Raw genomic sequence first — 115,343 nt, forward strand, 5'->3', positions numbered from 1 at the left:
GCCGGATGGATTTGTCATCACTGTCACGATCTGCGGGCAGCAGAAACCTTATTACTTGAAACCGGCCCTTGCCTGGGGGTGGTTGATCTGAGCCATGATGATTTCAGTCTGCAGGCGATTGCCAGTCTGGTCAACCGGCACAAGCAGGTACGATGGCTGGCCCTGGTCAGAGACGAGCAGCTCAGTATCGAATCTGTCTGCCAGTTTATCGTCAGTTTTTGTATCGATTATTTTACTTCGCCGATTCCTGAATCCCAGTTGCTGAAAACCTTAGGCCATCAGCGCGGTATGCTGACACTGGAACGCAAAGTCTGGCCAAAGCTCGGTCACTTCGGCCAGCAGGGGCTCCAGGGCAATACACCTGTCATGAAAAAGCTGCTGCAGCACGTGAAACGTCTGGCGGCGGCGGACATGCCGGTATTGATTCAGGGGGAGATAGGTACAGGCAAGGAAGTGGTTGCAGAGGCCATTTTTCAGGCTTCAACCCGCGCCAAAGGGCGTTTTGTTACCGTGAATTGCTCAAGTATCGGCCAGAGCTGGGCGGTGAAGGGCACCGAGTCTGAGTGCTGTTTTGAGGCGGCCAGAGACGGTGTGCTGTTTCTCAATGAAGTCACCTCATTACCTCAGGATCGCCAGCAAGAGCTGGTTCAGTGGCTGCAGGACGGGCGCTTTACCAAGGAAAACGGCTCTGAGGTCAGTGCTGAGCCCAGGCTGATCGCTGCGACACATTATCCGCTTGATACTTTAGTCAGCGAAGGGCGGCTGTGCAAAGCGCTTTTCTATCGGCTGAATGTGCTTAGCCTGACGGTACCGCCTCTGCGTGAGCGCGGAGACGATTTACTGATGCTGGCCGATGCATTGCTACTCAAGTATGCCCGCCAGTATAACTGCGGAGTGAAAGCATTTTCTGACAATGCCAGACAGGCCATAGTCACCTATAACTGGCCTGGCAATGTACAGGAGCTGATCGGGCGAATAAAACGGGCAGTGCTGCTGACAGAGCAGAAGAATATTGAGGCCGATCATCTTGAGCTGCCAAGGCAGGCCGATGATAAACAGAGTTTGAAAAAAATCCGGGAAGAATCAGAGCGCAGCGCCTTGTTAAGTGTACTGGAGAATAACCGGGGACAAATTTCAGCGGCGGCCCGTGAGCTTGGCGTATCCCGCGCCACTATGTACCGGCTGCTCAACAAACATGACCTGATCCCGCCACCGCGGGATCTGAGCCAGAATTCTTAACCACGTCAGGCCGTCTGTGTTTCAGGCAGTGGAAACACTTTGTCGTAGGTCAGGTTATAAACATATGCGTAAATCAGATAGAAGATCACCAGGCCAATATCCATCACCAGCGCCTGCCATAAACCGATCTCCAGCCACCAGGCCATGATAGGCAGCGTCAGCCACAACAGACAGAGCTCAAAGCCCAGCGCATGCACCATTCGGTGTTTGGTGCTTTTGTGCACATGGCCAGCATACTTCAGCATGGCTTTATCAAACCACAGGTTATAGACATAGTTCCAGACGGTGGCAATCACTGAGAACACAATGCCCAACAGACCAATTTTGGCCATGTCGAACCCAAATCCCTGACTCAGCACCAGGGTGATGAGCACCAGCGCAATCAGTTCAAAACCGACGGCATGACGAATTCTGTCCCAATGCGTACGCATACTCTTAACCTCTTAGTGAAAAACGTAACCGGGGGATATACTAAGTTAAATACAGATAGATAAAAGTTAGTTACTATCGTAATAACAGATAGGTTAAGGGTTTTAAATTGGACTTCTCTCTTGAACAGCTCAGGGCATTTGTCACCGCGGCGGAAACGGGGTCGTTTTCGGCCGCGGCCCGCAAGCTGGGTAAAGCGCAGTCGGTTATCAGCACAGCTATCGCTAATCTGGAGACGGATTTCAACCTGATACTGTTTGATCGCAGCGGTAAATGGCCGGTGCTGACACCTAATGGTGACGCCTTACTGGTTAAAGCCAGGCGGGTGCTGGCACAGTGCGGGGAGCTGCAAGTGGCTGCCGACAGTTTTCAGCAGGGGGTGGAGCCCAAGTTAACCCTGGTGGTGGAATCAATGGCGATGATCCCGGCACTGGCAGACACGTTGCAGCAGTTTGAATCCAGCTTTCCGTTCGTGGAGGTAGAAATTCTGACTGTAGGCATGGGCGATGTGGTGAAACTGCTCAATGAAGGCCGGGCACAGCTGGCGCTTATGGTGCAGTTGTCTTTCCTGCATTCTGATATCTCTGTCCATGGCCTGGGACAGATTGATGTCTGGTGTGTGGCGGCCAGTAATCATCCACTGGCAGCACTGCAACAGGTGGATTGGCCGGATCTCAGACAATACCGGCAAATATTACTGACAGGCCGCTATGGTCAGGACAGCGAAGAATGGCGGGTTTCTGATGCTATCTGGCGAACCGAGCACATTCTGTCTGCGCTGGAACTGGTTCAGCGAGGGATCGGCTGGACAGTATTACCCGCTGACATGGTCAGAGACAGAGTGCGGGCCGGGCAGGTCGTCAGACTGGAACCTGCCTTTGAGGCACAGGCATGGAAGCAACCGATAGATCTGGCATGGAGCAGCCGGCATGCTTTGGGTCCGGCGGGCAAAGCGCTGCTGACTATGATGAAAACCATGAAACTGTCCTGACAGAAACTGGACGGCTGAATGGTATCTGTACTGCAAAAGAGGAATGCGCTGACATTTTAAGCTAAACAAAGAAATCTATCTGGCTTGGCCTGTAGTCTTGTGCATTCGGTGGAGTATTTCCCTTTTTATCCTGTAATCCAAAATAACTTCTTGTTTTTGATGTACTATCAGGCAAAAATAACACCCATATCACATCATTCTATCTTATAACCAGGAGGAACACACAATGAGCACATTCAATACTAAATGTCTGCGTCCTGCTGGTGTTAAGGATCACACTTCCCATCAGCACTGAGATCATCGATCTTAGTTACTTTTTACAGTAATACACTCTGTAAATGGGCCGCGGATACGTCTGTCGCGGCTAGTATGTTGTCAGCCTGAAAACGGTCGTATTTGCGTCCCTCCATTTTATCAACCTGGAGAGCACACTTATGCGCCAATCAGTCTATTTACGTTTTGCTGTTTTACTTATCCGTCTTGATTTACACCGTGAAGAAGAAGCATGGCGTCGCGAGCACCGACGTATGCAGGTTCATCTGCCACATTTATCGCCACATATTCTCAAAGATATGGGCATCGACAAAGACCTGCGTGTGGATTCAGCCCTGGTCAGTCTGCGAGTCAGCCGTAAAACACGTCATCTGAGGCGAGCGTTGAGGTGGCGAAGTCTGACGTAATCTCTGGCCTTACTCTGCGGAGTAAGGTCTGAAGAACACTGATAGCCCCCATTTAGATGGGGGCTTTTTTTCAGTTTGGAAAAATAGGGTTAAGGGCAAGGATTCGAATAGGTGATGCCAACTTGTTCTAAGTCTGCCAGGACGTCTGCACTGAGTTCCACCGACAGGCTGTCGATGTTGGCCTCAAGCTGAGACAGGCTGGTTGCACCAATCAGGGTTGAGGCATTAAACGGCTGCTGGTTAACAAAGGCCAGGGCCATTTGCGCCGGATCCAGACCGTGTTTTCTTGCCACTTTGACATAGGCTTCCGTGGCAGCCACACCTTGCGGCGTGAAATAACGGACAAAGCGGTCAAACAGCGAACAGCGGGCACCGTCGGGTTTTTTGCCATTGAGGTACTTACCGCTTAGGGTGCCGAAGGCCATCGGAGAATAAGCCAGTAATTTTACCCCTTCATAATGGCTGATTTCAGCCAGACCTACTTCAAAGCTGCGGTTGAGCAGGTTATAGGGGTTCTGAATGGTCACCACCCGTGGCAGGTCATGCTTCTCAGCCAGGCGCAGGAAAGACATCACACCCCATGGGGTCTCGTTAGACAAGCCGATGTAGCGAATTTTGCCTGCCCGCACCAGTTCAGCCAGTGCCTCAAGTGAGTCTGTCAGCGTGACACCGGTATTGGCGTCGGGATAAGGGTAATTGAGCTTGCCAAAGCAATTGGTTTCTCGCTGGGGCCAGTGCAACTGATACAGATCGATATAGTCTGTTTGCAATCTTTCCAGGCTGTTTTCAACGGCTTCGTGAATATTTCGCCAGTCGAGTGCCATATTGTCGCGGATGTGGGGGACATTACGGGGGCCGGCGACTTTGGTCGCCAGAATCACTTGGTCGCGTTTACCTGATTTCTTCAGCCAGCTGCCGATATAGGCTTCGGTCAGCCCCTGAGTGTCAGCTTTCGGCGGTACCGGATACATTTCAGCGGTATCAATCAGGTTGATACCGCGCTCCAGAGCAAAATCAAGTTGGCTGTGTGCCTCGGCTTCAGTATTTTGCTCACCAAAAGTCATGGTGCCCAGGCCAATCTGGCTGACTTCAAGGTTTGAATGGGGGATCTTATGGTATTTCATTTGCCCTCCTTGGACCGCAAATTCTCCCTGACTATAACCTAGGAAAGGGTTACTGAGAAGCCGCAGTAAAATGAAGCAGTTATCTCATAGGCTGCACAGTCAAACCTTGCTGATACGCGAATGTTCGCACATAGTTAAAACAGTTCCCTTGAAAAGGAGTGATCATGAAACTGTCCCAATTCAGGCACTGGGTAAAGTCACCCGGAGAAGAGGTCCCTAAGTGCGTACTGACCAGTTATGCGGGTCGGGCTGATTATCTTATGGAAGTTGAATATAAACATCATCTTGAGCCATTAAAGGATGACGATGACAACATGCTGCATTTTCAGACTATGGAGCAGGTGAGGGATTTTCTGCGGCCACTTGGGATCAAGTCGATCACATTAAGGACGATTGATCCTCATGATGAATTCTCACTGGATGGTAAACCTGAGTGTTGCCAGGATGACATGACGATCAATGTATAGCCCGCTCTGTTATCAGAGCATAAAGTGGCGTTTGAGCAGTTCGGCGGTGAACTGGGTTTTGAGGTAAAAACCCCGGGGCAAGGTTTTGATCGGGTGGCCGTCTGCGCCGTAAGCATCGGTCTGTACTCTGCTGTTGGCGGCTTTGGGTCTCAGCTGCAGGACTTCACCATGGCGGGCTGTAATCTGCTCCACTTTTCCCAGTACGATCAGTTCCATCAGCTCTTCCCAGTCCTGGCGTAATCTGGCTTCTTCGTCGGCAGATGGACTCCACAACAGAGGAGAGCCGACATGGCGTTCAGTCAGCGGGATTTCACGCTCACCTTCTACGGGGATCCACAGGACCCGGGCGAGTTTGTGCCGGATATGGCTGTTTTCCCAGTTCACGCCCTGCAAGCCAATCAGAGGGGCAACGCAGACAAAGGTGGTTTCCAGTGGTTTGCCCAGATGGCTGATGGGAATAGTTTTGAGTTCAATGCCCAAATTGGCGAAATCAGGGACGGGCTGGCTGCCTGCCGTTGCCCCCAGATGCCATTCCAGCAACTGGCCCACCCAGCCTTTATCCCGGCGTAGATCCGGTGGGGCGATTTGTCCTGCCAGCTCAGCCAGCTCACCCAGAGTAAAGCCGGCCAGCGCCTGTGCCCGGCTGAAGAGTTCTGATTCTGAGTTAGGAGCGGGTTGTCTGGAGATCGTCATTAGGATGAGTAACTTTTCAAAAACGTGGCCATGCATTTTAACACATTTGATGCTTTGTGCTGCTGAATGACTGTCGGCTTGATCAGACTGTTTGCGTAGGATCCTGGGATTAAGATATCCACAGGTACTTTTTTGAACAATGTGTCTACTGTGTAAGCTGGACGTATTCACAGGGTTTTGTGCAGTATTTAAACGCCTCTGCGATGATTATTTGACCATTAATCATCAAGGGGTGTGGATAAAGCCGAGGGTGGTTGATCTTTAACCAGTGGCAATGATCCTCTGGAAAGTCATTTAATCTGTAGCTGTATTTTAAACTTAACCTCTATGTAAGAGGTTGATTTTTAGTTATTTGTTGTTTTTTATGCACTAGTGCCGCAGTTGTTTGGATTCTGATTTATTGTTGATTAAATGGACAATAGGAGAGCTTCTACACACAACTATCCACAGAAAGCGTGAATAAATGTGGGAGAGGTCTCATTTCTTTGTTTATAACCTCTGAATTCCTCTTAAGTTATCCATAAAGTGAGTGCTAGGTAGGAAAAAACAGTGATTGATGACAATGAATGTTTACCCTGAGGCTAATTCTGTGAAAAAATCACTGTTAATTGATATTTTTACTTGAGGTCGTCCAGTGATTGATGGCGATGGATATCGCCCTAATGTGGGGATAGTTATCTGTAACAGCCATGGCCAGGTATTTTGGGCTCGACGATATGGACAACACTCTTGGCAGTTTCCACAAGGCGGTATTGATGAAGGGGAAACCCCGGAACAGGCCATGTACCGTGAACTGTATGAGGAAGTGGGTCTGACCAAAAAAGACGTCAGGATTCTGGCATCCAGCCGCCATTGGCTGCGATACAAGTTGCCTAAACGTCTGGTAAGGTGGGATTCCAAACCAGTTTGTATCGGACAAAAGCAAAAGTGGTTTTTGCTGAGTCTGGAATGCGATGAGTCTAAGGTGAACATGCAGCGTGGCAGTACACCGGAGTTCGATGGCTGGCGTTGGGTCAGCTACTGGTATCCGGTTCGTCAGGTTGTGTCCTTTAAACGGGACGTTTATCGCCGGGCGCTGAAAGAGTTCGCGGCGATGGCGATGCCTTTCAAGGAGCGCAAGGAACGCAAGTTAAAACGTAAACACAAGCGGAGTTAACCTAGGGAAAGTAACGCTTATGCTGACCCAGCTAAGAGAAATTGTAGAGAAAGTGGCCAGTGCTCCGACATTACTCGAGGCGCTGGATCTGCTGGTCGTCAGTATTTGCCAGGCAATGAAGACTGAGTGCTGCTCAGTCTACATTGTTCACGAACACCGCAAGCAATATATGCTCATGGCTACCCAGGGGCTGACCAAGCCTTCTTATCAGGTCGGGCTTGGGTTTGATGAAGGCCTGGTCGGTCTGGTTGGCCGTCAGGCTGAGCCTGTCAATGTGGCCGATGCGCGCCAGCACCCTAACTTCAAACATATCCCAGGGACCAACGAAGAAACCTTCCGCTCCTTTTTCGGCACACCCATTATCCATCAGCGTAAAGTCCTCGGTGTATTGGTTATCCAGCAACGCGATATGCGTGAGTTCACTGAAAGTGAAGAGTCATTCATGGTGACACTGGCCGCACAGCTGGCGGTAATTCTGGCGCATGCCAAAGCGCAGGGTATGTGGCCAGGCCAGCGTGACGGACTGCATTTAACCGGTTCGGCCGCATCGACCGGGGTTGCCATCGCCAAAGCCTGGTGGGATGACAACCAGCCTCGGTTGGAAGCTGTGTCACCGGCCTCCTGTCTGGACAGAGAGTTTGAACAGGAACGCCTGAGCATTGCCATTGAGATGGCGAGTAATGAATTTCGCCGGTTGCGAAAACGCTTTGACAGCGAGTTGCACAAAGACACCCTGGCGATTTTTGATCTTTTCAGCCACTTGCTCAATGATCCCATGCTGCGTAAGGATCTGTTTTCCAAAGTGGCGGGCGGCGATCAGGCCGAATGGGCCGTCAGGCAGACAGTGGAGGCCTACTCTGTCCGCTTTGCCAATATGAAGGATGATTATCTGCGTGAACGGGCGCACGATATTCGCGAACTTGGCCAGCGCCTGCTGTTTTTCCTCCATAACGAAGAGGGTGTCGAGCACCAGTGGGATGCCCCGATCGTATTGCTGACCCGAGAGCTGACAGCCGCTATGCTGGCCAGTATTCCGCGCGATAAACTGGCCGCTGTGGTGGCTCAGGAAGGTGCCGCCAACTCCCACGCGGCGATCCTTTCCCGGGCACTGGGCATTCCTGCCATCATGGGGGTCGATTTTGTACCGGAGAAAGTCCACAACGCCCTGGTGGTGGTCGACGGTTATCGCGGCGATCTGCTCATTGAACCCAACCGGCAGATTCTGGCCGAATACAAGCGGTTACTGAAAGAAGAAAATGAGCTGACGGCTCTGGTAGAACAAGATCTGGATAAAGCGACGGAAACGAAAGATCAAGAAAGGATCTATCTGCATCTGAATGCCGGATTAAGTGCTGACACCAATATTGCAGTCAATAAAGGGGTCGATGGTGTCGGTCTGTACCGGACTGAAGTGCCATTTCTGCTGCAGCGCAGTTTTCCGTCGGAAGAAGAACAGGCTGCTCAGTACCGCTCAATACTGGCCTCTTACCCGGGTAAATCTGTGGTAATGCGCACCTTAGACATAGGCGGCGATAAACCTTTGCCGTACCTCACTATTGAAGAAGATAACCCTTTTCTTGGCTGGCGTGGTATTCGTTTTACTCTGGATCATCCTGAAATTTTCCTCATTCAGGTCAGGGCTATGCTCAAGGCCAGTATTGGCCTTGATAACATGGACATCCTCTTGCCCATGATTTCAGGCATTCCTGAACTGGATGAATCAAAGGCATTGATTGATCGTGCTTTCAATGAAGTGGCTTTATATGCTGCCAGCAAAGGGCAAGTGCTTAAGCGGCCAAGATTGGGCATCATGATCGAAGTCCCTTCGATTTTGTACCAATTGCCGGCTCTGAAAGGGCGGGTCGACTTTATTTCGGTAGGCAGCAACGACTTAACGCAATATTTATTGGCTGTCGACAGGAACAATTCCCGTGTTGCCAGTGTCTATGATACTTTCCATCCGGCAGTTATTCAGGCACTGAAGCATATTCAGGATTCCAGCCATGCGTTATCAATACCGGTGAGCGTGTGTGGCGAACTGGCCGGTGATCCACTCGGCGCAATACTCTTGGTTGGCATGGGATACCGCTCTTTAAGTATGAATACCCGCAACGTTGCCAAAATTAAATATGTCCTTCGGCATGCAACTTTGGCTGATATGAAGCAACTTTCTGATAAGGCGTTACAGGCGACTTTCGGCCATGATGTCAGGCAAATGGCAACAGAGTTTGTCGAACAACGTGGTATGGGTGGCTTCATCCGGGCAGGTAAGTGATGCCGGATATGTTATGGCTGCTCCTGATGTGTCTGGGGCTGGGGGCTGTGGTCGGTCTGCTGGCAGGTTTGCTGGGTATTGGCGGGGGATTATTAATTGTCCCCGCTTTAGTCTGGATGCTACCCCAAACTGGTATTGAACCTGGATTAGTAATGCATATTGCTTTGGCAACCTCGCTGGCCTGTATTGTGCTGACGTCCGGCTCTTCGGCGCGCAGCCATTTGCGGCTGGGGAATGTGGATGTCTCTTTGGTCAGGTTGCTCGCTCCGGGTATGGTGCTGGGGGGCATTGCCGGGAGTGCTGTGGCCGAGTGGGTGCCTGCGGATTGGCTGCCCCGGATATTTGCTGGTATTGTGCTTTTACTGGCGCTGCAAATGCTGCTCTCCTTGAAAGTCACAGGGCGTCATCCTATTCCGGGTCGGGTTGCAATCGCTGGCAGTGGCAGTGTGATTGGTCTGGTGGCCAGTTTAGCGGGGATAGGTGGTGGTTCGCTGATCGTACCTTATCTGAGCTGGTATGGCGTAGAAATGCGCCGTTCTATCGGGACAGCTGCTTTTTGCGGGTCCATTATTGCTATAGCGGGCATGGCCGGATTTATTGTGGCGGGCAGCGGTGATGACAGTTTGCCGCCATACAGTCTGGGCTATGTGTATCTGCCGGCGCTGATCGGTGTGGCTTGCACCTCTGTCCTGACTACTCGATATGGCGCGCGTATGGTCAGTCACTTACCGACTCCGACACTAAAAAAAATCTTTGCCATCTTTTTGTTATTTGTGGGTGGTAAAATGTTGTTTTAACTCGGGTCAGTCACGGGGACTGGCATGAGACTTTTCATTGTGGGTACATGCTGTACCGCCGTGAACTTCTTTATTGATTAACCACGAGTATGTTGAATGAGCCAAGGTTATCTGACATTTCCAAACTTTGACCCAATCCTGTTTCAAATCGGCCCGCTGGCGATCCGCTGGTACGGATTGATGTACCTGCTGGGTTTTGTATTCGCGCTCTGGCTGGCAAACCGTCGTGCAGATAAGCCAGGCAGTGGCTGGACACGAGATCAAGTCAGCGACCTGCTGTTTGTTGGTTTCCTGGGTGTCGTGATCGGCGGCCGTGTGGGCTATGTCCTGTTTTATAACTTCGAAGTGTTCCTGGCCGATCCGCTTTACTTATTTAAAGTCTGGACCGGAGGCATGTCGTTCCATGGTGGTTTGTTAGGCGTCATGACCGCTATGGTCTGGTATGCCCACCGCAATAGCCGGCGTTTCTTCGACGTGGCAGATTTTGTGGCGCCGTTAGTACCGTTTGGCCTGGGCGCTGGCAGGCTCGGAAACTTCATCAATGGTGAGCTCTGGGGCCGGGTAACAGATGCGCCTTGGGGCATGGTTTTCCCGACAGGCGGACCGCTGCCTCGCCATCCTTCTCAGTTATATGAGTTTTTCCTGGAAGGCCTGGTATTGCTGATCATCCTGAATGTCTTTATCCGTAAACCGCGTCCGGCGGGTGCCGTATCCGGGCTATTCCTGCTGGGTTACGGCTCGTTCAGATTCCTGGTTGAATACTGCCGTGAACCCGATGCTCAGCTTGGCCTGTTTGCCGGCTGGATCAGTATGGGGCAGATTCTGTCTCTGCCTATGGTGATAGGCGGTGCACTGCTGATGGTATGGGCCTATAAGCGGGCCGGTAATCACCGTACTGCTTAACAGTCGTATCAGGCAGCCCGTTGGCTGCCTGATTTGTGATTATGGTATGCTTGCAGACAGATTTTCTCCCGCTATTTTGGGTTAACAGAGACATGAAACAGTATTTAGATTTATGCCAGCGGATTATCAGTGAAGGTGAGTGGGTTGCCAATGAACGTACAGGCAAGCGTTGCCTGACGTTGATTAACGCTGATCTGACTTATGATGTTGCCAACAATCAGTTTCCGCTGATCACCACGCGTAAAAGTTACTGGAAAGCGGCGATTGCAGAACTGCTCGGCTATCTGCGAGGCTATGACAGTGCCGCACAGTTTCGTGCGATCGGTTGTAACACTTGGAATGCCAACGCGAATAACAATCAGGCATGGCTGAGTAATCCACACCGCAAAGGTACCGACGACATGGGCCGTGTGTACGGTGTGCAGGGCAGAAGCTGGCGCAAGCCCGATGGCAGCACCCTGGATCAACTGCGGAAAATTGTTGATGATTTGAGCCGTGGCCTCGATGATCGCGGTGAGATACTGACGTTTTATAACCCGGGTGAATTTGAAATGGGCTGCCTGCGTCCGTGTATGCACACTCATACATTTTCGCTGTTGGGTGACAGCCTGTATCTGACCAGCTACCAGCGTTCTTGTGATGTGCCGCTCGGGCTCAATTTTAATCAGATTCAGGTGTATACCCTGCTGGCTCTGATGGCGCAAATCACAGGCCATAAAGCCGGCAAGGCCTACCATAAGATTGTCAATGCGCATATCTATGAAGATCAATTGGCGTTGATGCGAGATGTTCAGCTTAAGCGAGATCCGTATCCATCGCCCCGGTTGGTGATTAACCCAGAGATTAAATCACTGGAAGATCTGGAAACCTGGGTCACTATGGATGATTTTAAAGTAGAAGATTATCAGCACCATGAGCCGATACAGTATCCGTTTTCAGTCTGATAAAAGATAAAACCAGAGCCTCACGAATGTGGGGCTTTTTTATGCCTGAAAGGGCGTTAAAGCTGCTAACGGCCAGCCTGAGTATTCACTCTTGTTGTTGGTGCGATAGGATAGGTGGTTATCATCAGATGAAAAAAATCCCTGCTCGCAGCGAGCAGGGATTTTTTAGTATTCACAAGGCTACTTATGCAGTTAAGGCCAGAATGCTGCCAGGGATAATGATAAAGACCAGTCCCAGATAGGCCGCCACGGTTGATTTGCTTTTCACTGCCAGCTCGCCCAGGTAGATAGCCCCCTTCAGCGGCAGTTCACGCAGGAACGGCAAGCCAAAGATCAGCAGGGTTGCCAGCACATTAAAGCACAGGTGCACCAGCGCAATTTGCAGGGCAAACACGGCATGGTCGCCAGAAATGGCTGTTGCAGCCAGCAGTGCGGTAATACAGGTGCCTATGTTGGCTCCCAGCGTAAATGGATACACATCGCGTACTTTCAGCACTCCGGTACCGACCAGAGGCACCATCAAACTGGTCGTTGTAGAGGACGACTGCACGAGTATGGTTACAATGGAACCTGACACGATACCGTGTACCGGGCCACGGCCAATCGCACTTTTCAGGATGTCACGGGCACGGCCAACCATCAGGCTGCGCATCAGTTTACCCATGACAGTAATTGCCAGGAAGATGAGCGCGATACCAAGCGCAATCATAATGACACCGCCCATGGTGCCCAATGATTCCAGTGGCGCTTTTACGGCGTTCACTGCCGGTTTTGTCAGGGGCTTAATGAAGTCCAGTCCCTTCATACTCATGTCACCGGTCGACATCAGGGGTGAAACCAGCCAGGCCGAAATTTTTTGCAGCAGGCCAAACATCATTTCCAGTGGCAGGAAGATCAGGACGGCCAGCAGATTGAAGAAATCATGTACCGTAGCAGCAGAAAATGCGCGGCGGAATTCATCTTTACAGCGGGCATGGCCCAGACTGACCAGTGTATTGGTCATAGTCGTACCAATATTGGCACCCATCACCATAGGAATCGCGGTTTCAACGGGCAGACCACCAGCAACAAGGCCCACTATGATAGAGGTAACTGTACTGGAAGATTGGATGAGAGAAGTGGCTACCAGACCGATCATCAGGCCTGCAACAGGGTGTGAGGCAAATTCAAACAGGGTTTTGGCTTGCTCTCCTACCGACCACTTAAAACCGCCGCTCACCAGTGAGACTGCGACCAGCAGCAGATAAAGCATGAAAACCAGGTTTGCCCAACGAACCCATCGCATGGAGCTTTGTATTGGCTCAGCTGTGGTGGCTTGGGTAGTCATATTCTGTTCTCCGTGACATTGTGATGTCATTTTGGTGTCATTTTTTTGAATGTTGCCGCGATAGTAGAGAACGAATATTTCAGAAATATGACACAGCGAAGCCTTTCTGTCATACCAGAGGATTTTGTGGTCAGGAGCAAAGAATGGGATCAGGATCTATCTTTTAATCTATGGGCTTAAGGCTGTGATTTTTTTGATAAAACGTTTATTAGTATTGAAGAGAAGGATGTCGAAAAAAAACAGATAAAAAATTTGCCGGGTGGGTTTTCAGTGTCATAGTGGTGGCAGCTTACTCTGGAAAGTGTGCTGACACTGACCTGGGATGATAGTTAAATACTGCGGGTATTACGGTGTATTACTGTCAATGGTTCGGTTTTACCGAGTTGTTGGCTCTAAACAAACGATTTCACAGAGATGTCAGTAGGCGTCTACACTGTTTCAACCGCACATCAATAAAAAGTGTGATTTTACAGTGAGTAGTAAGGAGCTGCGGTCAATGACCGATGTAATTCTGAAATTCTTTAAATTAGAGTCTGCCGGCGGCATCTTGCTGATTGTTGCGGCGGCTCTGGCCATGATTATTGCCAACTCGCCTTTGCAGTCAGTGTATGAGGGCGCATTACATACTTATATTGCAGGCCTGTCGGTTGAGCATTGGATTAACGATGGTTTGATGGCGATTTTCTTCCTGGTGATTGGCCTGGAAGTGAAGCGTGAACTGATCGAAGGTGCACTGAATACTAAAGAGAAAGCGATTTTTCCGGCCATCGCCGCATTGGGTGGCATGGTCGCACCAGCTTTAGTGTATGTGCTTTTTAACTATGCCGATCCTGTGGCGATTGGTGGCTGGGCAATCCCAGCTGCGACAGATATCGCATTTGCGTTGGGTATTATGGCCCTCTTGGGTAATCGGGTACCGGTTAGCCTGAAAGTCTTTTTGCTGGCATTAGCAATTATTGATGACCTGGGTGTCATTGTTATCATCGCCTTGTTCTACAGCAGTGATTTGTCTGCCATTGCGCTGGCTGTGGCATTTGCAGCTACCGCCGTGCTCTTTATTATGCATGCCCGTAATGTTACTAACCTGGTCTGGTATATTCTGGTCGGGCTGGTGCTCTGGTTCAGCGTACTGCAGTCGGGCGTGCATGCCACGCTGGCGGGTGTCGTGCTGGGCTTTGCTATCCCACTTCAGGGGCAGAATAAGCAGGGCAAAGAAATCTCGCCGCTCAAGACACTGGAGCATGGATTACATCCGTATGTCGCGTATCTGATATTGCCGCTGTTCGCCTTTGCGAATGCAGGAATTTCGCTGGCAGGCGTATCGGCAGAAGGTCTGACCGCGATGCTGCCACTGGGGATTGCGCTGGGCCTGTTTGTTGGTAAGCCGCTGGGTATTTTTATCGCGAGCTATCTGGCAGTGAGAATGGGGATAGCGCGTTTACCTGAAGGTACAGGCTTTAGTCAGATATTTGCGGTGTCAGTGCTGTGCGGTATCGGTTTTACTATGTCGATATTTATTTCGATGCTGGCATTCAGCGGTGCTGATCTCGAGCTGATTACTTATTCCAAGCTGGGTATTCTGATCGGTTCGACCACCGCAGCTGTTGTCGGCTATATACTGCTGCACCGTTCGCTTCCGGCCGCCAAGGCCGTTAAGGACAGTCAGACATCATCGTGATCCGGGACAGGGAGGTGTTTATGAAAGCATTAATTGTACTGGTATTGGGCCTGAGTTCGGCCGGTGCCTCAGCGGCGGCGGCTGACTACAGTCACTGCCAGCAGCAGCTTGATAATGAGCTGTGTAAAGCCTATCTTACCGGCTTTGCGCAGGGGGTGAATCAGAATCAGGAACGGCAGGACGATACGCCTACCGGTTTTCTGGCCCGGGCGCTGGAGCAACGTGCGGGTGAGCGTTCCCGCCATTTGGTGTCAGCGGAAACAGTGACAGAGATACAGGCGCAATAATCTTTTTCCCGTCCCAAGACTCAGTGTCTTTTCGGATAAAAAACACATAGGATAACCCCAGGCTGACAAGGCCTGGGGTTTTTTATTTGTTGAGTATCGAGGCCTACGACAGTGTCGCACCTGAATTACAATCACCTGTATTATTTCTGGATGGTCTGCAAGCAAGGGTCAGTGACCAAAGCGGCCGATGCATTATTTCTTGCTCCGCAGACAGTGACGGGCCAGATAAGAGCGCTTGAGGAAAGGCTGAACGGAAAGCTGACAAAAAGGGTTGGCCGCAACATTGAGCCCACAGAGCTGGGACAGCTGGTCTTTAAGTACGCCGACAAAATGTTTGATCTCAGTTATGAATTACTGGATATCGTGAATTATACCCAGCGCGAGAATCAGTTGCTGGAAGTCGGGGTCGCGGATGCGCTGTCAAAACGCCTGGTCAGTAAAATTTTGATGGCGGGTATCCCGGAAGATGAGCGCATACATTTGCGCTGCTACGAGTCGACGCATGAAATGCTGCTGGAGCAATTGTCTCAGCATAAGCTGGATATGATTTTGTCTGATTGCCCGGTGGACTCCACACAGAGCCCTGGGTTGTTCAGTAAAAAACTGGGCGAGTCAGGGATGAGCTTTTTCTGTTCGGATGCAGATAAGTCACTCAGTTTTCCTGCCTGCCTTGAAGAGTACAAGCTGCTGGTACCGGGACGCCGTACGGCTATGGGACGTAAACTGCATCATTGGTTTGATCAGCAGGGGATCACGCCCAACATATTGGGTGAGTTTGATGATGCGGCGTTAATGAAAGCGTTCGGCGCGTTTCGAAAATCTATGTTTGTGGCACCTTCGATTTATGCCGAAGAGATCGAACAGTCGCATACCGTACGCGAAGTGAAGCGAGTAAGAGCGATTCGGGAGGAATATTACGTTATTTTTGCAGAACGTATGATCATGCACCCTGCGGTGAAGAAAATTTGCGAAGCCGACTTCAGAAAATTGTTCAAATGACCGCCTTTTTCAGTGATAGAAGTCAATAGATAAATCACTGAAGTTCAAGCGGTGGAAAGATGGAAACCATAAAGTTACATCACAGTGCTCCTCAGGCAGTGTCTTTGCTTAAGGCTATGGCTAATGAGCGGCGGCTGCTGATTTTATGCTACTTGCTGGAAGGAGAGTTGTCGGTTGGAACGATGAGTGACCGTCTGGAATTAAGCCAGTCGGCCTTGTCACAGCACCTTGCCTGGCTAAGGCGCGATGGCCTGGTGGCGACACGTAAAGAGTCGCAGACTGTGTTCTACAGGCTGAGAAGCCAGGAAGTGAAGTCGATGATTCAGCTGTTGCAGCAAATGTACTGCTAGGCACTTATTACCAGCCTGGTACGAGACGTTAAAGTAAATAGCGGATATAAAAAAACCGGCCATAGCCGGTTTTTTTATTGCTGTAGCATCAATGCACTGAAATTACAGAGCGTTGATTTTTGCAGACAGGCGCGCTTTATGACGAGCAGCCTTGTTTTTGTGAACCAGGCCTTTAGTAGCCATACGGTCCATAACAGGTTGCATGTCAGCGAAGGCCTTAACGGCGGCTTCTTTATCGCCTGCTTCAATAGCAGCAACAACTTTTTTGAAGAAAGTGCGCATCATAGAACGACGGCTAGCGTTGTGCTGACGACGTTTTTCAGAAGTGATTGCACGTTTCTTAGCAGATTTGATATTTGCCAAGGGTGTAACTCCCAAATTCTTGGTATGGTGACAATTTAAGGCCGAGGAATATGCCTCTAAAACCGAACAATGTCAAATGATTTGTGCAAATAACAGCCGCGCCATTGAAATTGGCACTTGTGCATTAACACGGTTAATATGGCGGCAGATTCTACCAGCATTTGGCTCTGCAAGTCACCTTTCTGGGCCATCTTTTATGAGGTTTTTTTGTGAGTAAGCGTCTTTTGCGCTCCGGGCTGATTGTCAGCAGTATGACTTTAGTATCTCGCGTCATGGGTTTAGTGCGAGATGTAGTGGTAGCAAACCTGATGGGAGCCGGTGCGGCTGCCGATGTTTTTTTCTTCGCCAATAAGATCCCAAACTTTCTTCGCCGCCTGTTTGCGGAAGGGGCTTTCTCTCAGGCTTTCGTTCCCGTGCTGACCGAAGCTCATGCGGCGGGTGATAAAGATAAGACCCGTGAGCTTATCGCCCGGGTGTCCGGTACGCTGGGGGGCATAGTTACCTTGGTCACCCTTTTGGGCGTATTGGGTTCCGGGGTGATTACAGCCCTGTTTGGAGCAGGTTGGTTTATTGACTGGCTCAATGACGGGCCGGCAGCGCCGAAGTTTGAGCTGGCAAGCTTGTTGCTGAAAATCACTTTTCCTTACCTGTGGTTTATCACTCTGGTCGCTTTGTCGGGGGCCGTCCTCAATACCTTGGGGAAATTTGCCGTTTCTTCGTTTACCCCGGTATTTCTCAATATCTCCATCATTTTGTGTGCCTGGTGGGTATCACCGAATCTGGAACAGCCTGAAATCGGCCTGGCTCTGGGCGTTTTTCTGGGCGGTTTAGTACAGTTTCTGTTTCAGTTACCCTTTCTTTACCGGGAAGGGGTGCTGGTACGTCCACGCTGGGGATGGCGCGATCCCGGCGTGGTGAAAATCCGCACTCTGATGATCCCGGCCTTGTTCGGTGTGTCAGTGAGCCAGATTAACCTGTTGTTTGATACCTTCATCGCCAGCTTTCTGATGACGGGCTCTATCAGTTGGCTGTATTACTCAGACCGGCTGCTTGAATTTCCTTTGGGTCTGTTTGGGATTGCCATTGCGACCGTGATCCTGCCGGCCTTGTCGCGCAAGCATGTGGATCAGAACCGGGAGCATTTTGCCCACACAATGGACTGGGGGGTCAGAATGGTACTTCTGCTCGGTTTGCCTGCTATGCTGGGGCTAATGGTGCTGGCTAAGCCTATGCTGATGGTGCTTTTCATGCGGGGGGAATTTACCCCCAATGATGTCGAGCAGGCGGGCATGTCGCTGCTGGCTTATGCATCTGGCTTGCTGAACTTTATGCTAATCAAGGTGCTAGCGCCTGGTTACTATGCAAGACAAGACACCCGTACCCCGGTGCGCTATGGTGTTATTGCTATGGTCACCAACATGGTATTCAATGCTATTTTTGCCTATTTCCTAGGTTATGTTGGTCTGGCGCTGGCAACAGCCTTATCAGCACTGGTCAACGCCGCACTTTTGTACCGCGGCCTGCACCGCGCCGGGGTGTACCGTATTTCACGTACTACGTTTGGATTTGTGGTCCGTCTGGTTATTGCCGGTGTGGCTATGGTGGGCGTGCTGTTATGGTTGTCGCCAGATATGGCGCACTGGCTGTCATTGGGTCTGGTTCAGCGTGTGTACTGGCTGACTGGCCTGATAGGGATTGGTGCCGTGACTTACCTGTTATCACTGACAGTGACAGGCGTCCGTTTGCACCACCTGCGTAGCGAAAGCTAAGGTGCGCGATACGGATCATGGCTGGCACGGAATTGCGGCAAAAAAGTACATCTTACGGCGCGCATGGTTTTAACCCTGTTGCGCTCTGGTATATAATCCGTCAGTTTTTGACTTTGGTAATGATTAGCTGCAGATGGAATTGATCCGAGGAATTCATAATATCCGGCCCGGTCACCACGGCTGTGTTCTGACAATTGGCAACTTTGACGGGGTCCATCAGGGCCATCTGGCCGTGCTGCGTCAGGTACTGGAGCAAGCCCGACGATTAGGGGTTCCTTCGACTGTGATGAGTTTCGAGCCTCAGCCTATGGAGCTCTTTGCCAAAGACAAGGCGCCGGCAAGGCTGACTCGCTTTCGCGACAAGTATCAGCAGCTCAGTCATGCAGGCATAGCTCGCCTGTTGTGTGTCAATTTCAACGCCCGCTTTGCCGATATGGCGCCGGAAGATTTCGTCCGTCGCTTGTTGGTGGAACAATTGGGTGTTAAGTTTCTGGTTGTTGGTGACGACTTTCGCTTCGGTAAAGGCCGCAGCGGCGATTTTACCATGCTGGAAGCTGCCGGACGTGAATTCGGCTTTGAGGTTGTCAGTACCCAGAGTTACTGTGTGGATACTCAGCGAGTGAGCAGTACGGCAATCCGCGAAGCACTGGCCAGTGATGATCTGGCCTCAGCGGAGGCCATGCTGGGCCGCCCATACAGTATTACCGGCCGGGTGTCACATGGCCAGAAGCTGGGCCGGACCATAGGCTTCCCCACGGCCAATGTGCCGCTGAAGCGCCGGGTTTCACCGGTTTCCGGTGTGTATGCCGTTGAAGTGCTGGGGGTGGCGCAACAGCCATTGCCCGGGGTGGCGAATATCGGCCGCCGGCCGACAGTGAACGGCGAGCGTCAGCAACTGGAAGTCCATTTATTTGATTATCAGTCTGACATTTATGGTTGTCAGATTGAAGTGGTGCTACACCACAAACTACGAGATGAAATTAAATTCGCCTCCTTTGATGCGCTGAAAGCGCAAATCGAGCGTGATGCCCAGACTGCGCGGGTGTGGCTGTCTGAGCATCGTCAACATGTCCAACTTCGCCCAAGTAACGGAATTGAGAATCAATGAGCGACTATAAAGATACCCTGAACCTGCCTGAAACAGGGTTTCCGATGCGAGGCAATCTGGCGCAACGCGAGCCTGCAATGCTTAAGCGTTGGTATGACGAGGATCTCTACGGTGAAATCCGTAAAGCCAAGAAAGGTAAAAAATCTTTCGTACTGCATGACGGCCCTCCATATGCCAATGGTGATATTCATATTGGTCACGCACTGAACAAGATTCTCAAAGACATTATTATCAAGTCAAAGTCGATGTCCGGCTTTGACGCGCCTTACGTGCCAGGCTGGGATTGCCACGGTTTGCCGATCGAGTTAATGGTAGAGAAAAAAGTCGGTAAACCCGGCCATAAAGTCTCTGCCGCCGAGTTCCGCGAAAAATGCCGTGCGTATGCAGCCGGTCAGGTTGAAGGCCAGAAAGAAAGTTTTGTTCGCCTCGGGGTACTGGGTGAGTGGGACAAGCCTTACCGCACTATGGACTTCGCTACCGAAGCCAACATCATTCGTGCCTTGGGCAAAATTGCAGATAACGGCCACCTGCTGAAAGGTTTCAAACCTGTTCACTGGTGTACCGACTGTGGTTCAGCGCTGGCTGAAGCCGAAGTGGAATACAAAAACAAGGTCTCGCCGTCTATTGACGTGAAATTCAAAGCCGTTGATGAAGCTGAGGTGTTAAGCAAGTTTAATCTGGCCAGTGATCACCAGGGGCAGGGTGATGTGTCCATTGTGATCTGGACCACTACGCCTTGGACATTGCCGGCCAACCGTGCGGTAGCTGTCCGTGACGATCTGGAATATGTCCTGATCCAGGTGGAAGGCGAGCAGCCTCAACGTCTGATTGTGGCCGCTGAACTGGCAAAAGATGTGATGGATCGTGCCGGTATCGAGCATTTCCATAATCTGGGCTTCTGTAAGGGCATAGAGCTGGATCTGCTGCGCTTTAACCACCCGTTTTACAGCTTTGATGTGCCTGTGATTCTGGGTGATCACGTGACCACCGAATCCGGTACGGGCTGCGTGCACACAGCGCCTGGCCACGGCCAGGAAGACTTTGTTGTCGGTCAGAAGTACGGCCTGGAAGTGGCAAACCCGGTCGGCAGTAACGGCGTATACCTGCCGGATACCGAACTGTTTGCCGGTCAGCACGTCTTCAAAGCCAACGACGCAGTTGTCGAGACGCTGAAAGAACACGGTGCCTTGCTGCATCATCACTCTTATGAGCACAGTTATCCGCATTGCTGGCGTCACAAGACCCCAATCATCTTCCGTGCCACCCCGCAGTGGTTTATTTCCATGGATCAGAACGGTCTGCGTGCAAAAGCACTGGAAGAAATCAAAGGCGTTCAGTGGATGCCTGAGTGGGGCCAGAGCCGTATCGAGAGCATGGTTGAAGGTCGCCCTGAGTGGTGTATCTCGCGTCAGCGTACCTGGGGCGTACCAATTGCACTTTTCGTCCATAAAGAAACGCAGGAACTGCATCCGGACAGTCTGGCGCTGATTGAAAAAGTGGCCCAGTTGGTGGAAGAAAAAGGCATCCAGGCGTGGTGGGATCTCAACCCTGCCGAGATCATGGGTGAAGTCGATGCTGAGCAATACGAAAAAGTGCTGGACACTCTGGATGTCTGGTTCGACTCCGGTGCCACCCACTATGCCGTGGTTGATAATCGTGAAGAATTCAATGGCAGTTCGGCCGATCTTTACCTGGAAGGTTCTGATCAGCATCGTGGCTGGTTCCAGTCTTCGCTGATTTCATCTGTGGCGATGAAAAACAAGGCCCCTTATCGTCAGGTTCTGACCCACGGTTTCGTGGTTGATGGTCAGGGTCGTAAGATGTCGAAATCTATCGGTAACGTGGTTGCGCCAAAAGATGTTACCAATAAGCTGGGCGCTGATATCCTGCGTCTGTGGGTCGCATCGACTGACTACACCGGCGAAGTGGCGGTGTCAGATGAAATCCTCAAGCGCAGTGCCGATGCTTACCGTCGTATCCGTAATACAGCGCGTTTCCTGCTGGCCAACCTGAGTGGCTTCAACCCGGCCACCGACTGCGTGCCAGCGGAAGAGATGGTTGCGTTGGATCGCTGGGCAGTCGCGCAAGCGAAAGCGGCACAGGATGAAATCATCCAAGCTTACGATGAATACAATCTGCACACAGTGACCCAACGCCTGATGCACTTTTGTTCGATCGAAATGGGCTCTTTCTATCTCGATGTGATCAAAGATCGCCAGTACACCGCCAAACGTGGTGGTCATGCCCAGCGCAGCTGCCAGACCGCTTTGTACTATATTGTCGAAGCTCTGGTTCGCTGGATGGCGCCTATCATGTCTTTCACCGCCGATGAAATCTGGAATGAGATGCCGGGTGAGCGTGATACCTTTGTCTTCACCGGCGAGTGGTTTGAAGGCCTGTTTGAGCTGTCTGAAAATGATGCTTTCAGCAACGAATTCTGGACTGAGATCCAGGCGGTTCGCGGCGCTGTGAACAAACTGCTGGAAGAAGCGCGTAACGAAAAACGCCTTGGCGGTGCGCTGCAGGCAGAGGTGACGCTGTTTGCCGAACCTGAGCTGGCGGACAAGCTGAACAGTCTGGAAAATGAGCTGCGCTTTGTACTGTTGACTTCTAAAGCCCAGGTGGCGTTGACTGACAGCAAGCCGGCAGAGGCGAAACCGACTGACGTGGCTGGTCTGTCGGTGCTGGTGACAGCATCGGACGCGGCTAAGTGTGATCGCTGCTGGCACCATGTGGCCGATGTCGGCACCATTGCCGGGCATGAAGAAATTTGTGGCCGCTGTGTGACCAACATTGATGGTCAGGGTGAAGAGCGCAAGTTTGCCTGATGAGTAATTTACCTGCTTTGAAGCAATCCGGAATCCGCTGGCTGTGGCTGGCGGTTCTGGTCTTTGCCATCGATATCGGTACTAAGCTGCTGGTGATGGACAGCATGGGTTACGGCTGGCCTAACCGCATTGAAGTCTTGCCCTTCTTTAATCTGCTGTATGTGCATAACTACGGCGCGGCTTTCAGTTTTCTCAGTGATGCCAGCGGCTGGCAGCGCTGGTTGTTTACCGCTATTGCCTTAGGGGTGACTGCGTTACTCATGGTCTGGATGCGCCGCACTCCAGCCAGCCATATTATGGTCAACTCTGCCTATGCGCTGATCATAGGTGGCGCACTCGGTAACCTGTTTGATCGCCTGTACCATGGCTTTGTAGTGGATTTTCTCGATTTCTATATCGGGCAGCACCACTGGCCGGCGTTTAATATTGCCGACTCGGCAATCTGCGTTGGCGCGGGTCTTATCATTCTGGAAGGGTTTCTGGCCGGAAAGACCAAGACCAAAGCAAGCCAGTAAGGCGTTCAGGCTCACGGACCAGGCGCTGCTCGTTGCGATGGGCGGCGCTTTATTGTAAAAAGCGATGGATTTATCCGGTAAGCATGATAATTAAGGCCTGCCGTATCACTCAGTAATTCGTAATCAGGATGTATGTATGTCGGTTATCACGCACAACAGTGAAGTTTTAATGCACTTTTCCATCAAGCTGGAAGACGGCTCTGTCGCTGAGTCTACTCAGTCTATGGGGAAACCGGCTAAGTTTCGTATGGGCGATGGCAGCCTGACTGACAACTTTGAACGTTGCCTGCTTGGCCTGGCGCAGGGCGAGAAAAACCAGTTTGTGCTTGAGCCGGAAGATGCATTCGGTATGCCGAACCCTGACAATATCCATCATGTTGATTTAACCCGCTTTGGCTCTGACGCTCCGGCAGAAGTCGGCGCTATCATTGCATTCAGCGGCCCGGACGGGCAGGATATCCCTGGTGTGATTACCGCTGTGGTCGGTGATTCTGTCACTGTTGATTTCAATCACCCGCTGGCCGGCCAGCGGGTGACCTTTGATGTTGAAGTGGTCGGCATCGAAGGGTAAACCCATATCCGCTCCTGGTCATCTTGAGATCAAGAGTGGAAGGATGAAGGTAAAGAGTCCTCAGATATGAAAATCGTACTTGCTAACCCTCGTGGTTTCTGTGCCGGTGTTGATCGGGCAATCAGTATCGTTGAGCGTGCGCTGGAGCTGTATCAGCCGCCTATTTACGTGCGCCATGAGGTGGTTCACAACCGGTTTGTGGTTGAAGGACTGAAACAGCGTGGGGCCGTCTTTGTCGAAGAGCTGAGCGAAGTGCCGGATGATAATATTGTTATTTTTTCTGCTCACGGAGTGTCTCAGGCCGTTCGTAATGAAGCTAAAGCACGTAAGTTAACCGTGTTTGATGCGACATGCCCTCTGGTCACCAAAGTCCATATGGAAGTGGCCCGCGCCAGTCGCCGCGATATGGAAGTGGTGTTGATCGGCCACGCCGGTCACCCTGAAGTCGAAGGGACTATGGGCCAGTACGCCAGCGATACGGGCGGTATGTACCTGGTTGAAACCCCGGTCGATGTTGACAAGCTGAAAACTGTGGTGAGAGATCCGGGTAACCTGCATTATGTTAGTCAGACGACTTTGTCGGTGGACGAAACCGCAGAGGTCATTGATCGCTTGCGACAGGTCTTTCCGGAGATTCAGGGACCGCGCAAAGATGACATCTGTTATGCAACCCAGAATCGCCAGGATGCCGTGCGTGAAATGGCCGCCAGCGTCGATGTGATGATAGTGGTGGGGTCAAAGAACTCCTCAAACTCCAATCGCCTGCGTGAATTAGCAGAAAAGCTGGGTACCCCAAGCTACCTGACGGACTGTGCCGAAGATGTTGATGCCAACTGGCTGACCGGCAAAACGAGTGTGGGCGTGACTGCGGGCGCCTCTGCGCCGGAAGCGCTGGTCAACCAGATTATCGCGCGAATTCAGGCTCTGGCCGGTGGCGAAGTGGAAGAGCTGAGCGGCCGCGAAGAAAATATGTTTTTTGAAGTGCCGCGCGAATTGCAGGTCAAAAATGTAGGCTGAGCAGCCCGTCGCAGGATTATTTATGGAACCCCGGTTATAACCGGGGTTTTTTTTCACCGTTATACAGGCTAGATTAATGGGCTGTTTATCTTTCATGGTCTTGGCGTGGTGTTGGCCGGTAAACCTGGCCCTGAAAGATAAACAGACCTTCATCTGCTGAATGTTTTAAGGAGAAACAGCTATGGTCAGAATCGCGATTGCCGGTGCGGCAGGGCGAATGGGACGCCAGTTACTGAAAGCGACAGCACAGTCTGAGCAGGCTCAGGTGGGTGCGGCGACTGAGCGTCCTCAGAGCAGCTTGATCGGCGTTGATGCCGGTGAGCTGGCGGGTATTGGCAAGCTGGAAGTGGCTGTGGTCGATGATATTGAAAAAGCGATCAATGATTTTGATGTGCTGATTGATTTCACTGCGCCAGTTGCAACACTGGCGAATCTGGCGCTGTGCCAGCGCCATAATAAGAAAATTGTCATTGGGACAACCGGTTTTAGCGAAGAAGAAAAAGCCCGGATCGATGCTGCCGCCAGCCAGATAGCCGTTGTGATGGCCCCCAACTACAGTGTCGGCGTCAACCTGACGTTCAAGCTGCTGGAGAAAGCGGCCAAGATCATGGGGGATTACTGTGATATCGAAATCATAGAAGCCCACCACAGACACAAAGTCGACGCGCCTTCCGGTACAGCGCTGGGCATGGGCGAGGCGATTGCCGGCGCAATGGGGAAAAAACTGAGCGATGTTGCTGTCTATGCCCGTGAAGGGATTACCGGTGAGCGTAGCCGTGATGAGATCGGCTTCGCGACGATTCGCGCCGGCGACATTATCGGCGAGCACACGGCTATGTTTGCTGATATTGGCGAGCGGGTCGAAATCACTCACAAAGCGACAGATCGTATGACATTTGCCAACGGTGCAGTCCGCGCGGCGGCTTGGCTGGATAAGCAACCGGCGGGTTTTTATACCATGCAGGATGTGCTTGGCCTGAACGATCTGTAAATCACTTCTTTCACACTGCAGCCGGTTCCGGCTGCAGTGTTCTGCTCAGTTCTCTGTTTTTAGTCTCCTTCATTTTGCATAAATCATCAAACTGAGCGAGAAAGCATTCTTGTTGTGCTCTTCACTGTAAATCCAAGGGTTTGCTTGCTTTTTTGTGTGCTTGTTGCGCCTTGGCCCTTCCTGTGCGGTAAAAGTAGGTGTTATCTTGCCTGATTTTTATGGTTTATCCGTTAGATAATTTATAGTGAGCGTTTGGCTGGCTTGGCAAACGGTTGCCTGAACATGCAGCCCGGAAGGCCGATGGGAAAAGGCAGGAAAAGATATGCTTTCTCTGGTTTGGCGGCTTAAGCGGTCGGAGTGGTCGATATTTAAAATTTAATTTCCCCCTGTTGTTGACAGTTTGGGCATGGATCACTAGAATGCGCGCAATTTGTCAAAATTCGGCTTGACTGGGGTTTTGACTTTCTATGGAATGGGTAAATGCAATTTTATCTGTTTTATTTGCGTTTTTATGAAGATTGGAGGTTGTCTTGAACAAATCGGCGCTGTTAGTCCTTGAAGACGGGACTGTGTTCCACGGCGTATCCATCGGTGCAGATGGTTCGGCCGTTGGTGAAGTTGTTTTCAATACCTCGATGACGGGGTACCAGGAAATTCTCACTGACCCCTCTTACTCTCAACAGATTGTCACTCTTACTTATCCCCACATTGGCAATACCGGAACCAATTCCGAAGACGAAGAATCTACTGCAATCCACGCGCAAGGCCTGGTAATTCGCGACCTCCCTCTTATTGCTTCAAACTTCCGTTCCCAGCAGACATTGTCTGATTATCTGAAATCTCAAAACATTGTTGGTATCGCTGACATTGACACCCGTAAGCTGACCCGTCTGCTGCGTGAGAAAGGCGCGCAGAATGGTTGCATCATGGCGGGTGACAATCTCGACGCGGCGCTGGCGCTGGAAAAAGCCAAAGCCTTTCCTGGCCTGAAAGGGATGGATCTGGCGAAGGTGGTGTCGACCAAAGAAAGCTACAGCTGGGCGCAGGGTTCCTGGACGCTGGAAGGCGGGCTGCCGGAAGCCAAAGAGGCCGGCGAGTTACCTTACCATGTGGTGGCTTATGACTTCGGTGCCAAGCGTAATATCCTGCGCATGCTGGTTGACCGTGGTTGTCGCCTGACGGTTGTTCCGGCAGAAACCTCAGCAGAAGAAGTGCTGGCGATGAATCCGGATGGCGTCTTCCTGTCAAATGGCCCCGGCGACCCGGAGCCTTGTACTTACGCGATTGAAGCGACGAAAACATTTCTGGACAAAGGCCTGCCTGTGTTTGGCATCTGCCTGGGACACCAGATCCTGGCGCTGGCAAGCGGTGCCAAGACAGTGAAAATGAAATTTGGTCACCACGGTGCCAACCACCCGGTTAAAGATCTGGACCGCAATGTTGTGATGATCACCAGCCAGAACCACGGTTTTGCGGCTGATGAAGACACACTGCCAGATAACCTGCGTGCCACCCACAAGTCGCTGTTCGATGGCTCCCTGCAGGGCATCCACCGTACCGACAAGCCGGCTTTCAGCTTCCAGGGTCACCCTGAAGCCAGCCCGGGTCCGCACGATGCGGCACCACTTTTTGACCACTTTATCGACCTGATTAAACAGCACAGCGCCTAAGCCGGAGTAGTAAACGATGCCAAAACGTACTGACATACAAAGTGTTCTGATTCTGGGTGCCGGTCCTATCGTGATTGGCCAGGCGTGTGAGTTCGACTATTCAGGTGCTCAAGCGTGTAAAGCGCTGCGTGAGGAAGGTTACCGCGTTATCCTGGTGAACTCGAACCCGGCCACTATCATGACCGATCCGGAAATGGCGGATGCGACATATATTGAGCCTATCCACTGGGAAGTTGTACGCAAGATCATTGAAAAAGAGCGTCCAGATGCGGTCCTGCCGACTATGGGCGGCCAGACTGCACTGAACTGTGCGCTGGATCTGGAGCGTCACGGCGTACTGGCCGAATTCGGCGTAGAAATGATTGGTGCAACGGCTGATGCGATCGACAAAGCCGAAGACCGTTCACGCTTTGATAAAGCCATGAAGTCGATTGGTCTGGAGTGTCCGCGCGCCGATACCGCGAAAACCATGGAAGAAGCCTACAAAGTCCTCGATATGGTCGGCTTCCCCTGTATCATCCGTCCGTCTTTCACCATGGGTGGTACAGGCGGTGGTATCGCCTATAACAAAGAAGAATTTGAAGAAATTTGTCGCCGTGGTCTGGATTTATCACCGACCAATGAACTGCTGATTGACGAGTCCCTGATTGGCTGGAAAGAGTACGAGATGGAAGTGGTTCGTGATAAGAACGACAACTGCATCATCGTCTGCGCCATTGAAAACTTCGATCCAATGGGTATTCACACCGGTGACTCCATCACAGTTGCGCCTGCCCAGACGCTGACGGACAAAGAATACCAGCTGATGCGTAATGCGTCGCTGGCGGTACTGCGCGAAATCGGCGTGGAAACCGGTGGCTCAAACGTCCAGTTCGGTATTAATCCGAAAGATGGCCGTATGGTTATCATTGAGATGAACCCGCGTGTTTCCCGCTCGTCAGCCCTGGCTTCGAAAGCGACCGGCTTCCCGATTGCCAAAGTGGCCGCCAAGCTGGCGATAGGTTTCACGTTGGATGAGTTGATGAACGACATCACGGGTGGCGCAACACCGGCCTCGTTCGAACCAACCATAGACTACGTTGTTACTAAGATCCCACGCTTCAACTTTGAAAAGTTCGCAGGTGCCAACGATCGTCTGACGACTCAGATGAAATCTGTTGGTGAAGTGATGGCCATCGGCCGTAACCAGCAGGAATCACTGCAAAAAGCACTGCGTGGCCTGGAAGTGGGTGCCAACGGCTTTGATGAAATGGTGGATCTGGACGATCCTGAAGCGCTGACTAAGATTCGCCACGAGCTGAAAGAAGCCGGTGCTGAGCGTATCTGGTATATCGCTGATGCCTTCCGTGCCGGGCTGTCTGTGGATGGCGTCTTTAACCTGACCAATGTCGACCGCTGGTTCCTGGTACAGATCGAAGAGATCGTCCAAATGGAAGCCAAGGTCAAAGAAGATGGTTTTGCGGGTCTGACCGGCGATTTCCTGCGTAAACTGAAGCGCAAAGGCTTCTCGGATGCGCGACTGGCTAAACTGCTGGGTGTGGCTGAGCTGGAAATTCGCAAAGAACGTGACCGTCACGATATTCACCCTGTTTATAAGCGTGTGGATACCTGTGCGGCTGAGTTCTCTTCAGACACAGCTTACATGTACTCGTCTTATGACGAAGAGTGTGAAGCCAACCCGACTGATCGTGACAAGATTATGGTGCTGGGTGGTGGTCCAAACCGTATCGGGCAGGGTATCGAATTCGATTACTGCTGCGTACACGCATCGCTGGCCCTGCGCGAAGACGGTTACGAAACCATCATGGTGAACTGTAACCCTGAGACAGTTTCCACTGATTACGACACCTCGGATCGCCTGTATTTTGAGCCGGTTACGCTGGAAGATGTACTGGCTATCGTGCGTGTCGAGAAGCCTAAAGGTGTCATCGTTCAGTACGGTGGCCAAACGCCGCTCAAACTGGCGCGTGCACTGGAAGCGGCAGGTGTGCCAATTATTGGTACCAGCCCTGATGCGATTGACCGCGCCGAAGACCGTGAACGTTTTCAGGCCGCTGTTGAGCGCCTGGGCCTGAAGCAGCCGGAAAATGCGACAGTAACAGCGATGGAACAGGCTATTGAGAAATCGAAAGATATCGGTTTCCCGTTGGTGGTGCGTCCTTCGTATGTACTGGGCGGTCGTGCGATGGAAATCGTGTACGACGAAAATGACTTGCGCCGTTATTTCAACGAAGCGGTCAGCGTCTCGAACGAATCGCCTGTGCTGCTGGATCGCTTCCTGGATGATGCCACGGAAGTGGATGTGGATGCCATCTGTGACGGCGAGCGTGTGGTGATCGGCGGTATCATGGAGCATATCGAGCAAGCGGGTGTTCACTCAGGTGATTCAGCCTGCTCGCTGCCTGCATATACCCTGAGCCAGGAAATTCAGGATGAAATGCGTCGTCAGGTTGAGAAGCTGGCCTTTGAGTTGGGTGTTCGCGGCCTGATGAATACCCAGTTTGCAGTTAAAGACAACGAAGTGTACCTGATTGAAGTTAACCCTCGTGCCGCACGGACTGTACCTTTTGTCTCCAAAGCAACGGGTGCACCACTGGCGAAAATTGCCGCGCGTGTGATGGCCGGTCAGACACTGGAACAACAAGGTTTCACTAAGGAAATCATTCCTCCTTACTACTCAGTGAAGGAAGTGGTGCTGCCTTTCAACAAGTTCCCGGGTGTCGACCCGCTGCTTGGTCCGGAAATGCGCTCGACCGGCGAAGTGATGGGTGTGGGTGATACGTTCGCAGAAGCTTTCGCCAAGGCTGAACTGGGCTGTGGCAAAGAGCACAGCCGTGAAAATGCCGGCCGCGCACTGCTGTCTGTCCGTAATAATGACAAACGCCGTGTGGTCGACCTGGCTGCTAAGCTGGTGAAGCTGGGTTACGAGCTGGATGCGACCCACGGTACTGCGGTGATTCTGGGCGAAGCGGGGATTAATCCACGCCTGGTGAACAAGGTGCATGAAGGCCGTCCTCATATTCTTGACCGTATCAAGAACAACGAGTACAGCTATATCATCAACACCGCAGAAGGCCGTCAGGCGATTGAAGATTCTAAAGTGTTGCGCCGCGGTGCCTTGCTGGAGAAGGTGAATTACACCACTACCCTGAATGCTGCGTTTGCCACTTGTATGGCACTGACTGCGGATGACCGTAATAAGGTGACCTCAGTGCAAGAGCTTCACGCAAGACTGAACAAGGCTTAACAGCGCCCTGACAAAGTAATAAGAAGCCCGTCGTTGTGAAACGACGGGCTTTTTTGTGCCATTCAGAATGGCAGCTCGCGGCTCAAGCTTGTATCTGGTTAAAACGATTCATACAGATCTGTATATAACTGACGTTCGAATCTGAAAATTTCCGGCATGACAGCTGGGGCATCTTCTGTTTTTTCTGGTGGCAGATAGTTAGTGACAAACTGAACAAATAATAAAGGTTTGCCGGATTTGGCTGTCATCACGCCGGCTAAATTGAAAGTGCCGTAGAGAGAACCCGATTTAGCGGCCAGTCGACTTTTCAGCGGCTCATGCCGGATACTCTGGCGGTAACGCAGGGTGCCCGATTCGCCAGAAACGGGCAAATCAGCAAGCAAGTTCAGGCTGTCATTATGCTGGTAGATGTAAGTCATTACTTTCATCATATCACTGGCCATGATGCGGTTGTCCCGGGATAAGCCAGAACCGTCGGCCAGCACCGCCCGGCTCAGATCGATGCCGGTATGCTCAGCTATGATCTGCTTGATTGCTTCAGTGCCATTGTGAAAACTGCCCGGTTGATCATAGAAGCGCTGCCCCAGGGTTTTGGCAAGGTTATCGGCAATCAGGTTGTCAGAATCTTCCAGCATAATTTTCAGCAATGCCGGTAAGGGTGCAGAGCTGTGACTGGTGATCTGCTGGCCTGTTTGAGTATCATCGCGCAGGATTTCGCCATCAAAAGCTATGCCTCTTCTGTCGAGCTCTTGCAATAGCACATCGCGGACATAGGCCTCGGTATCCACGACCGCAAAATTCAGCGGCAAGGGCTTGTCCCGCTGCGGCAGGCAGCCGTTGAGCTGGTAATGGTTGCCGGGCTGGGTTTGCAGCTCCAAAGAACAGAAGGTGGATTTTTGCTGCGCTTTGCTGACGACTTTGGCAAAGCTGGTGGCACTGACTGGCTGATGGGCAGGGATATGAAGCCGGGTCGGCTGGCCCAGTGGCCGGTCACTGTATAAGGCCGCCTGAACACAGTTGTGTTCCAGAGTGATACTGCTGGCCGGGGCACTGTAACAGACGCCAAGGCTATCCCAGGGCCAGCCGGATGCTTGTTCGTAGCCGGTAAACTGGCTGCCGTTGAGGTAGATATTCCCTTTGATGCGATGTACACCTTTTTGCTTCAAAGCGTGCAGCATAGCAGCAAGATCTCCACGCGATAGCGTTGGATCGCCACTGAAGCGGATAATATAGTGCTCTTTGTTCTGCTCTAGCCGAGTAGTAAAACGAAAGTTTTGATCCAGGTACAGTCTGGCAGCTAAGGCCGTCAGCAGTTTCTGAGTGCTGGCGGGAGCCTGCAATTGTTCAGCACGCTGGCTGAAAATGGCGTTGCCCGTTGCCGGGTCAGTAATAATGAGAGCCAGATCATGCCCTGAGGGGAGTGATGTCATCGCCACATCAGGAGAAAATTCGGCAAATACCGAATGGGATAACACGAGTGCAGCGAGAAATAAGCCAACTTTCTTTTTCATAATGGTGAAGAGCCGTTGTAAACCTAACTGGCAATCATAGGGGGTAAGAGAGCAGAGTGGCAATGAAAGTTCGTTAATATCCTGTAAGATATATTTTCCTATTCCGAATACCATCGTGCTTGTGCAGCAGGGAGCTCAGGCAAAAGCAGCTTCTGGCGGCCGCACTGCGAAATTGTGCAGGGCTGCAAGCAACGTAATATGATGGATAGACAGCGACTAAACCGCAAGCTGTAGACAGAGGTTGCATCCGAGGTCGTGTATTAGGTATCTTGTTAGGCAGAAAAGCCGTTTCTTCTATTCATGCGTTAGCCCAGACTTGTGCTGGGCTGGCTTTTTTTTTGTCCGAAAAGCAATCCTGCTTTTCTGGCGTTTCGAGGTAGATTACTTTATGGAAAAGATCCCAATGACAGTCCGCGGCGAACAGCAGCTGCGTCAAGAGCTGGACGCCTTGATGAAACGTCGTCCACAGATTACAGAGGCCATTGCTGAAGCTCGTGAGCTGGGTGACCTGAAAGAGAATGCGGAGTATCACGCGGCCCGAGAGGAGCAGGGGATCTGTGAAGCACAGATTCGCGATATTGAGTATAAGTTGTCTGTTGCTCAGGTTATTGATGTCACCAAGATGACGAATCACGGAAAAGTGATTTTTGGCTCCACAGTGACTTTGCTGGATGTGAATACTGACGGTGAAGTGACCTACTGCATCGTAGGGGATGATGAAGCTGATATTAAGAAAGGTCTGATTTCGGTTAATTCGCCAATTGCCCGTGGTTTGATTGGTAAACAGGAAGGTGATGAAGTCAGTATTGCCACGCCTGGCGGCCGAAAAGAGTTTGAGATCGAAAAGGTCGAGTACGTTTAATGGTCAGGGCCAGGTGCTTTATTGTTAATAAATGTAACAGCAACCGGGCCTTGAAAAGTAAAAAAGGCCGCGTTGGCGGCCTTTTTTATTTGCGGGGAAGTTCGATTTTCCTGTCTTCCGACTGACGGTACAGCACCAGGATATTACCGATAACCTGTACCTTTTCAGCCTGAGTTTCACGAACGATAGCATCAACAATCAACAGCTTGGTTTCGCGCTCTTCAGCGGCAACCTTCACCTTGATCAGTTCATGGTGGTTCAGGGCCAGTTCGATTTCAGACAGCACGGCTTCAGTCAGGCCGTTGGCGCCCATCAGGACTACAGGCTTGAGGCTGTGAGCAAGGCCTTTCAGGTATTGCTTCTGTTTGGTGCTTAGATTCATGGTGACTCAATATCTATAACAAGGGTTGAAAACAGGGTATTCTAACGCCATCTAGTCAATATGACTAACGTTGTTTCGTTACGCTGGTGTTCCTGCCAACTCTGGGCCACAGTAAAAGTAGTACTGCTGAACCAGAACGGGAACCATCGGCTGTTGGGTTGATTCGCATTGGGTAATGCATGAGTAAAAAGAAACATTCTGCCAGTTCTGGACGCTGGCTGAAGGAACATTTTGATGATAAGTATGTCATGGAAGCCCAGAAAAAGGGTTACCGTTCCCGAGCCATTTTCAAACTGGAGGAAATCCAGAGCAAAGATAAGTTGTTAAAACCAGGGATGACAGTTGTCGATCTGGGTGCTGCACCCGGGGGCTGGTCTCAGTATGCGGCCAGTGTTGTTGGCGATTCAGGGCAAGTGATTGCCTGTGATATTCTGCCAATGGATTCCCTGCCTGGTGTGAGCTTTTTACAGGGCGACTTCCGTGAAGAAGCTGTGCTGGATGCATTACTTGAGCGAATTCAGCCTGATATGGTTGATGTTGTTTTGTCTGACATGGCGCCGAACATGAGCGGCAATCTGGCGTCAGATCAGCCTAGAGCAATGTATCTTGTTGAACTAGCATTAGATATGTGCAGGCAGGTGCTTGCGCCCAATGGAAGTTTTGCGGTAAAAGTTTTCCAGGGCGAAGGCTTCGATCAGTATCTGGCTGAGGTGCGCAGCATGTTCAAGGCAGTTAAAATCCGTAAACCAGACTCATCCAGGGATCGCTCCCGTGAAGTCTATATTGTGGCTACAGGTTATAAACTGTAGTACCCTACATTCATCTTTAAAGTTATCGCGAGGTTAACACCTTGAGTGACATGGCAAAAAACTTGATTTTGTGGTTAGTCATCGCCGTGGTGCTGATGTCTGTTTTTCAGAGCTTCGGTCCGGGAGATAGTGCTGGCCGTCAAGTCGACTATACGACTTTTGTCCGGGAAATCGGTCAGGATCAGATTAGGGAAGTACGGTTCAGTGATCGTGAAATTACGGTATTTAAGCGTGATAACACCCGTTATGTGACTTACTTGCCTGTCCTGAATGATCAGAAATTGCTGGACGATCTGATTAATGCCAACGTAAAAGTGGTTGGGACACCACCGGAAGAGCCGAGCTTACTGGCTTCTATCTTCATATCCTGGTTCCCGATGCTGTTACTGATCGGGGTCTGGATTTTCTTTATGCGCCAGATGCAGGGCGGAGGTGGCAAAGGTGCCATGTCGTTCGGCAAATCTAAAGCACGCATGATGAGTGAAGACCAGATTAAAACAACGTTCAACGACGTTGCCGGCTGCGATGAAGCCAAAGAAGACGTGAAAGAGCTGGTGGATTACCTGCGTGATCCTAGCCGCTTCCAGAAACTGGGTGGTAAAATTCCAACCGGTGTGCTGATGGTAGGTCCTCCTGGTACGGGTAAAACCTTACTGGCCAAAGCCATCGCCGGTGAAGCGAAAGTCCCTTTCTTTACTATCTCTGGTTCTGACTTCGTCGAAATGTTTGTCGGTGTGGGTGCATCCCGTGTCCGTGACATGTTTGAACAGGCTAAGAAAGCGGCACCTTGTATTATTTTCATCGATGAAATTGATGCAGTAGGTCGACAGCGTGGTGCGGGCGTTGGTGGTGGTCACGATGAACGTGAGCAGACACTTAACCAGATGCTGGTGGAAATGGATGGTTTCGAAGGTCACGAAGGTATTATCGTGATTGCAGCTACCAACCGACCAGATGTTCTGGACCCGGCCCTGTTGCGTCCTGGTCGTTTCGACCGTCAGGTCGTTGTCGGTCTGCCCGATGTGCGTGGCCGTGAACAAATCCTGAAAGTGCACATGCGCAAGGTACCGCTGGATGGGGATGTTGAACCATCACTGATTGCCCGTGGTACGCCAGGTTTCTCAGGTGCTGATCTGGCCAACCTGGTGAACGAAGCGGCGCTGTTTGCTGCCCGAGGCAACAAGCGTACTGTGTCTATGGTGGAATTCGAACTGGCGAAAGACAAGATCATGATGGGCGCTGAGCGTAAATCTATGGTGATGTCTGAAGAGCAGAAAGAATCGACTGCTTATCACGAAGCGGGCCATGCCATTATTGGCCGACTGGTACCGGATCATGACCCGGTTTATAAAGTGTCCATTATCCCTCGGGGTCGGGCACTGGGTGTGACCATGTACCTGCCGGAGCAGGATCGCGTCAGCCACTCCAAAGAGTATCTGGAGTCGATGATTTCCAGCCTGTACGGTGGCCGACTGGCAGAAGAGCTGATCTACGGGGTAGAAAAAGTCTCTACCGGTGCATCAAACGATATTGAGCGTGCGACTGATATTGCTCGTAAAATGGTTACTCAGTGGGGCTTCTCGGATAAATTGGGTCCTCTGCTGTACGCGGAAGATGAGGGTGAAGTATTCCTGGGTCGTTCAGTGACTAAGACAAAACACATGTCTGATGATACTGCGCGTACTATTGATACTGAAGTTCGTGCCATTATCGACCGTAACTATGAGCGAGCGCGTGAAATCCTGGCGGGTAATATGGATATTCTTCACTCAATGAAAGATGCATTGATGAAGTATGAGACCATAGATGCGGGTCAGCTTGACGACCTGATGGAGCGTAAATCTGAAATTCGCGCACCAAAAGGCTGGGGTGACAAAGATGACACCCTGAAAGCGGAAGCTCCTGAGTCACAAGACAAAGCCAATGATGCGGCAAGCGACAAGCCGGCTGAGAAGCCTGAGCAGGTTCAGCCACACCACAGCGAAGAAAATGATAAACCGCAGGCCTGATGCCTGGCGGTGAATATAAAACCCCGGGGTGACTCGGGGTTTTTTGTTTCTGCTGTGTCAGATATTCTCAGTTGTAAAGAAACAAGCGAGTATTCTCAGTTGTAAAGAAACAAGCGAGCCTCGGTATAGTATGAGCGCTCCCCCAGTCAGGAGTAATGGGCCTTGTTACTGAAAAGCAAAGAAAAAACATTAGACCTTTCTTATCCTCATGCCATGGGAATCCTCAATTTCACCCCGGATTCATTTTCTGATGGCGGTAAATTCAATCAGTTGGACGACGCCTTAAGACATGTTGAAGACATGCTGGCCGTCGGAACCAGTATCATTGATATTGGCGGTGAATCGACCCGACCCGGTGCGGCCGATGTGTCAGTCGCGGAAGAGCTCGACCGTGTTGTGCCTATTGTGGAAGCAATTGCCCAGCGATTTGATTGCTGGATCTCAGTGGATACCAGTAAAGCGCAAGTAATGACTGAAACCGTCAATGCCGGGGCCGATTTAATTAATGATATTCGCGCACTGCTTGAGCCGGGTGCAATGGAAGCCGCTGCGGCTGCCGGTGTTCCTATTTGTTTAATGCATATGCAGGGCCAACCGCGTACAATGCAGCATCAGCCGCATTATGATGACCTGCTGTCAGATGTGAATACGTTTCTTTCGGAGCGCATTCAAGCCTGTGAAAAAGCCGGTATTCGTCGTGATCAACTGTTGCTGGATCCTGGGTACGGTTTTGGTAAAACCCTGGAACACAATTATCAGTTGCTGGCACATTTGGAGCAGTTCCATCAGTTTGGCTTACCGCTGCTGGTAGGAATGTCCAGAAAATCCATGATTTGTAAATTACTGAATAAAACACCTGCGGAAGCACTGGCAGGGAGCCTGGCCTGCGCTGCCATTGCAGCGATGAAAGGCGCTCAGATTATCCGTGTCCATGATACCCGTGAAACACAGGATGTACTGGCTGTCTGCCGTATGACGCTTGAACAGGAAAATAAAGCGCTAGGAGCGAATATTAATGGCTGAACGTAAATATTTCGGCACCGATGGTGTCCGTGGCCGTGTTGGCCAGTCACCCATTACCCCTGAGTTTGTATTGAAACTGGGCTGGGCGGCGGGCCGCGTGTTGTCACAGCAGGGCACTAAAAAAGTCATTATTGGAAAAGACACACGTATTTCCGGTTATATGCTGGAATCTGCACTGGAAGCCGGTTTGGCCGCCGCTGGTTTGCAGGCCGCATTTACCGGGCCAATGCCGACACCTGCCGTGGCCTATCTGACGCGGACATTTCGTGCTGAAGCAGGCATTGTGATTTCGGCCTCTCATAACCCGTATTATGACAACGGTATCAAGTTCTTCTCGTCTGAGGGGACCAAACTGCCTGACGCTGTAGAAGCGGCCATCGAAGCTGAAATGGATAAAGAACTGGTCTGTGTCGAATCTGCCAGCCTCGGCAAAGCCTATCGGATTAACGATGCGGCCGGCCGTTACATCGAATTTTGCAAGGGAACGTTTCCATCCCATTTGAGCCTGGAAGGCTATAAGGTTGTTGTCGACTGCGCTCACGGTGCCACTTATCACATTGCGCCGAACGTCTTTCGCGAGCTGGGTGCGGAAGTGATCACACTGGGCTGCGAGCCAAATGGTATTAATATCAACGCCGAGGTCGGGGCTACGGATGTGCGCGCCTTGCAGGCTAAAGTCCTGCAGGAAAAAGCGGATTTCGGTATTGCACTGGACGGTGATGGTGACCGGGTGATCATGGTCGATGAAGACGGTAACAAGGTCGACGGTGACCAGATTGCGTATATCATTGCCCGTGATGCATTGCGTCGTGGCGAGCTGAAAGGGGGCGTCGTAGGTACATTAATGACAAACCTGGGGATGGAGCTGGCGCTGAAAAATCTGGGTATCCCGTTTGTTCGTGCTCAGGTCGGCGATCGCTATGTGATGGAAGAGCTGGTTAAAAACCAGTGGACCATTGGCGCGGAAAACTCTGGCCATGTCATAGTGCTGGATAAAGTGACGACAGGTGACGGCATAGTGGCTGGCCTGCAGGTGATGGCCTCAATTGTCAGCAGTAAATTGTCACTCAAAACCTTGTGTGAAGGGCTGACAATGTTCCCGCAAGTGCTGGAAAATGTCCGTTTCGCTGGCGATTCCAACCCATTGGAATCTGAGGCGGTACTGAGCGCAAAAGCAGCCGCAGAAGCGAAACTCGGTGAGCGTGGTCGCGTATTATTGCGTAAATCTGGTACTGAGCCGCTCATTCGTGTCATGGTTGAAGGTGAAGACGGTACTCTGGTGAGTGATTCGGCCTTGTCGATTGCTGCTGCTGTGAAAGAGTGCTGTTAACAGCTTGCCTTGAAAGGGATTCCGGTTTGTCAGTCTTTAACCGGAATCCTTATCTGAAAACTGTTTATTTATTACACAAGCGATTCATCAATCACTACATTCTGAGAAAAATCGCTTGTCACTCCTGTCGGCATTCGCTAGTATTCCCTCGCTCCTGACAAAGGGGTGCGCTGGCACTGCTGTTGCAAAGCCGGCACAACACTATGGAACATAGGTGGAACCCATGTACGAAATTCTACTTGTGATTTATCTGTTGGCTGCGCTTGGTGTAATTGGCCTGGTTCTGGTTCAACAGGGTAAAGGCGCAGATATGGGAGCCTCATTCGGGGCTGGTGCATCAGGAACTTTGTTCGGTGCCAGCGGCTCTGGTAATTTTTTGACCCGAATGACTGCAATTTTTGCAACTGTATTTTTTGTGATCAGCTTGGTTCTGGGCAATTTAAGCGCAAAACAAGCGGATGCAACAAGTGGCTGGGAAAACTTAAGTGCCCCAGCACAGCAAGAACAAGCTGTTGATACAACTGAGCAAGCGCCTGTAAATAGCGATATTCCTCAGTAATTAACAGATTTGCCGAGATGGTGAAATTGGTAGACACGCTAGCATGAGGTGCTAGTGCCGTAAGGTGTAGGGGTTCAAGTCCCCTTCTCGGCACCATTGTTTCCGTTACTTGAAAGAGTAACCACTGAGAGATATAATCGCTCTCAGAATTACGGACGCGGGGTGGAGCAGCTTGGTAGCTCGTCGGGCTCATAACCCGAAGGTCGTCGGTTCAAATCCGGCCCCCGCAACCAACTTGGACGAAGGTTTGAGTTATTTTCTCAGGCCATCGATGGATTGCCGCCCAGATTAAACCGGCGCCATAACCGAGTTTTGAAAGACGACGATTCCCGGAACAGAATCGATTTCGTTTTTCTGCTATAACCTTAAGAGGTTTTAGCTATCAGGGTCCAGAGATAATAAACCCCGTAATTCGGGGTTTTTTATTATCTGAAACATGACCATTCAGGTATCTACTGGGCTTTAATGCCCTTTTTTTGTTTCCAGGGGGTTGTCTTGACCGCTTTAGAGATGCAACTAACTGAACTACTGGACGCGCCAGTTACTGCCTTGGGCTATGAACTGGTGGGTCTGGAGTTTATTCGTGCGGGTGAACATTCCACGTTGCGTGTGTTCATTGACCACGAAAACGGTATCACAGTCGATGATTGTGCCGACGTGAGCCGTCAGATCAGTGCAGTGATGGATGTTGAAGATCCTATTACTGTTGCTTATAACCTGGAGGTTTCTTCCCCGGGTCTGGAACGTCCGCTGTTCAGAGCGGCACATTATGAGCAGTTTATTGGCCACGAGGTCAGCCTGGTCCTGAAAATGGCGATGAACAATCGCCGTAAGTGGAAAGGTGACATTGTTGCCGTTGACGGTGAGCTAGTCACGTTGAATGTGAAAGGCGATGAAGAAACCTTTGCGCTTAGCAATATTGCCAAAGCCAACCTGGTTCCAAAATTCTAACCGCTAAATTGGGGCATTAGAAATGAACAAAGAAATCTTGGCTGTCGTTGAAGCGGTATCCAACGAGAAAGCTGTTCCGCGTGAGCGTATCTTCGAAGCATTGGAGATCGCACTGGCAACAGCAACAAAGAAAAAGTACGAAGCTGAAATTGACGTGCGTGTTGCGATTGATCGTAAAACGGGCGACTTCGATACTTACCGTCGCTGGAAAGCCGTGGATGAAGTAACGGCGCCAACTCTGGAAATGACTCTGGAAGCCGCGCAGTATGACGATGAAACTGTAGAGCTGGGTGATTATGTTGAAGAGCAGATTGATTCTGTAACCTTTGACCGCATCACTACACAAACGGCAAAACAGGTTATCGTACAGAAAGTACGTGAAGCTGAGCGTGCGCAGATCGTTGAACAGTTTATCGATAATGAAGGTGAGCTGATCACCGGCGTGGTGAAGAAAGTCAACCGCGATGCCATTATTGTTGATCTGGGTAACAACGCTGAAGCTGTGATTCTGCGTGAAGACCAGTTGCCACGTGAAAACTTCCGTCCAGGTGACCGCGTACGTGGTCTGCTGTATGCTGTGCGCCCGGAAGCGCGTGGTTTCCAGTTGTTCATGACTCGTTCTAAGCCTGAAATGCTGTCTGAATTGTTCCGCATCGAAGTACCGGAAATCGGTGAAGAGATGATCGAACTGATGGGCGCTGCCCGTGATCCTGGCTCTCGTGCCAAGATTGCAGTGAAAACCAATGACAAACGTATCGATCCTGTCGGTGCTTGTGTTGGTATGCGTGGTGCGCGTGTTCAGGCGGTATCCGGTGAGCTGGGTGGTGAACGTATCGATATCGTACTGTGGGACGAAAACGCCGCTCAGTACGTTATCAATGCTATGGCACCGGCTGAGGTGAGCTCTATCATCGTTGATGAAGACAACCACACCATGGATATCGCGGTTGAGAAAGACAATCTGGCGCAGGCCATCGGTCGTAGCGGTCAAAACGTTCGACTGGCATCTGTCCTGACAGGCTGGGAGCTGAATGTGATGACTGTGGAAGATCTGCAGAAAAAGCACCAGGCCGAAGCGCAGGCGTCGATTGATCTGTTTGTTAAATACCTGGAAATCGATGAAGAATTCTCGATCGTTCTGGTTGAAGAAGGCTTTACCAGCCTGGAAGAAGTAGCCTATGTACCTGTTCAGGAATTAATGTCAATTGACGGCCTGGACGAAGATACGGTTAACGAATTGCGTAACCGTGCGAAAGAAGCACTGACCACTATTGCCCTTGCGCAGGAAGAGTCTTTGGATGGGGTTGAGCCTGCCGAAGACCTGCTGAGCCTGGATGGTATGGAACGCGACCTGGCGTTCAAACTGGCCGCTAAAGGTATCTGTACGCTGGAAGATCTGGCTGACCAAGGTACTGATGACCTATTGGACATCGAAGGCCTGAATGAAACCAGCGCGGGTGAATTGATCATGGCTGCCCGTAATATCTGCTGGTTCAGCGACGAAGCATAATTAATTAGCAAGGGAGGAGCAGCATGTCAGAGGTTTCAATTAAGGCACTTGCCGAAGAAATCGGTACCCCGATTGATCGTTTGCTTCAACAGTTTGCCGATGCTGGTATCAGCAAAAAAGCTGAAGACAGTGTCAACCAACAGGAAAAAGAGTCTCTGTTGAGCCACCTGAAGAAAGAACACGGTGGTAACACTGACGAGGCACCGACCCGCCTGACTCTGCAACGCAAAACCCGTAGCACGCTGAGTGTATCGGGTACAGGCGGAAAGAGTAAAAACATTCAAGTAGAGGTGCGCAAAAAGCGCACCTATGTCAAGCGTTCAGCCCTTGAAGAAGAGCAGCGTGCGGAAGACGCGCGCAAGGCTGAAGAGGACGCTAAGCGTGCTGCAGAAGAAGCGGCGAAGCGCGAAGCTGAAGAGCGTGCTAAACGTGAAGCTGAAGAAAAAGCTCAGCGTGAAGCGGAAGCAAAACGCTTAGCAGAAGAGAAAGCCCAGCAGTCGGAGAAGCAAGCTAATCGTGATGCCGTGGATACCAATCCACGTCAGGCAGAAGAGAAAGCGAAACGCGCTGCTGAGCAACAGGCTAAAAAAGAAGCTGAAGAACTGCAACGCCGCCGGGAAGAGGAAGCCAAGCGTAAAGCCGAGGAAGACAGTCAGCGTCAGCTAGAAGAGGCACGCAAAATGGCAGAAATCAATGAAAAGAACTGGTCGAAAAAGGACCAGGAAACAGGTGCTATGGAACAATCAGACTACCACACGACTACCTCCACCTATGCCCGTGCGGCGGAAGATGAACAAGACCGCCGCGAGGAAGAATCTCGCCGCCGTGCTAAGAAGAAAAAAGCTGCCAGCGGTCCTAAGGGTGATGAGCCGCGTGAGCGTGCGATGCCTCAGCGTGGCGGCCGTAACCAGCGTGGTCGTGGCAAACAGCAAATGAGCAAGCCTACATCAATGCGTCATGGTTTCGACAAAACAGCCACCGTTGCTAAAGCGGATGTTGTGATCGGTGAAACCATAGTGGTTGCTGAACTGGCCAACAAGATGGCGGTGAAAGCGGCTGAAGTCATCAAAGTGATGATGAAGCTTGGCGCTATGGCCACCATCAACCAGGTTATCGATCAGGAAACCGCACAGCTGGTTGCTGAAGAAATGGGCCACAAGGTTATCCTGCGTAAAGAGAACGAGCTCGAAGAAGCCGTACTGTCTGATCGCGACGAAAACCTGGCAGTTGTTCCTCGTGCTCCTGTTGTTACTATCATGGGTCACGTTGACCACGGTAAAACATCTACTCTGGATTACATCCGTAAAGCGCACGTTGCTGCAGGCGAAGCCGGTGGTATTACGCAGCACATTGGTGCATACCACGTTGAAACTGACAACGGTATGATCACCTTCCTGGATACCCCTGGACACGCTGCGTTTACCGCTATGCGTGCCCGTGGTGCTCAGGCAACGGATATCGTTATCCTGGTTGTTGCCGCAGACGATGGCGTTATGCCACAGACAATAGAAGCGATTCAGCATGCCAAAGCGGCAGGCGTTCCTTTGATTGTTGCTGTGAACAAGATCGATAAAGAAGATGCTAACCCAGACAATGTGAAGAACGAGCTGGCACAGTACAATGTTATGCCGGAAGAGTGGGGCGGCGAGAACATGTTTGTTCACATCTCTGCGAAGCAGGGTACGAACATCGATGGTCTGCTGGAAGCGATTCTGCTGCAAGCTGAAGTTCTGGAGCTGAAAGCCGTTTCTGAAGGCATGGCGAAAGGTGTCGTGGTTGAATCCCGCCTGGATAAAGGCCGTGGTCCGGTTGCGACTGTGCTGGTTCAGGAAGGTACGCTACGCAAAGGTGACATCGTACTGTGTGGCCTGGAATATGGTCGCGTGCGTGCTATGCGTGATGAACTGGGCCGTGAAATTGAAGAAGCTGGTCCATCTATCCCGGTTGAGATTCTGGGTCTGTCAGGTGTACCGTCTTCTGGTGACGAAGCGACAGTTGTACGTGATGAACGTAAAGCGCGTGAAGTTGCACTTTACCGTCAAGGTAAGTTCCGCGATGTGAAACTGGCTCGCCAGCAGAAAGCCAAGTTGGAGAATATGTTCTCTAACATGACTGCAGGTGAAGTGGCTGAACTGAATGTTGTGCTGAAAGCTGACGTACAGGGCTCTGTGGAAGCAATTGCCGATTCACTGCGCAAGCTGTCAACTGAAGAAGTGAAAGTGAACATCGTCGGTTCTGGCGTAGGTGGTATCACTGAAACTGACGCCGTACTGGCTGCAGCGTCTAACGCTATTCTGCTTGGCTTCAACGTTCGTGCTGATGCGTCAGCCCGTAAGACTATCGAAGCTGAGAACCTGGATCTGCGCTACTATTCCATCATCTATCAGCTGATTGATGAAGTGAAAGCAGCGATGGGCGGCATGCTGTCCCCTGAGTTCAAGCAGGAAATCATCGGTCTGGCTGAAGTGCGTGATGTGTTCAAGTCACCGAAACTGGGCGCAATTGCAGGTTGTATGGTTACCGAAGGTACCATCAAGCGCAACAACCCAATTCGTGTACTGCGTGATAACATTGTTATTTACGAAGGTGAGCTGGAATCACTGCGTCGCTTTAAAGATGACGTACAAGAAGTGAAGAACGGTTACGAGTGTGGTATCGGCGTGAAGAACTACAATGATGTTCGCGTTGGTGACCAGATTGAAGTTTTCGAAATCGTTGAAATTCAGCGTACGCTGGATTAATCAGGTTGCTCGCTGACCTGGAATAAACACTGGGGAGCTTCGGCTCCCCTTTGTGTCGAGGTAGGCGGCCGACTTTTAGAGAGAGAATCAAATGGCTAAAGAATTCAGCCGTACACAACGTGTTGCTCAGCAGCTGCAAAAAGAGCTGGCAGTGATTCTGCAACGCGAAATTAAAGATCCCCGCATTGGCATGGCGACAATTTCCAGTGTGGAAGTCTCCCGTGATATGGGATACGCCAAAGTTTATGTCACCTTCCTGACTATCGGTGAACAAACACCGGAAGACAGCCTGGAAGCGTTGCGCGAAATGGCACCTTACATTCGTTCACTGCTGGGTAAGCAAATCCGTCTGCGAGTGACACCTGAGTTGAACTTTATTTTCGACCAGTCACTGACCGAAGGCATGCGCATCTCCAACCTGGTAAGCAAGGTTGTTCGTGATGACGAAGCACGCCGCGTTGACGAACCTAAGGATGAAGGTGAGGATAGCTGATGGCGCGTCGTCGTAAAGGGCGTCCGGTAGACGGTGTTCTGCTGCTGGATAAGCCGGGCGGCATCACATCAAATGATGCCCTGCAAAAAGTAAAACGTATCTTTTTTGCGGAAAAAGCAGGCCATACCGGCGCTTTGGATCCGCTTGCGACGGGTATGTTGCCAATCTGCCTGGGGGAAGCCACCAAGTTTTCCCAGTTCCTGCTGGATTCAGATAAGCGTTATCGGGTCATCGCCAAGCTGGGCGAGCGTACCAATACCTCGGATTCGGATGGCGAAGTGGTCGAAACGCGCGAAGTGAAGGTAGACCGTGGCCTGCTGGAACGTTGTATTGCCAAGTTCCGTGGGACAACCAAGCAAATACCGTCTATGTTTTCGGCGCTGAAATATCAGGGACGCCCGTTGTACGAATATGCCCGTGAAGGCAAAGAAGTACCCCGTGAAGCCCGCGATATCACAGTGTATGAAATCTCACTGCTGCGCTTTAGCGACAACGAAGTTGAGATGGAAGTCCATTGCTCGAAAGGCACTTATATCCGCACTATCGTTGATGATCTGGGCGAGATGCTGGGCTGCGGAGCACATGTCACTTATCTGCGCCGTATCGGTGTCTCTAAGTACCCGTTGGACAAAATGGTTACGCTAGAGCAGCTCGAAGCGCTGCTGGAGCAGGCCAGAGAGCAGGATATTCAGCCGAAAGAGCTGCTGGATCCGCTGCTGTTGCCAACAGACTCGGCAGTACAGGATTTACCGGAAGTGAACTTACTGCCGGGTGTCGCCAGTTATGTACTCCATGGCCAGCCAGTTCAGGCCGGTCGTGTTCCTGATGCAGGCACATTGGTTCGGCTGACGGCTGGTGAGCAACGTGATTTTATCGGTGTGGGTGAAATCAATGCCGAAAACATGGTTGCGCCTAAGCGTGTGCTGGCCAATCGTGACAAGGCTGACGAAGAAAAATAAGCCGCTCAGCGGCCTGTCTGGTGAATCATATTCCGCTTGCGGCCTTCCGGACAGGTGCGTATAATTCGCGGCTCGGGTGCCGGCTGAATCAGAGATTGGCTGGCACAAATTTTACTATTTTGTATTAGGAATGAGTTATGTCTCTGAATGCAGAAACTAAAGCAACTATCGTTGCTGAATACGCGCAAGGCGCAAACGACACGGGTTCACCTGAAGTTCAGGTTGCACTGCTGACTGCACAGATCAACCACCTGCAAGGTCACTTTGCAGAGCACAAAGGCGATCACCACAGCCGTCGTGGTCTGCTGCGCATGGTTTCTCGTCGTCGTAAGCTGCTGGACTACCTGAAAGGCAAAGATCTGGGTCGTTACCAGTCTCTGATCGAGCGTCTGGGTCTGCGTCGCTAAGATTGCTGGAAGAAAGGAGCCGATTGGCTCCTTTCTTTTTTGCATCTGTCGGTCGGAGATGCCAATCTCTGACTGGAAAGTTGTTTTAAAACGGTACTGAATAGCGTTCACGAGTCGTTTTCGTCGACCTAGAGGTCGCGGCTATTGACAGAGGCTGCCCAAATCGGCTTTTGCCATTAGTCGCGATGCGTGAAATGTGCTTAAAGTACCCCACTTCACATGACGCTTTTTGCTGTGTCGGATATACTTACAGACGCAAATAGAAAAGCAGATCAATATTTTAAGGAAATTCACGTGAATCCTATCGTTAAAACCTTCCAGTACGGCAACCATACCGTAACACTGGAAACCGGTGTGATGGCGCGTCAGGCTACTGCCGCTGTAATGGCTAGCATGGATGACACTTCCGTCTTCGTTTCTGTTGTGGGCAAAAAAGAAGCGGTAGAAGGCCAGGACTTTTTCCCTCTGACTGTTAACTACCAGGAGCGTACTTACGCTGCCGGTAAAATCCCGGGTGGTTTCTTCAAACGTGAAGGCCGTCCTTCTGAAAATGAAACCCTGACAGCCCGTCTGGTTGACCGTCCAATCCGTCCGTTGTTCCCTGATGCGTTCAAAAACGAAGTACAGGTGATTGCGACTGTGGTTTCTGTTAACCCGGACGTTAACCCAGATATCGTGACCATGATTGGTACCTCTGCCGCTCTGGCTATCTCAGGTATTCCTTTCAACGGTCCAATCGGTGCAGCCCGTGTGGGTTACATCAATGACCAGCTTGTGCTGAACCCAAGTAACAAAGAACTGGCTGAGAGCCGTTTGGATCTGGTTGTTGCCGGTACAGATAACGCAGTTCTGATGGTTGAATCAGAAGCAGACCGCCTGACTGAAGAGCAAATGCTGCAAGCGGTTGTTTTTGGTCATGACCAGCAACAAACTGTGATCAACGCCATCAAAGAATTCGCTGCAGAAGTGGCAACCCCGGCGTGGGATTGGGTGGCTCCGGCTGTTAACACCGAGCTGAAAGCACGCGTGGCTGAAAAAGCAGAAGGTCGTCTGACAGAAGCTTACCAAATCACTGAAAAGATGGCGCGTTACGAGAAAGTGGGCACCATCAAAGCTGACGTGGTAGCTGAACTGCTGGCAGAAGATGCAGCACTGGATGAGCGCGAAGTCCGCGATATGCTGGGCTCTCTGGAGAAGAACGTGGTTCGCAGCCGCATCATTGCCGGTAACCCGCGTATTGATGGCCGTGAAAAAGACATGGTTCGTGCTCTGGACGTTCGTACTGGTGTACTGCCACGTACTCACGGTTCATCACTGTTTACCCGTGGTGAAACGCAGGCGTTGGTTTCTGCCACTCTGGGTACGCAGCGTGACGCGCAGATCCTGGACGAGCTGACTGGTGAGCGTAAAGAACACTTCCTGCTGCACTACAACTTCCCTCCATACTGTGTAGGTGAAACTGGCTTTGTGGGTTCGCCTAAGCGTCGTGAAATCGGCCACGGTAAACTGGCTAAGCGTGGTATCAAGGCAGTAATGCCATCGGTTGACGAGTTCCCGTACACTGTACGTGTGGTATCTGAGATCACTGAATCAAACGGTTCGTCTTCTATGGCGTCTGTATGTGGTACCTCTCTGGCTCTGATGGATGCCGGTGTGCCAATCAAAGCTTCTGTAGCGGGTATCGCTATGGGTCTGGTGAAAGAAGGCGACGATTTCGTGGTTCTGTCTGATATTCTGGGCGATGAAGATCACCTGGGTGACATGGACTTTAAAGTGGCCGGTACTAACGACGGTATTACTGCACTGCAGATGGATATCAAGATCGAAGGTATTACTAAAGAGATCATGCAGATTGCTCTGAATCAGGCTAAAGGCGCCCGTATTCACATCCTGGGTGTGATGGATCAGGCTATCAGCACTGCTCGCGATGACATTTCTCAGTTTGCTCCTCGTATCCACACGATGAAGATCAACCCAGAGAAGATCAAAGATGTGATCGGTAAAGGTGGTGCGGTAATTCGTCAACTGACTGAAGAAACCGGTACAACGATTGAAATCGAAGACGACGGCACAGTGAAAATTGCAGCAACCGAAGGGACTGCTGCGAAAGAAGCGATTCGCCGTATCGAAGAAATCACCGCAGACGTTGAAGTTGGCCGCATCTATACTGGTAAAGTAGTGCGAATTGTTGATTTTGGTGCTTTTGTTTCTGTTATCGGTACAAAAGAAGGCCTGGTACACATTTCTCAAATCGCTCAGGAGCGTGTTGAGAAGGTTTCTGATTACCTGCAAATGGGTCAGGAAGTACAGGTCAAAGTGCTGGAAATCGACCGTCAGGGCCGCATCCGTCTGAGCATGAAGGAAGCACAGCCTGAGCAGGCACCAGCCGCTGGTGAAGATGCTTAATCCATCTGGATAAGCCTGTCTTCATTAAGTAATAAAAGTGGGGCTGTGACAGCCCCTTTTTTATACCAATGAACTATCAAAACCGAATCGCTACCTTTGGCTCATCAAGTGTTGATGGGCGGCAACGGGTTCGCACGGGCAGGGGAGAATGGCATTGTTTGCAAAGAGGTGTAAGTACGTAGCCATTGCGATGGCCGTTATGTTGGCTGGGTGTTCTACGAGTACCTATTCCAGCTGGGAGCAGCCGTTGATTGCGGTCCCGCTGCAGCCAACCATACAGCAACAAATCCAGTTGGCGCGTATTGATCAGCTGTTGGGACGCAGTGATCTTAACGATGAAACCCGTTCGCAGATCTACTATGAGCGCGGGCTGCTTCATGATGGCATTGGCCTGCGTGATCTGGCCCGGCTGGACTTTAACCAGTCGCTGTCTCTGTATCCTGCACAGCCTGATATTTTTAATATTCTTGGGGTGTATTTTACTCAGAGTGCGCATTTTGACGCGGCCTACGAGGCATTTGATTCTGCACTGGAACTGGATGTCAGCCATCCGTTTGCACAGCGAAACCGCGGTATCGCGCTGTATTATGGCGGTCGTTTTGACTTAGCCAAACAGGATTTACTGGCGCATTATCAGCAGGATCCCAATGATCCTTACCGTGCTATCTGGCTGTATATGGTTGAGCTGGAATCAGAGCCGGACAAAGCCAAACAGAGTCTGCAGAACCGGTTTGACCGGGCAGAACGCGAAGACTGGGGCTGGAACATTGCCGGTATGCTGCTTGGCGGCGAATCGGAACAACAGCTTCTCGATGGCATAGTGACAAACAGTGAAACCAATGAACAGATGGCGGAGCGTTTAACCGAGAGCTACTTCTACATGGCCAAGCGTTATCAGCATAACAACCAGTATGCGGAAGCTGTTCAGCTGTACAAACTGGCTTTAGCTGGCAATGTCTACGAGTTTGTTGAGCACAGGTTTGCGACTCTGGAACTCAATCGTTTACTGGCGAGTTTGCAGGGCGAAGAGGATACCATCGGCGGCGTAGGCGATGAACTTTAAGCCGCCCAGTCGCTGAGTTAAGAAAATACTGGCCAGCTGCAATCACTATAGTGTTAGAAAGAGTGCTTTGCAGGTGGCGGTTATGTTCAGGCGTTATATCGCTTTCACGTTAATGGCAATGGTGGCAGTCAGCGTAGCCAAAGCACAGCAGCTCGACTATGTCTACTCGGTATCCACGCCGGGCGAAGGCCGTCTGGTGACTGTCGACAATTACTGGTTGCTGGCATTCAGCTATACCTACGACATTCGCTTACCTGAGCATGTCAGCCAGGGTGACAAAGTGATGATTGAGATTAAGCAGGATGATAGCTGGCAGGCTGAAGCATTTACAGTTACAGCGATCAGCATTTTTCAGGATTTGTGTCGATTACACCGTCAGCATCCCAGCCAGGATGGCCGTTTTCCGTCAGATGCCATCTATATTCAGCCTTGCCGCAGCGAATAACAGTATAAAATAATTAAGAAAACCGGCTAATAACAACGCCCCGTATTATTCGGGGCGTTGTTGATCTGGGGCTGTCAGACCAGGCCGGTACTGAGGTGTACCACTATGACAGTAAAGGCCGCCATCAGCGGAATCGCCATAGTTACCACGGCAATATCACCATAGCTCTGTCTGTGAGTCAGGCGACAAACCGCCAGCAAAGTAATCACAGCACCACAGTGCGGCAGTGTATCCAGCCCGCCTGCAGCCAGCAAGATCACGCGATGCAGCACTTCAGGGTTTATTCCGGTACTCAGGAAATCATTACCCAGCAGAGCCAGCACCATACCTGTGCCGCCTGACGACGAACCAATAATACCGGCAAGACTGGTCGAGGTGAGCGCCACTTTGAACAGATCCGGAATATCAATGGCGGCAATACCGGCTTTGATAATCACAAAGGCCGACAGGGCAGTAATCACTGCACCATAGCCTACCTCAGAAGCTGTGTTGAAAATGGGTAGCAGAGAGCCCACCGAACCGTCGAAGACGTGCTTGTTGGTATCAAACAGGTAGCGGCGATAGCTCACCAGCATGAAGATAATGGCGATAGCCAGCGCGATGATCACAGGCCAGGTACCGTTGATCCGTGTATCCAGGGTTTCATATTCGGCAATCACAGCGGGTGATTTGAAGTAAATATTGGTCAGTACAAAGTTGATGACGAACACCATCAGAATCGGAACCAGTGCCATCAACACGCTCGGTGTTGCTGTGCTGTCATCCAGATCTTTATCACTTTCATCATGGTCACCGTAATTTTCACCAGCCGCAATGGCCTTCTGGGCGCGGTATTTGATCCACAATACTCCCAGTACCAGCATCATAGTACCGGCCAGCAAGCCCAAGGCCGGTGCCGCGTAAATAGTGGTGCCGAACGGTATGGTTGGCATGGTGTTCAGGTACTGCGGCGTGCCCGGCAACGCCGTCATGGTAAAGGTGAAAGCACCCAGAGTGATCGCCGCAGGCAGCAGGCGCTTAGGAATGCCGGCCGCGCGGAAAGTGGCTGCACCAATCGGATACATGGCAAAGACCACCACAAAGAGTGACACGCCGCCGTACGTCAGCAAAGCGGTAGCCAGCACGACAGACAATATCGCGTGTTTGGTACCCAGATGCTGAATGATAAAACGAGATAAAGCACGGGCGGCACCCGATGCGCCCATCAGCTTGCCAAAGATTGCCCCGGCGATGAAGATGGGGAAGTACAGTTTGATGTAATTGGCTGCGGCAGGCATGAAGACATTAGACAGTGCATACAAAAAAGGGAAATCGCTGGTAAGCAGTGCAGCGGCCATGGCTAAAATGGGGGCGAGGATCAGAACTGACACGCCTCGGTAGGCAAAGTACATCAAACCCACAAGCGTGAGCAGTATCACGGCAACATCCATATTCTCTCTCCGTTTCATGGTTATAGTTATAACAGGTCGTTAACATCCTAGACCTCCCAGTCGTGATTGAAAACATCACTGGTCGGTCCAATTTTTATATTCAGCGGTAAAGTGCGAGCCGCATCATGCTATACCAGGTGTAAATCGCAGCCCCTGTTTTAATTGATAATGATATTTTTTATTTATTTCAATATGTTATCACGTGTTTGTGGCTGGTTGTGGCCAGTTTCGAAAAACACAATTTCATCTGTAGCTATTAAAGCAAGGGGATGGGATTCATACACTTCAGGCAATTGCACGGTAAAAGGAAGTTGCGCATGGCAGTTACCCAACTTACGGCTGAAGAAGCCGCGGCATGGATCACCGACGGACAGTCCGTCATGCTGGGGGGATTTATCGGTTCCGTGGTACCAGAGTCGATCATCAGGGCCTTGGGTGAACGCTACGACAGCGAAACCTCACCCCGTGATCTGACATTGATCTTTGCAGCCGGTCAGGGAGACGGACAAGGACGGGCGGCGAATCATCTGGCCAGGCCGGGCATGGTTAAGCGGGTGATTGGCGGCCACTGGGGTCTGGTGCCAGACCTGCAAAAGCTGGCCCTGAGCAATGAGATTGAGGCGTACAACCTGCCACAGGGGGTGATTTCACACCTCTTGCGCGATACGGCAGCAGGTAAGCCCGGGACAGTGACAACAACCGGGCTGGGAACCTTTGTCGATCCCCGGCTTGAAGGCGGCAAGATTAATACGATAACCCGCGACGATCTGGTGTCTGTGCTGGAGATCAATGGTGAAGAATACCTGTTCTACCAGCGTCTGCCGGTGGATATGGCGATTTTGCGCGGCACAACGGCAGATGACAACGGCAATATCACGATGGAAGATGAGTGTCTGGTGGTGGAAAATCTGGCCGCAGCGCAGGCAGCCCGTAATCAGGGCGGCAAAGTGGTCGTGCAGGTCAAACGGCTGGTGCCGGCCGGTACACTCGATCCTCATAGCATCAAAATTCCGGGCATTTTTGTCGATGCTATTGTGCTTTGCAATGATGAAGCGGAACACATGCAGACCTTTGCCACCCGTTTCAATCCCGATTTTGTCGGACGGGCAGGTTCAGGCGAACATCAGGTAGAGCACCGGGATAGTCTGCCGGAACAACTGGATGCCAAAACCCTTATTGCCCGCCGCGCCGTGCAGGAGCTGACGCCCGGCGCTGTACTGAATCTGGGGATTGGCGTGCCTGAGTACATTGCAATTGTTGCCGGTAAGCTGGGTATCCTGGATACCATGACTCTCACCGTCGAGCCCGGCGCTATCGGCGGTCTGCCGGCCAGCGGGCTGGATTTTGGTGCCAGCAGGCACCCGCAGGCCATCATTACTCAGGATCAGATGTTCGATTTTTATGATGGCGGCGGGATCGATCAGGCCTTTCTCGGCCTGGCACAGTGCTCTGCCCGCGGCGATATCAATGTGTCCCGTTTTGGCGATAAATTGCCGGGCTGTGGTGGTTTTATCAACATCAGTCAGCATGCTAAGTCTCTGTTTTTCTGTGGCACTTTTACAGCCGCTGGGTTGGAGATCGCCGTCAGGAACGGCGAGCTGCATATTCTGAAGGAAGGGCGTCAGAGTAAGTTTGTTGAGACAGCTGAACAGATTACGTTTTCCGCTTCACGGGCCATCCAGACCAGGCAACCGGTGCGCTATATTACTGAACGTGCCGTGTTCCGGCTTGAACCGCAAGGTCTGGTGCTGGAAGAAATTGCGCCAGGCGTGGATCTTGAGCGTGATATTCTGGCACATATGTCATTCACTCCGGTGATTGATCCCGGTCTGAGCTTGATGTCAGCAGAGATATTTTCTCCTCAGTTCGGGCAGAAAACCGTTTAAATAGCGGGATGTGGGTCATAAGACTGTGAAGCGAGCTGTAAGACGAGGTGCCGGTGTTAGTTCAGCCAGGATTGCGCAGGCATTATTGAGGCTCATTAACCCCGGTCCTTGCCTGAAAAGCGGGGTCGGGTGGGAGTTCAAACCATAAGGAATGTGCTATGACCCAGTCACTGGTCGGGATTAATCCTCGCCAGCAACAATTAGATAAAATCGTGTTTTTCTGTTCCGTTATTCAGCATGGCTCGTTTCGCGAGGCTGCGGAAGTGTGGGGCATTTCCGCGGCGGCGGCCAGCCGATGGGTAAAGGAGCTGGAAGGGCTGATGGCCGTCGAGTTGATCAAGCGCAGTACCCGCCAACTTGTACCGACGGATGCCGGAGAGATGCTGTACCGTCGTTTTTCTTCCCTGTTGCCGGAAATTGATACCATCTGCGCTGAAGTGGGCAGTATGGCAGATGAACAGCGGGGAATTATCAGTATCTCATCGACACCGCTGTACGCCAGTTATTATCTGCGTGAAATCATTGCGGAATACATGGAAATGCATCCCCAGGTGAACTTTCGTTTGTTTATTGAAGCAGGGGAGACAGATCCGTTACATGTGGATTTTATTATCCGGGCCAAAGCGACTAACCGGGAAACCGAAGAGAAAGATTCTTTGCTGATCCGCCGGTTGTTGCTCAGTGAACCGCTATACGCCTGCGCGTCGCCAGGCTATCTGGCACGGTGCGGTAAACCAATGGAACCGGAAGATTTAAGAGATCACCGCTGCCTGTATGCCAGTTCACTGGTTGGAGGCAATCGCTGGTATTTCCGTTTAAATGGTATTAACCGCGCTGTGGCTATCAGCGATGCGCTGGAATGTGATAACAGTGAGATACTGCGCGATATGGCAATCAGAGGAGCCGGTGTTGCCTACTTGCCGCATTCTGTGATTAAGGACGCTCTGGCCTCAGGCGCATTAACTGTGCTACTGACTGATTATGTTGCCAGCCAGTTTGACATCAATCTGTACTTTCGCCCCAGGCATCCAATGCCTGCTCGCTGTCAGGCGTTCAAGGATTACCTGCTGCGCAGGACAGAAGAGATTGTGGCACAGCAAGTATGATGGCTGTGCAGCAGGCTTAAAATCTGCCGCGGAAGTTTTTCATCAGTATGGTTTCCAGATCATTTTTCGGCAGCGGGCGGAAAAAGTGAAAGCCCTGGATGTAATCACAATTGAGATTGGATAGCAGGGCGGCCTGCTGGCGCGTTTCTACGCCTTCAGCGACGACACTCATATTCAGCGACTTACCCAGATTGATGATGTTTTCGATCAGGGTCAGTTGCTTAGGCACAGTCTCCAGATCTTTGATAAATGCCCGGTCGATTTTGAGCTCGTCCAGCGGGAATCGGGCCAGATAAGACAAAGAGGAGTAGCCGGTCCCAAAATCATCAATCGATAGGGCAAACCCGAGTTTTTTGATGGCGTTCAACATTTGTATGGTGTGTTCGTTTTCTCCCAGCATGGCACTTTCAGTCAGTTCAAAAGTGATATCATCCGGGTTGACACCTGTGGCTCGCTGCAAGTCTGAGACATACTGAATCAGGTTGGGATTACCAAATTGCTGGGGTGACAGGTTGATAGCCACCCGGCCCTGAAGGATCCCCTGTCTTTTCCAGTATTTAACTGTGGTGAAGACTTCTTTCATCACAACCTGGCCGAGCTGTTCGATCAGGCCTGAGCGTTCAGCAACCGGAATAAACTGGGCCGGGCTGATGTAACCTTCAATAGGGTGTTTCCAGCGCACCAGGGCTTCGGCACCGTGAATGGAGAAATCCCTCGCACTGACTTTAGGCTGATACCAGACTTCCAGCCCTTTATTCTGTAGGGCTTTCTGCAGTTCAATTTCCAGCCACAACCGCATTCTTGCTTCTTTGTTCATGGTCTCGTCAAAGGTGACCAGACGGTTACGCCCGCGATTCTTGGCTTCATACATAGCGGTATCGGCATGCTGCAGCAGTAAACGTGCATCACTGCCGTTGCCCGGGTAGTTCACCATCCCGATCGAACAGGCCAGATGCTTGCTGAAGTGCATCAGGTCGAAGGGTTGATTGACCAGGGCAATAATCTTTTTCGAGACCTGTTCGCCAATTTCCGCATGGATGGGACCGGGCAGCAGAATGCCGAATTCATCGCCACCCAGATGACCTATCACAGCGTTCTCCGGCAACAACTGACGCAGGCGTTGGGAGATTTCCTGCAGCACCCGATCGCCAATGTGATGCCCCAGCGAATCGTTGATGTTTTTGAAATTATCTATGTCCAGATACAGCATGACTAACGGGGTCTGCCGGTTGATCATCTGTTCCAGACGACGGCTGAATCCGTGGCGGTTATACAAACCTGTCAGCGGGTCGGTATGAATCAGCTGTTCCACCTGTTCGGGTTGGACTTGTTGTGTCTGTGGCTGTCTCAGGACAACCAGACTGGCGGGTGAGCCAACGACCAGGGTGTCTTTCAGGGTCAGCGTCAGTACATTTTCAACCTGACACCGTTGACTGGTCAGGCAATGGTAGGCTTTGCCGTTGCTGAGTTCGGCCAGTTGCTCACCAAAAGGGCGGTTGTTTCTGCTGTCTATTAATAGCTGCCCTAAATCTTCCCCTGTCATGTCATCCGGCGAAGCAAACCCCAGCAACTGAGCGGCCATTGGGTTAGCGGACAACACTTGATTTCTTTCGATCAGCAGGCAGCCATCAGACATGAGCTGGCTGAGCTGGTTAAAGTGGTCTTCATGTTCAGCCACGGCATTGGCAAGGTGTAAGCGTTCAGAGGTATCAATCGCATGCAGAGCCAGGCCGGTAATTTCGCCGCTATCATCGCGCAGTGGTGACACACTGAAATGCAGGCAGGTATGATGCCTGTGTTCATCAAGAATCACATCCCCTTCCACGTATTCGCCGTTCAGGGCGCGTTCGTAATATGGCTGCAGGGTGTGGTAAAAGGTCTCGCCGAGGATTTCGCTATCACGGTGCCCCACCAGTTCTTCCCGGCTGAGGCCGCTGAGCTGACAGTAGTGTTGATTGACCGCGACATAGTGGTGTTGCTTGTCCAGAATGGCGAACAGGAATGGGCTATTGCCTGTCAGTTGAAAAAACCAATTGTTGATGAATTCAGTCGGCATGGCGAAATTGTCTGTTACTGCTGACATCGCTCGGATGTCCCTTTCTGGGTAAGTCGTACCCGTAATATAACGTTAGAAAATGTCTGATTGTCAAAAATTCCTATTTTCATGAGAAAATTTTGATTTGAAATGTAAAAAAATGGATTTATTGACACTGGTTACAAAAAACTGGCCGGCGAAAACGAGACGTATGCATCTAAAATAATGTTTTAAAAGCAGATTACCTCAGCGAATAATCTTTGCATTTTATTGACGAGAAGAAGAAAAGTCCCGTTGGAAAGGCATGACATTGATTATTCATCTGCATCTCTGCGACACAAATACGAATCAGCAAAATATTGACTGACCTGATTCCAGGCGGACGGTTGTAGTGTCAGCAGGGAAGCTATCATTACTATGAATCTGTGCTGATATCCTTTTTCAGCCTCTGTGCTGTGTCTGGCGAGAAAGAGGTTGTGATCACACTAGCCTGGCCGCAAAATAGGGCCGGCTAAATGTGGCGGATACCCGCCACATCCAATGACGGTCTGACGACTGTTTCTTTGAGGATAACTATGCTGATTCGAACTGAAGTGCCGGCGGACATTCTGACTATCGATGCCTTACTGCGATACACATTTGATACTGAAGCGGAAGCAGATTTGGTCATGACCCTGCGTGAAAATGGTCATATGACGTTATCGCTGGTGGCATGCAATGATGATGGTGAAGTGGTTGGTCATATCTTTTTCAGTCCGGTCACTGTCAGCGGACAGGATTTAGGGTGGCAAGGGCTGGCACCTTTGGTGGTGAAAGCCGAATACCGCGGGCAGGGGATCGGCCAGACACTGATGCGTGAAAGTGCAGAAATACTGGCAGAGCTGGGTTACCCAGTGGTGGTGGTGCTGGGGGATCACAGCTATTACCGTAAAGCCGGTTATGTGACGGCGGCGGAGCATGGCTTGCGCTGCACCTGGCCTGTGCCGGAAGAGGCTTTCATGGTTCAGGAACTGCTGCCATCCACCCTGAGCGGTCATCGTGGCCTGGTTGAATACAGCGCTCCATTTTCCGCGCTCCCGGCCTAACAGAACATCAAAAGCGGTAAACACATCATGCAACAAAGAAACATGCAATTATTGCAGGAAATGGGACTGACGAACTGGCAAATCAGAAAACCTGAGTGTTTTCCTGACTGGGTTCAGTCTGTGATTGATTTACCCGAAACCTGTCAATTGCTGTTTGTGACCGCGGATGAGATGGATGAACACGATGCCTGGTTGTTCGGCAATATTCTGCGCAGCATGAAGCTGACCCCGGAGCAGGCATTAACTCTGCCCCCACATGCATTGTCTGAGCTGGGTGAGCATCATCTGACCTGGTGCTGGTTTGCCGGTTGCCAGGGCGTTGAGCCGTCCGATTGCCAGATTCTGCACTCAGCGTCACTGTGTCAGATGCATGATAACCCTGCCAGCAAGAAAGCATTGTGGCAGCAGATCTGTGCCTTCAATGATTGAATTCCTGCCTATGACAGCTGCGCACCTTGATGACGTGTGGGCTATTGAGCAACGTGCACACCCGTTTCCCTGGACAGAAAGCCAGATCAGAGAAACGCCATCCCGTATCGCTCTGAATCTGGTGATGCGGGTTGACGGCAAGGTCGCGGGCTATTGTTTTGGCCAGTCTGTGGCCGGTGAAGTGAGCCTGTTTAATATTGCTGTTGATCCTGAGTGGCAGGGGCAAGGGCTGGGCCGTCAGTTGCTGGCGGCGTTTGTGGCTGCCGCCCAAGCGGAAGGCGGGCAGGACATCTGGCTCGAAGTGCGGGCCGGCAATACCAGGGCCAGTCAGTTATACCTGGCCAATGGTTTTGAGCTGGTCAGTCGCCGGCAAGACTATTACCGGGCCGACAGCAGTGTCAGTGCTAACGGCCGCGAAGACGCGCTGATCATGAAAGCGAAGATCTGACGTTACAGAGCGGACGGCTCCTTATGCTCAGACAGGGAGTCTGCCAGGCTAATAAAAGCACTCAGATAATCAATATCCAAATCCGTTTCCCTGACCCCCAGGTGAATGTGCTTGTGAATGCCACTTTCGCCCAGCCGCACAGCAACGATCGGCATTTTCTCTTCATATTCTTTGGCCAGCCATTTAGGGAGTGCCGCGACACCGCGTCCGGCTGCTACCATCTGCAGCATAATGTCAGTCGTTTCAATCAGCTTATGTTTACGGGGGCTGCATTTAGCGGGTGTCAGAAACTGGCTATACACATCCAGCCGGCTTTGCTCTACCGGGTAGGTGATCAGGGTTTGATCCAGCAGCATGTCCGGCGCTATGTATTCCTCGTTAGCCAGCGGGCTTTGCGCGCTGACCACCAGCACCTGCTCATAATCAAACACTGGAATGTAGCGGATACCGGGCCGGAGTAGCGGATCGGGCGTGACCAGGACATCGATTTCATACCCGAACAGCGCGCCTAAACCGCCGAACTGGAACTTCTGTTTCACGTCCACATCGACATCCGGCCAGCCTTGCAGGTAGGGATGGACCACTTTGAGCAGCCACTGATAGCAGGGGTGGCACTCCATACCAATCCGCAGTGTGCCCCGCTGGCCGGAAGCGAACTGCTGCATCTGCACTTCCGCATGTTCAAATTGCGGTAACACCCGCTCCGCCAGCCGTAACAGATAAAACCCCGCCTGGGTAAAGTGCAGGCTGCGGCCTGATTTGCTCCAGACTGGCGTCCCTATTTGCTGCTCCAGTTTTTTCATGCTGTGGCTCAGCGCCGACTGGCTTAAATACAATGCCTCTGCGGCGGCCGTCAGCGAGCCGAGCCTGTGTACCTCGCGCAATATCGCCAGATGGCTCCTTTCTATCATAGTGATCCTTAACTTATGATTAGAATTCATTGATTGATGAAATAATGCCATTTTTATTCATCACAATATAGCCATAAGATGCCTTCAATAACTTAGGAGGACGTATAGATGGCTAAAATTCATAACTTAGGTTTCCCGCGCATCGGTGCTAACCGTGAACTGAAATTCGCACTGGAAAAGTACTGGAAAGGCGAAAGCAGCCAAAGCGAGCTGACAGAACTGGCCGCCGGCTTGCGCCAAAAACACTGGCAGCAGCAGTCGGGTCTCGATCTGACCCCGGTTGGCGACTTCTCTTTTTATGATCAGGTACTGGATACCAGCTTCACACTCGGCAATATCCCGGCCCGTGTTGAAGGTCTGGCCGGTGACGAGCTGGACAACTATTTTCGTGTAGCACGTGGCCGTTCAGCCAACGACAGTGGTTGTCACTGTGTGCATGCCGGTGAGATGACCAAATGGTTTGATACTAACTACCACTATATCGTGCCTGAATTTACCGCCGATACCCGTTTTGAGCTCAACCCAGAGCGCCTGCTGGCACAACTGACGGAAGCCAAAGCGCAGGGCGTCGCCGCGAAACCTGTGCTGATCGGCCCTGTGACCTATCTGTGGCTCGGAAAGGAAAAGGACAACTCCAATAAACTGGATCTGCTTGATCAACTGCTGCCTGTGTACGGGCAGCTGCTGGCGCTGCTGGCCGACAACGGGGGCGAATGGGTGCAAATCGATGAGCCGATCCTGGTTACTGAACTGTCTGCAGAATGGCAGCAGGCGCTGAGCAAAGCCTACCAGACGTTAAACAAAGGCCAGGTGAAACTCTTGCTGGCCACTTACTTTGGCGAGCTGAAAGAGAACTTGTCGCTGGCGGTCAATCTGCAGGTTCAGGGCTTACATTTTGATGCGGTGCGTGGCCGCAATGAAGTGGACGCCGTCATCGCTGCCCTGCCGGCTGACAAAGTGCTGTCTCTGGGGGTCATCAATGGCCGTAATATCTGGAAGACTGATCTTAATGCGGTGCTGAACTGGTTGGAGCCTATTGCCCGCGATGTCGGCGAACGCCTGTGGGTGGCGCCCTCCTGTTCACTGTTGCACGTACCGGTTGATCTGAACAGCGAGCAGAAACTCGATGATGAAATTCAGTCATGGCTGGCCTTTGCGCTGCAAAAACTCGACGAGCTGGCTGTGTTGGCCCGCGCCCTGAACCAAGGTCGCGATGCGGTCTTCGCTGAACTGGCCGCCAATCAGGCCGCCATCGACAGCCGTCGTCAGTCCCGCCGGGTGAATAACCCTGACGTGCAGGCCGCCGTTGCGGCGATTAACCCGCAGCTGGGCCAGCGTCAGAATCCGTATGCCGATCGTATCGCTAAACAAACGGCGCACCTGAATCTGCCGGCGTTTCCGACCACCACTATCGGTTCGTTTCCTCAGACCGCTGACATCCGTCAGACCCGGCTGAAATTCAAGAAAGGTGAGCTGGATCAGGCAACCTATGTCAGCCAGATGAAGCAAGAGATTGCCCGCGCGGTGCGTGAGCAGGAAGCCCTGGATCTGGATGTGCTGGTTCACGGTGAAGCGGAACGTAACGACATGGTGGAATATTTCGGTGAACAGCTGGACGGTTATGCCTTCAGCCAGTTTGGCTGGGTACAGTCTTACGGTTCGCGTTGTGTCAAGCCGCCGATCCTGTTTGGTGATATCAGCCGTCCGGCTGCCATGACGGTAGCCTGGACTCAGTACGCCCAATCACTGACCGCAAAACCCATGAAAGGTATGCTGACCGGTCCTGTAACCATATTGAACTGGTCTTTTGTCCGCGACGATCAGCCTCGCTCCGTCTCTTGCTACCAGCTGGCACTGGCCATTCGCGCCGAAGTGCTGGATCTGGAAAAAGCCGGGGTGAAAGTGATTCAGATTGATGAAGCCGCTCTGCGTGAAGGCTTGCCATTGCGCCGCTCTGAGTGGCAGGACTACCTGAGCTGGGCTGTGGAGTCGTTCCGTATCACGGCGAACGGGGTGGCCGATGAAACCCAGATCCATACCCACATGTGTTATTCCGAGTTTAATGACATTATTGCGTCAATTGCCGACATGGATGCCGACGTGATCACCATAGAAACTTCCCGTTCAGACATGGAACTGTTGGATGCCTTTGATAACTTCAAGTATCCGAATGAAATTGGCCCGGGCGTCTATGATATCCACTCGCCCAATATTCCGACTGAAGCGCAGATGGTGAAACTGATGCAGCAAGCAGCAAAACGTATCCCGGCCGAGCGCTTGTGGGTGAACCCGGACTGTGGCCTGAAAACCCGTCAGTGGGCAGAAGTGGTGCCTGCACTGCAAAACATGGTGGCAGCTGCGAAAACTTTGCGGGCTAATTAAGCTTCAGAAATACATATCGGCGTAAAAGCAGCATTGTTATGGCAATGCTGCTTTTTTTGTCGTTAATTATCACCCCAAGGCCGGTGATGAGGGTATTGCGATGATGAATATTTTTTAAAAATGTATTACTGAGTTAATGGTAAATAGTGAGCGGTGTTTCAGGTGTGGAAATGAAAATATCAAGATACAGGAGTAATATTATTAAACGGAGAGTCAGGTTGAATTAATCAATCGGCTTGAATTAGAAACAAAGTGAAACATATTAAAACAATATCTATTTGATAAACGTATTCCTCTGTTGTAGAAGTTGGTGCTTTATATGACTTGTTTGGAGAGGAAAATGGATAAAAACACAGGATTCATCAATTGGTGGTTGTCTGTAAACGCTGCATTTTCATCTTGCACTACTAACAATGATGTTATTAAGAGTGTCTCACTGGAAGTCAATAAACTCGGCTTTGATAACTTTGCATACGGTAAAAAACAGGCTGTGCCTTTCTCACGCTCGAAAGTATGTGTATATGGAACATACCCAGAGGCGTGGTTGAAGCGATATCAAGACAAACACTATTGTCAGCAAGATCCTTCGATTGCAAGCAGAGCCAGTGATCGGCAGTTTGTCATCTGGCAGGATGACCACAATATAAAGACACATTTTATCTTCAAAGAAGCCAGAGAGTGGGGGATAAATATTGGTGCAACATTAACATTGCGTAGCATGGATCACTCGCTGTGTATGCTGGGGGTTTCGCGAAGTAATGTGCTTATCAACAGTGATGATAAACTGATGTTAAAGCTAAAAATGCGTTGTCTGATTGAGTTGATCGAAGAGAACAGTGTCAAAGAAAAGTCTGACTTGTTATGTCAAAATGAAATTAATCTAAACAACCGTGAAGAAGAAATTTTACGCTGGATCGCTGATGGTAAATGCTCAAATGCGATCTCTGATATTTTGGGTATTTCAGAAAACACAGTCAATTATCATATTAAAAATATCCAGAAAAAATTTGGCTCGACCAATCGTACATTGGCTGCAGCTTACTCAGCAGCGTTAGGAATTATTTAACCTGATTATTACCATTTTTGGTAGTTGCTAGATGATTTGGGGCTTTATAGTATGGGGAATAGCCTAAAGAAGTGGATTTTGATAGGGACAGTCAAAGCATGTATCGGTTGGTATGCACGCAATTTTTGAATTTCGATAAAAATGAATTAGATGATCTGGGGCGTTTTCGCCATGATGTTTTTATTAAGCAACTCAAGTGGGATCTTAATATTACCTCTTTAGAAGAGGGGATTGAAAACGATGAGTTTGACACAGAGTCTGCACTGTATGTCATTGCCTATAATGAAAATGATAAAATTGTAGGGTGTGCCAGGCTGATTCCCTCCTACTCTCCTTACTTACTCTCAGATGTATTTCCTTATTTATGTGACAGTGAGCTACCAAGAGATATAGCGACTTGGGAAATATCACGCTTTGCGGCATATGGACATGAATTGGAATCTCTCCCTTTTGATATTTTAAAATTCTCGTTGCAACTCGCAGGAATGCATGGTGTTAAGCAATTGGTCGCGGTGACGACAGTCGCGATAGAACGCTATTTTTTGAGAAGAGGAGTCACGCTTAATCGAATGGGTAAAGTGACTAAAAAAGGGAGAGACAAACTTATCGCCTTATCTTTTCCTGTCGAACAGTTTGATGATAATAAACTTTTAAATGTTATTGAAACTGAGGGAAGTTTATTGTTCTATCGTTCGCTACCTGAATCAGAAGCGCTTCTCCTTTCTTAATTGTTAGCAACTGCCTGAATATAATGTTCAGCAGAATAATCACATTCGTTCTATTGAATGGAATTTACAGTAATAAGGAAATAAATGATGAATTATGATGCCATTGTTGTTGGCGCTGGTGCTATTGGTGGATCCATCGCATTTGAGTTAGCTTCTCGCGGCTTAAAAGTTGTCAGGGTAGGTGAAACAAAACGTGAAAATGCAGCATCTATGGCTGCGGGTGCTATGAACGGTTGTTTTGGTGAAATCACGAGTGGGTTAGTCAGCAGTGAGTATGGCCGACTGAAAGTTGATATGGATATCAAGGCAAAAAGTGGATGGGAAAACTGGTCTGAAAGGTTATCAGAAGCATCTGGAATGCATGATGATCTCCTAACAGCGAAAGGCACTCATGTTATTTTAAACTCGGCGGGTATGGCTGAGGTTGATACAGTAAATTATGAAACTATTGAGGCAACTCTGCAGCGTTACAACGAACCTTATGAGACAGTCTCGGCCTCTAACGTTCCCTGGATTAAAGCCAATGATTTAGTTCGCCCGATGCAAGCTTTATATATTCCAGCAGAAAATGCGGTGAATTCACATCTTCTGCTGGAAAAGCTGGATGCCGCTTTTCTGGGAAAAGGCGGAGAAATTATCAATGAAAATGCAGCCGAAATATTAACAGAAGCTGATGTGGCGACTGGCGTTAAATTAACGGATGGCACTTTAATATCGGCAGACAATGTTGTGATTGCAGCCGGTGTGCATTCGTTAGATTTGCTTGATGCTTATCCAGAAGTTAAAAAACGCATCCCTCCTATGTTTGCAGGGTACGGTGTTTCTATTCTGGCGAGGTTAAAGCCTGGGCATCAAGTACCTGACAGTGTAATCAGAACGCCAAACAGAGCCTTTGCCTGTGGTTTACATTGTGTACCCAGAGAGAAAGATCTGCTTTATATAGGCGCGACAAATATTTTGGCTGAGTCACCAAGGAAAAACGCATTGATATCTGATGTTCAGTTTCTGCTGGACTGCGCATTAGACCAATTACATCTTGATTTGAATGACGCAGAAGTGGAAGCCATTCAAGTTGGTAATCGGCCTATTCCTGCTGACGGTTATCCGTTAATTGGGCAATGTTATTTCAAAGGATTGTGGTTAGCGACAGGAACCTACCGTGACGGATTGCACCAGTCACCATTATTGGCTGCTTATATGGCCGATAAAATTCAGGGTCGCCGGCCAGAAATAAACCTGGATGTCTTCTCGCCTATTCGGAAGCCATTACCAGGTTTATCTCGTGAAGAAACCGTGAAAGAAACGGTAAAACAAATGTTTGCTACCGGTTACGAATTCCGCTGGGATATCAAACCCTACTGGCTACCGTTACTCGACAAAGGCATGACGGGCTATTATGCCGATCTCATTGAGAGCCTTCACCCAAGCTATACACCGCCACCAGAGCTGGTCGCTTTCTCATATCTTTATCGGTCGATGTATGACCGTCTGGCGGAATATTATGAGGCTTGGTCATGAAACAAGCGCAAATTGAGCAGACATTTCAGCATGAACTCCAGAGTCTGATTGCATCGGGCGTCTGGGATCCTTATGGGGATTTTCAAGCGATAGCAAAGAAATATATATCGTCTGATGAGGTATTGTCTGAATCTGATGTTGCTTGCTTTCGCTCCGATCTGAAGGAAAGAGCACATCGTATCCCGTTAGGTCATATCCTTGGGTACAGTGACTTTATTGATTGCCGATTTGTTGTTGGAACCGGGGTATTTGTACCGCGTCAGCAAAGCGCAATGCTGCTTGAATGGCTAAAAACACAGCTCCACGCTGAGTCCGAGGCGGTTATTTACGATTTGTGCTCGGGAACGGGGGCTATCGGTATATCAGCATGGCGGCAATACCGGAATGCAACGGTTTATTGTTTGGAAAATGATGAAACTGCGTACCAGTATCTGTGCCGTAATATTCATCGTCTCGCGGATGAAGGCAGCGTCGTTGCACTGAAAAAAGACATTACCGACCTCACATTTTTTCTGGATAAGAGTCAAAGTGTGGATGTTGTGATATCGAATCCTCCTTATGTCCCTGAATCAGAGAGCTTATTGCCTGAGTGGGGAAAATATCACCCGGAAAATGCCATTTACTCAGGCCAAGATGGCAGCGAGATTATCGACGCCTCATTGCGCCTTGCAGAGATTGTACTGAAGCCTGGCGGTACTGTGATTGTCGAACACGGGGAATCACAAATACCTATGGTGCAAGACCTATTCTCCCGATATCAGTTTGAGTCTGTGCTCACTCACACCGATCCCCTTTTTTCTGATCAGACTGGGCCAGCAGTGATGACAGTAGGTACAAAAAAATGACGAGTGTTAATAAAGAACAATTGCATGACAGCAATTGGATGTCCATCCGTAGTACCCGTACAACGGATGCTTTCGAACAGGCCTCCGGAGAGGGATTAACCTCTTTTATTGTGACGGAACGTTGTGGTAAGCAAGTTATTTTGGATGATGGAAAGTTATACACAGAATTCATTTCTTGCTCTTACTTAGGTTTGGAGTCCCATCCATTATTAATAGAGGCGGCATATCAGGCACTTCATCATGTTGGTATACATTTATCGGCAAGCCGGAGTGCGATGAGTCCTGTGTACTTGCCACAACTGGAAAACCTGTTGCAGGAGATGTATCAGGGTAACTCAGTCACTGTGTTTACTTCGACCAGTAATGCGCATTTAGGTGTTTTACCTTTATTGGGTAGTGGCAATATGCACCTTTATCCGACTAAATCAGCGGTTCGCTGGCTGGTTGATAAAACGGCTCATGCTTCAATGCAGGTGTTGCGTGGATTACTTGGTCAGTTTGGGCAGGTCGTACGTGTTGATACGAATGATACAGAATCGTTAACGACAACATTAAAGCAATGTCAGCTTGAGCGAGTAACACCTATATTGTTGATTGATGGTGTCGGTTCGATGTCAGGATTACTTCCTGTCAGAGCGCTATCTGAATTGCTCAATCAATACGAAGGATATTTATATGTTGATGATGCACACGGTATTTCTATTTCAGGTAAATACGGTGCAGGCTACGCGTATGAGAATCTTGAACACCGCTTACCTGATAATACATTAATAGCCGGGTCATTAAGTAAGGCTTTTGGTGGTGCCGGCGGTTTCATTGTTCTGCGCAAAGATTATAATAATGAACAGCTTAAGGCATTAGCGAACCCGCTTGTATTTGGCCATACCGTACCCGTCCCGCTTCAGGCGGCGAATGTTGCTGCCGCAAAGATCCATCTTTCTTCTGAAATAGATGAATTACAAGCTGCATTATGGCAAAACATCAACAGATTCGATGAGAAAGTTGAAAGCGTAATGATGAACTCCGGACAGAGAGCACCAATCAGAGGCGCTTACTTTGCTAGTGAACAGCAAGGTTTAACGGCCGCGACAGCTTTACGGGAATCCGGGTTAATTATGTTTCCTGTTTTTTATCCTATCGTAGAAACCAATAAAGCGATGTTACGTTTTGCCATTTCAGCCAATCATAGCCACGAGCAAATTGATTATCTGGCCAATAAGTTAAATGCCCTTATCGGGTGATTTGATAATAAATCCTGGAAGTAACAACCAACCTGGAATCAAACGTCTTTTTAATGTTGGTGTACGTTGGTTGTTATGCGTTCTTTATTTGAAGTTTAAGTCGAAGGTAATGGCATGGTTGTTAATAATCAGATGAATGATGACGTTGTGGTTCGTGAATTAAAACCTTACAGAGATAAGCTGGATGTAATTAACGAACAGATCATTGCGTTACTGGCAAACCGTATGGAGATTTGTCGGACAATTGCGAACGTTAAAGCCCGAGAAAACATTCCGATGATGCAAAAAGGCAGAGTCGAATTCACGTTGAATAAAATGAAATCGCTTTCAGCGAACTATCAGTTAAATCCGTCTTACATTGAGGATATTTTTGAACGTATTATCCATGAAACTTGTGAAGAGGAACTTGTCATAATAAAAGCCTTGTCAGAAGTCAAAGAGAAGTGAACCATGAATATTCTGATCATTGATAATTACGATTCCTTTACGAATAATATTTCTCAGTATGTTTTCGAACTGACAGGGATCATGCCGACGGTAGTACCGAACTCTGCATCATACGCTTCATTGAATATTGATTTTTTTTCGGGTGTTATTCTTTCACCTGGCCCGGGGCACCCTGCCTGTGACGAAGATTTTGGCGTATGCGGTGAAGTCATTGATAAATGCAGCATTCCAATTTTGGGTATTTGCCTGGGACATCAAGGGATAAATACCAGATTTGGCGGCCATGTCTCCCATGCGCCATCACCGGTTCATGGCTATAAAAGCCAGATTATTCATAATGGCGAAGGCTTGTTTTCTGGCATCCCCCAGTCGTTTAATGTGGTCCGCTATCACTCCCTGATATGTACGGAGGTTCCCGATTGTCTTGACGTTACGGCCCGCACAGCAGACGGGTTAATCATGGGCATTGCGCATCGCGAAAAACCGATATGGGGAGTCCAGTTCCATCCGGAGTCGATTGAATCAGAGTATGGACACACTCTGATTGGTAATTTCATTAACATGATTAATCGCGGTGAACCGGCTGGCTGCGATTCTGATGCCGACAATGAAATACATCGTGTTATCAAAGAAGCGGCGGGTACATTTTCATTGGGAGCGAACTATGAGCCCCTGAAAATGACGATGAGTGTCTCTGACATTTTTTCGCGTTACTTTTCGGGCAAAACATCTGCATTTTGGCTCGATAGTGAAATGGCTGATGCGCGGTCTGCCAGGTATTCGTTAATGGGCAGTGGACAGCCCGATGAAGCCATTGTGTTTCGCTATGAGGTCAGTACACGCACATTACATCTGAGTGGCCCCTGCGGGGACAGCGATATCCAGGGGGATTATTTTGAGCTGATGGATCGCATTGTAGCCTTTCTGAAACCGGATTCAGAAACTGAGGCACTGATGCCCTATGGTTGCGGGCTGGTTGGTTATTTGGGCTATGAACTGAAAGCCCTGATGGGCAGTAACAATAACCACCGTTCTTCCACACCCGATGCGCTGTTTTTTTTACCTCAGAATTTACTGATTTTTGATCATCAAGAGCAAACTGCTTACCTCTGTCATCTATGGGGGGAGCCGATGACGTTTTCTCTGGAAGCCGCACAACAGAGCCCTCAGCAAGGTGCGTCATCGTTTCAGCCTGGACCAGTGCCTGAGCAGTCGCTGGAGCTGGAAGACAGTGCGGAAGTGTATATCGATAAAATTCATCGTTGTCTGAAAGAAATCCGGGACGGCGAATCTTATGAAATATGCCTGACAAATCGGGCGCGTCTGCCATTTAGCGAAGACGAGCTTTCCGCCTATATGAAGATGCGTTCGGCAAGCCCCGTACCTTATGGGGCTTATATGAAAACGCCCGATTTTGCGATCTTAAGCGCTTCACCTGAAACATTTTTGCAAATTGATTCGAATCGTACAGTGACATCCAAGCCAATTAAGGGCACCCGCCCCAGAGGAAAGACGGAGGCACAGGATGAGGTCTTGAAGCACGAGCTGGCTTGCTCTGAAAAGGATCGGGCAGAGAATCTGATGATCATTGATTTGGTCAGGCATGATCTGAATAGTATCTGTACCCCCGGGACGGTACATGTACCCAAAGCTTTTGATATTGAAACCTACAGTTCGGTCCACCAACTGGTATCAACGATTGAAGGGCAGCTCAAACCCAATATCGGAACGTTTAATGCAATTAAAGCGTGTTTTCCGGGCGGATCAATGACCGGAGCACCCAAGCGGCGCACTATGGATATTATCGATGGTCTGGAATCTTCCGCCCGGGGAATCTACGCCGGAAGCCTGGGTTGGGTTGGGATGAATGGATGCACGAATTTAAGCATTGTTATTCGAACCGCAGTGGTGAAAGAGGGGATGGCAGAATTTGGCATTGGCGGGGCAATCGTTTCTGCTTCTTCTCCCGTTGAAGAGATGGAAGAAACCTTAGTGAAAGCCAGTGTGCCGTTTTATTCCTTAACAGCAAGCACGGAGACAAAACATTGAGCCAATATGTAATATTCGGTGGTGCGGGTGTCGTTGGACAATTCATGGCAACACTTCTTGAGTCTGAAGGCTATTCGGTTACTGTGGCTGATCAAGTTGCGCCCGCATACAAGGTGGATCATGTTATCTGCGATGTACGGCATCTTGATCCCGTACTGACAGAAAAGGTAAAAGCGGCTTCTGGTGTGGTTTTTGCTCTGCCTGAATCGGTAGCAGCAGCGTCTTTGGCGGTTTACGCACCGTTATTGACGTCTGTGGATGTCGTCGTTAATACCTGCTCGGTACAGGTGCCATTCCATCAGATCGCGGCAGATTGCCTGCCGTCCGTCAGTGTTGTCGGGGTGAATCCCATGTTTTCACCCAAACTGGCTTGTCACGGACGTCCGGTCATCGTTTGCGAACAGGTTCAGAGCCAAGCGGGAGCCATGATGTCGGCACTGCTCGCCAGACAGGGAATGGATGTCTCGCAGATGAATCCAAGCGATCATGATAACAACATGGCGCTTTGTCAGGCGTTGCCGCATGCTGCAATTCTGTCCTTCCTGACAGCCTTAGTTGACGAAGGCTGTGATATCAAGGTTATCTACCAAATCGCTCCGCCTCCCATGAAAACATTATTAAGCTTGGCGGCCAGGATCCTCGCCAATGAGCCTGAAACCTACTGGGATATCCAAGCCTATAACCAAGCTGCCAGTAAGCAGCGCGACAAGCTGATGGCTTCACTCTCAATATTAAATACGCAGGTAGAAAGCAATGATTTTTCGGCTTTTGTCTCTCAGTTGGATGATTCCAAACAACATTTAAAGGAAATACTGCCTCAATCTGAGAAAGAGGCAGAGTGTATTTTTCAGACATTAATGACTCTTAACACGGGAGGACAAGATGAGCTCAGCCGCTAATCCACTGGTTGCTATTTTGAAAGATCGCTCAAAAGCACTGGCACTGTTTGTCATTATGCTGCCAGTACTTTTGGTGACTATCGATAACACCATTCTGAACTTTTCATTACCGCGTATCGCGTCTGCACTGAGCCCTTCCGCGGCTCAGCAATTGTGGATTATTGATGCTTATTCCATTGTCCTGGCCGGACTGCTGGTCACTATGGGGGGAGCCGGTGATCGACTCGGCCACAGGAAAATGCTGTTTATCGGCTGTAGCGGTTTTGCCGCTGTATCTCTGGTTGTCGTGTTTTCTCAGCAGGCCTGGCATCTGATTGCTGGTCGAGCGGTGCTGGGTTTCTTCGGGGCGATGATTTTACCTGCCACCTTGGCTTTGATTCGTTCGGCGTTTGAAGACAGAGAAGAAAGACGCATAGCTGTGGCCGTTTGGGCAACGTGCCTGACAATTGGCTCGGCGCTGGGTCCTTTGGTGGGCGGTGTGTTACTGCAGTATTACGATTGGCAATCTGTATTCTTAGTCGCATTGCCATTTTTAGCACCAGTCATACTTTTTGCACCTTTCTGTCTTCCTGAATCGGAGAAGCAACCTGCATTCAGCATTGACTACTGGAGCATTACTTTAAGTCTGGTGGCTATGGTGAGCCTGATGTTTGCGCTGAAACATGGTGCGACGGAAGGCATAGATGCATTGGCTATCTCGACCTTTATCTGCGGTCTGGTGTTTGGTGTGCTGTTTGTACGCCGGCAATTGGCATTAAAAGATCCCTTGCTGGATCTCAAGTTGTTCACCATCCCGGCATTTTCAGTGTCAATTGCGGTGAATCTGGTCAGCCTGGGACTGCTTATCGGATTTATCTACCTTGCAACACAGCTGATGCAAATTGTACTAGGCAGCTCCCCGTTAGTGGCCAGCCTGAATCTAGTACCGGGGCAGGTGTTAGCGATTGTCGCTGGGATGGCTGTTGTCCCGGTTGTACAGCGTATCGCACCCAACCGGGTGATTGCGTTTTGTCTGGTATTAGCCGGCGTAGCGTTTATGGTTTTCGCTCTGTTTGATATTTCGATGCTGACAATTGCAGTCGCGTTTGCATTATTGAATATTGGGGTGGCAGCTATTACGACTGTGACCAATGATCTGGTTCTGTCTTCGGTTCCGCCAGACAGTGCCGGCAGTGCCTCTTCCGTAAGTGAAACAGCTTATGAAGCCGGTGTGGTGTTAGGTACTACCCTTATTGGTGGCGCGGTAGCCTGGTTATATCGTGCGAATTTTGTGGCACCTGCAGGTATTGATGTGTCTGTGGCTATGCAGGCAAAAGAAACCTTACCCGGGGCATACGCAGTGAGCCAGACGTTGAACAGTGAGTGGGCAGATTCTCTGCTCGAGTCTGCGTCGATTGCTTTTACGCAAAGTGTACAGCTGGTCAGCCTGGGCGTTGCGGTGACTGTGCTGGCTGTGGTGTTGGTTGTACTTAAATACCTGAAGCTACCGAGCTCGGAGAGTGCCGATTTGGCGACTGAAATGCAAGACTGAGAGCAGAAACGCGGCCCTTTTTAAAGGGCCGTTTTTTGTTTTGAATGACTTATTCAGCATCGCTGACGTTTTCGACACTATAGTGTATCGGTAAGTAAAATTTTAAGGAGTGGTGATATGCCGCTTACACAGTTGGATAGTCGCACTGCATTGATTGTGATTGATCTGCAAAAAGGCATCGTGGGGCTTCCCCTGGCGCATGATGCAGGAGTCGTCGTGAAACATGCCGCCCGGCTGGCAGAGGCGTTTCGCTGCCATCAGTTACCGGTTGTACTGGTGAATGTGGCTGGCAGTGCCCCCGGACGTACAGAGCAGCCCCGTGCCGGAGGCACACCTGCCAGCGACTGGGCGGAACTGGTACCGGCAATGACGCCGCTGGCAAATGATATCTGTATCACTAAGCAATGCTGGGGCGCGTTCAGCCATACTGGCCTGGAAGAAACACTCAGCGCCTTGTCCGTAACCCAGGTTGTGGTGGTCGGTATTGCAACCAGTATCGGTGTGGAATCAACCGCCCGTCAGGCGTATGAACTCGGGCTGAATGTCTCCTTATGTACCGATGCCATGACAGATGTGAATGTGTATGCCCACCATAATTCGCTGGAACGCATTTTCCCCCGTCTGGGCGAGACAGGAACCTGCGAGGAACTGCTGGCCCTGCTGGACACACGCTAGCGCATCAAGGCCGTAGGGCACAGGCCAGACAGTCCTAAGTTATTAACTACTCTAGCTGGGTTGGATGTCCAGTCCTGCAAGGCGGTGCCAGTAACCGTTACAGTGGATGCGATCCGTTACCGGGCAGGTGGTTCCTGTTAATTCGGCCTGTTTGAATGCACTGAGCGTGGCCAGAATATCCTCTGCCATCGGGCTGATGCGTACCACATCCACCAGTCCGTCCATGCTTGCGAGATCCTTGATCAGGTTATAACAGTAGCCGGATTGCGTCTGAATACCATTCAGGGTGAACAGTCGCTGGCCTTCCTGACTGTTTGCGGCCAGGCCTTGCGGGTAATGAATGCAGCAGGTCTGACAGTCGTCTTTGGCTTTGCCTTCCGCTCTGGCCGTAAAGCAACGGGCGGAATAGGCCAGCGGCAGATAGCCATAACTGAACACTTCCGTTTCAAACCGGTGACGAATGCCCATTGCAGCACAGTCGTGCAGAATGTTATTCAGCCAGTCCCGTGACAGCTCTACCGGCATGCACCAGCGTGTCATGCCTTGTCTGACAAAAAGCTGTAAGGTCTGCGCGTTATAACAATTGACTGCCGGGCCAACCACAAAGGGGACGTTTTGCTGATGGGCGAGATGGATGGCGGAGACATCATTCGCTTCTATACTGAATTCGCCGTTATCAATGTACTTTTTCATGACATTGATCTCACTGGGCGCTTCCAGCAAAGCTTGTGTGGAAAGTACCACCTCTTTGCCTGCGGCTGCCAGTTCCCGGGCCAGTACTAGCCAGTCGGCGGGCTTCATCAGCCGCCGCTTCGCACAAACGGTTTCGCCCAGATACACAATATCGGCGTCACTGCTCCGGGCGGCGTGATAGAAAGAGTCGACATCCGTTTTAGGCCAGAAGTAGAGCAGCGGCCCCAATGAATATTTCATGTTTCTCTCCTGTTATTGCCATTGTCGCTGGTAAGCGCCCAGTGTGGTTTGTGCCCCTTCCGACAGACGACTGAGCGTGTTGTCCCATTGCTGCTGAACCTGATAGGCATCGGGATTGGCCTGGTAACTGTCGATCGCCTGCCGCCAGGTTCGGGTCACTTGCTCGACATAAGCCTGGCTGCGTTGTCTGCCTTCAATTTTGACCGAGGCCACCCCTGTCCTGAACAGCTCAGGAAGCAGACTGAGGGTATTGAGGCTGGTCGGCGCCTCCAGAACATGTCCTCGCTGGTTCAGTCCGTTTACTTGCGTATCAAATCGCCCTTTGCATAAGGTGGGATAGCCGGCTTTCTCATCCTGACGGTAACGGTCAATCAAAATACCGTTCAGACGTGATTCCAGTCCGTCCCAGGTTTCCTGCCAGCGGACAAATTTAGCCGGAGAGCAGGCTCCGGCTGTGTTTGGCGACTCACCGGTCAGATAAGAGGATAAATAACACCGGCCTTCAGCCATGATGCACAAACTGCCAAATGCAAAGACTTCAAGCTCGACCTCGCTATTGCGGGCAAGCTGTTTTACCTGGTGGATAGACAGCACGCGAGGCAGTACGACCCGCTTTACGTTGAAGTGAGTACGGTAAAACGCAATGGCTTCTGTGTTGGTAGCCGAGGCCTGAACCGACAGGTGCAGTTCCAGCTCAGGATAGCGGCGGGCGGCATAGTCCAGGACCGCGATATCAGCCACAATCAGGGCATCGACGCCCAGTGCGGCGGCTTTATCGACAGCCTGCTGCCAGCGGCTGAAACCGTCGGGATGGGCAAAGGTGTTGAGGGCAACATGCAGTTTCCGGTTGTGCTGGCGGACATAGTCTGCGGCTTGTTCGAGTCGTCGGCCGTCAAAGTTCAGGCCGGTAAAATGGCGGGCATTGGTGTCATCTTTGAAGCCGATGTAGACCGCATCGGCGCCATTATCGATGGCGGTCTTGAGTGCGGGTAAATTGCCGGCCGGACAGAGCAGCTCCATACCTGGGCTCCTTGAGTGTCGAAAGAAGGGGACATCATAAAAAGCTGGCGGGAGACGATCTTGATATCACGCAGGTTTTTTCTCGTTTTTAACCGCTATACCCCTTTGGGGTGAACTGCGCTTGTCCGGGTTATTGATGTATCGCAGTAAGTGCCGTCTTGATTTCCCGTAAGCTGATGCCATCACAATGATGGAAGAGGGATTCACAGTGTATTTGCAGACTTTGCCGGGCTTACCTGAACTGGCACCGCAGTTGTTGAAATACCATTGCAGGCTGACACCGTTTTTTGTCCATAAGAGACTGATAGAACAGGCGCTGGCTGTGGTGTTCAAAGAGGCGTTATCCGACGGTGAACTGGATTTTCTGGCCGATCAGACGGTGACGATCACGATAGAAGATCTGGATTGGTCGTTCACCCTCACACTGAATTCCGGAAGGCTGGTGGTGTTACCCTCTGTTCCGGCACCAAATGCGCTGATGAAAGCCAGCAGCCAGAATTTGTTACGTATAGCCGCCCGTAAGGTGGATCCCGATACGCTTTTCTTCCAGCGCCGGTTAATGATGGCGGGAGATACTGAGCTCGGTCTGGCGGTAAAGAATCTGCTGGACAGCCTTGAACCGGAGCGCTTGCCTAAGTCGTTACACTGGCTGCTGACCAAAGCAGCCACATTGTACGGCACTGAATAGGCTGTCATACAAATATCACAGTGGCTGTTTATGCTGCTTGCAGCAAAGGGATGCGGGTATGAACAGGCATGGATGCAGTAAAGCGTCAAACCCGGCTATTCACGGCTCAATGGGTGGGAAAGCTTCACTTGTTCATTGAGCAGCAATGGCGGGGAAAATTATTGTATTTGGGGGCGCAGTCAGCCGTGGTGCTGGCTGTGCTCTTGCTGTTGGTCTGGAGTCTCAGTCCGGCGTCGCCGGTCGCGACGATGTCAGCATACAATCAGGTGTCTTGTCGTGATATTGGCGCAGCCCAGGGGCGGACGAACGCAACCGAACCGCTGCGGGTCTTTACGCCGGTACACCAGCTGGCACTGCCGATACTGAAAAAACTGTGTTCGCAACCTGCCATTCAGAGCGCGTATGCTGGTGTCAGCGTGTTCTGGCAATCGCGCAGCGAGTTCGTTCCGGCGCAGATTTACAGTCAGTTTTACGATGTCATGTGGGGGCGGGATTATGTGCTGAACGGCATGAGTCCGAGCTATCTGGATTATTATCAGCCAGTGCTGATCTTACCCAGCTATGATGTTTACTGGTACGCCAGATCGGCAGATTTTCGGGGCACTAAAGACGATTTTACCCAGATGACTCTGGGGCTGCTGGATGATCCGTTCAGTCTTTCCGGTTATCAGCTACCCATGAATCAGCTGAACAGCCTGCAACTGGCGGCGGATTCGGTGCACATTGCTTTTTACCCGTCGCGGCAAGCCTTGGCTGAGGCATTGCTGGCCGGTCAGGTTGATGTCGTTGCGGACACGAGTTTCAGCACGCTGTCGCAATCTTCTGCAGTGCTGTCCAAAGTCATGATTGCCAGCCAGGTATACTCCGGTGCCTGGTATGCCAGCTCTCGCGTATCTTCACCTCAATCCTTAATCGCCATTAAAGACGGGTTGTCGTCTTTGCGATAAAGCTGCTACTCAGGTTATTACCCATGAAACGAATTCACTGTTTGCCTCTGATGTGGCTGGTGGTGTTCTACGCCCTGGCCATTGCGCTGGTATCTTCATTCGGCCGCTATCAGGAATATCTGCAGATCATCTCTGACAGAGTGCAGCCTGTGATGGCTGAGGCCTGGCAGGACAGTGCGGATTACCAGTTACCTGAAGCACTGGAAGTTATTCTGATCCGGCGGCTGGAAGGCGAGCTGGATGCCGTATCGGGCAACAGGTTGTCGTCTCAGATCCAGCAATGTCACAGCCATATTTACCGGTTTGGAGCTCAGGGGGAACAGATATCGGCAGAAAACAGCCGCTGGTTACCCTGGACCATGACCTGGCTGATCGCTGCGCAGGGGGCGCAGCAAACCTGGCTGGACATTGATTGCCGGATAAGTTGGCTGCCCTGGCTGAGCCTCAGTCTGGGGCTGGCATTGCTCACTGTGGCAGGCTGGCACCTCATCGGCCAGCCGCTTAAAGCAGAAGACAGAGTGCTGATGGCGCTTTTCTTACAGCCAAGTGCGGCCGCAGGCCAGCAGGACGGCTTGCTGAAACGCTCGGCAGTCAAAGCGGGCGTGCTCCATTTCCGGCAGACTTATCCTAACCGCCAGGTCAACCCGGCGATTTTGCGGGCGCTTATCAGCACAAACCGGGCAACATTCAGTTCGCCGCAGCAATGTGTGGTGTCTTTGCTGGCGCGTGCCAGCCAGCTCCCAGAGCTGCACTTTGATCTGACCGGCGGCAAAGTTCAGGTGACACTGGCTGGCATACCCTTGGCCTTGTCCGTCACCCCGGCGTTGTACTTATTATGGTATGCCGGCAAGCGGCGCGATGAGACAGACGGCGGATGGGTCAGAAATCCGCCTTCCAATAAACCGGACCCGGTGCTGGCGCAGTCTCTGCTTGAGCTGATGTATCACTATGGCGGTCATGGACGGGCTATTCGTGAGCTGGAACAGGCCGGACTGAAAGCCAAATCCCTCGATCAGAACCGCAGCAAAATCAAGGAAGCACTGTCAGCTGTCACAGGTGAGGAAGTCGCGGAGGATTGTCTCTTTGAAAGCCGGAAACCGGGCGACAATCCCCAGACCGAATACCGTTTGAAGATATCGCCAGAAAAAATCAGCCTGTCAAAGCAGGATGTGTAAAGCATTGAAAATGCTGGATAAAATTTTAAAGATATCTCTAATTCTGCCATCGCCGCCGATGTCACAGAGCCGTCATCTTATTTCGCAACAGTAAGCGCAGCCTCCCGGGACAGGGAGAATGTGTTGAACTTACAATAGGAATAACGATGAAACGCACCATGGAAAAAATGCTGACCGCCAGCCTGCTATCTGCCACTGTGATCAGTGCGCCAGTGATGGCCCTGAATATTGTGCTGACCAACGACGACAGCTGGGATACGCAAAATATTCAGATCATGAAATCGGCCCTGATTGACGCCGGGCATAGTGTGATCATGTCTGCCCCCTGTACCGGACAAAGCGGCAAAGGTGGTGCGATGACCTTCCTGAAACCTGTCAGTGTGGATGAAACAAAAGCGGCACAGCAGGAATTCTGCGTCGGTGACACAGACACCAGCGTGGCGTTTGCTGATTACGCCGAAGGCACGCCTGTTATGGCGGTTTTGTACGGTATCGATGTGGCCGCGCAGCGTCTCTGGGGTCAGGCACCAGATCTGGTGATCTCCGGCCCCAACGAGGGGAACAACCTGGGCTTCATGAATAACAACTCAGGCACTCTGGGGGCAACCATGATTGCACTGAGCCGCGGGATTCCGGCGATAGCGGTCAGTGCCAATGAAAATACCGCACACGATGCCGATCAGTCTGAGCGGGTGGCGCATACCGTGGTCGAGGTGGTGGCTAAGCTGGCCAGCAGCCGCCCATCCGGTTCACCCTTGTTACCGGCTTACACCGGCCTGAATATCAATACCCCGGAAGAGATGGTCAATAATCTGGGCTATAAGTTTACCGATGTTGGCTGGAACGGCGGCGGTATTGAGTTCAAGTTCAGCGACGATCTGTCAGGCGATGCGGTGCTGATTGGCTATATGGTGCAAAAACTGATGGCGGGCGGCATGGATCAGGCCACTGCCAAGGCCACCGCGCAGACGGCGATGCAGGGTAAGCAAGGGCTGTCGTTCAGCATGGGGGATGCCGGAGATACCAACGCCAACTCGGAAGGCAATGCGGTGAAGGCGGGCTATATCACAATCAGTACCATAGACGGTAATGTCCAGGCGGCGCGAGCCAAGGTGTCACTGACTGAGCAGCGTTTGCTGGGTCTGAACTAGGAGGCTGCTATGAGAAACTATTCACGTCTTCTGTGCCTGATGCTGGGGCTTTTTCTGGCGGGGTGTAATGGCTCAGACAAGGACAGCAGCGCAGACAGTGGTAAAGAGAGTGGCGCTACAGATACCGGCCAGGCTGCGCTGAGCGGGGTGTATCGCGCTGTGGCTCAAGATACTGCCGGTAATCTGGTTGAGGTGCAGCTCATCGCTGAAAGCGGTCGGCTGCCGTTACTGACCTTGTGGGATGACAGGGAGCACCAAAGCTCATTTCTGGCGGAAAAACCAACGGGTGAGCAGGGGCAAACTGGCTATTATTTTGCCGAATTACAGTATCAGTGTCAGGCACAACAAAATGCCTTCGTGTGTGACACCCCTGAAGGCACAACTCGCCTGGCCGCCGATTCGTCGTCTGCTCAACACGCTGGCTTTGTGGCAGGCCAGTACCAGGCGGTCTGGGACGGACAGCTTTACACGCTGAGTTTGGACGAACAGGGCAATGCCAGTATTGCCAGTCTGCACTGTGAGTCTGGTGCGCGCTTTTCGGCATCGGCTTCGCTGGAAACTGTCCGGGTGATGACAGTGGCAGGCAACAACGGTTGTCAGTTACCGCTGTCCCGGGCTTATGCTGACACTGTGGTCGATAACGATGTGCTGTACAGCATTAATCTGCAGACCGAACACCCGGGCTTTCCCCAGGTATGGGTAAAGATTGCCGGTTAGAAACAGACGGTTCAGTTAGTGTCGAACTCGCGGCGGCAGGAGGGTTTTGCCCGTTTTGTCGCCGATTTTCGTTCCGTTATTCTGCCTGTTACGGCAAGAGCAATGCTGTCAGTACACCAGCCGTCTGCTTTGTTAGCATCTAAGGTGTTATCGTATGGCTCAAAGCATGAGTCGGAGAGGTAAGTGTTGGGATAACGCTCCGATGGATCGGCTGTTTCGCAGCCTAAAATCAGAATAGGTACCAGCAACTGGGTATTTATCAATGACGGAGGCAATGAAAGATATCAGCTTCTATCTAATGGACTATTACTATTGGCATAGACTCCACAGTTACTGCGATGGATTATCCCCTGCTGAAGCTGAAATCGGTTTAATTTATTGTCCGGAATGAGTTGAGCACTGTATGTCAAGCTATGAATATGTATGTCATTTTGTTTGTGGCATTATTATTTGAGTCAATCTTTATTGAGATAAGGCTTAAGCAATATTCTAATTGACGAGTGGAGAAGCCCTCAGGTGCGTCGCAAAGTTCTGCATTGTTAATAACCATCGTGCTGCGCATCTCAGAATATCTGCAGTTCAAGCGACTCTTTGCGAAACTGTGCAGATCTTGCAGAGTCATTGAATTATTTCAATTAATGTCGTTTTCAGTGGGGGAAAATAACATTGTTTCTACTTATCGCAATCACTTGGTTATTTGTCTTTGTATCTAGCATTGTATTGAAATTTTCGGGCAGTATGAGGTGTTGCATTATATGTAGTCTTTCGTTCGTATGGGGAGCAACCGTGCTATACCTGACGTTTGGTACACCTTCCGGTGGCGGTAGTAGTATAAATTTTATGCCTTTAAATGTGACGAATCGAGCTGACGTTATTGATGCTTGCCTCAATGCTTTGATGTTTGTACCTGGTGGTATGTTAATAAACCTTATAGGAGCAAAATTTCTACATTCAATTGCTGTTGGTGCATTTTTAAGCATTATGATCGAGGTCATGCAGTTCGTACTGGGATCAGGGCGAACGTCTGATTTAAACGACATAATATTCAACACATTAGGTGTAGCTTGCGGATTTCTGCTTACTAAAAGGTTCAGGAAACGAATTGAAAAGATGCAAAGTATGTGAGGGTTACAATCGCCATACGTGAAGACAGCACACTTAGCACCACCTTATTAATGAAGGTTTTGCTAACTAGAGGTAACTAAATCAATGATTTACATTCTGAACGAAAGTATTCATTCATTGTCGTGGTTTTTGCCTCAAACTCGCTACAAAACAACCAACATAAAGCAGAGTAACAACGCTCAATTAACCGTAATTTTTGCGTGGTAGAACGTTATGGGGTCAAAGCCTGAGGGGGAATAAGCGAGTTGCATTAGTGTGTTTTGCTAATCTCTGCCTCCAATTTGAACAGCTCGGCGTCGGTACGAATGCCAAGTTTGCGGAAGGCGGCTTGCTTTTGGCTGCTAATAGTCTTTTTACTACGCGAGAATTTCTGGGCGATCTGATTGACCGTAAGACCAGCAAGGCAGCAGCGAAGCACTTCGCTTTCCTTTGGTGACAGCTCAGAATAGTTAAGTAAGCCTTGTTCGCCCTTGTTTGGGGAAGCGTCGTCGGCAGATTGAGAGAAGGGCTGCTTTTCAAGTTCTGTTGCAATATTTGGCGACAAATACAAGCGCCCACGGGCTGCCATTCGAATAGCCAGGATCAGGTCGTCGGTATTTTGCGATTTGCCGACAAAGCCGTTTGCTCCGGTGCGGATACTCATATGTACTGTAGCGGGGCGTTCGGCGGAGGAAAAGATGACTATACGTAAGTCGGGGTAACGCTGGCGAATCAGGCCGATCAGACGCAGCCCATCCAACTCACCGTCCCCCAGTTGGTAGTCAAGTACCAGCAGATCGAAGGTTTCTCGACGGATTGCATCAAGTAGCTGGGTACTGGTTGAATAGACACCTTGCAAATTGAAGTCGGGCTCTGCCGAAAGGCGCACACTCAGTGCCTCACGGATCAATGCATGATCATCCAGTAGGGCGATTCGGATTGGCGGCTTAGGTGACCATTGCATTGGCGCAAACTCCTTTGAATTGCCTGATACCTTGGTTAAGGCAGTGACGCCTGCAAAGCTAGCAGATTTCGTGGGGTGTTAAAAGCCTATCCCTTGCTCTATACGGTTTGTACTCAGCGGGTCACGCGATCGAGCCCGTGTTTTACGAACTTACAAGCAGTTGATCAAGTGTCAGCGCCTTGGAATGCAGATTCAACCGTGGCGTCAGCACATTTTCTTCCTGTCTCAGAAGGAAGCCCGCAGCATCGACTATGTCGACCACCTCGCTTGATTGACCATAATAGTGGAGTTCTAAAGTTATGCACCCAAGTACCGACTTTTGAGCAGGTGATTTCAATTTTTGTGATCTGATAGTGCAGCTTTTTGGGTCTCTTTGGGTGGCAAGCTTTGTTTGTTCTAATTTAATCGTTGTACAGTTCCTCGTATGGATTTTTCTTGATGCTAGTCTTATTTATCATTATCGTAATTGCGCTCTGTTGTGCATGAGACTGGTCTTAAATATGGACGAAAAGCGACTGTTATTTGTCCACTTCCCCTTAATTTAGCCGTCCTCTGGTTTCAATCTTCAGATTTTGGACTAAGCCATCATGAAACTCTCATATTTCCTATTTCTCTTTTTAGTGTTGGTTATCTGTCAGTTTCGTGCTGTGGCTTATGGCCAGGAGACGGACGATGTACGGCTTTTGATCCGCACGCCGGTCGTGAGTCCGGAAGTGTATTTCAATACGCAGACCCAGTCCTGGTTAGATAGAAAGTCTGTAGTTAGAGTGGCTATGTGGGGCGGAGCGTGGCCACCTATGCATCTGGGGTTTGACTTGGCTCATTTCGAGGGGGTTACGGCTGATGTTTTGGGGGCGCTGGAACAGACATTAGGGCTTCGCTTTAAAATTGTAAGTTACTCCGGTCGCGAGCAAGCGCTGCAAGCGCTTGCCGCTGGCGAGGTTGAGATGCTCGCCTTCAATGATGCTGGGCAACCGAGCGATTCACGAGTACGTCAGTCGGTTGCCTATCTGGTTAATCATCGTGTTGTCATCCGGCGTACACGCGATTCCGCTAGTATTGACCCGGAAATGGCTAATAAGCGGCTTGCTTTTGTAGGCTCTTCATTGCTGGAAGCTCAGCTCAGGCTGCGCTACCCGCACGCTAAACTGATGAAGTATGGCAATCACGCACAAGCCATAACTGCGGTGGTCTACGAGCAGGCGGATGCGCTGTACACGAGTGCCATTACTGCGGCATATCTGATACCGCGAATGTTTCCCAACCTGCTTTCTTTCGATCACACTAAGGGTGTGTCTGACGTTGGCGATATTAACTTTGCCGTCAGCGCTAAGCAGCCTGAGTTGCTCGACGCGATTAATCAGTCGCTCTCTTCTATTCCCCTGTCTGAGATGCTCAGAATAGCTTCGCGCTGGGAGCTGGGCGAAGACTTCGTGATCCCCAGAAAGCCCCTGCAGTTGAGTGCAGAGCAGCAGGCATGGGTGGCGGCGAATCCGCGAATCAGAGTGCTGATGGCTGCGCCTAATGCACCGTTGACTTTCTATGACCAGCGTGACCAACTGCGCGGTCTGAGTGTAGACCTGCTTAAGCAGATTGAGCGCAGCACCGGCCTGAGGTTCGAGCCCGTACGCAGCGATGGCATTGGGGATATGATCGAGAGGCTGCAGAGGGAGCAGGCTGACTTAATCGTTGCGCTAAGCGTCGCAGGATCTGTGACCGGACCTTTGTATTACACGCGCCCTTACCTGATCAGTCCGCTGGTGGTGGTGACCCGGCGAGAGCAATCCAACATTCGCAGCTTCGATGAGCTTCATGGACGGCGTTTGGCGATTGTACGTGATACACCTGGATTCGCATGGTTGGGCAAGCATCATCCGAGTATCACTGCGGTGGCAGTCGAGAACGCCTCGCAAGGATTGGAGATGCTGATAAGCGGAGAAGTTGATGGCAGTGTGCAGAGCCAGTTCATTGCCGATTATTTCATCAAGCAGCATTTCCAAGCTGACCTGCATGTTGCTTCGGTGTTCGGGCCGAGGCCTGACAGGGTCGTCATGGCTGCAGCTTCCGATAAGCAAATACTGAAGGACATCATCAATGAAGCTTTGCTGGATATCCCGCCCGAGCGCCTCAGACAGTTGACTGATCGCTGGCGTAACCATGATATACCTGCCGTTGCTAGCCCATGGAGCACATACAAAAATGTGATCTACGCAGTTATTGGCGGTGCTGCGTTATTTGCCTTGATCTTCTTGCTTTGGAACTACTACCTAAGAGGGCAGATTCGCCGCCGGCAAAGAGCCGAAGAGGCTCTGAAGGATCAATTAGAGTTCACACGAACCTTAATTGACGGTTCACCAGTCGCGTTGTATGTACGTGACCAACAGGGGCGCTTGATTCACTGCAACCAGGCATATTTAGACTTTATGCAGGCGTCTAGGGAGGAGTTCGTCGGCAAGACGTTGCTGGAAAACAGCGACGTCGCACCTTGGCTGGTCGCGCGCTATCACCAGATGTACTTGGAGGTAGTGAAAACGGGCAAGCCAATTTTCGCGGATTTAGATGTGGAGGTAAAAGGACAACCTTTCCATATCTATCATTGGATACTTCCATTTCAGGATGGCTTGGGCCGCTACCGGGGCGTGATTGGAGGCTGGCTGGATATCACTGAGCGCGAGAAACTACTGCAGCAATTGCAACAGGCGAAGGAGCAAGCTGTTGAGGCCAGCCGATCCAAGTCGGTATTTTTAACCACTATGAGCCATGAAATTCGTACACCTATCAGTGCTGTGGTGGGGTTGATTGAATTGTTGCGTCTGCGTACCGATGATCCAGCACAGATGAGGCATAACCTCGATGTGGCGTATCAGTCTGCACAGTCTCTGTTAGCGCTGATCGGCGATATTCTCGACTTGTCGAAGATCGAAGCAGACGCCCTTGAGCCAACTTCCAGAACAACCGATTTGGAGGTGCTGATCCAGTCGGCTCATCGCTTATTTGAGGCCAATGCGCGGAAGAAAAACCTCGAATACTGCCTGTGCATCGATATTACTCACAAGGGCATAATGATTGACAGTTTGATGCTCAATCAGATCGTTTCCAACTTGCTCAGCAATGCGATCAAGTTCACCGAGCAGGGTGAGGTAAAGTTGGTACTACGTGAGGACGTGAGCCGTAAACGTGATGGATTCGGGTGCTATGAGATCCAAGTCCAAGATAGCGGAGTAGGGCTGAGTGGTGCCGATCAAAAGGTGATATTCGAACCCTTTGTACAGGCTGGCGGTGTGCTGCAGCGTCGTGATGGCTCTGGCCTCGGGTTGAACATCTGCCAAAGATTGACCAAGTTGCTAGGGGCAACGCTTTCAGTTGAAAGTGAGTTGGGGAAGGGCTCGTGCTTTCTCCTACGCTTCGAGGCACCGCTTGTTCATGTAGATACCCAGCCACAAGTGGCGACATTGGAACCGGCTTCGACCCACAGATTGCGAATTTTGGTAGCTGAAGACCATGCTCCTAGTCGCCTGTTGTTGTGCCAGCAGCTTGAATACCTTGGTCATGAGGCTGTTCCCTGCGACGATGGTGAGTCAGCACTCGATGTTTGGACTCATGCATCTATTTCATTCGACCTAACCATTGCCGATTGCAACATGCCTAACATGGATGGCTTTGAACTCAGTAGCCGTATCCGTGCGATTGAGGAGGAGAGGGCGGAAGGTTTTCATCCGATCTTCGGCCTGACGGCCAATGCTCAGTCTTCTGCTGTCGAGAAAGGGCTGGCTGCAGGTATGACCAGGTGTATATTCAAGCCAGTCAGCATCGAGGTGCTTTCGAACTTGATTGGCGAAATTTCCAGAGGCAATGAGCTACGAGCTAAGGCCGCAGGTGCCAGTAGCGAATTGGAGAAACTTCGCATACTCAAACCGGAGGCCTATGATTCCCTAGTCGAAGAAATCTTGCGAACCTTGCGCGAGGACGCGTCAAAGTTAGCCGAGCTAGGTCAGGAAGATGATCTCAAGGCGCTTGTTAGGCTGGCTCACAAGATTAAGGGGGGGGCACAGCTTGCCGGTGATGCGCAACTCGTCAAAGCGTGCCAGGTACTTGAAGAGAGCGGGGAAAGGGGAGTGCAGAGATCTCGTGCCCAAATTAGTGTGGTGCTGCACCTCCTAGAAGTGCTTCAGATGCGGCTGTTGGAGGAGAGTTGAAAAATTTCGTCGCCCTACTAAGGTTGCTCAGTTTGTTGGCTTTTAAGACAAGTCTTATATCGGCTGTGTGAACTTGATGGTTAAATCTATAATAGTGGGATGTGTTTTAAACTATCAGTAGTCTGCAGCTACACAAGTGGCAAGTTTAGCCAATAGAGGGATGCGTGTGGAAATAGATATTACGGCGGTACGAAAACATTCTAGTGTTATCGTATCGGAAAAACTTGGAGCGACTCCTTCTGTTTTACATTGTAGATAGCCTGTCAAAATGCAACGTTAGGTTCCAAGAGCGTAACTTATCTCAGCACTCTGTATGTGACGCTAAGAATTATTATATTTTATTATTGGGATTTTAGTATGAGCAAATCAACCTTCCAGAAGATTACGTTCCATCACGTAGGAATCCCAATTACGGAAAAGCTTCCAGCTGACACTTATAATGCTGATTTGAAAATGCGTGCTACAGGATATTTTGAGTCACCTTATGCTATTGAGTGGATGGAGTTTGATAAGGACAGTCTACTCCCTGAAATTATAAGAACACAGCCTCATGTTGGCTATGTGGTTGAAGATCTGAAAAAAGCAATCAAGGGCCGAAAGGTGATTCTTGAACCAACGAGCCCCTGCGATGGGGTTACAGTAGCCTTTGTTCTTGAAGGTCGTGATTTGGTAGAGTTTCTACAGTTTGATAAGCCGGAAGAAGAAGTATGGCCGCACCCGAATAAGTTCCTTCTTGAGTGCTTGTAACTTGCAGGGATTACTGCTTTATTTTTTAAGAGAGGATATTGTTCTTAGGGTTTATCTTAAGTAAATGTCATCGTCTGGGCACGCGTGAATTGCGTAGATTCATCCCTCTATGTTTCAGAAGTATTCAAGTGAACTTTGTCTGGAGATGTGATGCCGAGCCAAACCTCTTTGATTAATAATAAGTGGATGTGAATTGTTTATTCTTAACACACTCGGTGGAGAACAACCAATAGTTAATTAAAAGGTGAATAATATGAATAACTTCAATCGCTTTCAAGGTAAAGTCGCTTTCATCCAAGGTGGGAGCAGAGGTATTGGGGCTGCTATTGTTGAAAGGTTAGTTTCAGAGGGTGCATCGGTCGCTTTCACATATGTTTTATCTCACAGTAAAGCAAATGCACTCGTAAATGAGCTGACATCAAAAGGTGGTAAGGTCATCGCAATCAAGGCGGATAGTACAAAGCCTGAGGATATCAGAAATGCAATGGGCAGAGTCGTTGAGCTCTTTGGTCAACTAGATATTGTCGTTAACAATTCTGGTGTTCTAATTTGGGATAATGTTGAAAACTTAACCTTGGATGATTGGGAGAAGACGATAAATACCAATGTAAGAAGTGTATTTATTGCAAGTAATGAAGCTGCTAAATATATGAATAACTATGGTAGAATTATTAATATTAGCAGTACAAATGCTCAGCGTATCCCATTTGCAGGAGGTGCTATCTATGGAATGAGTAAATCTGCTCTGTCAGGGTTGGTCAAAGGCCTTTCTCGAGACTTAGGCCACAGAGGAATTACAGTAAATAATATTCTACCTGGACCTGTAGATACCGATTTAAATCCAGAAAATAGCGATACATCTGAGAAGGTAAAAGCGATTGGTGCACTTGGACGCTATGGTCAGGCAGAGGAGATTGCAAACTTGGTCGCATTTGTCGCAAGTGCAGAAGCAGGTTATATTACAGGCGCGGATTTGATGATAGATGGTGGTTTTTCTGCTTGACAAACTTGTCTTGGATTGTTTTATAGAGTGAAGTATGTGTGATAATAGTTCAAGACTTTAAGGTTTAAGTAAAACATGCGTGGCTACTTGTTGATTATTATTGAGAATCACTATTTAAGTGGCATTGTAAAAGCTGAAATAGTGAATGAAATTTTTGACTTAGGTGATTAAGTAATATCGTATGAGTAGTGAAGAATTTTTCGATGTCTGGCCTATATCCAATGTTGATCATGAAAAACCTATTAGCTTTGAACAATTTTGGATGCTTGCTCAAGATATCCAGTTGTTACCATATAAACAGCACCCTATTTTAAAGGTGGAAAATCAAAATATTAATAAAGTAAAAAATATAAGAAAGTGACGTGACTAAATATAAGGAAACAATATTTAAGAGACAGAATATTCACCTTTAATGTCTTTAACAAACAGGTAGTTTTTTATAGATGACTGTCTTAGGTGGCATTGCGAACGTCAATAAAGTTGGCCACGTTTTCTGGCTTTCCAGTCTTTCTTTACTATTTCATTCGAGTCAATGCATTGTTATATCATTACTCCCAACAATATGCCGTTTGTAGGTTGAATATATAAACGAACTGAGGGGCGAGATTAAGGTGAGGAACTCAGTGTGTTGATTAATCATGTTGCATTACCTAGGATGAATGGGCATTACATAATGAAGCATTATCTTCCCTGTTTACCATGATAAAAAACCATGCTTTATTACATAAAATATTCATCAAAAACTAATTTTTTTAATTTGTTATAGAGGGGGGAACATCATAAGTGGTGGGGTTCTTTCTAATTATTTCAATTAAAAATATTTAAGGGTGAATGTTTTTACTTATTTATGACGTGACTATGAATATGTTTCAGAGTGGTTTTTATTGTAATTAAGTTTGTATTGAGATGACTATACGAGAGTTATGTGTAAGATCTATTATTGTATAAAATGGATTTTTTAGTAAGAAACCTCCAGTTTTAATTTAAAAAGTAGGAAATGGTTGCTTTATTTCATGTTAAGCGAAATCGCTGATTATCATGGCGAAGTAAAGTATATCCTAACCGTTTTACTTAACTGCAGTTATTATTTTGGCTGCATTATATACTCAAGTTCTTAAAGGTAATTTATGAATAAGTCAAAAATGTCTAGAAGTTTATCTATATCTTCATTGTTATTTTCTACCTGTATTATTATTTCACCAAACGTTGCAGCTTCTTCGCTGGAAGATAAAGTTCAGCATTTTGAAGAGCAAGGTTGGAGTATTGGGGTTACTGTATTGGACACTAAGTCACATGAAGTGGAATCCGTACATGGTGATAAACGCTTCCATTTCAATAGTACAATTAAAGCGTTGGCATGCGCGAATGTACTAGCAAAAGTGGACAAAGGACAGCTCAAACTCAGTGATTCCGTCGTGGTGAAAAAGAGTGATCTTGTCGAATATTCTCCAGTTACAAAAGATTACGTTGGTAAAGGCTTCACTCTCAAAGATGCATGCAACGCTACACTAACATATAGTGATAATACGGCAGCAAACTACACCATCTCTGCAGTAGGTGGACCAATTGGCCTGACTAACTTTATGCGCTCAATAGGCGATAATGTAATGCGGTCAGATCGCTATGAACCGGAACTAACAAAAAATATAGAATATGATATGAGGGATACAACTACCACCAATGCAATGGCTGCAAGTCTAAACAAACTTCTTCTGGGTGATGTTCTATCATTAGAGTCAAAATCTCAATTGAAGCAGTGGATGGAAGGCAATAAAGTAGCTGATGGCCTGCTAAGAGCTTCATTACCTAAAGGTTGGTCAATAGCGGATCGTTCTGGAGCCAGTGATTATGGTGTGCGAGGCATTGTATCAATGGCTTGGTCAGAAACACAGCATCCGGTGATTGTTACTATGTATGTCAGAAAAAGTGGTACAACTTTGGAAGAAAGAGACAAAGTAATATCAGAAATAGGTAAAGTTATTTACGGTAAATACCAATAATTTTGATGGTTATACTGATTTATAGGCAAGATGAAATGAGACTGACCTGAAATTTGTGTAATAGTCTAAGTTTTAGTCTTAAAGGCTTCAGGATAGACAGCAAGGACAAGAAAGCACTTGAAGTATTTGTTCGTGAAGCCGCAAAATTCATTAAGTCCCAATCTGATCTTGAGCACCTTAGTAAAATGTTAACCAAGGTGACCGTTGAAACTACGCTTAATGTCGAGTTAGACGAGCACCTTGGCTACGAAAAACACCCGTCAAAGCTAAGTCTCCACTTCCCCTTTAGCTCAGAGGTGTCCTACCCGCCATATTTAGCTTTTCAGTTATAGTTGGTGGCGCTGCTGATCCCGTGCTGGCGGCATATATCATCGACCTTCAGGCCAGCATCCGCTTCTTTGAGAATCGCGACTATCTGTGATTCAGTGAACCGTGACTTCTTCATGGTGATCTCCTGCTGTTATTTGGCAGAAATCTCCAGTTTAGACTGTCTCAGGATAGGGGAAGTGGACAGGTAAAGATTGCCGGTTAGAAACAGACGGTTCAGCTAGTGACGAACCCGCGGCGGCAGGAGGGTTTTGCCCGTTTTGTCGCCGATTTTCGTTCCGTTATTCTGCCTGGTTTGCGCATCGGAAGCAGCTTGAGTGGCGAGTGACTGTTTCTTTGCGCAGACTTTGCGTATAATTCCGCCATCATATACCCAAGTCATCCCCTACTGCCTGTTACGGCACAGAAGAGCAAACAGAGGCCAGGATGTAACCACAGGTTAATCAGCCATCACCCGGCTTGTTCCGGGCAAGACTCAACTGACATACCGGGCGCTGCGTTTTAACCTACCTCGCCTGGGCTGACTTAATTCGATAACTGGATCTTCACTGAATATGTCTTTTTTAACTGAAGTGGGTAAACGCCGCACGTTTGCCATCATTTCTCACCCGGATGCGGGTAAAACCACCATTACTGAAAAAGTCCTGCTGTTCGGAAACGCCCTGCAGCGTGCCGGTACGGTCAAAGGCCGCGGCTCTAACCAGCACGCTAAGTCGGACTGGATGGAAATGGAAAAAGAGCGTGGTATCTCGGTCACTACCTCTGTGATGCAGTTTCCGTACAACGAGTGTCTGGTCAACCTGCTCGATACCCCGGGGCACGAAGATTTCTCGGAAGATACCTACCGCACACTGACCGCTGTGGACTCTTGTCTGATGGTGATAGATGCGGCTAAAGGTGTCGAGGATCGGACCCGTAAGCTGATGGAAGTCACCCGTCTGCGTGACACGCCTATCGTGACCTTTATGAACAAACTTGACCGTGACATCCGCGATCCGATGGAATTGCTGGATGAAGTGGAAAGTGAGCTGAACATTGCCTGTGCGCCGGTCAGCTGGCCGATTGGCTGTGGTAAAGAGTTCAAAGGCGTCTATCACATTCACCGTGACGAAACCATTCTGTACGCCACCGGTCAGGGTCACACCATTCAGGAAGTCCGGATTGTGAAAGGTTTGGACAACCCTGAACTGGATACGGCTGTTGGCGAGGATCTGGCCGGTCAGTTGCGTGAAGAGCTGGAACTGGTGCTGGGTGCATCGCACGAATTTGATCGTGAACTGTTCCTTAAAGGGGAACTGACGCCGGTATTCTTCGGTACGGCACTGGGTAACTTTGGTGTTGACCATATGCTTGACGGCCTGACTGAGTGGGCACCTGCGCCGCTGCCGCGTCAGGCGAATGAGCGCGATGTTGAAGCCACGGAAGAGAAGTTCTCCGGCTTCGTGTTCAAGATTCAGGCCAATATGGACCCGAAACACCGCGACCGTATTGCCTTTATGCGCATTGTCTCGGGCACTTATACCCAGGGCATGAAAATGAACCATGTCCGTATCGGCAAGAACATCAGCATTTCGGATGCTGTGACTTTCATGGCCGGTGACCGCTCCCGTGCTGAAACTGCCTATGCCGGTGACATCATTGGTCTGCATAACCACGGGACGATTCAGATTGGCGATACCTTTACCCAAGGGGAAAATCTGAAATTTGCCGGTATTCCGAATTTTGCTCCTGAGCTGTTCCGCCGTATCCGCCTGCGCGATCCGCTGAAGCAGAAACAATTGCTGAAAGGCCTGGTGCAGCTGTCGGAAGAAGGTGCGGTGCAGGTATTCCGTCCGCTGCTCAACAATGATTTGATCGTCGGCGCCGTCGGTGTGCTGCAGTTTGACGTTGTCGTGGCTCGTCTGAAGGCGGAATACAATGTCGAAGCCATTTACGAAAGCGTCAACGTGGCAACGGCACGCTGGGTAGAATGTGGCGACGGCAAGAAATTCGAGGAATTCCGCCGCAAGAATGAAGTGAATCTGGCGCTGGATGGGGGTGATAACCTCACTTACATCGCACCGACTATGGTGAACCTCAATCTGGCGAAAGAGCGTTTCCCAGAGGTGGACTTCCGCGCCACCCGCGAGCATTAATGCCTGTCTGTTGACTTAAGGCTACGAAAGAAAAAGCCTCTGATTTCAGGGGCTTTTTTTGTTCGGTTGGCATCATGTCTCTTCGCTCGCTTGATGTCACGCAGCTCAGGAATGATACTGTTCAGTATTCAAACTATTCCTGACATAATCATGCAGGCTGTCTGAATCTGAACTGCAAGGAGGAGAGCACTGTGTTAACTCTGATCCGCCGTTGGCTGGCTCACTATGATGCCTGGTGCGAGCGTATGGGCTTTGTGCCGGAAAACCGGCGCTGCTGTGCGCCCGTCCGCTATGATGAAGACGATGCCCGTCATCCGGCGCAGCGCGCTGCCAGGACAAGAGCGTGTCAGTCAGTGAAAAAGGATACCTCAGGTGCAGCTGATCGATAGTCACTGCCATTTCGATTTTCCGCCGTTTGCCGGTGATCCAGAGTCCTATCTGGCACAAGCCGGGCAGGCTGGCGTCAGCCATATCGTGATCCCATCGGTGGGGGCGCGAAACTGGCAGCCCATTCAGACATTGTGTGCCCGCACGGCATCCCCTGCACAGCCGGCACTCTTCTATGCACTGGGCATGCACCCGTATTTTGCTTCCGAGCATGATGCCGACACACTGAACCAGCTGGAGAGCAGGCTGAAAAAGGTCAGTCAGGAGACGGGCAACCGCTGTGTGGCTGTCGGGGAGTGCGGGCTGGATTTTGCTATCCCGAATGCAGACAGACAGCAGCAAAAGGGCTGGCTGATCAGGCAACTGGAATTAGCCAATCAATTTAACCTGCCGGTGATACTTCACTGCCGGAAAGCTTTCCCTGAACTGATGCAATGCCTGAAACCTTGCCCGCCAATTCGGGGAGGGGTTTATCATGCATTCAGTGGTAGTTTGCAGCAAGCGTCTCAACTTCTTGATCTAGGTATCAAAATTGGCGTCGGTGGTACGATCACCTATCGCAGAGCGAACAAAACTCGAACTACAATGACTCAGTTACCTCTCGATGCGATGTTACTGGAAACCGATGCGCCAGATATGCCGTTGGCCGGTTACCAGGGAGAGCCGAATCAGCCGGACAGAGTGGCGTTAGTGCTAGCGGCTCTGGCTGAACTGAGGTCAGAATCATTGGCGGCACTTGCTGCTGCTACTAGCAAAAATGCAGAAGTTTTGTTTGCACTGCCTTCTCAAACTTGATGATTTTGACATTTCTCTTGCTTTTCTTTATCCATCAGGCGGTGACTTGGTGTGACCTCTATCACACTTGATGTTCATCTTTCACTCGGTTTCCAATCAAAGTGTGATGTGTGCATTACATGCTGTAAGTTGCCATGCGTATAATGCGCCCGACTCTTGAGAGAGCCGAATTGTCGAGACGCCAAAATTTAACTATAGGGATGCCATAAACTATGAGCGTGTTTATGAGCCTGGTTGGGATGGTTGTGCTGCTGCTTGTGGCTGTGCTGCTGTCTGATAACCGTAAAGCTATTAACTTACGTACCGTGGGTGGCGCGTTTGCCATTCAACTCTTTTTCGGCGCATTCGTACTGTATGTGCCGGTAGGCCGTGATGTGCTGTATGGTGCATCACAATTCGTTGCAAGTGTGATCGGTTACGGCGATCAGGGGATTTCTTTCCTGTTCGGCGGTCTGGTATCAGGCAAGATGTTTGAAGTCTTCGGTGGCGGCGGTTTCGTTTTCGCCCTGAAAGTGCTGCCGGTTATTGTGTTCTTCTCAGCACTGATCAGCGTACTGTACTATCTGGGTATCATGCAGTTTGTGATTAACATTCTGGGTGGTGGTCTACAGAAAGCACTGGGAACGTCCCGTGCCGAATCCATGTCTGCAACAGCGAACATTTTCGTGGGTCAAACTGAAGCACCGCTGGTTGTGCGTCCGTTTGTACCTAAGATGACTCAGTCTGAGCTGTTCGCTGTGATGTGTGGTGGTCTGGCGTCTGTTGCCGGTGGTGTACTGGCCGGTTATGCCTCTATGGGTGTACCGCTGGAATACCTGATTGCAGCCTCTTTCATGGCGGCACCGGGTGGTCTGTTGTTTGCGAAAATCATCAAACCTGAAACAGAAACGCCTTTGGATCAATTGGGCGTTGATAAAGATGATGAAGGTCACGATGACAAGCCTGCTAACGTCATTGACGCAGCGGCTGCGGGTGCCTCTTCCGGTATGCAACTGGCACTGAACGTCGGTGCGATGCTGCTGGCGTTCATCGGTCTGATTGCTCTGATCAACGGTATGTTGGGTTGGTTTGGCGGCTGGTTCGGTATGCCTGAGCTGACGCTGGAACTGATCCTGGGTTATGTCTTCCAGCCGCTGGCTTTCCTGATTGGTGTGCCTTGGAATGAAGCACAGGTTGCCGGTTCTTTCATCGGTCAGAAAATAGTCGTGAACGAGTTCGTGGCTTACCTGAACTTCACGCCGTACCTGAAAGATGTGGCTGATGGTGGTCTGCTGGTTGCTGAAACTGGTGTAGCGATGACTGAGAAGACCAAAGCGATCATTTCTTTCGCACTGTGTGGTTTCGCAAACCTGTCTTCGATTGCTATCCTGCTGGGTGGTCTGGGCGGTCTGGCACCAAGCCGTCGTCACGACATTGCCCGCTTCGGTATGAAAGCCGTTGCCGCAGGTACGCTGTCTAACCTGATGTCTGCAACGATTGCAGGTTTGTTCCTGTCACTGTAATTCAGTCAGAAACCGTCAGATTGAAAACGCCACAGCCTAGCTGTGGCGTTTTTTTTCGCCTCGCATTTTCTTTGCCGCTGACACTGGCGGCAGTCAACAGAATCAGTAACTATCTGAATCATTTTCAGTAAAAGCCGGTAAAAACCGTCAATTGACTCTTCCTTCACTCAGGCGGTACGCGCATGCTTAAGGGGTCAGCAGACACTTGGTTTTCTGCGGTCTACACTCTGTGAGTATTTCCAGACCGGATTGCTTCGCACTCCCAGTCTGGTAACAACGACTGGAGTGATAGCATGCATGACGTGATAGTGGCTTTACTGGCAGGTGTGATAGTTGGACTGATGTTTTCCGCACTTAAACTGCCGATTCCGGCTCCCCCTGTGTTATCCGGGGTGATGGGCATTGTCGGTGTGTATATCGGCGGGCAGCTGTATCAATGGCTGATTGAACGTTTCTTTTCCTGAACAAGGTTCAGAATTGATCCGGACGGATAGATGACGATAGCCGCGTGCTGAATCAACACATTATCCACCCTGGGAAACGTCTATTGTATGGTTTGCCTCTGAGCTCCTTGGTAAAATGGCTGCGTTGAATCGCAGGTTGATGATATCTGCGTGTAAGTATCCTGATAATTCTGTGAATTAGGATGCAAAAATGAATGGCTGGCAAGGTGATGCCACCTTGCGCGGTGAAAAGGACGTCGATCGGGCACGCTGTAAAGGGCCTGAGTCTTCATGGAATCAAGTCCGCTTCTGTTTCTCTGAGGCTACAATCGGCAGAGTTACTACTGTCTGAGTGGGCAAAGTGAACAGAACACTTGGTAGAACATAATCGACTGGAGAAAGTCATGAGCGATTTAAAAACGGCTGCACTGCGTGCGTTAAAACTGATGGACCTGACCACACTGAACGATGACGATACCGATGCGAAAGTGATCGAACTGTGTAAGAACGCGAAAACCCCTGTCGGAAATACCGCGGCGATTTGTATTTATCCGCGTTTTATTCCGGTTGCCAAAAAGCAGCTGCGCGAGCAGGGCACGCCGGATGTTCGTATTGCTACAGTGACCAACTTCCCGCACGGCAACGATGACATTGACATTGCCGTTGCTGAAACCAAAGCGGCCGTTGCTTACGGCGCGGATGAAGTGGATGTGGTGTTCCCGTACCGCGCCCTGATTGCCGGTAACGAGGAAGTGGGCTTTGAGCTGGTTAAACAGTGTAAAGCCGCCTGCGGTGACATTCTGCTGAAAGTGATTATTGAAACCGGTGAGCTCAAAGAGCCGGCACTGATCCGCAAAGCCTCTGAAATTTCTATCAAAGCCGGTGCGGATTTCATCAAGACCTCAACAGGCAAAGTACCAGTGAACGCAACGCCTGAAGCGGCAGAGATTATGTTGACGGTAATCAAAGACATGGGCGTACAGAACAGCGTAGGCTTTAAGCCTGCCGGTGGTGTACGTACCGCTGAAGACGCACAGCAGTTCCTGGCGATGGCTGATCGTATTCTGGGTGCCGACTGGGCAGACAGCGCACACTATCGTTTTGGTGCATCCAGCTTGCTGGCAAACCTGCTCAATACGCTGGGTGAAGGCGAGAAAGCCGCAGAAGGCGGTTACTGATACCACAGGTATCGGTTGACCGATTCTGAACCTGATCTGTGGCAGCCGGCTCAACGGGCTGCCACAGGAAACTGCCAAATAAAGGGAAAGACCGCGCCTGTCTGCTCGTGCTGCTGACGCTGTTTGGTCTGCCGGGCGTTATTGTCTCTCCCCAGCCATGTCGAGGCATCCTATGTATTTACCTCAGGAAATTATCCGCAAGAAGCGCGATAACATCGCACTCACCCAAGACGAAATTAACTTCTTTATTCAGGGCATCGCCAAAGACACTGTGTCTGAGGGCCAGATCGCAGCTTTCGCGATGGCGGTGTACTTCAACGACATGACCATGAATGAGCGGGTTGCACTGACCTGTGCCATGCGCGACTCAGGCATGGTGCTGAACTGGGATCACATGAACTTTGGCGGCCCGATTGTCGACAAACACTCCACCGGCGGTGTGGGTGATGTGACCTCACTGATGCTCGGCCCCATGGTCGCCGCCTGTGGCGGTTTCGTGCCTATGATTTCAGGTCGTGGTCTGGGCCATACCGGCGGCACGCTGGATAAACTGGAATCTATTCCGGGCTATAACATCATGCCGTCGAACGAGGTGTTCGGTCAGGTTACCAAAAGTGCAGGCGTGGCCATTATCGGCCAGACCGGTGATCTTGCACCGGCTGATAAGCGTGTGTATGCCACCCGCGATATTACCGCCACGGTTGATAATATCTCACTGATCACTGCCTCTATTCTGTCGAAGAAGCTGGCCGCAGGTCTGGAATCGCTGGTGATGGACGTCAAAGTGGGTTCAGGCGCTTTCATGCCTACTTATGAGGCTTCGGAAGAACTGGCGAAATCCATTGTGGCCGTGGCCAACGGTGCCGGCACCAAAACCACCGCCTTACTGACCGACATGAACCAGATACTGGCATCCAGTGCCGGTAACGCAGTAGAAGTGCGCGAAGCCGTCCAGTTCCTGACCGGCGAATACCGCAATCCGCGCTTGTTTGAAGTCACTATGGCGCTGTGTGCAGACATGCTGCTGAACGCAGGCCTGGCCAAAGACGAAGGCGAAGCCCGCGCTAAGTTGCAAGCGGTGCTGGACAACGGCGCAGCGGCAGAGCGGTTCGGAAAAATGGTGCACGGCCTGGGTGGTCCGGCTGATTTTGTTGAAAACTATAATAATTATCTGGCGAATGCAGAGATCATCAAACCTGTGTTTGCTGAAACCAGCGGCTTTGCCGGGGCGATGGATACCCGCGCACTGGGCATGGCCGTGGTGAGCATGGGCGGTGGCCGGAAAGTGGCTTCTGACAGTATTGATTATGCGGTGGGTCTGACTGACATGATACGTCTGGGTCAGACGCTTGATAAGCAGACCCCGCTGGCCGTTATCCATGCCCGCAATGAAGCACAATGGCAGGACGCTGCGAATGCTGTTCGTCAGGCTGTCACAGTCACTGAGCAGGCACCGGCGGCGACACCAGAGGTATACCGTCGCATCCGTGCTGAAGATGTCTAAATTGGAGCAATGATGAAAAGAGCAATTATCCTGGTACTCGATTCTTTTGGCTTGGGTGCCACTGAAGATGCGGTCAAATTCGGCGATGTGGGTGCGAACACCATGGGCCATATTGCCAAAGCCTGTGCTGAAGGCCGTGCCGACAATGCCGAACGCAGCGGTTTGCTGAACCTGCCAAACCTGACCCGACTGGGTCTGGGTAAGGCAGCGGAAGAGTCCTGCGGTGAATTCCCGCAAGGCTTAGATCCTGTGGCTGAGATCACCGGCGCCTACGGTCACGCTGCTGAGATCTCATCTGGCAAAGACACCCCGTCTGGCCACTGGGAAATCGCCGGTGTGCCGGTATTGTTCGACTGGGGTTACTTCAGCGACACCAGCAACAGTTTCCCGCAGGAGCTGCTGGATCGCATTGTCGAACGTGCACAACTGCCGGGATACCTGGGTAATTGCCATGCTTCCGGTACTCAGGTACTGGACGATCTGGGCGAGGAGCACATGAAAACCGGCAAGCCGATTTTCTATACCTCGGCAGATTCTGTGTTCCAGATTGCCTGCCATGAAGAGACTTATGGCCTAGATAACCTGATGACGCTGTGCGAGATCGTGCGCGAAGAGCTTGAAGACTACAATATCGGCCGCGTGATTGCCCGTCCGTTTATCGGCGCAGGTAAAGGTCAGTTTGAACGTACCGGTAACCGCCGTGATCTGTCTCTTGAGCCACCGTCAGCCACTGTGCTGCAAAAACTGGTGGAAGAGAAGCAAGGTGACGTGGTGTCTGTCGGTAAGATTGCCGATATTTATGCCCATTGCGGTATCACCCAGAAAGTGAAAGCGACCGGACTTGAAGCTCTGTTTGATGCCACCCTGGCACAAATGGAAAACGCCGGTGACAACACCATAGTGTTCACTAACTTTGTCGATTTCGATTCCGCCTACGGCCACCGCCGCGATGTGGCCGGTTATGCCGCCGCGCTGGAATATTTTGACCGTCGCCTGCCTGAGCTGCTGTCGCAGCTGAAAGAAGACGACGTGCTGATCATCACGGCCGATCACGGTTGTGATCCAACCTGGCCGGGCACAGACCATACCCGTGAGCACATTCCTGTGCTGGTGAGTGGTCCTAAGATCCCGGCTGGCTCACTGGGTCGCCGCGACACCTTTGCCGATATCGGCCAGAGCCTGGCGAGCTACTTCGGTACCTCGGCAATGGATTACGGCAAATCTTTTCTGTAACCGCACTGCAGTGTGGTGAGGTTTGACGCTGAATGCGCCACTGCCTCATCCATAATGGATGAGGCACTCAACAAATTTAAGGAGCGAACAGATGGCTACTCCACATATTAACGCTGAAATGGGTGATTTTGCCGACGTGGTTCTGATGCCGGGCGACCCATTGCGTGCCAAGTTCATCGCAGACACTTTCCTGGAAGAGGTGAAAGAAGTCTGTAATGTGCGCAATATGTACGGTTACACCGGCACATACAAAGGTCGCAAGATCTCTGTTATGGGCCACGGTATGGGCATTCCATCCTGTTCTATCTATGCCACTGAGCTGGTCAAAGACTTCGGCGTGAAGAAAATCATCCGTGTCGGCAGCTGTGGTGCCGTGCGTGATGACGTCAATCTGCGCGATGTGGTGATCGGCATGGGAGCCTCGACCGACTCTAAAGTGAACCGCATCCGTTTTGGTGGTCACGATTTTGCGGCCATTGCTGATTTTGGCATGGTAAAAAATGCCGTGGATGCCGCCAAAGCCAAAGGTATTGAAGTCAAAGTTGGCAACCTGTTCTCAGCCGACTTGTTCTACAACCCGGATTTCGACTTCTTCAAGACCATGGATAAGTACGGCATTCTGGGTGTGGAAATGGAAGCGGCCGGGATTTACGGTGTGGCGGCGGAATTCGGTGCCAAAGCCCTGACCATATGTACTGTGTCTGACCACATTCTGCGTGGCGAAGCGACGACTTCTGATGAGCGTCAGACCACGTTTTTAGAGATGATGGAAATCGCCCTGGAATCTGTCCTGCTGGGTGATAAAGACGCCTGAGTTTGAGTCTACGCTTGTGGAGACAGGCGGACGCGCAAAAGAGGCTTCGGCCTCTGACTCAAAGCAAAAGACGACCGCATGGTCGTCTTTTTTTTGCTCATACAACGTGGGACAATGCAGCTCTGCAAGCGCTTTCGCCGTATCGGAAAGAATAGCTAATCCTTGGCGTTGGCCGTCAGCAGGAAGGGGAAATGCCACACGTCTTTTCGGCGCCCGAAGGTATAAGCCAGAATAAAACCGATGAACAGTGCAACCAGCAGCATGCCCCGCACCGTGTTTGTCATAGTGTCGATTTGATCCGCGGCGTGCTGGACCAGTTTGCCGTGTTCCAGCGTCAGGCGGATAAAGCCGACCACTTGCCCCTCATCGGTCATCACAGGCTGAACCAGTTGCTGGCGGCCGATACTGGCAGTAGAAAGAGGGGTGGTCAGGCCGGACACCTGCTCAAGCGGCATCGCATCTTCGGTTTGCGCCAGCGGAACACCTTCAAGATCATAAATACTGGCGTCCAGTATCAGGGGTTCATCGGAAATACGGTTGACCAGATCCTGCAGCTTGTCCTGCTGTTTGTCGAGAATATCGCCAGCTGCTGTGCTGGCCGCCTGACGGGCGATAATGCGAGACAGCGACTGCGTCTGCTCACTCAGCATGTTGAAGTTGTTCTGATTCAGCCGGGCGCCGTACTCCAGCATGGTAATCAAGCCGGCAAAACTAACGGCTAATACCAGAAACTGCCAGATACGCTGCATGCGTACAGTTTTGAACTTAAACATAGTCGTGACTTCTTCGATAAGGCTAACTGAGCAATATTGGGACTTGCCCTGACAAATTGCAATAGGGTACTTTGAAGGGAGTTGAATACGCCTTTACAGGGATGTGATATACAGTGCTGACCATAAAAAAACATACTTCGCTTCATACCCGCTTTCCAGACTGTGTTGCCAGCAGTAATCTGGATGTTAAACACGTGGCTTCAGTGATTTACAGTAAATCTCTGACCACAGATCGTATCGATCGTCTTGAAACCCAGACTGGTGAGAGCCTGTCGCCGGTGGCCGCCTGGAAGGTGGGCGAGTACGATGTGCTGCTGCTGACCAATCCCTTGTCCGACACCCTGATCAGTGCGCTGGACGCCAATAAGATTGATTACGCCCATTATAAAGACTTGCCGGATTTGTCCGAGCCGGGTCTGGTGGTGTTTGATATGGACTCCACGGCGATTCAAATCGAATGCATTGATGAAATTGCCAAACTGGCCGGTGTCGGTGAGCAGGTGGCGGAAGTGACTGAGCGAGCCATGCAGGGGGAGCTGGATTTTGAACAGAGCCTGCGCCAGCGCGTCGGCACACTCAAAGGCGCCAGTGCTGACATTCTGCTGCAAGTTCGCAACCAGCTGCCTCTGATGCCGGAAATGCGCGATTTGGTGATGGCGCTGCACCATTATGGCTGGAAAACCGCGATTGCTTCCGGCGGCTTTACCTATTTCTCTGATTATCTCAAAGACGAGCTGAACCTGACTCACGCCCAGTCCAACCAGCTGGAAATCGTTGACGGTAAACTAACCGGTCAGGTACTCGGCAGCGTGGTCGATGCACAAACCAAGGCCGATATCCTGCGCGAGCTGGCAGAAGAATACGATATCGCCAGGCACAACACGGTTGCGGTCGGTGACGGCGCCAATGATCTGGTGATGATGGCCGCTGCCGGGCTGGGTATCGCTTACCATGCCAAACCCAAAGTGGTAGCAGCCGCACCCGCCGCCGTCCGCTACGCCGATCTCGGCGGCGTGCTGTGTATTCTTTCCGCTTCCCTCTGGCCGCAGAAAATCGGCTGGTAGGTGATTCTGAAACAATGGAAAAAGCGAAATCGGTCGGTTTCGCTTTTTTTCGGTTATCAGCAATGCTGTTTGTTCGTAGACTCAATGATCACGGTCACGATGCAGAAGCAAAATCGCTTACTGGTTGGCTGTTTTGATCCGAACGAAGTGTGTTGAAGGGCGGGTATAAGTAGCGCAACTTGCGACGGCATCCTTGAGATCTTTTTTGGTGCCCGTACCTAAAGGAACACTGTGGGATATTGGCCAGAATCGGGAGGTTTTTTTGCATTATTGATTTTGAATCAAAGTCTTGCCTTGGTTTGCTCACTGCGGATACTGAAGTTATGATTTGGCTGAATCAATGCCATAGACGGATTGTGACATGGTGGCCTCCGGCGATTTGTAGTCAGACTAACCTAGTATGGCAAAGCCTGATGAGAGGCAGTCCATGTCATTCGTTATATTTACAGGAGGTTTAGTGACACCATTTTTCCTATCTCAAGTCTTAGTTGCTGTGGCTATTTGCTTTGATTTGATGTCATTCCAATTCAAAGACAGGCGAAAAATTGTAACTTGTCTGTTCTTCGCTGGAACGTTGATTTCCAGCCATTTTATTCTGCTTGAGCAATGGACTGCAGCGAGTCTAATGGTTATCGCTACCATTCGATATTTGGTGAGCGTATTTTCCACTTCGCCAAAGCTCAAATATCTATTCTGCACTGCATCAGTTATCTCGACTGTTGTAACCTACTCTGGGTTAGCCAGTGTAATTAGTTGTTTTGCATCCATTTTTCAATCGATCGCTGCGTTTAATAAAGATGACCGTCGTTTAAGAGAGTTTATGATTGTCGGTACAGCTCTTTGGCTCATACATAATTATGTTGTAGGCTCCCCAACAGCAGTCTTGATGGAAGTTCTCTTTATTTTTAGTAACTTAATTGGCTATTATCGCTACTACTATAAAAGCTCGGCAGCAGTATAAAATAACAAATGTTTAAGAGGGGCAGTAGCAGGCAAGAGGAAATATGGAAGTATCTCTCAAACAAATAGACCTGGGTTCGCGTAATATATTGGAGAATCTTTTCTCTTATTATGTCTATGATATGTCAGAGTTTATGGGGTGGGGGCCAAATTCAGAAGGATTGTATGCGTTCAATTCTGAGACTTTGGATTCGTACTGGAAAGAAGCTAGTCATGTGCCTTACTTTATTTATGTTGATAAGGAAATTGCTGGCTTTGCATTAGTTCGAAACTATTCGATTGAACCAGAAATTTTTGATATTGAGCAGTATTTCGTATTGCGTAAGTTCAAAGGAAAGGGGGTTGGTAAAAAGGCGCTTTTAGCGGTTGTAGCTAATCATCCAGGTAAGTGGCAAATTCGTGTTCTAAAGGAAAATGAAGCGGCATTGAAGTTTTGGGATTCAGCGGTCAAAAATATAGTAGGCAGCCGTTACGACGTTTCATTGGACATCGATGTGGATTTAGAAATGTACTTCATACGCTTTGAGGCAGTCAGTTAATAAGGCTACATGGACTCCCCGGCACTCTTTGAGCAGACAAAGAGTGCCGGGCGCGCATCAAACAATGCCGAGAAGCACACCGAACGCAAGCGCGACATAGGTTCCACAAGAATGGATGTCTTTTTATAAACGTTTTGTGGAACAACATTTTACGGAGAAATTAAAATCGATGAAAATTGACGCTTATTTGGTTAATTCCTTTACTGCCAATACCACCGGCGGAAATCCTGCCGGCGTAGTGCTGCATGCAGATAATCTTTCTGACGAAGAAAAACTTAACATCGCCAAAGCCGTTGGTTATTCAGAAACGGCGTTTGTATCCCAAGACGACGAAGCCGATTTTGAGCTGTCTTTTTTTACCACAACGGATGAAGTGGACTTCTGCGGTCATGCCACCTTAGCTGCATTTTCAACAATGTATCAAAAAGGGATCGTAACCGATGGACAATATGTTCAGAGGACTAAAGCAGGTTTACTTGCCGTCACTATAGAGCCTGATGGTCATATCGTTATGGCGCAGAAATTACCTGAATACCTTGGGGTGTTTGATTGTGAGGCGATATCAGCGTTAATTGGTATTGACTCGACAGTTCTGGCGTCAAGCGGGTTACCTGTCGAGGTTATTTCAACAGGCTTGCCAGATATGATTGTTCCCGTGCCATTGGGGTATCTGGATAGAATCCAGGTAAATGAAGATTTACTCAGTGATTTTTGCCAAGAACATGATCTTGTCAGTCTCCATGCTTTTGAACTGTGTGAGAAAGACAGCCGGCTGACAGCGAGTTGTCGGAACTTTGCTCCTTTGTTTGGCATCCCGGAAGAATCCGCAACCGGCAGTGCCAGCGGCGCCTTAGCCTGCTATTTATCCAAGCACCTTGGTAGCGAATATTCGAATGGTTTTACTTTCGAGCAAGGAAGGGCAATGGACTGTGTGTCAATCATTACCGCGTCAGTTGAGTCGAACGAACAGGGGATTACCAAGGTACTGGTCGGCGGTTTTGCACATGAAATTGGGTTGCAGCAGGTCTTCTTATAACCATGTACTTAAATGGACAATGTCCTTCCTCTGTTCTCAACAGTATAAAATGATATGAAAAATGTAGACCTGCATCTCAGCAAACGGGAGCACCCCTGCTCGTCATGTACCTGCTTCCTGATCACCCCAGTGGGATATGAGCGCCTCGCGAAACACAGTCAGTTTGGCCGAGTATTGCCGTGATGGCGGGTAGAGTAAAGTCAGCGGCTGAGGAGGCGGTGCATTGTGGCTGAGTACTTCCTGTAAGCGTCCGTCGGCGAGATATGGCCGAACGAAGAAAGTCAGTAACTGTACAATACCGGTGCCGGAGACAGCGGCTTCAACCAAAGGGTCGCCGTGATCAAGAATCAGATTCCCACCCACATCCATGCTGATGGGTTTACCGTTATCCGTAAACCGCCATGGGTTAATCAGCCCGTTTGAAGATAAACGAACTCTCAGGCAATTATGTTGCGATAACTCCTTGATACACTTTGGGACGCCACGTCTGGCAAGGTATTTGGCAGAGGCCACTGTGACCCAATTGGCTGACGATAAGCGCTTGGCTATCACTCGGGCATCGGCAACGGGGCCGCTGCGAATGACCGCATCAAATCCCTCATCAATAATGTCGACTATTCGATCGGTCAAAACCAGTTCGATGTTCAACTGGGGATGGGATTCCAGTAACTCACTGACGATCGGAATCAGGATAGCCCGTCCAAATGCGGAAGGCGCACTGACTTTCAGCGTGCCTTTGGGGGCGTTGCCATGATGCCGCATTTCATGCTGAGCATCAGAAAGTCCGGAGATTAATGGGCGGACGCGAAACAGAAATAATTCACCGTCTGCGGTCAGGCTCAGGCTGCGGGTATTGCGGTGCAACAATTTAACACCCAACTGTGCTTCCAGTCTGCTGATAGCTCTGGAAATACCCGACTGCGTGATACCTAGCTGCGTGGCTGCAACGGTGAAGCTTTGGTTGTCGGCCACCTTAATGAATTGCCTGATGGCATTGAGATCAGCATTCATGATTTAAGTCATTAGTGAAATGATTTCAAAGTGTTTATCGATCATATGTCATAAATGATACTGGGTGAACCTTAAACATCACTTGGAATGAATTTATGCGATCTCCTTTACCTTCAGGGGTTTACCTTCTTAGTCTCGGTATCTTTATCATGATTTCCTGCGAGTTGCAGGTGCTGGGTTTTATGCCTGCGCTGGCAGCAGATCTGGGTGTTTCAATTGCTGAGGTCGGTTATCTGGTCTCTGCCTTTGCTGCCAGTATGGCCATTGGCGGCCCAATCCTCATGCTTGCACTTTCTCGCTTCCCGCCGCGCATGATTCTGGCTTGCCTGTATGCCATTTTTATCCTGGGTGAGCTGTTTGGCGCTCTGGCACACAGCTATAGCCAGCTGATGCTGGCGCGTGCTGTTACGGGTATGGTGTCCGGTGCATTCTTTGGGGTATCGATTGGGCTTTGTTCAAGGATGGTTGACCCCAAAGATACGTTGCGAGCCGTTGCAATGGTGCTGGCGGGTATCATGTTGGGCACCATTATCGGCTTGCCTCTGGCAAAAGTGATTGCAGAATATTGGGGATGGCGTGAAAGCTTTTATGTGGTCGTGGCACTGGCAGTGTTCAGTGCCGCCTTGACGCTGAAGGCGGTTCCGTCTTTACCCGCAGAAGCTTCACATCCGTTAAAGCAAGAGCTGAAAGGGGTACTGGATGTGAGGTTATGGTGGGTTTTTGCGACCAGCTTTTGTGTGATTGGTGCGGTTTATGCGCCTTTTAGCTTTATCGTGCCGATTCTGACTGATTTAGCCGCCCTGCCGGAAGGGGCTGTTACCTGGTTACTCTTGGCTTATGGGTTGTGCATGCTGGCAGGAAACTATGTCGTTGCTGCTCTGGCTGTGAAACATGCTAAAGCGACAATCATGGGGGGCCTGGCTATTATGATCTCTGTCTTTGTGATGTTTGCGCTGTTTGCCGACATTGGCTGGGTAGCAGTGCTTTGTCTGGTGCTGTTGGGGTTTTGTGGTGTGAGTCTCAACCCGGCCCTGGTCAGCCGACTGATGTCGTTACCACAGGGGCAACGGGCCTTTATCAATACTTTGCACGCTTCTGTGATTAACGCCGGGATTATGTTCGGCAGCTTTGCGGCAGGCCTGACACTGGATTCAGGCTTTAGTCTGCATGTCACAATATGGCTGGGAGCTGCCATTGCGATTCTTGGTCTGACAGTGCTTGGAATGTCGCCTCAGCTTTGTGTATCGTCTGCCCAAACAGCGTCGCGACTGCCTCAGACAGATTAGTCCCGTATTCATTTTCGGACAATAGCAAGGCATTGTTGTCCTTTTAAAATGATTCTGCTGCCAGTTCCTTACCCAGATAAACCTCACCGCGGATATTGAAGCTAAGCTTGATTAAATCAATATCATAAACCGGCTGCGGCATAGTGAATCAGGCTGGGCAGGTGTGACAAAGCCTGATGCAGTGAAAGTCTATGTTACTGGTTGGGCAACTGAGCGGGAGAGCTGAACAATGAGCGAGCTGACTATCTGGACGTTAGACTGGGTACCTGAAGGCCCACGCGGATTCGTGCGTGACTTGCGGTTGCGATGGGCATGCGAGGAAGCTGGGCTGCCATACAAAGTGCAAACGATCCCCTTTGATGGCCGCGAGACTAATCATCTTGCCCGTCAGCCTTTTGGTCAGGTGCCGTTTTTGAGTGACGGTGAACTGCAGTTATTTGAAAGTGGCGCATGCCTTATGCATATTGCGCAGCAATCTGACAAGCTGATGCCGGGCGATGCTATTGGTCAGGCGCACACGCTGCAATGGGTATTTGCGGCGCTCAACTCTATCGAAATGGTCAGCGTATCCTGGTGGTTTCTGACGATTTCCGGTCATAGCGACAATGAACTTACCGGGTGGATGGGCAAGCGTCTGGCGCAGCTCGAGTGTGTGCTGAGCGAGCGAGAATGGCTTGCAGGCGATCGGTTCACGGCGGCGGACCTGCTGATGGCTGACGTGCTGCGTATACCGCAAGTGCGTGCTGTCAGTAACCGCCCGGCTTCGGAAGCCTACGTGGTTCGTTTAACCAGCCGTCCGGCCTTTAAGAAAGCCTATGCGGATCAGATGGCGCATTTCGAACTGGCCGACAAGGAGCGGGCTTAACCTGCCTTTCAGCTGTGTGTAAACCCGGATCTGACCTGCTCCCTCAAAACACGTTGAAGCTGTATTCTTGTTGTGAGGGAGAGGCCGATAGATCAACCTGTCAGAAATACCTGTTTTTGGTGCTCTCATTTAACCTAATGCGCGTTACAGGCCCAGCCTCAGCAGCACTTCATCGGTCACGTCGTAGAACTCACCGAATCCCATCAGCGAGGTAAACTCATTTTCCAGCGCTCTGGCGCGGTGCATGGCCAGGCGGGACAGCTCTGCCAGCTCCCGGCTGATCAGTGCGGTTGTCGGATCCAGCATAGGGACTGTGGTGATACGTACCGCCAGAAAATGCCCTTGCTCTCTGGCCTGCTGAGCAAATCGGCGGCGGGTGTCGCCTGTCGGAAAATCACTGAAAAGCTTGCTGAGCACTTTGGGCTGACCAAGCGGTTGAGGCAGCACCGCCAGATACATTTCGTGTACATAAGGCTCACTGACGGTTATCGGGCGCATCGGTTCGCTGAGCAAAGCTTTCACCCTGTTCTGGAAAATGGGTGCCAGATTGATCTGCTTGCCATCACCCAGCTCCATCATCAGTTTACCAAGCGCTGGCAGTGGCTGGTTAGCGCCCAACGCGCGTACTTTTACCTGATTATCAATTTTTTCGCAGAAGAAGGGCAAACAGTTGAGCCGTGTCAGCAGCATCTGGTGCATGGCCTGCAATAGCGGACCGGCAGGCATGATTTCTTCACTGACAGGCAGCCGCTCTTCGTTGTGCTTGATGAGCCGTCGCAGAAAATGTTCGCTGCGTGTGGCGTCATCGCCCCGCCCGGTTTCAAGTTGCACATTACGTCTGTCGGGACTCAAACGGACAACCTGATAAGGAATGCGTTTAAGCGGGGCATCTTTGGCCATTTTCAGCAGTTCATCGAAAGTGACTTTCAGCACATCACCCCGCTTGGCATCCAGCGGTTCAGTCAGGCGAATGTTCAGACCGCGGGTGGAGACATCAATACTGGTTCCGCTGAGAATACTGGCTTCTTTGTCCGCAGCGGTGGGCTGCGACAGGCTGACAGGTGTGCGGAACAGAAAGCGTGATTCGCTGCGCTGTGGCTTGGGATCAAAGTAAATGGCACGCGAGCCGGAAACGGGATTTCGCGGATGACGGAATGTGTGTAAGTACTTGCTGGGCAGTGCCGGTTTTTCTGTCAGGCGATAGTCGTGCTGGCCATCCTTGTTGGTTAAATTCTGCAGTACCCCGATATGGGTCAGACTGGAGAGGGTTTCCAGCAGCTCAGGTGCGATTTCCTGCAGCTGGATTTTGTCATCCTGGCTGATAGGGTAAAGCGTCAGGCGAACAACCCGCCAGCTTTCTCTTGTTGCCCCGATTTGCCAGAACAACTGCCGCTCTTCCACGCTCATCTCAGGCAAGGCGGCGGAATAAAAATAGGTTTTGCCTTCGTGCTGATGGGTAAAGCTGTAAATCAGCGTACTGCCCTGGCTCAGGCCTTCCTGTCCCAGAGTGCGGATACGATCTTCAGACAGCAGATGATTGATCACCGACTGATTACGCTCGTCATGCCAGTGTTCCCACAGGTGGCGGTTATGCTCTGTCTGCAGGCAATACTTCAGCTCATTACCGGCAAAAAACAGCGGTATGCTGCTGGTATGCTTGAGGAAGCTGTGCTCATAGCCCCGGGTGCGCGACTGAATAATTTTATCTTCATGGTTCTGGCGCGAGCGGCTGGCCGCCATTTTCTGACGGGCTTCAATCGCCTCTTTAAGGGCGTCACTGGATTCAATCAGCATCAGCCGCAGCCAGATATAGCTGTCGTTATCTGCATGGGGTGATACCCCCAGAATCCGGTAGCTGATCCCCTGCACGAGCCGCTCGTCTTTGAGTTGCTTGGCCAGTTCGGGGAAAAACGCGGTGACAACCTGACCGGTATGGTAGCGGAAGGCGGAAGACACCCGAAAGCGTGCGCCGGAAGGCGAAATATCTGATGTGGTGCCGTTCACTTCCTGTGAATAGGGCAGAGTCAGCACAACCGGTGTGGTGATCTGGATACGTTGTTCGCTGCGGCTGAGGTGGTAGCCAAAACGCAGCAGCTCGGCCCCAAAAGGCAGCGCTTCTGCCGGTTCTTCTGGTGGCGGAGCTTGTGTGTCCTGCTGCTGCATAACCCGGAAGTTGTTGCGGGTATTCATCAGCGATTCAAACAGGCCGACCCGGTATTGTTCGCCATAGGTTTTGATTCGGCGACGATAGACATTCATTGCCACATCATCCAGCCAGTGCGTCATACCGTGCATGTCGTAGGGGCGACACTCGCCACTGACCTTACCGCGTAAATCAACAGGCTGGCGGCAGGGGGCCATCAGGCGGTTGATTTCCATTTTAACCTGTAAGCGTACCGGGCCACTGAGATCCGCGGTCAGGTGCTGAAACAAGTCATTAAAATCCCCGCTGTCATAAGCCGGGAGCAGTTGTTCTATCAGTCCTTTGTATTCATCCAGCAACATAGTGGTTTTAGCAATAGGTCTCTATCGGGTATGATCCCTATTGTGCAGTAAAACGAAGAATTGTCATAAGCTTGTAGGCGGAAAGTCAGGCATGACGCATGTCCTGTCTGTTTCTTAGCCACAGATTGGCTGTCGCCTGCACTGAGTGGCCCTTTCTGGTCACGGCTTGAAGACTCAAAAGGGATACAATGGCGAAAACCAAAAGAGCTTACGTTTGCAGTGATTGCGGCGCCGATTTTCCACGCTGGCAGGGCCAGTGCAGTGCGTGTGCCGCCTGGAATACCATTACTGAATTTACCATTCCCAAAACCAAGTCAGCACTTGGTGGTGCAAATGGCGGAGCTGCCAGCAGTTATGCCGGTTCGTCGACCAAAGTGCAGACGTTGTCGGATGTCGAAAGTAAAGATCTGCCGCGTTTCAGCTCGGGTATTTCAGAGCTTGACCGCGTGCTGGGTGGCGGTATCGTGCCGGGTTCCGTGCTCTTACTCTGCGGTGATCCTGGTGCCGGTAAATCCACTTTGTTACTGCAAAGCATCGGGGCGGTTGCGGAATCCCGTCAGGCGTTGTATGTCTCGGGTGAGGAGTCGATTCACCAGATTTCGCAGCGGGCGAAGCGCCTTGCGACACCAAATATCGATAAAATACAGGTGGTAGCTGAAACCTCGGTCGAGCAAATTCTCAATCACGTGGTTGAGCAGAAAGTCTCCTTCGTGATTATTGATTCTATCCAGACCATGACAGTGGCGCACAATGAATCGGCGGCGGGCAGCCCGAGTCAGGTCAAAGAGTCGGCGGCGGCTCTGACCCGTTTTGCCAAGACAGAAGGCGTGACTTTCATGATTGTCGGCCACATCAATAAAGACTCGAATGTAGCCGGTCCGATGCAGCTGATTCACATAGTCGATGGCTTGTTCGCACTCTCGTCGACCTCGGATGAAAAATTCCGGGTATTGCGCACCTCGAAGAACCGCTTCGGTGCTGATTCTGAATCCTGTTTCTTTGCTATGACAGAAACCGGCATGAAGCAGGTCAAGAACCCGTCGGCGATATTTCTCAGCCGCTCTAACAAAAACCATGCAGGTTCGGTATGTACCACACTCTGGGAAGGCACACGCCCTTTGCTGGTGGAGATTCAGGCACTGTGCAATCAGTCGATGACGGAAGTACCGCGCCGTTTGAGCGTGGGGTATGACTCTAACCGGCTGGCGATGTCAATTGCCGTGCTGGCGCGCCATGGTGGTGTGATGCTGTCGGACATGGACATCTTTGTAAACTGTGTCGGCGGGATCCGGATCGAAGAGACCTCGGCGGACTTGTCTGTTTTGCTGGCGATATTCTCCAGTTTCAAAAACGCACCGATCCCACAGGATGTACTGGTGTTTGGTGAAATTGGCCTGAACGGTGATATCCGCCCGTCAGCGAACGGAGTCGAACGGATTCGGGAAGCGGCAAAGCAAGGCTTTACCCGTGCGATTATCCCGAAAGCCAATGCGAGCCGCCCGCTTCCCGGTATTGAAATCATGGCGGTTGAAGACTTGCAAGAAGCGCTGGCCGCGTTTGAGCGGGTCGCCGTTTAAACCACGAACCTTTTATATTATTCAGATTCTCCTGCCTGGCCGATTGTTGTGTGTAAGGCAAACACAGCAACCGGCTTCTGTTCCCGTCAGCCATGCGTTTTCAGGGAGATGAAAGGTTTACCGCTTTTAATCAATTTCACACTTCAGGTGTTAATTTCACACTGAAAAAAGTGAATTGCTCTTTATCTTTAGTAAATATTTTCAATAGCCATCCAGTAAGATCTTCTTATTACATAGGAGGTAATACATGGCAATTGAATCATTTCTGAGTTGTTCTAATTTTAAAGATGCACCTAAAGATGTTTTCATGGCATCGCCTTATCAGCGTCCTTGTCGGCCACAAGATGTAAAGGCATTGGACTTATCGAAATCTGTTAACCTTGATAATTACTCGTCAAATGAAAACCTGTTAATTCAACGTGCAATTTTAAATGCCTATGAGTTAGATTTGGTCTTTTTGCCTTCCAGTAAAGCTGTAAATTTAAAAGAATTTAAAACATTCTACAGTGATGAAAACTATAAGAATGCAGCTGCAGTGTTAGCTTCTTTTGAGCATCTTGCCTTTTCTTCTCTGGAAAAAAGTATCAATGTATCAGGTTATTGGACCCTGCAAGACTTTGTAAAATATACGAAAACAAAAATAAAAGATGTTGCCAATAGTGAGTCAACACTTTATAAAAAAATAACAGGTTCGAAAGATCCTGAGTCAGCGGCTAGGTTTTTCTTTATCCAGTGTGCAGGTGACTTCCTGTCTGAAGCGTCAGCCATGGCGAGGAATGTATTAGGAAATTACGGCTCTGCTACGTCTGAGTTATTTAAAGTGCTGATCGATGAATACGGATACGGTGTACACGAGAAGAAACATTCCAGTATCTTTGAGGGAATGATGAAAGATGTTGGTTTAAATGAAATGATCCACTATTACTGGAATTTTTATACGCCAGGTAGTTTATCACTCATTAACTACTTTCATTACATTTCTAAAAATCACAGCCGTTTTTTCAAATACCTCGGTGCGCTTTATTATACTGAAGCGACGTTAGCTTTTACCACCAAGAGCCAATCCAAGATTGTTAATGATGTATTTAAGGGGCGGGTGAGCTCTCTGTATTTTGATGAACATAGCCACATTGATATTCATCATGGAAGAATGGCACTAGAGAAAATTATCATTCCTCTGGTTGAACTACACGGTGAATATATAATCCCTGATATTTTGGCAGGATTTGAAGAGTTTGCATCTCTACAAGATATAGCCGACGAAGAGTTGTATCGCCATATTGAAGTACATGACTCTCTTGATGAACTGATAGCAAAAGCGAAAAATTACCACGATGTAAGCGGTGCAGTTAAGTTTGAAGAAGTACTTGGTGAAGTGTCAGTATCGCATATCCATAACAACGATGAGTTATTCATGGTTGATGAAGGGGAATTAGACCTTTATTTCTCACCCGATAAAGTGGTACAGATGAAGGCAGGAGATAAGATCATCATTCCGTCTGGAATCCTGCACTTGTCAAAAATTACTTCTGAAAAATGTCTTTACTCTGTCAAGCATATTGAGGTGGTGTAAATGACAGTTATATCTTTAGATTCCAAGAAAAATAACAGACTTGCTGTTAATGACCAAAAGTTTTTCATTAAACGTGTTGAGCATGATGGTAAAGTTTGGGTCTTGCCGTCTGAATGTCCGCATCGCGGTGGTCCACTACACCTTGGTAAACAGTGTGAGAAAACAGGCGCAATAGTTTGCCCTTGGCACGACAACCGAATTAGCATGCATTGTATAAAGAGAAGTTCACTGCCTGCGATATCCAATAAAGATTTAGTTCATGTGGTGTTACCGAATGATAATTACCATATATGGTCAGAAAGTAAATCATAAAGGAAAAGGGAATGAATAGTACCTTATTTAAAACGTATCTATTGCTTGCATTTTCTGTTTTTCTTGATATGTCAATTCAAATTGTCATGATCTGGAAAATACTTGAAATAACAAGTTCTACTGTTTATATGGGAATGATTGTCAGTATTGGAGCGGTTACGCCTTTTATTCTTAGTAAAATAATAAAAAAGAAAGATATCTTCTACAAGAAATCCACTATCACAACACTCAGGGCTATCTTTTTTGCTTGCATGGCTACCGTCTTGTATTTTAATGCCACTGGCTTGATATACATCATCTTTATGATTGCGGTTTTTTCATCATGTAATATGGTTTGCAGTATTAATACCTTTGAAGTGAAAAACTCCAGTTTTGTGAAAAGAAAACTGATTGAGGCCTCGAAGGCGTCCAGGGTGCTGCAAACAACCATTCAGTTTGGTGCTTTCTTCGGTGCATTATTTGGGGGTTGGTACCTCAAAGCTATGGGGTTTGAAAGCTTCATTTACTACATAGCAGTGATGTCTGTCTTATTATCAGTATCCTATTTGTTTGTTTCTGATGTTGATAAAGAAGAGACAGAAACTGAAGCAAGTAATCAGCAAGCACTTTCAGGAAAAAGAGAACGCTTTATTATCCAGGTAGCCTTATCTGTTTTAACAGGGTTGCACATCGGTGCGTTCAACACTTTCGTACCAGTGTATTATCAGCTTTTCAGAGAGTGGGGGCCTGATATCCTGGGTTTTGCATCAGGTTTGGCAGGTATAGGCGCATTATGTGCAGCGCTTCTTCCTCAGAATAAACATGTTTATTTGCTCAGTGCAGTGCTGTTGCTGGTAGGGGACATCGGGCTTTTCTTGATGGACATGCCATATTTATCGGTACTCTTCTGTTTCTGTATCGGCTATGCGGTTAATTCCGTGAGAATTACATCAAGAACGGAAATATTGAAGTCTGATGCTGCTCAAAGTGATGTTAATAGTGCTATCAGTCATTCTAATTATCTGTTCTATATTGTATCAGGAACCATTCCAATGCTGGTGACTATGGTATTGACTTACTTTTCATTCTCAAGTCAAGCTTATGGTATATCACTGATACTGGTCGGTGTTTTTTCCGCTGTTGTCATCATGCTGTTAACTAGAAGCAAAAAAGTAATCACATTGGAAGGTGCATATGAGAAGTAAAGTATTGATAGTAAACCCAGCTTCCAGCGGAAAAATGATCCGGCCGAAACTGCAAGCAAACAATATTCAATGCGATGTGTATTTTGATTCAGAGCATGATCCGAAAGGCATGCTGGATACGATTAACATCGAAAACTATGATAATAATGTATCCCATCTTGAAATTGATGCATTGCAGAATGAAAAGTACGATGCGGTTATTGCTGGCTCTGAATTAGGTGTTGAACTAGCAGATAAGCTCGCCAGTGAATTAGGTTTACCGGGAAACTCACCTTTGACGACCGGTCTGCGCCGGAATAAAAATGAAATGCAAGATGCATTGAAAAAACATGGACTAGCCTATATTCAGACATTTCTGGTTGATATGGATGGAAAAGGTCTTAATGAGCTTCATGAAATTAAATGCAAAAAGTATATCATCAAGCCAGTTAACTCTGCAGGTTCTGAAAACGTCTACTTCTGCAATAGCAGAGATGACGTAATTAATAAGATATCTTCCCTGCCTTGGGGGAAAATAAACAGTACAGGAAAAATAAATGATCAGTTTCTTGTTCAGGAGTTTATTGAAGGCGAGGAGTATGTTTTAGATCTGATAGTCAATGGGGACCAAATCACTTTAGTGGCTATATGTAAATACGTAAAAGGTCAGTCTGGTAATAATCCATTTGTTTATAATCGACTGGAACTATTGGATCCTTATGACGCCGGGTTGGCTCCAATTCGCGAATATGCTGTTGCGGCCACCAGAGCACTCGATATTAGGTATGGGCTTGTGCATATGGAACTGATGCTGAGCCCAGCAAAAGGGCCGGTAATGATTGAAGCTGCGACACGGATACATGGTGGTGTTGCGCCATCTTTATTTGAAAGCTGTTATTCTCCCAGTTTGCTGGATACGATTGCTTCACTGGTGTCAGAACACAGAGTACCGGAACTAGATTCTAAGCTAGTTAAGCAGGGTAGAGTGTATTTTCATGTCAATAAACACGCTGCGAAATTTTCAGGTGTCGATACCATCAGTGACAGTAAGCTAAAACGTATTCCATCGCTGATTGATTATTTTGTAACAGTGAAGGAAGGACAAGTTCTACCGGCCACAGAAGATT

Annotated in this window: 100 protein-coding genes, 2 tRNA genes and 3 pseudogenes (2 of these 105 only partly in view); 88 read left to right on the forward strand and 17 right to left on the reverse strand. The window is 50.0% G+C overall.

All coding sequences use genetic code 11. The features are described 5' to 3' along the window. A protein-coding gene (locus IFO68_RS08780) for a sigma-54-dependent transcriptional regulator (RefSeq protein ID WP_375713940.1) crosses the window boundary here: on the forward strand, window positions 1–1,239 show its 3' portion. The gene continues 90 nt to the left of window position 1, outside the view; 1,239 of the gene's 1,329 nt are visible here — the last part of the coding sequence; its start codon lies beyond the left edge, outside the window; the stop codon is at window positions 1,237–1,239. Between the two features lie 5 nt (window positions 1,240–1,244). Here IFO68_RS08780 and IFO68_RS08785 read toward each other — a convergent pair whose 3' ends face one another. Beyond that, window positions 1,245–1,670: a PACE efflux transporter gene (locus tag IFO68_RS08785; protein WP_192015554.1), complete on the reverse strand. Its 426-nt coding sequence runs from the start codon at window positions 1,668–1,670 to the stop codon at window positions 1,245–1,247. Window positions 1,671–1,777: 107 nt separating this feature from the next. On the opposite strand from IFO68_RS08785, the gene IFO68_RS08790 reads away from it, so the two are divergent. After that, a complete protein-coding gene (locus IFO68_RS08790) occupies window positions 1,778–2,659 on the forward strand; it encodes a LysR family transcriptional regulator (RefSeq protein ID WP_192015555.1) in 882 nt (293 codons plus the stop codon). 434 nt (window positions 2,660–3,093) lie between these two features. Continuing rightward, window positions 3,094–3,339 (forward strand): hypothetical protein, encoded by a 246-nt coding sequence (locus tag IFO68_RS08795; RefSeq protein WP_192015556.1) that lies wholly within the window; start codon window positions 3,094–3,096, stop codon window positions 3,337–3,339. 89 nt (window positions 3,340–3,428) lie between these two features. Here the strand turns inward: IFO68_RS08795 and IFO68_RS08800 are convergent, their stop codons facing one another. Beyond that, entirely contained in the window at window positions 3,429–4,463 is a 1,035-nt protein-coding gene (locus tag IFO68_RS08800) for an NADP(H)-dependent aldo-keto reductase (protein WP_192015557.1), read from the reverse strand. A 164-nt stretch (window positions 4,464–4,627) separates the two neighbouring features. Here IFO68_RS08800 and IFO68_RS08805 point away from each other — a divergent pair, with 164 nt between their 5' ends. Further along, the gene (locus IFO68_RS08805) at window positions 4,628–4,930 is read left to right on the forward strand and encodes a DUF6482 family protein (RefSeq protein ID WP_192015558.1); all 303 of its coding nucleotides are present in this window, start codon (window positions 4,628–4,630) and stop codon (window positions 4,928–4,930) included. A gap of 12 nt (window positions 4,931–4,942) precedes the next feature. Here the strand turns inward: IFO68_RS08805 and mutH are convergent, their stop codons facing one another. After that, window positions 4,943–5,623 (reverse strand): DNA mismatch repair endonuclease MutH, encoded by a 681-nt coding sequence (mutH, locus tag IFO68_RS08810; RefSeq protein ID WP_192015559.1) that lies wholly within the window; start codon window positions 5,621–5,623, stop codon window positions 4,943–4,945. 634 nt (window positions 5,624–6,257) lie between these two features. Between mutH and rppH the strand changes: the two genes are divergently transcribed. The 5 genes from rppH (at window position 6,258) to IFO68_RS08835 (ending at window position 11,698) form a co-directional block, all read left to right on the forward strand. After that, window positions 6,258–6,779, forward strand: a complete 522-nt coding sequence (gene rppH, locus IFO68_RS08815; protein WP_192015560.1) for an RNA pyrophosphohydrolase — start codon at window positions 6,258–6,260, stop codon at window positions 6,777–6,779. Between the two features lie 19 nt (window positions 6,780–6,798). Next, a complete protein-coding gene (ptsP, locus tag IFO68_RS08820) occupies window positions 6,799–9,054 on the forward strand; it encodes a phosphoenolpyruvate--protein phosphotransferase (protein ID WP_192015561.1) in 2,256 nt (751 codons plus the stop codon). A gap of 8 nt (window positions 9,055–9,062) precedes the next feature. After that, complete coding sequence (locus IFO68_RS08825; RefSeq protein WP_370630663.1) at window positions 9,063–9,851, forward strand: sulfite exporter TauE/SafE family protein; 789 nt, start codon at window positions 9,063–9,065, stop codon at window positions 9,849–9,851. 96 nt (window positions 9,852–9,947) lie between these two features. Beyond that, entirely contained in the window at window positions 9,948–10,754 is an 807-nt protein-coding gene (gene lgt / locus IFO68_RS08830; RefSeq protein ID WP_192015563.1) for a prolipoprotein diacylglyceryl transferase, read from the forward strand. Between the two features lie 92 nt (window positions 10,755–10,846). Further along, window positions 10,847–11,698 carry a thymidylate synthase gene (locus IFO68_RS08835; RefSeq protein WP_192015564.1) on the forward strand — a complete coding sequence of 284 codons (852 nt, stop codon included), beginning with the start codon at window positions 10,847–10,849 and terminating at the stop codon, window positions 11,696–11,698. Window positions 11,699–11,882: 184 nt separating this feature from the next. On the opposite strand, the gene IFO68_RS08840 is transcribed toward IFO68_RS08835, so the two are convergent. Continuing rightward, window positions 11,883–13,025, reverse strand: a complete 1,143-nt coding sequence (locus IFO68_RS08840; RefSeq protein WP_192015565.1) for a Na/Pi symporter — start codon at window positions 13,023–13,025, stop codon at window positions 11,883–11,885. A gap of 496 nt (window positions 13,026–13,521) precedes the next feature. Here IFO68_RS08840 and nhaA point away from each other — a divergent pair, with 496 nt between their 5' ends. The 4 genes from nhaA (at window position 13,522) to IFO68_RS08860 (ending at window position 16,339) form a co-directional block, all read left to right on the forward strand. Next, complete coding sequence (nhaA, locus tag IFO68_RS08845; RefSeq protein WP_192015566.1) at window positions 13,522–14,703, forward strand: Na+/H+ antiporter NhaA; 1,182 nt, start codon at window positions 13,522–13,524, stop codon at window positions 14,701–14,703. Window positions 14,704–14,723: 20 nt separating this feature from the next. Next, window positions 14,724–14,990, forward strand: a complete 267-nt coding sequence (locus IFO68_RS08850; RefSeq protein ID WP_192015567.1) for a hypothetical protein — start codon at window positions 14,724–14,726, stop codon at window positions 14,988–14,990. 111 nt (window positions 14,991–15,101) lie between these two features. Continuing rightward, window positions 15,102–15,989 (forward strand): transcriptional activator NhaR, encoded by an 888-nt coding sequence (gene nhaR, locus IFO68_RS08855; protein ID WP_192015568.1) that lies wholly within the window; start codon window positions 15,102–15,104, stop codon window positions 15,987–15,989. A 59-nt stretch (window positions 15,990–16,048) separates the two neighbouring features. Then, the gene (locus IFO68_RS08860) at window positions 16,049–16,339 is read left to right on the forward strand and encodes an ArsR/SmtB family transcription factor (protein ID WP_192015569.1); all 291 of its coding nucleotides are present in this window, start codon (window positions 16,049–16,051) and stop codon (window positions 16,337–16,339) included. A gap of 102 nt (window positions 16,340–16,441) precedes the next feature. Here IFO68_RS08860 and rpsT read toward each other — a convergent pair whose 3' ends face one another. Then, a complete protein-coding gene (gene rpsT / locus IFO68_RS08865; protein WP_027253088.1) occupies window positions 16,442–16,702 on the reverse strand; it encodes a 30S ribosomal protein S20 in 261 nt (86 codons plus the stop codon). Window positions 16,703–16,911: 209 nt separating this feature from the next. Here rpsT and murJ point away from each other — a divergent pair, with 209 nt between their 5' ends. From murJ to carB, 9 genes are all read left to right on the forward strand, one after another. Next, window positions 16,912–18,471 (forward strand): murein biosynthesis integral membrane protein MurJ, encoded by a 1,560-nt coding sequence (gene murJ, locus IFO68_RS08870; protein ID WP_192015570.1) that lies wholly within the window; start codon window positions 16,912–16,914, stop codon window positions 18,469–18,471. Window positions 18,472–18,604: 133 nt separating this feature from the next. Then, a complete protein-coding gene (gene ribF, locus IFO68_RS08875) occupies window positions 18,605–19,579 on the forward strand; it encodes a bifunctional riboflavin kinase/FAD synthetase (RefSeq protein ID WP_192015571.1) in 975 nt (324 codons plus the stop codon). Further along, window positions 19,576–22,407: an isoleucine--tRNA ligase gene (ileS, locus tag IFO68_RS08880; RefSeq protein ID WP_192015572.1), complete on the forward strand. Its 2,832-nt coding sequence runs from the start codon at window positions 19,576–19,578 to the stop codon at window positions 22,405–22,407. Before ribF ends, ileS begins: the two co-directional genes overlap by 4 nt. Further along, on the forward strand, window positions 22,407–22,922 hold the full coding sequence (gene lspA, locus IFO68_RS08885; protein WP_192015573.1) for a signal peptidase II: 516 nt from the start codon (window positions 22,407–22,409) through the stop codon (window positions 22,920–22,922). The genes ileS and lspA overlap by 1 nt, the downstream gene beginning before the upstream one ends. Window positions 22,923–23,058: 136 nt before the next feature. Next, complete coding sequence (gene fkpB / locus IFO68_RS08890; RefSeq protein WP_192015574.1) at window positions 23,059–23,493, forward strand: FKBP-type peptidyl-prolyl cis-trans isomerase; 435 nt, start codon at window positions 23,059–23,061, stop codon at window positions 23,491–23,493. A gap of 66 nt (window positions 23,494–23,559) precedes the next feature. Then, window positions 23,560–24,510, forward strand: a complete 951-nt coding sequence (gene ispH / locus IFO68_RS08895; protein ID WP_192015575.1) for a 4-hydroxy-3-methylbut-2-enyl diphosphate reductase — start codon at window positions 23,560–23,562, stop codon at window positions 24,508–24,510. 181 nt (window positions 24,511–24,691) lie between these two features. Beyond that, complete coding sequence (gene dapB, locus IFO68_RS08900) at window positions 24,692–25,501, forward strand: 4-hydroxy-tetrahydrodipicolinate reductase (protein ID WP_046218990.1); 810 nt, start codon at window positions 24,692–24,694, stop codon at window positions 25,499–25,501. 530 nt (window positions 25,502–26,031) lie between these two features. Next, complete coding sequence (carA, locus tag IFO68_RS08905) at window positions 26,032–27,171, forward strand: glutamine-hydrolyzing carbamoyl-phosphate synthase small subunit (RefSeq protein ID WP_192015576.1); 1,140 nt, start codon at window positions 26,032–26,034, stop codon at window positions 27,169–27,171. A 16-nt stretch (window positions 27,172–27,187) separates the two neighbouring features. Continuing rightward, on the forward strand, window positions 27,188–30,418 hold the full coding sequence (carB, locus tag IFO68_RS08910) for a carbamoyl-phosphate synthase large subunit (RefSeq protein ID WP_192015577.1): 3,231 nt from the start codon (window positions 27,188–27,190) through the stop codon (window positions 30,416–30,418). Window positions 30,419–30,516: 98 nt separating this feature from the next. On the opposite strand, the gene dacB is transcribed toward carB, so the two are convergent. After that, window positions 30,517–31,929 (reverse strand): serine-type D-Ala-D-Ala carboxypeptidase, encoded by a 1,413-nt coding sequence (gene dacB, locus IFO68_RS08915; RefSeq protein WP_192015578.1) that lies wholly within the window; start codon window positions 31,927–31,929, stop codon window positions 30,517–30,519. A gap of 388 nt (window positions 31,930–32,317) precedes the next feature. Here dacB and greA point away from each other — a divergent pair, with 388 nt between their 5' ends. Next, complete coding sequence (greA, locus tag IFO68_RS08920) at window positions 32,318–32,791, forward strand: transcription elongation factor GreA (RefSeq protein WP_192015579.1); 474 nt, start codon at window positions 32,318–32,320, stop codon at window positions 32,789–32,791. An 85-nt stretch (window positions 32,792–32,876) separates the two neighbouring features. Here greA and yhbY read toward each other — a convergent pair whose 3' ends face one another. Further along, the gene (gene yhbY / locus IFO68_RS08925) at window positions 32,877–33,173 is read right to left on the reverse strand and encodes a ribosome assembly RNA-binding protein YhbY (protein ID WP_027253076.1); all 297 of its coding nucleotides are present in this window, start codon (window positions 33,171–33,173) and stop codon (window positions 32,877–32,879) included. Window positions 33,174–33,352: 179 nt separating this feature from the next. On the opposite strand from yhbY, the gene rlmE reads away from it, so the two are divergent. The 16 genes from rlmE to IFO68_RS09005 all read left to right on the forward strand — a co-directional run bounded on the left by rlmE (window position 33,353) and on the right by IFO68_RS09005 (window position 49,878). Then, window positions 33,353–33,982 carry a 23S rRNA (uridine(2552)-2'-O)-methyltransferase RlmE gene (gene rlmE, locus IFO68_RS08930; RefSeq protein ID WP_027253075.1) on the forward strand — a complete coding sequence of 210 codons (630 nt, stop codon included), beginning with the start codon at window positions 33,353–33,355 and terminating at the stop codon, window positions 33,980–33,982. A gap of 50 nt (window positions 33,983–34,032) precedes the next feature. Then, entirely contained in the window at window positions 34,033–35,991 is a 1,959-nt protein-coding gene (gene ftsH, locus IFO68_RS08935; protein ID WP_192015580.1) for an ATP-dependent zinc metalloprotease FtsH, read from the forward strand. Between the two features lie 162 nt (window positions 35,992–36,153). Continuing rightward, complete coding sequence (gene folP, locus IFO68_RS08940) at window positions 36,154–37,014, forward strand: dihydropteroate synthase (protein WP_192015581.1); 861 nt, start codon at window positions 36,154–36,156, stop codon at window positions 37,012–37,014. Continuing rightward, window positions 37,007–38,344, forward strand: a complete 1,338-nt coding sequence (gene glmM / locus IFO68_RS08945) for a phosphoglucosamine mutase (RefSeq protein WP_192015582.1) — start codon at window positions 37,007–37,009, stop codon at window positions 38,342–38,344. Before folP ends, glmM begins: the two co-directional genes overlap by 8 nt. Window positions 38,345–38,567: 223 nt before the next feature. Beyond that, complete coding sequence (gene secG, locus IFO68_RS08950) at window positions 38,568–38,903, forward strand: preprotein translocase subunit SecG (RefSeq protein WP_192015583.1); 336 nt, start codon at window positions 38,568–38,570, stop codon at window positions 38,901–38,903. Window positions 38,904–38,914: 11 nt separating this feature from the next. Next, window positions 38,915–38,999 (forward strand) — tRNA-Leu (locus tag IFO68_RS08955). A gap of 60 nt (window positions 39,000–39,059) precedes the next feature. Further along, window positions 39,060–39,136: transfer RNA gene (locus IFO68_RS08960), tRNA-Met, on the forward strand. A gap of 262 nt (window positions 39,137–39,398) precedes the next feature. Continuing rightward, a complete protein-coding gene (rimP, locus tag IFO68_RS08965) occupies window positions 39,399–39,854 on the forward strand; it encodes a ribosome maturation factor RimP (protein ID WP_192015584.1) in 456 nt (151 codons plus the stop codon). 22 nt (window positions 39,855–39,876) lie between these two features. After that, window positions 39,877–41,364, forward strand: coding sequence for a transcription termination factor NusA (gene nusA / locus IFO68_RS08970; protein ID WP_192015585.1), 1,488 nt, complete (start codon window positions 39,877–39,879; stop codon window positions 41,362–41,364). Window positions 41,365–41,387: 23 nt separating this feature from the next. Beyond that, on the forward strand, window positions 41,388–44,105 hold the full coding sequence (infB, locus tag IFO68_RS08975) for a translation initiation factor IF-2 (RefSeq protein ID WP_192015586.1): 2,718 nt from the start codon (window positions 41,388–41,390) through the stop codon (window positions 44,103–44,105). Between the two features lie 91 nt (window positions 44,106–44,196). Next, window positions 44,197–44,598 (forward strand): 30S ribosome-binding factor RbfA, encoded by a 402-nt coding sequence (gene rbfA / locus IFO68_RS08980; RefSeq protein WP_192015587.1) that lies wholly within the window; start codon window positions 44,197–44,199, stop codon window positions 44,596–44,598. Then, on the forward strand, window positions 44,598–45,557 hold the full coding sequence (truB, locus tag IFO68_RS08985) for a tRNA pseudouridine(55) synthase TruB (RefSeq protein ID WP_192015588.1): 960 nt from the start codon (window positions 44,598–44,600) through the stop codon (window positions 45,555–45,557). Before rbfA ends, truB begins: the two co-directional genes overlap by 1 nt. Window positions 45,558–45,694: 137 nt before the next feature. After that, entirely contained in the window at window positions 45,695–45,964 is a 270-nt protein-coding gene (gene rpsO, locus IFO68_RS08990; protein WP_027253065.1) for a 30S ribosomal protein S15, read from the forward strand. A gap of 294 nt (window positions 45,965–46,258) precedes the next feature. Further along, the gene (pnp, locus tag IFO68_RS08995; protein ID WP_192015589.1) at window positions 46,259–48,370 is read left to right on the forward strand and encodes a polyribonucleotide nucleotidyltransferase; all 2,112 of its coding nucleotides are present in this window, start codon (window positions 46,259–46,261) and stop codon (window positions 48,368–48,370) included. 154 nt (window positions 48,371–48,524) lie between these two features. After that, window positions 48,525–49,433 (forward strand): lipoprotein NlpI, encoded by a 909-nt coding sequence (nlpI, locus tag IFO68_RS09000; RefSeq protein ID WP_225445137.1) that lies wholly within the window; start codon window positions 48,525–48,527, stop codon window positions 49,431–49,433. Between the two features lie 82 nt (window positions 49,434–49,515). Beyond that, entirely contained in the window at window positions 49,516–49,878 is a 363-nt protein-coding gene (locus IFO68_RS09005) for a hypothetical protein (protein WP_192015591.1), read from the forward strand. A gap of 74 nt (window positions 49,879–49,952) precedes the next feature. Here the strand turns inward: IFO68_RS09005 and IFO68_RS09010 are convergent, their stop codons facing one another. Next, the gene (locus IFO68_RS09010; RefSeq protein ID WP_192015592.1) at window positions 49,953–51,308 is read right to left on the reverse strand and encodes a GntP family permease; all 1,356 of its coding nucleotides are present in this window, start codon (window positions 51,306–51,308) and stop codon (window positions 49,953–49,955) included. 317 nt (window positions 51,309–51,625) lie between these two features. Here IFO68_RS09010 and IFO68_RS09015 point away from each other — a divergent pair, with 317 nt between their 5' ends. Further along, complete coding sequence (locus tag IFO68_RS09015) at window positions 51,626–53,194, forward strand: acyl CoA:acetate/3-ketoacid CoA transferase (protein ID WP_192015593.1); 1,569 nt, start codon at window positions 51,626–51,628, stop codon at window positions 53,192–53,194. A 158-nt stretch (window positions 53,195–53,352) separates the two neighbouring features. Beyond that, window positions 53,353–54,300 carry a LysR family transcriptional regulator gene (locus IFO68_RS09020; RefSeq protein WP_192015594.1) on the forward strand — a complete coding sequence of 316 codons (948 nt, stop codon included), beginning with the start codon at window positions 53,353–53,355 and terminating at the stop codon, window positions 54,298–54,300. Window positions 54,301–54,316: 16 nt separating this feature from the next. Here IFO68_RS09020 and IFO68_RS09025 read toward each other — a convergent pair whose 3' ends face one another. Next, a complete protein-coding gene (locus tag IFO68_RS09025; RefSeq protein WP_192015679.1) occupies window positions 54,317–56,356 on the reverse strand; it encodes a putative bifunctional diguanylate cyclase/phosphodiesterase in 2,040 nt (679 codons plus the stop codon). A 554-nt stretch (window positions 56,357–56,910) separates the two neighbouring features. Here IFO68_RS09025 and IFO68_RS09030 point away from each other — a divergent pair. The 3 genes from IFO68_RS09030 to rimI are packed head-to-tail and all read left to right on the forward strand — an operon-like array spanning window position 56,911 to window position 58,297. Beyond that, window positions 56,911–57,420: a GNAT family N-acetyltransferase gene (locus IFO68_RS09030; protein ID WP_192015595.1), complete on the forward strand. Its 510-nt coding sequence runs from the start codon at window positions 56,911–56,913 to the stop codon at window positions 57,418–57,420. 27 nt (window positions 57,421–57,447) lie between these two features. Further along, window positions 57,448–57,849 carry a DNA polymerase III subunit psi gene (locus IFO68_RS09035; RefSeq protein WP_192015596.1) on the forward strand — a complete coding sequence of 134 codons (402 nt, stop codon included), beginning with the start codon at window positions 57,448–57,450 and terminating at the stop codon, window positions 57,847–57,849. A 10-nt stretch (window positions 57,850–57,859) separates the two neighbouring features. Next, the gene (rimI, locus tag IFO68_RS09040; protein ID WP_225445138.1) at window positions 57,860–58,297 is read left to right on the forward strand and encodes a ribosomal protein S18-alanine N-acetyltransferase; all 438 of its coding nucleotides are present in this window, start codon (window positions 57,860–57,862) and stop codon (window positions 58,295–58,297) included. A 2-nt stretch (window positions 58,298–58,299) separates the two neighbouring features. On the opposite strand, the gene IFO68_RS09045 is transcribed toward rimI, so the two are convergent. Further along, on the reverse strand, window positions 58,300–59,208 hold the full coding sequence (locus tag IFO68_RS09045) for a LysR family transcriptional regulator (protein WP_192015597.1): 909 nt from the start codon (window positions 59,206–59,208) through the stop codon (window positions 58,300–58,302). A 108-nt stretch (window positions 59,209–59,316) separates the two neighbouring features. Here IFO68_RS09045 and metE point away from each other — a divergent pair, with 108 nt between their 5' ends. The 11 genes from metE (at window position 59,317) to IFO68_RS09100 (ending at window position 72,589) form a co-directional block, all read left to right on the forward strand. Next, the gene (gene metE, locus IFO68_RS09050; RefSeq protein WP_192015598.1) at window positions 59,317–61,590 is read left to right on the forward strand and encodes a 5-methyltetrahydropteroyltriglutamate--homocysteine S-methyltransferase; all 2,274 of its coding nucleotides are present in this window, start codon (window positions 59,317–59,319) and stop codon (window positions 61,588–61,590) included. Window positions 61,591–61,930: 340 nt separating this feature from the next. Beyond that, window positions 61,931–62,656: an autoinducer binding domain-containing protein gene (locus IFO68_RS09055; protein WP_192015599.1), complete on the forward strand. Its 726-nt coding sequence runs from the start codon at window positions 61,931–61,933 to the stop codon at window positions 62,654–62,656. Between the two features lie 98 nt (window positions 62,657–62,754). Next, complete coding sequence (locus IFO68_RS09060; protein WP_192015600.1) at window positions 62,755–63,384, forward strand: acyl-homoserine-lactone synthase; 630 nt, start codon at window positions 62,755–62,757, stop codon at window positions 63,382–63,384. Window positions 63,385–63,468: 84 nt separating this feature from the next. After that, complete coding sequence (locus IFO68_RS09065) at window positions 63,469–64,902, forward strand: NAD(P)/FAD-dependent oxidoreductase (RefSeq protein WP_225445139.1); 1,434 nt, start codon at window positions 63,469–63,471, stop codon at window positions 64,900–64,902. Beyond that, the gene (locus IFO68_RS09070) at window positions 64,899–65,747 is read left to right on the forward strand and encodes a N5-glutamine methyltransferase family protein (RefSeq protein WP_192015601.1); all 849 of its coding nucleotides are present in this window, start codon (window positions 64,899–64,901) and stop codon (window positions 65,745–65,747) included. The genes IFO68_RS09065 and IFO68_RS09070 overlap by 4 nt, the downstream gene beginning before the upstream one ends. Continuing rightward, window positions 65,744–66,988, forward strand: coding sequence for an aminotransferase class I/II-fold pyridoxal phosphate-dependent enzyme (locus tag IFO68_RS09075; protein ID WP_192015602.1), 1,245 nt, complete (start codon window positions 65,744–65,746; stop codon window positions 66,986–66,988). Before IFO68_RS09070 ends, IFO68_RS09075 begins: the two co-directional genes overlap by 4 nt. Window positions 66,989–67,102: 114 nt before the next feature. Continuing rightward, complete coding sequence (locus tag IFO68_RS09080) at window positions 67,103–67,435, forward strand: chorismate mutase (protein WP_192015603.1); 333 nt, start codon at window positions 67,103–67,105, stop codon at window positions 67,433–67,435. A 3-nt stretch (window positions 67,436–67,438) separates the two neighbouring features. Next, a complete protein-coding gene (gene pabB, locus IFO68_RS09085; RefSeq protein ID WP_192015604.1) occupies window positions 67,439–69,484 on the forward strand; it encodes an aminodeoxychorismate synthase component I in 2,046 nt (681 codons plus the stop codon). A gap of 44 nt (window positions 69,485–69,528) precedes the next feature. Beyond that, entirely contained in the window at window positions 69,529–70,383 is an 855-nt protein-coding gene (locus IFO68_RS09090) for a prephenate dehydrogenase dimerization domain-containing protein (RefSeq protein WP_192015605.1), read from the forward strand. Next, window positions 70,367–71,914, forward strand: a complete 1,548-nt coding sequence (locus IFO68_RS09095) for an MFS transporter (RefSeq protein WP_192015606.1) — start codon at window positions 70,367–70,369, stop codon at window positions 71,912–71,914. Before IFO68_RS09090 ends, IFO68_RS09095 begins: the two co-directional genes overlap by 17 nt. A gap of 117 nt (window positions 71,915–72,031) precedes the next feature. Beyond that, window positions 72,032–72,589 carry an isochorismatase family protein gene (locus IFO68_RS09100; RefSeq protein ID WP_192015607.1) on the forward strand — a complete coding sequence of 186 codons (558 nt, stop codon included), beginning with the start codon at window positions 72,032–72,034 and terminating at the stop codon, window positions 72,587–72,589. 51 nt (window positions 72,590–72,640) lie between these two features. On the opposite strand, the gene IFO68_RS09105 is transcribed toward IFO68_RS09100, so the two are convergent. Continuing rightward, a complete protein-coding gene (locus IFO68_RS09105; RefSeq protein ID WP_192015608.1) occupies window positions 72,641–73,522 on the reverse strand; it encodes a U32 family peptidase in 882 nt (293 codons plus the stop codon). Window positions 73,523–73,534: 12 nt separating this feature from the next. Further along, a complete protein-coding gene (gene ubiU, locus IFO68_RS09110) occupies window positions 73,535–74,542 on the reverse strand; it encodes a ubiquinone anaerobic biosynthesis protein UbiU (RefSeq protein ID WP_192015609.1) in 1,008 nt (335 codons plus the stop codon). 208 nt (window positions 74,543–74,750) lie between these two features. On the opposite strand from ubiU, the gene ubiT reads away from it, so the two are divergent. The 7 genes and pseudogenes from ubiT to IFO68_RS09145 all read left to right on the forward strand — a co-directional run bounded on the left by ubiT (window position 74,751) and on the right by IFO68_RS09145 (window position 80,345). After that, window positions 74,751–75,230 carry a ubiquinone anaerobic biosynthesis accessory factor UbiT gene (ubiT, locus tag IFO68_RS09115; RefSeq protein WP_192015610.1) on the forward strand — a complete coding sequence of 160 codons (480 nt, stop codon included), beginning with the start codon at window positions 74,751–74,753 and terminating at the stop codon, window positions 75,228–75,230. Between the two features lie 68 nt (window positions 75,231–75,298). Then, window positions 75,299–76,177, forward strand: a complete 879-nt coding sequence (locus IFO68_RS09120) for a hypothetical protein (protein ID WP_192015611.1) — start codon at window positions 75,299–75,301, stop codon at window positions 76,175–76,177. 23 nt (window positions 76,178–76,200) lie between these two features. Next, window positions 76,201–77,352, forward strand: a complete 1,152-nt coding sequence (locus tag IFO68_RS09125) for a hypothetical protein (protein WP_192015612.1) — start codon at window positions 76,201–76,203, stop codon at window positions 77,350–77,352. Window positions 77,353–77,498: 146 nt separating this feature from the next. Continuing rightward, on the forward strand, window positions 77,499–78,503 hold the full coding sequence (locus tag IFO68_RS09130; RefSeq protein ID WP_225445140.1) for a 5'/3'-nucleotidase SurE: 1,005 nt from the start codon (window positions 77,499–77,501) through the stop codon (window positions 78,501–78,503). Window positions 78,504–78,512: 9 nt separating this feature from the next. Next, window positions 78,513–79,220, forward strand: a complete 708-nt coding sequence (locus tag IFO68_RS09135) for a hypothetical protein (protein WP_192015613.1) — start codon at window positions 78,513–78,515, stop codon at window positions 79,218–79,220. Window positions 79,221–79,368: 148 nt separating this feature from the next. Further along, a pseudogene (locus IFO68_RS09140) lies at window positions 79,369–79,616 on the forward strand (integrase core domain-containing protein); the annotation flags it as partial. Window positions 79,617–80,006: 390 nt separating this feature from the next. Continuing rightward, window positions 80,007–80,345, forward strand: coding sequence for a VanZ family protein (locus IFO68_RS09145; protein ID WP_192015614.1), 339 nt, complete (start codon window positions 80,007–80,009; stop codon window positions 80,343–80,345). Window positions 80,346–80,595: 250 nt separating this feature from the next. Here the strand turns inward: IFO68_RS09145 and IFO68_RS09150 are convergent, their stop codons facing one another. Then, window positions 80,596–81,288, reverse strand: coding sequence for a response regulator transcription factor (locus IFO68_RS09150; protein ID WP_192015615.1), 693 nt, complete (start codon window positions 81,286–81,288; stop codon window positions 80,596–80,598). Between the two features lie 587 nt (window positions 81,289–81,875). Here IFO68_RS09150 and IFO68_RS09155 point away from each other — a divergent pair. From IFO68_RS09155 to IFO68_RS21850, 6 genes and pseudogenes are all read left to right on the forward strand, one after another. Further along, window positions 81,876–85,484, forward strand: a complete 3,609-nt coding sequence (locus tag IFO68_RS09155) for a transporter substrate-binding domain-containing protein (protein ID WP_192015616.1) — start codon at window positions 81,876–81,878, stop codon at window positions 85,482–85,484. A 357-nt stretch (window positions 85,485–85,841) separates the two neighbouring features. Continuing rightward, window positions 85,842–86,231: a hypothetical protein gene (locus IFO68_RS09160; protein WP_192015617.1), complete on the forward strand. Its 390-nt coding sequence runs from the start codon at window positions 85,842–85,844 to the stop codon at window positions 86,229–86,231. A gap of 253 nt (window positions 86,232–86,484) precedes the next feature. Then, complete coding sequence (locus IFO68_RS09165; RefSeq protein ID WP_192015618.1) at window positions 86,485–87,234, forward strand: 3-oxoacyl-ACP reductase family protein; 750 nt, start codon at window positions 86,485–86,487, stop codon at window positions 87,232–87,234. 181 nt (window positions 87,235–87,415) lie between these two features. Next, window positions 87,416–87,595: a hypothetical protein gene (locus tag IFO68_RS09170; RefSeq protein WP_192015619.1), complete on the forward strand. Its 180-nt coding sequence runs from the start codon at window positions 87,416–87,418 to the stop codon at window positions 87,593–87,595. A 766-nt stretch (window positions 87,596–88,361) separates the two neighbouring features. Further along, on the forward strand, window positions 88,362–89,234 hold the full coding sequence (bla, locus tag IFO68_RS09175) for a class A beta-lactamase (RefSeq protein ID WP_225445141.1): 873 nt from the start codon (window positions 88,362–88,364) through the stop codon (window positions 89,232–89,234). A 92-nt stretch (window positions 89,235–89,326) separates the two neighbouring features. After that, window positions 89,327–89,506 (forward strand): annotated as a pseudogene (locus tag IFO68_RS21850) (IS256 family transposase); the annotation flags it as partial. Window positions 89,507–89,559: 53 nt separating this feature from the next. Here IFO68_RS21850 and IFO68_RS09180 read toward each other — a convergent pair. Beyond that, window positions 89,560–89,679, reverse strand: a pseudogene (locus IFO68_RS09180) (transposase); the annotation flags it as partial. 436 nt (window positions 89,680–90,115) lie between these two features. Between IFO68_RS09180 and prfC the strand changes: the two are divergent. The 9 genes from prfC to deoD all read left to right on the forward strand — a co-directional run bounded on the left by prfC (window position 90,116) and on the right by deoD (window position 99,552). Then, the gene (gene prfC, locus IFO68_RS09185; protein WP_192015620.1) at window positions 90,116–91,696 is read left to right on the forward strand and encodes a peptide chain release factor 3; all 1,581 of its coding nucleotides are present in this window, start codon (window positions 90,116–90,118) and stop codon (window positions 91,694–91,696) included. A gap of 191 nt (window positions 91,697–91,887) precedes the next feature. Beyond that, window positions 91,888–92,085, forward strand: coding sequence for a hypothetical protein (locus IFO68_RS09190; protein ID WP_192015691.1), 198 nt, complete (start codon window positions 91,888–91,890; stop codon window positions 92,083–92,085). Beyond that, entirely contained in the window at window positions 92,069–92,878 is an 810-nt protein-coding gene (locus IFO68_RS09195; RefSeq protein WP_419555438.1) for a TatD family hydrolase, read from the forward strand. The genes IFO68_RS09190 and IFO68_RS09195 overlap by 17 nt, the downstream gene beginning before the upstream one ends. Window positions 92,879–93,090: 212 nt before the next feature. Beyond that, window positions 93,091–94,380, forward strand: a complete 1,290-nt coding sequence (locus tag IFO68_RS09200; RefSeq protein WP_192015621.1) for a NupC/NupG family nucleoside CNT transporter — start codon at window positions 93,091–93,093, stop codon at window positions 94,378–94,380. Between the two features lie 293 nt (window positions 94,381–94,673). Further along, window positions 94,674–94,844: a XapX domain-containing protein gene (locus tag IFO68_RS09205; protein WP_192015622.1), complete on the forward strand. Its 171-nt coding sequence runs from the start codon at window positions 94,674–94,676 to the stop codon at window positions 94,842–94,844. A gap of 383 nt (window positions 94,845–95,227) precedes the next feature. Then, window positions 95,228–96,001, forward strand: coding sequence for a deoxyribose-phosphate aldolase (deoC, locus tag IFO68_RS09210; protein ID WP_192015623.1), 774 nt, complete (start codon window positions 95,228–95,230; stop codon window positions 95,999–96,001). Window positions 96,002–96,173: 172 nt separating this feature from the next. Beyond that, complete coding sequence (gene deoA, locus IFO68_RS09215) at window positions 96,174–97,505, forward strand: thymidine phosphorylase (protein ID WP_192015624.1); 1,332 nt, start codon at window positions 96,174–96,176, stop codon at window positions 97,503–97,505. Window positions 97,506–97,517: 12 nt separating this feature from the next. After that, complete coding sequence (gene deoB / locus IFO68_RS09220; RefSeq protein ID WP_192015685.1) at window positions 97,518–98,738, forward strand: phosphopentomutase; 1,221 nt, start codon at window positions 97,518–97,520, stop codon at window positions 98,736–98,738. 91 nt (window positions 98,739–98,829) lie between these two features. Further along, window positions 98,830–99,552, forward strand: a complete 723-nt coding sequence (gene deoD, locus IFO68_RS09225; protein WP_192015625.1) for a purine-nucleoside phosphorylase — start codon at window positions 98,830–98,832, stop codon at window positions 99,550–99,552. A 155-nt stretch (window positions 99,553–99,707) separates the two neighbouring features. Here the strand turns inward: deoD and IFO68_RS09230 are convergent, their stop codons facing one another. Further along, window positions 99,708–100,325 (reverse strand): YtjB family periplasmic protein, encoded by a 618-nt coding sequence (locus tag IFO68_RS09230; RefSeq protein WP_192015626.1) that lies wholly within the window; start codon window positions 100,323–100,325, stop codon window positions 99,708–99,710. A gap of 113 nt (window positions 100,326–100,438) precedes the next feature. Between IFO68_RS09230 and serB the strand changes: the two genes are divergently transcribed. The 4 genes from serB (at window position 100,439) to IFO68_RS09250 (ending at window position 103,924) form a co-directional block, all read left to right on the forward strand. Continuing rightward, window positions 100,439–101,389, forward strand: a complete 951-nt coding sequence (gene serB, locus IFO68_RS09235) for a phosphoserine phosphatase (protein ID WP_192015627.1) — start codon at window positions 100,439–100,441, stop codon at window positions 101,387–101,389. 457 nt (window positions 101,390–101,846) lie between these two features. Then, entirely contained in the window at window positions 101,847–102,350 is a 504-nt protein-coding gene (locus tag IFO68_RS09240; protein ID WP_192015628.1) for a YgjV family protein, read from the forward strand. Window positions 102,351–102,393: 43 nt separating this feature from the next. Continuing rightward, the gene (locus IFO68_RS09245) at window positions 102,394–102,888 is read left to right on the forward strand and encodes a GNAT family N-acetyltransferase (protein ID WP_192015629.1); all 495 of its coding nucleotides are present in this window, start codon (window positions 102,394–102,396) and stop codon (window positions 102,886–102,888) included. Between the two features lie 115 nt (window positions 102,889–103,003). Then, complete coding sequence (locus tag IFO68_RS09250; RefSeq protein ID WP_336510267.1) at window positions 103,004–103,924, forward strand: PhzF family phenazine biosynthesis protein; 921 nt, start codon at window positions 103,004–103,006, stop codon at window positions 103,922–103,924. A 102-nt stretch (window positions 103,925–104,026) separates the two neighbouring features. On the opposite strand, the gene IFO68_RS09255 is transcribed toward IFO68_RS09250, so the two are convergent. Continuing rightward, window positions 104,027–104,935: a LysR family transcriptional regulator gene (locus tag IFO68_RS09255; RefSeq protein ID WP_192015630.1), complete on the reverse strand. Its 909-nt coding sequence runs from the start codon at window positions 104,933–104,935 to the stop codon at window positions 104,027–104,029. Between the two features lie 95 nt (window positions 104,936–105,030). Here IFO68_RS09255 and IFO68_RS09260 point away from each other — a divergent pair, with 95 nt between their 5' ends. Together IFO68_RS09260 and IFO68_RS09265 are read left to right on the forward strand one after the other, a co-directional pair. After that, window positions 105,031–106,221, forward strand: a complete 1,191-nt coding sequence (locus IFO68_RS09260; RefSeq protein WP_192015631.1) for an MFS transporter — start codon at window positions 105,031–105,033, stop codon at window positions 106,219–106,221. A 229-nt stretch (window positions 106,222–106,450) separates the two neighbouring features. Then, window positions 106,451–107,086 (forward strand): glutathione S-transferase family protein, encoded by a 636-nt coding sequence (locus tag IFO68_RS09265; protein WP_192015632.1) that lies wholly within the window; start codon window positions 106,451–106,453, stop codon window positions 107,084–107,086. A gap of 144 nt (window positions 107,087–107,230) precedes the next feature. Here IFO68_RS09265 and IFO68_RS09270 read toward each other — a convergent pair whose 3' ends face one another. Further along, the gene (locus tag IFO68_RS09270; protein WP_192015633.1) at window positions 107,231–109,591 is read right to left on the reverse strand and encodes a PilZ domain-containing protein; all 2,361 of its coding nucleotides are present in this window, start codon (window positions 109,589–109,591) and stop codon (window positions 107,231–107,233) included. Between the two features lie 188 nt (window positions 109,592–109,779). Between IFO68_RS09270 and radA the strand changes: the two genes are divergently transcribed. The 5 genes from radA to IFO68_RS09295 form a co-directional block, all read left to right on the forward strand. Further along, window positions 109,780–111,168 carry a DNA repair protein RadA gene (radA, locus tag IFO68_RS09275; RefSeq protein WP_192015634.1) on the forward strand — a complete coding sequence of 463 codons (1,389 nt, stop codon included), beginning with the start codon at window positions 109,780–109,782 and terminating at the stop codon, window positions 111,166–111,168. Between the two features lie 247 nt (window positions 111,169–111,415). Then, window positions 111,416–112,741, forward strand: coding sequence for an iron-containing redox enzyme family protein (locus IFO68_RS09280; protein ID WP_192015635.1), 1,326 nt, complete (start codon window positions 111,416–111,418; stop codon window positions 112,739–112,741). Next, entirely contained in the window at window positions 112,742–113,053 is a 312-nt protein-coding gene (locus IFO68_RS09285) for a Rieske 2Fe-2S domain-containing protein (RefSeq protein WP_192015636.1), read from the forward strand. It begins immediately after the preceding gene. Between the two features lie 11 nt (window positions 113,054–113,064). Further along, window positions 113,065–114,237, forward strand: a complete 1,173-nt coding sequence (locus tag IFO68_RS09290) for an MFS transporter (protein ID WP_192015637.1) — start codon at window positions 113,065–113,067, stop codon at window positions 114,235–114,237. Beyond that, window positions 114,227–115,343: the 5' portion of an ATP-grasp domain-containing protein gene (locus IFO68_RS09295; RefSeq protein ID WP_192015638.1), read on the forward strand. The gene runs 122 nt beyond the window's last position; the window shows 1,117 of its 1,239 coding nt (coding positions 1–1,117); its start codon is at window positions 114,227–114,229; its stop codon lies off the right edge, out of view. The genes IFO68_RS09290 and IFO68_RS09295 overlap by 11 nt, the downstream gene beginning before the upstream one ends.

Source organism: Photobacterium arenosum (genome assembly GCF_014841115.1).
Classification (GTDB): Bacteria; Pseudomonadota; Gammaproteobacteria; order Enterobacterales; family Vibrionaceae; genus Photobacterium; species Photobacterium arenosum.

Excerpts from the sequence above, each read along its gene's own strand:
- IFO68_RS08785 (WP_192015554.1), bottom strand. The coding sequence starts at position 1,670 with ATGCGTACGCATTGGGACAGAATTCGTCATGCCGTCGGTTTTGAACTG.
- IFO68_RS08795 (WP_192015556.1), top strand. The coding sequence starts at position 3,094 with ATGCGCCAATCAGTCTATTTACGTTTTGCTGTTTTACTTATCCGTCTT.
- IFO68_RS08800 (WP_192015557.1), bottom strand. The coding sequence starts at position 4,463 with ATGAAATACCATAAGATCCCCCATTCAAACCTTGAAGTCAGCCAGATT.
- IFO68_RS08805 (WP_192015558.1), top strand. The coding sequence starts at position 4,628 with ATGAAACTGTCCCAATTCAGGCACTGGGTAAAGTCACCCGGAGAAGAG.
- mutH (WP_192015559.1), bottom strand. The coding sequence starts at position 5,623 with ATGACGATCTCCAGACAACCCGCTCCTAACTCAGAATCAGAACTCTTC.
- ptsP (WP_192015561.1), top strand. The coding sequence starts at position 6,799 with ATGCTGACCCAGCTAAGAGAAATTGTAGAGAAAGTGGCCAGTGCTCCG.
- IFO68_RS08825 (WP_370630663.1), top strand. The coding sequence starts at position 9,063 with ATGTTATGGCTGCTCCTGATGTGTCTGGGGCTGGGGGCTGTGGTCGGT.
- lgt (WP_192015563.1), top strand. The coding sequence starts at position 9,948 with ATGAGCCAAGGTTATCTGACATTTCCAAACTTTGACCCAATCCTGTTT.
- IFO68_RS08835 (WP_192015564.1), top strand. The coding sequence starts at position 10,847 with ATGAAACAGTATTTAGATTTATGCCAGCGGATTATCAGTGAAGGTGAG.
- IFO68_RS08840 (WP_192015565.1), bottom strand. The coding sequence starts at position 13,025 with ATGACTACCCAAGCCACCACAGCTGAGCCAATACAAAGCTCCATGCGA.
- nhaA (WP_192015566.1), top strand. The coding sequence starts at position 13,522 with ATGACCGATGTAATTCTGAAATTCTTTAAATTAGAGTCTGCCGGCGGC.
- IFO68_RS08850 (WP_192015567.1), top strand. The coding sequence starts at position 14,724 with ATGAAAGCATTAATTGTACTGGTATTGGGCCTGAGTTCGGCCGGTGCC.
- IFO68_RS08860 (WP_192015569.1), top strand. The coding sequence starts at position 16,049 with ATGGAAACCATAAAGTTACATCACAGTGCTCCTCAGGCAGTGTCTTTG.
- ribF (WP_192015571.1), top strand. The coding sequence starts at position 18,605 with ATGGAATTGATCCGAGGAATTCATAATATCCGGCCCGGTCACCACGGC.
- ileS (WP_192015572.1), top strand. The coding sequence starts at position 19,576 with ATGAGCGACTATAAAGATACCCTGAACCTGCCTGAAACAGGGTTTCCG.
- lspA (WP_192015573.1), top strand. The coding sequence starts at position 22,407 with ATGAGTAATTTACCTGCTTTGAAGCAATCCGGAATCCGCTGGCTGTGG.
- fkpB (WP_192015574.1), top strand. The coding sequence starts at position 23,059 with ATGTCGGTTATCACGCACAACAGTGAAGTTTTAATGCACTTTTCCATC.
- ispH (WP_192015575.1), top strand. The coding sequence starts at position 23,560 with ATGAAAATCGTACTTGCTAACCCTCGTGGTTTCTGTGCCGGTGTTGAT.
- dapB (WP_046218990.1), top strand. The coding sequence starts at position 24,692 with ATGGTCAGAATCGCGATTGCCGGTGCGGCAGGGCGAATGGGACGCCAG.
- carB (WP_192015577.1), top strand. The coding sequence starts at position 27,188 with ATGCCAAAACGTACTGACATACAAAGTGTTCTGATTCTGGGTGCCGGT.
- dacB (WP_192015578.1), bottom strand. The coding sequence starts at position 31,929 with ATGAAAAAGAAAGTTGGCTTATTTCTCGCTGCACTCGTGTTATCCCAT.
- greA (WP_192015579.1), top strand. The coding sequence starts at position 32,318 with ATGGAAAAGATCCCAATGACAGTCCGCGGCGAACAGCAGCTGCGTCAA.
- yhbY (WP_027253076.1), bottom strand. The coding sequence starts at position 33,173 with ATGAATCTAAGCACCAAACAGAAGCAATACCTGAAAGGCCTTGCTCAC.
- rlmE (WP_027253075.1), top strand. The coding sequence starts at position 33,353 with ATGAGTAAAAAGAAACATTCTGCCAGTTCTGGACGCTGGCTGAAGGAA.
- ftsH (WP_192015580.1), top strand. The coding sequence starts at position 34,033 with ATGGCAAAAAACTTGATTTTGTGGTTAGTCATCGCCGTGGTGCTGATG.
- glmM (WP_192015582.1), top strand. The coding sequence starts at position 37,007 with ATGGCTGAACGTAAATATTTCGGCACCGATGGTGTCCGTGGCCGTGTT.
- secG (WP_192015583.1), top strand. The coding sequence starts at position 38,568 with ATGTACGAAATTCTACTTGTGATTTATCTGTTGGCTGCGCTTGGTGTA.
- nusA (WP_192015585.1), top strand. The coding sequence starts at position 39,877 with ATGAACAAAGAAATCTTGGCTGTCGTTGAAGCGGTATCCAACGAGAAA.
- infB (WP_192015586.1), top strand. The coding sequence starts at position 41,388 with ATGTCAGAGGTTTCAATTAAGGCACTTGCCGAAGAAATCGGTACCCCG.
- rbfA (WP_192015587.1), top strand. The coding sequence starts at position 44,197 with ATGGCTAAAGAATTCAGCCGTACACAACGTGTTGCTCAGCAGCTGCAA.
- truB (WP_192015588.1), top strand. The coding sequence starts at position 44,598 with ATGGCGCGTCGTCGTAAAGGGCGTCCGGTAGACGGTGTTCTGCTGCTG.
- rpsO (WP_027253065.1), top strand. The coding sequence starts at position 45,695 with ATGTCTCTGAATGCAGAAACTAAAGCAACTATCGTTGCTGAATACGCG.
- IFO68_RS09005 (WP_192015591.1), top strand. The coding sequence starts at position 49,516 with ATGTTCAGGCGTTATATCGCTTTCACGTTAATGGCAATGGTGGCAGTC.
- IFO68_RS09010 (WP_192015592.1), bottom strand. The coding sequence starts at position 51,308 with ATGGATGTTGCCGTGATACTGCTCACGCTTGTGGGTTTGATGTACTTT.
- IFO68_RS09015 (WP_192015593.1), top strand. The coding sequence starts at position 51,626 with ATGGCAGTTACCCAACTTACGGCTGAAGAAGCCGCGGCATGGATCACC.
- IFO68_RS09020 (WP_192015594.1), top strand. The coding sequence starts at position 53,353 with ATGACCCAGTCACTGGTCGGGATTAATCCTCGCCAGCAACAATTAGAT.
- IFO68_RS09025 (WP_192015679.1), bottom strand. The coding sequence starts at position 56,356 with ATGCCGACTGAATTCATCAACAATTGGTTTTTTCAACTGACAGGCAAT.
- IFO68_RS09030 (WP_192015595.1), top strand. The coding sequence starts at position 56,911 with ATGCTGATTCGAACTGAAGTGCCGGCGGACATTCTGACTATCGATGCC.
- IFO68_RS09035 (WP_192015596.1), top strand. The coding sequence starts at position 57,448 with ATGCAACAAAGAAACATGCAATTATTGCAGGAAATGGGACTGACGAAC.
- rimI (WP_225445138.1), top strand. The coding sequence starts at position 57,860 with ATGACAGCTGCGCACCTTGATGACGTGTGGGCTATTGAGCAACGTGCA.
- IFO68_RS09045 (WP_192015597.1), bottom strand. The coding sequence starts at position 59,208 with ATGATAGAAAGGAGCCATCTGGCGATATTGCGCGAGGTACACAGGCTC.
- metE (WP_192015598.1), top strand. The coding sequence starts at position 59,317 with ATGGCTAAAATTCATAACTTAGGTTTCCCGCGCATCGGTGCTAACCGT.
- IFO68_RS09055 (WP_192015599.1), top strand. The coding sequence starts at position 61,931 with ATGGATAAAAACACAGGATTCATCAATTGGTGGTTGTCTGTAAACGCT.
- IFO68_RS09060 (WP_192015600.1), top strand. The coding sequence starts at position 62,755 with ATGTATCGGTTGGTATGCACGCAATTTTTGAATTTCGATAAAAATGAA.
- IFO68_RS09065 (WP_225445139.1), top strand. The coding sequence starts at position 63,469 with ATGATGAATTATGATGCCATTGTTGTTGGCGCTGGTGCTATTGGTGGA.
- IFO68_RS09070 (WP_192015601.1), top strand. The coding sequence starts at position 64,899 with ATGAAACAAGCGCAAATTGAGCAGACATTTCAGCATGAACTCCAGAGT.
- IFO68_RS09075 (WP_192015602.1), top strand. The coding sequence starts at position 65,744 with ATGACGAGTGTTAATAAAGAACAATTGCATGACAGCAATTGGATGTCC.
- IFO68_RS09080 (WP_192015603.1), top strand. The coding sequence starts at position 67,103 with ATGGTTGTTAATAATCAGATGAATGATGACGTTGTGGTTCGTGAATTA.
- pabB (WP_192015604.1), top strand. The coding sequence starts at position 67,439 with ATGAATATTCTGATCATTGATAATTACGATTCCTTTACGAATAATATT.
- IFO68_RS09090 (WP_192015605.1), top strand. The coding sequence starts at position 69,529 with ATGGCAACACTTCTTGAGTCTGAAGGCTATTCGGTTACTGTGGCTGAT.
- IFO68_RS09095 (WP_192015606.1), top strand. The coding sequence starts at position 70,367 with ATGAGCTCAGCCGCTAATCCACTGGTTGCTATTTTGAAAGATCGCTCA.
- IFO68_RS09100 (WP_192015607.1), top strand. The coding sequence starts at position 72,032 with ATGCCGCTTACACAGTTGGATAGTCGCACTGCATTGATTGTGATTGAT.
- IFO68_RS09105 (WP_192015608.1), bottom strand. The coding sequence starts at position 73,522 with ATGAAATATTCATTGGGGCCGCTGCTCTACTTCTGGCCTAAAACGGAT.
- ubiU (WP_192015609.1), bottom strand. The coding sequence starts at position 74,542 with ATGGAGCTGCTCTGTCCGGCCGGCAATTTACCCGCACTCAAGACCGCC.
- IFO68_RS09120 (WP_192015611.1), top strand. The coding sequence starts at position 75,299 with ATGGATGCAGTAAAGCGTCAAACCCGGCTATTCACGGCTCAATGGGTG.
- IFO68_RS09125 (WP_192015612.1), top strand. The coding sequence starts at position 76,201 with ATGAAACGAATTCACTGTTTGCCTCTGATGTGGCTGGTGGTGTTCTAC.
- IFO68_RS09130 (WP_225445140.1), top strand. The coding sequence starts at position 77,499 with ATGAAACGCACCATGGAAAAAATGCTGACCGCCAGCCTGCTATCTGCC.
- IFO68_RS09135 (WP_192015613.1), top strand. The coding sequence starts at position 78,513 with ATGAGAAACTATTCACGTCTTCTGTGCCTGATGCTGGGGCTTTTTCTG.
- IFO68_RS09150 (WP_192015615.1), bottom strand. The coding sequence starts at position 81,288 with ATGCAATGGTCACCTAAGCCGCCAATCCGAATCGCCCTACTGGATGAT.
- IFO68_RS09155 (WP_192015616.1), top strand. The coding sequence starts at position 81,876 with ATGAAACTCTCATATTTCCTATTTCTCTTTTTAGTGTTGGTTATCTGT.
- IFO68_RS09160 (WP_192015617.1), top strand. The coding sequence starts at position 85,842 with ATGAGCAAATCAACCTTCCAGAAGATTACGTTCCATCACGTAGGAATC.
- IFO68_RS09165 (WP_192015618.1), top strand. The coding sequence starts at position 86,485 with ATGAATAACTTCAATCGCTTTCAAGGTAAAGTCGCTTTCATCCAAGGT.
- IFO68_RS09170 (WP_192015619.1), top strand. The coding sequence starts at position 87,416 with ATGAGTAGTGAAGAATTTTTCGATGTCTGGCCTATATCCAATGTTGAT.
- bla (WP_225445141.1), top strand. The coding sequence starts at position 88,362 with ATGAATAAGTCAAAAATGTCTAGAAGTTTATCTATATCTTCATTGTTA.
- prfC (WP_192015620.1), top strand. The coding sequence starts at position 90,116 with ATGTCTTTTTTAACTGAAGTGGGTAAACGCCGCACGTTTGCCATCATT.
- IFO68_RS09200 (WP_192015621.1), top strand. The coding sequence starts at position 93,091 with ATGAGCGTGTTTATGAGCCTGGTTGGGATGGTTGTGCTGCTGCTTGTG.
- IFO68_RS09205 (WP_192015622.1), top strand. The coding sequence starts at position 94,674 with ATGCATGACGTGATAGTGGCTTTACTGGCAGGTGTGATAGTTGGACTG.
- deoC (WP_192015623.1), top strand. The coding sequence starts at position 95,228 with ATGAGCGATTTAAAAACGGCTGCACTGCGTGCGTTAAAACTGATGGAC.
- deoA (WP_192015624.1), top strand. The coding sequence starts at position 96,174 with ATGTATTTACCTCAGGAAATTATCCGCAAGAAGCGCGATAACATCGCA.
- deoB (WP_192015685.1), top strand. The coding sequence starts at position 97,518 with ATGAAAAGAGCAATTATCCTGGTACTCGATTCTTTTGGCTTGGGTGCC.
- deoD (WP_192015625.1), top strand. The coding sequence starts at position 98,830 with ATGGCTACTCCACATATTAACGCTGAAATGGGTGATTTTGCCGACGTG.
- IFO68_RS09230 (WP_192015626.1), bottom strand. The coding sequence starts at position 100,325 with ATGTTTAAGTTCAAAACTGTACGCATGCAGCGTATCTGGCAGTTTCTG.
- IFO68_RS09245 (WP_192015629.1), top strand. The coding sequence starts at position 102,394 with ATGGAAGTATCTCTCAAACAAATAGACCTGGGTTCGCGTAATATATTG.
- IFO68_RS09250 (WP_336510267.1), top strand. The coding sequence starts at position 103,004 with ATGTCTTTTTATAAACGTTTTGTGGAACAACATTTTACGGAGAAATTA.
- IFO68_RS09255 (WP_192015630.1), bottom strand. The coding sequence starts at position 104,935 with ATGAATGCTGATCTCAATGCCATCAGGCAATTCATTAAGGTGGCCGAC.
- IFO68_RS09260 (WP_192015631.1), top strand. The coding sequence starts at position 105,031 with ATGCGATCTCCTTTACCTTCAGGGGTTTACCTTCTTAGTCTCGGTATC.
- IFO68_RS09265 (WP_192015632.1), top strand. The coding sequence starts at position 106,451 with ATGAGCGAGCTGACTATCTGGACGTTAGACTGGGTACCTGAAGGCCCA.
- IFO68_RS09270 (WP_192015633.1), bottom strand. The coding sequence starts at position 109,591 with ATGTTGCTGGATGAATACAAAGGACTGATAGAACAACTGCTCCCGGCT.
- radA (WP_192015634.1), top strand. The coding sequence starts at position 109,780 with ATGGCGAAAACCAAAAGAGCTTACGTTTGCAGTGATTGCGGCGCCGAT.
- IFO68_RS09280 (WP_192015635.1), top strand. The coding sequence starts at position 111,416 with ATGGCAATTGAATCATTTCTGAGTTGTTCTAATTTTAAAGATGCACCT.
- IFO68_RS09285 (WP_192015636.1), top strand. The coding sequence starts at position 112,742 with ATGACAGTTATATCTTTAGATTCCAAGAAAAATAACAGACTTGCTGTT.
- IFO68_RS09290 (WP_192015637.1), top strand. The coding sequence starts at position 113,065 with ATGAATAGTACCTTATTTAAAACGTATCTATTGCTTGCATTTTCTGTT.